The organism is Natrarchaeobaculum sulfurireducens, assembly GCF_003430825.1.
GTDB lineage: Archaea > Halobacteriota > Halobacteria > Halobacteriales > Natrialbaceae > Natrarchaeobaculum > Natrarchaeobaculum sulfurireducens.
In genome coordinates this window covers 674992-786844 of record NZ_CP024047.1, presented here as the reverse complement: position 1 = coordinate 786844, position 111853 = coordinate 674992, and the positions used below count along the sequence as shown (strand labels likewise).

Genomic DNA, 111853 nt, shown 5'->3' with positions numbered 1-111853 from the left:
AGACGCCGGGCAGGCCCGTCAGTGCGGTCGATCCATCGACGTTCGAACGACTACTCGAGTGTTACGACGACGACGTGGTGTTCGTCCACGCCGGCCTGAGCGACATCAACACGGCGTTCGAACGGGACCCGTACGACTACCTGTTCGAGGTGCTGACCGAGCGCTTCGAGTCGGTTCTGGTGCCGGGGTTTACGCCGTCGTTTCGGGAGACTGGCGAGTATCACAAAGCGTCCTCGACGCCGGAAGTCGGCGCGTTCTCGCGGTTGTTCCTCGACGACGCTCACTACCGGACCGACGACGCGATTCACTCGGTTCAGGTCCACGGCCCGTATCGGTTCGACGGCTGTGACCACCACGATACGTTCGGCCCGAACGGCTGTTATGCTCAGCTTGATTCGGACGACGTGCTCATCCTCAACGTCGGAACGCCCTGGTTCATCAGCACGCAGCTGCATTACATCGAGATGGCGTCGGACCCGCCGTACGCAGACCTCGACGAGAGCGAGGGCCGGATCTACTACGACGACGGCGAGAGCGAACCCATTAGACAAACGAGTTTCGACAAGAACGAGTACGTCTACTACTGGAACCGAGACCGCATCCGTGACGAGGCGATGGACGCTGGCGTACTCGACCACCACGAACTCAACGGCCTCTCGGTGACGGCGGTCCGAGCGAACGCCCTCGCAAGGTTCCTCGAGCCCAAACTCGAGGCCGATCCGTACTATCTGGTGAGTTGATCGATCCGGCGAGACGGACGGAGTTAAGGGAGCGTCCCGGGTTCGGTTGCCTCGTCGCCCTCGTTGGAGACCTCACGTTCGAAGCCATAGAGCACGATCCCGGTGTTTGCCGTGAGTAAGACGCCGGTGATCGGTGCGGTCGGCACGAACAGGTAGAGGTAGACGCCGACGGCGACCGCACCGCCTGCGAGTGTCGCCCACAACAGCGGCCGAGAGACGTCGACCCGAGTCGCATCCCAGTACGTCCCGCCGAAGACCGTACCCGTCGCCAGGAGTCCAAAGAGCGCGACGAGGGGCGATTCGACGACCATACCAGAGCGTCGGTCGGACGAGAGAAAAGCGTTCTGTCCCGGCGGGCTACGACGACCGAATCCGCTCGAGTACCGACAGCGTTCCATCGGCGTGGACTGCTTCGAGGACCTCGTCGGCGGCCGCCCTCGCAGCGTCGTCGGCGTTGGCGACGGCGAAGCTCCGGCCGACGACATCGAACGTCGAAACGTCGTTGATCGAGTCGCCGACGGCGACGGCATCGGCGGGGTCGAATCCGACGTGGTCGGCGATTCGCTCGACGCCATCGCCTTTGTTCTGGGCTGGATCCTTGACGTGATAGGCGTAGCCGGTGTCGATGACCTCGAGTCCGTAAGCGGCGGCGATCTCGCACAACGGATCGATCGGCTGCTCGAGGTTGATGGCGATCTCGGTCTCGCGCCAGCGGTTGACGGTATCGGCCTCGCCCCATCCTAGCGAGTGGCCGGCGGCACGGTACTCCTCGACGACGGCCTGGGCGGCCTCGCGGTCGGCGGTGTAGAAGACCTCGTCGCCGGTGTAGACGACGCCGCCGTTTTCTGCGACAACACGTTCGGGGATGCCGGCGAAGTGACAGAGAGCGACGGGGTATGGAAAGGCCTTCCCGGTCGCGAGCACGACGGGGCCGTTCCACTCGTGGAGCGGATCGAAAACGCGCGGATCGATGCCCCAGGTGTCGGGCCGGGTGAGCGTGCCGTCGATGTCGAGCACCAGCGGCGGATCGTCGGTCATACCGGAGTCTCCGCGTCGGGGACGAAAAGTCGTCTGATCCCGGCGACGGACGCCGGGGCTCGCCGGAGCCGAGCGACCGGCGATCACACTGGATCAGGAACTGCTCGGGTCGTCGATCGCCCAGCCGCGGGCACAGTCGACGGCGTCGATCCAGCGGTCGTAGCGGGCGTCGGCCGTCTCGAGGTCGAGTTGCGGAGCGAACTCGCGGTCGACCTGCCAGTTGGTTCGCAGCTGCTCGAGGTCGTCCCAGTAGCCGACGGCCAGCCCGGCGGCGTAGGCCGAGCCGAGCGCCGTCGTCTCGTCGACGACGGGGCGAACGATCGCCGAGCCGATGATGTCCGACTGGAGCTGACAGAGGAAGTTGTTCTTGACCGCGCCGCCATCGACCTTGAGCGAGGTCATCTCGATGCCCGAATCCGCCTCCATCGCTTCTTTGACGTCGCGGGTCTGGTAAGCGATCGACTCGAGCGTCGCACGGACGACGTGTTCTTTGCGGGTACCGCGGGTCATCCCGACGATGGTGCCGCGGGCGCGCTGGTCCCAGTGTGGGGCACCCAGGCCGGTAAACGCGGGGACGACGTAGACGCCGTCGGTGGTGTCGACGCTGCGAGCGAGTTCGGCGGTCTGGGCGGGGTCGTCGATCAGGCTCATGTCCTCGAGCCACTCGATCGCCGCGCCGGTGATGAAGATCGACCCCTCGAGGGCGTACTGGACGGGTTCGCCGGAGCGCTGGAAGCCGATCGTCGTCAGCAAGCCGTGGTCCGATTCGACGGCCTCGCCCCCGGTGTTCATCAGGAAGAACGACCCCGTGCCGTAGGTGTTCTTGGCGTCGCCAGCGTCGAAGCAGGTCTGGCCGAACAGCGCGGCCTGCTGGTCGCCGAGGGCTCCCGCGACGGGGACTTCGGCGCCGAGGAAGCCCTCGGGGTCGGTCGTCCCGTATGTCGCGTCGTCGCTCGAGGGGCGGACCTCCGGCAACATCTCACGGGGGATCGAAAACTCCTCGAGGAGGTCGTCGTCCCACTCGAGGTCGTGGATGTTGTACAGCATCGTTCGCGAGGCGTTCGTGACTTCGGTGACGTGTTCGCCCGTGAGGTTGTAGATGAGCCAGCTGTCGATCGTTCCGAACAGCACTTCGCCGGTTTCGGCCCGGTCGCGGACGTCCGCAGGGCGAGCGCGCTCCATCTTGATCGGATCACCTTCCTCGAGCAGCCACTCGGCTTTCGTCGCCGAGAAGTACGCGTCGGCCTCGAGACCGGTCTTCTCGCGAATGGTCTCGACCGCGCCGTTGGCCTCGAGTTGCTCGATGCGGTCGGTGGTGCGTCGGTCCTGCCAGACGATAGCGTTGTGGACCGGCCGACCGGAGTCGGCGTCCCACAGCACCGTCGTCTCGCGCTGATTGGTCACGCCGATAGCCTCGAGCTGGTCGGGGCTGACCTCGGCCTGGCCGAGCGCCCGCGTGATGACGCGTTTGGTGTTCTCCCAGATCTCGAGTGGGTCGTGTTCGACCCAGCCGGGTTCCGGGTAGATCTGTTCGTGTTTTTCGTAGGCGTTTGCGACGACCTGTCCGGCGTGGTCGAAAACGATAAAGCGCGTGCCGGTTGTTCCCTGATCGACTGCGCCGACGTACGTGTGCTCTGTCACTGGTGTCACCCCGTAGGCTCACGCGATATCTTTACCGGAGGTCACGTGATACTGATAAACAATCTCCAGGATTATCATAAGCGTTTCCCATCGATTCGGGTGGGCAGACGCCGGAAGCCGACTCGAACGAGCGTTCGACGATGATCCAATCGTCCGAAAGCTCGAGTAACAGACCGCATCGAACGGTTCGCTCCCACTCGAGCATCGCGTCGAGACGTTTCTTATGGCTGTTGGGCCTGCGGCGATAAAATAAAGGTCGAGCGCTCCCAGGTACCGATAACGGAATGGCAACGGACACCGACGTCCTCGTCCTCGGTGGGGGATCGACCGGCTGTGGTATCGCCCGAGATCTGGCGATGCGCGGCCTCGAGGTCACCCTCCTCGAGCGGGGAACGCTAACAGACGGGACGACCGGCCGGATGCACGGCCTGCTCCACAGCGGTGGCCGGTACGCCGTCTCAGATCAGGCGAGCGCGAGAGAGTGCATCGAAGAGAACCGTATCCTTCGGGAGATCGCGGGCCACTGCGTCGAGGAGACCGGCGGGCTGTTCGTCAAGCGCCCGGAAGATTCGGACGCATACTTCCAGGAAAAACTCGAGGGCTGTCGTGAGTGTGATATCCCGGCGACGGTCCTTTCGGGCCGTGAAGCCCGCGAGATCGAACCCTATCTCGCGACGGACGTCGAGCGAGCGATCGAGGTTCCCGACGCGGCGGTCGACCCGTTTCGCCTGTGCGTCGCGAACGCGATGGATGCGACAGCCCACGGCGCACGTATCGAGACTCACGCGGAGGTGATCGACCTCCTGAGGGACGGCGACGATGTCTTCGGCGTCACCGTCCGCCACGGCGCTGGCCCCGGCAAGCGAACCGACGTGCCGACCGGAACGGTCGAGGAGATCACCGCCGACTACGTCGTCAACGCGACGGGCGCGTGGGCCGGAGCGATCGCTGGGATGGCCGACCTCGAGGTCGAGGTCCGTCCCTCGAAGGGCGTGATGACGATCATGAACGTCCGGCAGGTCGACACCGTCATCAACCGCTGTCGCCCGAAAGGTGACGCAGACATCATCGTCCCCCACGAGACGACGGCGATCCTCGGCACGACCGACGAGGAGGTCGACGACCCCGACGACTACCCCGAAGAACGCTGGGAGGTCGACGCGATGATCGACACGCTCGCAGAACTCGTCCCCATCCTCCGGGAGGCCCGGACGATCCGGTCGTTCTGGGGGGTTCGACCGCTGTACGAGCCGCCGGAAACCGGCACCACGGACCCGACCGACATCACGCGCGAGTTCTTCTTGCTCGATCACGCCGACCGGGACGGCGTCTCGGGCATCACGAGCATCGTCGGCGGGAAGCTGACCACCTACCGCGCGATGGCCGAAGCGATTTCCGACCACGTCTGTGCCGAACTCGGCGTGAACGCCTCGTGTGAAACCGCGGACGAACCGCTGCCCGGCAGCGAGCGCCTCGAGACGCTCGAGGCGGCGATGGACGAGTTCGGGCTTCGGTCGCCGGTCGCCCGCCGGTCCAGCCAGCGACTTGGCAGTCGGACTCGGGAGGTACTCGAGCGCTACGACCCCAATCCGGTCATCTGCCAGTGTGAGGGTGTGACCCGCGCGGAAGTGCAGGACGCAATCGCCCAGTCGGGGTCGGACCTGAACGCGGTTCGAATTCGAACGCGGGCCTCGATGGGCAACTGCCAGGGTGGCTTTTGCTGTCAGGAACTGGCCTGTGAACTCCATCCCGCGTACGACGCCGAAACCGTCCGCGACGCGTTCGACGAACTGTTCGAAGAGCGCTGGAAGGGCCAGCGCCACGCCCTCTGGGGAGAACAGCTCTCGCAGGCCATGCTCACCTACGCGTTGCACACGACGACGATGAACCGCGACGGCGATCCCGCGGGCGACTCGCAGGCGATCGACTACGCGGCCTTCGACGGAGGGCGGTGAGATGGCGATCGAAGACGACGTGCTCGTGATCGGGGGCGGCCTCGCGGGTGCGACCGCCGCCCTGGCCGCAGCCGAGCGTGACGTCCGTGTGCGGCTGGTGACGTACAAACAGAGCACGCTGCGCCACGCCAGCGGCCTGATCGACGTTCTCGGGTACGCGCCGACCGACGACGGACCGCTCACCAATCCGTACGACGCACTCGAGAGCCTGCCCGACAGCCATCCCTATCGGCTCGTCGGAGAAGCGGCGATTCGTAAGGCACTGGCTTTCTTCGACGAGCTGGCGGGTGCGGCGTACGCCGGCTCTCACACCGACGCCAACGCGCTCGTGCCGACGGCAGCCGGGACGATCAAGCCGACAGCCCGCTACCCGACGGCGACGGCCCCCGGCCTCGCAAGCGACCGTCGAGATGTCTTGCTCGTCGGCTTCGAGACGCTGCCGGGGTTCGACGCCCCGCTGGCTGCGGCCCATCTCGAGGCTGCTGGCGTCCCGTTCGACGTTCGCGGCGCGACGTGTTCGTTCCCCGGCATTCGACGGGACGACGCGAAGGTGACGCGGTACGCCCACCTGCTCGACGTCGACGAAGCAATCGCGGTCGACGCCGGTGAAATCGGCGTGCGAGCGGCGCTGATCGAAGCCGTCGAGGGACACCTCGAGGGCGAAGCTCGCGTCGGCTTTCCCGCACTCCTTGGCGACGAACACGCCGACGAGGTCCGGACGGACCTCGCGGATGGACTCGGCGTCGACGTCTTCGAGGTCCCGATGGGGCCGCCGAGTCTGCCGGGGATCCGGCTCGAGGACCTGTTGTACGATGCGCTCGAGGACGCTGGCGTGCGGGTCACCTCGGGCGTTCCCGTGGTCGAGTACGAGACGGCAGGGGCCAGCGAAGATCGGATCGACCACGTCGTCGTCGACCGAAACGGTGCCCAGGTCCCCCACCGGGCCACCCAGTACGTCCTCGCGACGGGCGGGCTGGTCGGAAAAGGCGTCCAGTCCGAGCGCCAGCGAGTGTACGAACCGATCTTTGACTGTCACGTTTCCCACGCCGACGACCGGTACGAGTGGTTCGTCGACGGCGTCTTCGACGAGCAGCCCTACGCGCGGTTCGGCCTGTCCGCCGATGGCGAGTTGCGGCCGCTCGACGCCGACGGCAAGCCGGAGTTCCGGAACCTGCGAGCGGCCGGTTCGGTACTCGGCGGCTACGATTACGCGGCCGAGAAATCCGGCAGCGGCGTCTCGCTCGCGACGGGCTACGTCGCCGGAACCCATGCGGGCGAGGCGGTAGACGAGGTGATTCGATGAGCGACGCAGACAACCCCACCGACGACGCGAGCGACGAGTTCGAACCGATTCAGGTGTTCCCCGAGGCCGAGGAGATGGACCTCCGGCCGGGCGCGGACAACTGCTATAAATGTTCGACCTGCGACACCAACTGCCCCGTCGCCGAAGTCGACGACGAGTTCCCCGGACCGAAGTTCCAGGGTCCAGAACAGTGGCGGCTCAAGCGCCAGGACGACCACGACATCGACGAGTCGGTGATGAAGTGTTCGAACTGTATGCGCTGTGATAGCGCCTGTCCCTCGTCGGTGCCGCTATCGCAGATGCACAACACGGCTCGCGGCGAGTACGTCGAGAACCACATGAGCAAGTTCTCCCGCGAATACGTCCGCAACCGTATCCTCGCGAACTACCGACGGCTCGCGCCGCTTGCGGCGACGTTCCCGCGCACCGCGAACTTCGTGATGGGGCTGTCGATCACGCGGTGGCTCGGTGAGAAGACGCTCGGTATTACGAGCGAGCGTGAGTTTCCCGCGTTCGCGACGGAGACGTTTCGAGACTGGTGGAGAAAGCGAGGTGGGGCGAAGGTCCAAAACGAGGATCAGAAGATCGCGTACTTCCACGGCTGCTACTCGAACTACAATACGCCCGAGGTCGCAAAGGCGCTCGTCCGCGTCTACGAGCACTTCGGCTACGAGGTGCTGGTCCCCCCACAGTCGTGTTCGGGAACGCCGATGTTCGCCAACGGAATGCTCGAGGACGCCCGACGGGCCGCAGAGACGAACGTTCGCGAACTCGCGGCGGCACTCGAGGACGGGGCCGACGTCATCGCCTCCTGTAGTTCCTGTTCGATGTCGATTCGCCAGGAGTACCCCGAACTGTTCGACTTCGAGGACACCGAGGACGTGGCCGCGAACACCTGGGACGCCCTCGAGTACCTTCGGGTCCACGAGGACCTCGAGGGCGAACTCGAAGGGGCGTCGGTCGAGGGTTTCGACGACTTCGCCTACCACGCGCCGTGTCACGCCCGGAACCAGGGTCTCGATGGCCAGACGGTCGAGCTACTGGACGTGATCGACGGTGTCGACGCCCACGACGTCGGTGACTCCTGTTCGGGTATCTCCGGCACCTACGGCTGGAAAGCAGAAAACTACGAGACGTCGATGAAGATCGGCGAAGAGATGTTCGATCACATGGACACCGCCGACGCCGAAACGGGCCTCACCGAGTGTCCAACCTGTTCGATGCAGATGGAACACGGCACCGGCTACGAGATTCGCCACCCCCTCGAAGTGCTCGAGGCGGCACTCTTCTCAGACCGACCGGAGACGGCATGAACTTACAGGACCGCATCGACAGGCGACGCTCGGCTCACCAGGAGCAGTCGATCGTCGTCGACTGGACGCACCTGAGCCCAGTCGTCCACCGACCGGAGCCGATCGGGCGAGGGCCGGTCTTAGAGCAGTTGCTCGACGCGTTAGAGCCGGTGTTCGACGACGAGTTGCCCGATCCAGTTGCTATCGTTGGCCCGCCGGGATCCGGCACCTCCGCGATCGTGACTGCGCTGTTCGACGCGCTCGACGACCGGCTGGGCGACTCGAGCCGACCGATCGAGACGACGACTCGCGCAGGCGACGCCAGTCCTAGTACGTCGTTTGTCGCCATCGACGCCCGTCGCGTCGAGAGCGCCTTTGCGTTCTACCGCACCCTGCTGTCCGCCCTTTCATCGACTCCAGTCCCCGAAAGCGGCATCGGGACCGGCGAACTCCGCGATCGGCTCCGGGAACGGTTCGATCGTCCTGACCGTCGGGCGGTCGTCGCGATCGACCACCACGACGAACCCGAGACGCTCGCGTACGATCGGGCACGAACACTGCTCGAGCCGGTCGCTGAACACGTCTCGACGGTCGCGGTCGGCCAACGCGAGCCTGAAGGCTGGACCGGTGAGACGGTCCTGGTACCGGCCTACCGCCACCACGAACTGGTCGACGTCCTCACCGACCGGGCGTCGACGGGGCTCGCGGCGGGCGTCCTCGACCACGAGCTTGTCCGCGACCTCGCGGTATGGGCCGACGGGAACGCTCACGACGGGCTGGCAGCGTTGTTCACAGCAGGGTTCGTCGCGACCGAAGCTGAGGCTGACCGGATCGACACCGAGCACGTACAGAAAGCGATGGCTGCCGTCCCCAACGAAAGTGTCCACGTAGATCGCGCACTCGCCGTCTCCAAAACCCGACAACAGGTCCTCCTCGAACTCGTCTCGGTCGAAGCTCGAGACCGACCGATCCGCGAGGTCGCGGCGGCGATCTCGGATCGATCCGACTTGACGACTGGAACGGTCAAACGGTTCCTCTATGAGCTCGCCGATCGGGGTGTGATCGAACGCGTACAGCTTCCGGGGAGCGGTAGCGGCCGCCGCCCCAGTACGGTCGAACCACGGTTTCCGACGACCGTCTTCCAGTCGCTCAGTTCGCGTCCCGCCACCGACATAGCGGGTTACTGACGGCTGTCGATTCAACTGGTGAGCCGATACAACCCTTTTTGACGGTAGGGATGAAACAGATCAGTATCCACACACGGGCATGACGATCACGTTCGAGGAGACGACCGACGACCCCGGGCTCGAGATACACGACTCGATCGAGCAACGACGGCTCCACCTCGAGACGGCTCAAACGGTTCGTCCTGAGGTGATCGACCCCCACGGCTTTTGCTTCCCGGTCGACAGGGCGTGTCGATTCGTCACGGACGAGCTGGTGCTCGATCAGACCTGTTCGGTGACCGTCCACGACGGGACGGGCCGGACCGAGCGGAGCCTCAACGTCGGCGACCGAATTGAACTCGAGGATCAAGCCCAGTTCGTCGGCCTGAGCGGGCCGATCAAGCTCTACTGTCGGCTCGATTCGACGGGCGTCATCGACGTCGGCCAGACGTCGATCCGGATCGCGCTCGAGCGAGCGGTGCCGATCGAACTCGGGGCGCGATCACCCCACGATCGGCCAGCCGCGACGATCACGACCCCGCCCGACCTCGACTCGATAGTCGAAGCGGTTTCGGCGATGCCGTCGGCACTGAAGACGCCCTCGCCCGAGCGAACGTGGCCAACGCTGCGGGGCCATCCACCGTTGATCGAACTCGGCGACGACCTCGAGATCCCAGACCCGATCAATCCCCCGGACAGCGACGTCGAACTCGTCGTTCCACCGGCGTACGAGGCGGTATTCCAGGCCGCACCGCTCGCGTTCTTCCTCGGAGCGACGGTTCGGCTTGGAGAAACGCCCAGACTCGAGACGCCGCGTTTCGAACGGTCACTGGTGACACGTGGTACTATCGAGGACGACGTCGCCCACCTGTTGAAACGGTTTTTCTTCCTCGACTGTCTGATCCGCACCGAGGGAATCTTCCAGTACGACCTCCACGAGCGATCCGTCCTCGAGGACGACCTCCCGTTCGATCTGGCCGAAGCGTACGCGGCGTCGCTGCCCGAGCGACTGGAGCGCTTTCTTGAGGTGCCCTACGAGCGCCTCGAGCCCTACCTTCCCCGGTGGCCGTTGACTGCTCACGTTCCGTCCGAAGCGGAGACCGTCGAACTGCTCCCGTTCGTCGTCAACGAACTCGGCATCGTTCGGGGGGCTCGCGGACGGATGACGACCGTCTCAGAGATCGATACGGCAAGCGCGGGACTCGTTCGCTCGACCAGCGGTACCCGAGCGCCGTCGACGTTCGACGCCGACTCGTCGTTCGTCGTCCCCGATGTCGTCGACGAGTCGATCGAACACGCCTGGTTCGGCGATCGCATCCCAAGACGCGCCTCGAAGGCGACGATCGACGCGTATCGTAATCAGTTGAACCGAGACGAACGCAGCGAGTCGATCGATATCCTACTGGTCTGTAATGACGCGCGCATGCTCGACGAGCACGACCTCTTAGACGGCGCTTACGGGAATCGAAAGGCGCTCCCGTTCGAGGTCCACTCCGAGTTTGGCGTCAGTACCGACCGGCTAGCCGACCTCCTCGCAAGCGGTGACTACGACTTCTTACACTACATCGGACACGCGACCGAAGACGGCATCCGCTGTCCAGACGGCGACCTTGACGTCAGAACGCTCGAGTCAGTCGATCTCGGCGTCTTCTTCCTCAACGCCTGTCGCTCTTACGAGCAGGGACTGGCGCTGACTCGCCGCGGTGCCTTCGGCGGCGTGAGTACGTACACCGACGTCGACAACGAGGACGCCGTCGAAGCCGGGGAAACGATGGCCAGACTGCTCAATCGTGGCTTCCCGCTTCGCGGCGCACTCGAGATCGCCCGCCAAAACGGGAAACTGGGCGACCAGTACCTGATCGTCGGCGACGGCTCCGCTGACATCGCCCAGTCTGACGGCGGGGCGCCGTCGATCATCGAACTCGATCGATACGACGACGGCTCGCTCGGCTTTGCGTGTCGGTCGTACTCGACGAAAGAGTACAAACTCGGCTCGGCGACAGCGTCGAACCTCGCGTCCGTCTCGGACCGACACCTCACGCCGGGACATGCGCCCGTGGCGACGGTTTCAGAAGACGAGATTCAGGAGTACCTCACCTGGACGAAGCTGCCAGTACAAGTCGACGGGACCCTTCGCTGGAACGACGGAATCGGCTACTTATCGAGTGATTGAGTACAGCGAACCGGAGAACGAACTACGCGGTGAGACGAACGTCTATTACGGGCCGATCTGCGTGTTGGTGCCTGCAGCGACTGTTCCAGCCTGGCTCAACAGGAGCACGAGGGTGAACAGCGCGCCAATCATTCGTGGGTTCTGTGCGAGATATTCCGTCATGGTGTCTTTCGCGGACATCACATTCCATCAGTCATTGCCGATGGAAATAAATTTATCTTATGATTACATATGAATGTTTATAAAATTCCGCCAAAGAGAATAGTGATTCTTCTACGGAGACACACTCGAGGAGCGCTGTACGGTGATAGCGGCCCCTGGGCGAGGATCTCAGTGGAACGTTCGTCTCGGAAAGTCGCTTACGGTGGAGTTCGAGAGAAAAATTCGGCGGACGAACATCGTCCGTCCGTACCGACCGAACGCACCGATTGGCGGATCACTCGATGTGGCCTTCGCGTCGAAGCTGGTCCGCGTCCTGGCTGGTGTAGCGCCACTCGATGGTGGCCTTCTCGTCCTGCCAGTCCCACGGCTCGGCGACGACGACGTCGTCTTGTTCGATCCACGTTCGGTACTTCATCCGGCCCGGAATGCGTCCGAGACGTTCTTTGCCGTCCGCACAGCGAAGCTGAACGTGATTGCCACCGAGGTGTTCGGTTACGATGGCGAATACTTCGTCGTTGTTGGGCATCCGAAGGTTCCGACGCCCGGTGTTTTCTGTCACAATTTATCTACGTGGGGGAGACGTTTAAATGGTTGGAGAGGGGCGTTAACATGGACCGGACGAAGCGAGTGCCGACGGTGACCGTCCGGACATTACAGAGCACTCACAGTTCGCGGTCGGAATCCGGGTTCTCGAGGTCCCAGAGGATCGCTGGCAGGAACGCCTCGAGGTTGTCGATCACGCGCCGGTCGCTGACCCCGAGGCCATCGCAGTGGTCGTGAGCCGAGTCTCGAACGTCGACGTGGAGGTCGCCGCCCTCGAGTCGGACCCCGAGGGGAAACACCGAACACCGCGTCGGTTTCCAGTCTTCCTCGAGGTGCAACGTACAGAGTCCATCCTCGCGGAGGAACGCACATGCGTGGCCGTCCTCGGCAACGTGGTCCTCGCGAGCTTTCTCTTCGCGGGTAACGAACTTTTCGCCGCGGAAGTCGGTCGTCGTCTCCACGAGGTTCGCCCGCTGGGCTAACTCGAGTAAATCTCGGTCGTAGAGCAATACCCCGTGGTGACAACACCACGTACACTCCTCGACGCACTCGAACGTGAGGTTGGGATCGAAGTCGACGACGACCTCGCGGCCGGGATAGACTTCGACGCGGGGCGACTCCTCGCTGGACACGTCGACCAGAACGTGACGGTCGGGCAAGTGTGTTGTCTTCCCGGTTGGGAGAGGTGAACACCTACAGCCAGCTTCGATCACCCTGGAACGGTTCGCAGTGGTGGGGAACTCTCCACGGAGAGTGACGCTCAGGTCGTCGTCGGATGACCAGAACGTGTACGGGTGAGGGTCACACTCGGCTCGAGGCTACGGGTCGAGTTCTCTCAGTCGCGTTCGTCCACCACGGTGTTCCGGAGCGTTCCGATGCCCTCGTAAGTGATCTCGACGGTATCACCGGCCTCGAGCAGGCCTGGGTTCGCCGGGCTGCCGAAGGCGACGACGTCGCCCGGCTCGAACGTGAATCGTTTCGAGAGGTAAGAAACCACTTCGTAGGGGCCGAACAGCATTAGTTCGGTGTTCGCCTCCTGGCGGCGCTCTCCTGCGACGTCGGTGTACATGTCGACCGCCCGCGGGTCGAGGTCGGTCTCGAGCCAGGGGCCCAGCGGCCCCGAGCCGTCGAATGCTTTGCGCGCGGTCCGGCCCTGCTGGTCGAGCGCGTCGACGTCGTTCATGATCGTATAGCCCCGGACGATTTCGGAAACGTCCTCTGGCTCGACGTTTCGGCAGCGTTCGTCGATGACGGCCGCCAACTCGCCGGCGTACGTGAGTTCGTCGGTGAACTCGGGATAGGGGATCGGCTGTTCGTGGGCGAGCAGCGACGCCGGGGGCTTGATGAAGAAGTCCGGTTCCTCGGGGCGTTCGTACTCCATCTGTTCTACGGTCTCGGCGTAGTTGCGGCCGACACAGTACAGGGCCGTGGGCTCACACGGCGGTAGCAGTCGGCCGTCGACGCCGACCTCGTAGGAGCCGTCCTCGGCGTAGACGACGCCGTCGTCGTACCGGCCCGAAACGGGCCCGTCGGTCGTGAGGAGTCGTGCGAGTCGCATACGTCCGCTGTTCGCTCGAGGGTGTTAGCGGTGCCGATACCGGTGTCAGGTGAACGCACGCAAGAGAGTGACACGTGTTGCCGGCACCCCGAACGAAGCGTACACCGTCAGATAACAGCGTTGTCGCTCGAGGGCCGCGTTTCGCGGGTGACCCGCCTCGAGGCTCGCGGAGTAGATCGCACGTCGATCGCGTCACAGGTACCGTCGACACTCACCGCCGCTGTTAGCTATTTGTGGGCGCTCGTGGGAGCCGACACCGCATGACGCACCACGACACTGACGTACTCGTCTCGGCGGACTGGGTCGAAGACCACCTGGAGGAGTTCCAGTCGGACGATTCCGACTACCGCATCGTCGAGGTCAACAGTCCCGAGTCGTCCGACGAGGGCGACTTTCCCTCGCGCTACGACGAGGGCCACATCCCAGGCGCGATCGGCCTCCAGTGGGACGAAGACCTCTCGGACCCGGACCAGCGTGACATCCTGAAAAAAGACGACTTCGAGGACGTCGTCGGAAGCCACGGCATCAACGAGGACTCGACGGTCGTCTTCTACGGTAACGGCTGGATCCCCAATTGGTTCGCGCTCTTTGCCTACTGGGAGTTCAACTACTACGGCCACGACGACGCTCGCGTCCTCGACGGCGGGAAAGACTACTGGGTGAACGAGGACTACCCGCTGACCGACGAGGAACCCGACTTCTCGGCCCAGGAGTACAGCGCAAGAGGTCCCTTCGAGAGCATCCGTGCGTACAAAGACGACGTCGACAAGGCCCGCGAGGCCGGCATCCCGATGGTCGACGTCCGCTCGCCCGAGGAGTTCTCCGGCGAGATGATCGCCCCCGAGGGCCTCCAGGAGACCGCCCAGCGCGGCGGTCACATCCCCGGTGCGTCGAACGTCCCCGTGAAGACGAACCTGACCGACGACGGCCGGTTCAAGGGAGCGGACGAACTCGAGGAGGTGTACGCCGACGAGGGGATCGACGGCGACGAATCGGTGGTCACGTACTGCCGGGTCGGCGAACGCTCGGCCATCGCCTGGTTCGCGCTGCACGAACTGCTCGGCTACGAAGACGTCCACAACTACGATGGCTCCTGGACCGAGTGGGGGAATCTGGTTCGAGCGCCGATAGAGAAGGGCGAGGGTGGCGAGTGAACGAGCCACCCTCGAGAAATCGAACGGGGAGCGAAGCGACCCGTGAGAGAGGCGAGGACTGAGTAGCGCGAGACCGGTGGTCTCGCATACCGTTCGCGCGGTGAAACCGCGCGAAGACGAAGCGAAGTCCTCGAGGCGGAGCGGTGAACGGAGTGAACCGCGGAGCGGGCGAGGGTGGCGAGTGAACGAGCCACCCTCGAGAAATCGAACGGGGAGCGAAGCGACCCGTGAGAGAGGCGAGGACTGAGTAGTGCGAGACCAGTGGTCTCACATACCGTTCGCGCGGTGAAACTGCGCGAAAGGGTGGACCGGTCAGAGCTGCGGCCGTCCACGATCGGTGCTGTCGCGGTGGACGATGGACGCAAAGAGGAAACCGATGGTTACGAGGAGTGCAATGCCGCCGAGCGAGTAGAGAACGACGGTGGTGACGGCCGAACTGCCGAGGAAGAACGCCATCGGCGAAAGGATCTGGGAGACGACGACGAGCGGGAGCAAGGTGGCGAACAGGAGTGTAACGGCCCAGCGTTCGTCCCAGTGGTCGCTCGAGCCATCGGTCGAGTCGCGCTCGTCGACCGCGTCCTCGAGTGTGAGTCGCCACTGGCTCCCGTCGTGGACGGTCGTGACCGCGTCGCCGAGGATCTCTGTCAGCGTCGCGGGCGTCCGGCCAACGTGCTCGAGCAGTCGTACGAGGTCGTTGTCCGCGGGCCAGTTTTGCGGCGGAACGGTAAACGTCCGGGTGAACGAGTCGCCGCTGGGCAACAGAAACTCGATCTCGATCTCGTCACCGGCGTCCGGCTGTCCCGCCTCCGGGAGCCGAAGCGTGCGGACCCAGGCCTCCTCGTGCTCGGCGTTCTTCCGATACCCCTCGAGTTGCTCGGCGAAGCGCTCGAGCGCGTCGGCGGCTGGTGTCGTGTCGTCGACCTCCGTGGCGGTCCCGGCGAGGAGATCACGCTCACGGTCGGAGTCGAGTCTGATGACCGTCGCCGCCTCTCGGTCTCGTTGTACTTCCTGTTCGTCCATCGTTCACGTATGGTACGGACTCGAGGGTTTTTGCTGTTTCGTGGGTATCGGACGGAGCGACACCGGCCGGCAGCTGCAAGCTGGTTCGTTTCTCGGGAGGCCGTCGTTCGTTCGGCTATGGCAACAACAGGTGCCCGAGATCGAACGGAACTGCTGAAAAACGCCAGCGTCGTCACGACGGTCGTCGACGCCGCCATGGAGTTCGCGAAGGGACGAGGGAAAAGCGGTGCGCTGTTGCTCGGAGCGGCCGCAGTCTCCTCGCGAGTCCCGGGCTTCGGCACGGCTGCTTCGCTTGCGCTTCGGGCCTACCGACGGCTTCGCTGACTGACGAAACACAGGTGGCAGTCGGTCGCCCGATGGTGGCCTTCGAGACGGATCGGTAGCGACGACGCTTGCCAGCAAAAGACGTACTCAAAACGAGCGAACGACCGGGTACACGTTGCGTAGTGGCACCTTCCTGATCCGTGGGTAAGACGGCGTGGAGGCAGTCAGTATCGAATACGGGGAGGAGTCCCCGTTCCGTCCCTAGTTGGGGAGACCCATCGCGCTGATCTGTTCTTGATACCGGTTCCGAATCGTGACCTCGGTTACCTGGGCGACGTTGGCGACCTCGTTCTGTGTCTTCTTTTCGTTACAAAGGAGCGCACTCGCGTAGATCGCGGCAGCGGCGTAGCCAGTCGGCGACTTTCCGGAGAGCATCCCCTGTTCGGCCGTCGTATCGATGATCTCGTTGGCTTTCGACTGGACCTCCTCCGAGAGGTCGAGTTCAGAACAGAACCGCGGGACGTACTTCTTCGGATCGACGGGCTGCATCTCGAGGCCGAGTTCCTGGGAGATGTACCGATAGGTGCGACCGATCTCCATACGATCGACACGGGAGACCGCAGCGACCTCGTCCAGCGATCGCGGGATCCCTTCCATCCGACACGCCGCGTACAGCGTACTCGTGGCGACGCCCTCGATGGAACGGCCGCGGATGAGGTCTTCCTCGAGCGCTCGTCGGTAGAGGACGCTCGCGACTTCTCGAACGGATCGGGGGACGCCGAGCGACGAGGCCATCCGGTCGGTCTCGGAGAGGGCGAACTGCAGGTTTCGTTCGCCGGCGTCTTTCGTCCGAATGCGCTCTTGCCACTTGCGCAGTCGGCTCATCTGCGTCCGCTTCTCCGAGGAGAGCGAGCGTCCGTAGGCGTCTTTGTTTTTCCAGTCGATGGTGGTGGTCAGCCCCTTGTCGTGCATCGTCTGGGTCGTCGGTGCGCCGACACGGGATTTGCTGTCCCGTTCTGCCGCGTTGAACGCCCGCCACTCCGGTCCCCGGTCGATCGTCTCTTCCTCGAGAATCAGCCCACAATCCTCACAGCTCACTTCGCTCCCGTCTGCACTCCTCGTCAGTGACGTCGAGTCACACTCAGGACAGGCACGAACCCCCTCTTGGTCGGTCGTCTCGTGCGTTGACTGGTCCTCACGCTCTTTCTCGCGAGTCAGGCGTCTCATTAATCACTCGTATAGAATCGCTCAGGAGGGTTAAATACTGGGTGCGATTCCGATGTCCCGATCATCGAAGCGACAACGGTCTTTCGGGACTGATTCTGTCGTTTCTTCGCCGGCTGGCGGCGGATTGTCATCGAAGTATCGACTCGAAATTGCGATAGCGGATATCTGCCCAGGCCCCGAGGTCGAGATCGATCGTCTCGAACAGCTGGAACTGTCGGATCTCCTGGTCGGGAAAGAGGTAGTCGCTACCGAAGACGAGCTGTTCGTGGTGGGTCTCGAAAAACTCCTGGGTGAACTCCTCGTCGCGGCTCAGGGCCTCCCAGCCTGCGCCTGCCGAGATATCGGCGTAGACGTTGTCGTACGCCTCGAGTAGCTCGGGCACGCGACCCTCGGACTCGATCGGACCCTCGTGAGCCCGATCGCGATCCGTCGTCTCGACGTCGCCGTCGACGTGGACCCACCAGCCCCACGCGTGGGCGATAAAATGTACTTCCGGGAACGACTCGAAGACCGCTTCGTGTGCTGGGAGGCCGAGCTCGTCGGTCATCGCCTGTTCGTCGGTGTGATAGAGCACTGGCAGGTCACGCTCGGCACAGAGTTCGTAGAGGTCCAGTGCCCCCTCGTCGTCGATTTCGACGCCGGCTTTCAGTTCGCCGAAGCCGCGCGCGCCGCGGTCGAGGTGCTCGTCGAGGACAGCCGTCGCATCCTCACCGTAGTGGAGCGTGCGCGGATCGATCGTGACGAACGGCATCAGCCGGTCGTCGTACGCTTCGCACTCCTCGATAATCCACCAGCTGGGCGCCTGGACAGGGTAAGCCTCCGGCGAGTCGAGTGCCTGGACGGCAGCGTAGTCGACGCCGTTGTCGTCCATCCAGTCGACGAGTTGGCCGACGGACAGCGGATCGTTTCCACGTGCCGCCAGTGGCATAATGTGAGTGTGCGCATCGATCAGCGGGAGTTCGTCGACGTCGTCGACGTCGTCAGGACCGACGTCCAGCGAGATCGTCTCGTCCGCTGGCGCATCGGGATCGGCCTCATCAGAGTCGATTCCGGTACAGCCTGCGACAGCCCCGAGGACGCCGGCCCCAGCGGTTGCAGTGAGAAATCGTCTCCGGTTAGCGACCACGCCCGAGTCGTCGTTCGGCGAGGAGGCGTCGTCCGAGGGGGGTTGCGAACGTGCGGGTAGGGGGTCCGTCATGGCCGCGGATTCAACACGTCCATATAAAACGTCTGGTGCGTACATCGCGGGCTTACTCTCGAGTCAGATCGGAGCGTTGACTGGTTCGTCTCTCGAATTCCACGCCGTGTCAGGGAACGCACTCGTTACAGGCCCCCCACGGAGCGGCAAGACGACCACCCTCGAGCGAGCCGTCGATCGCCTTCGTGAAGACGACCTGACGGTCGGGGGAGTGGTCTGCCCCGAGATTCGCGTCGAAGGCGAACGCGTCGGGTTCGAGATCACCGACCTCGGCGGGCGACGGCGGGCGACGATGGCGCACGTCGACGTCGACGGCCCCAGGGTCGGCAAATACGGGGTCGACGTCCCGGTGATCGATCGGGTCGTCAGCGACGTTATACCGCCCGCGCTGACTCGAGCCGACTGCATCGTGATCGACGAGGTCGCCCCGATGCAACTCGAGAGCGAGCGGTTCGTCGAAGTAACCCTGCGTGCACTCGAGTCGGAGACGCCGGTGCTCGCGGCGATCGCGACCGGCTCTCGAGGTGAGTTCCTCTACGGCGTTCGAGAGCGAGAGGACGTCGAGATCGTTGCGGTCGAGCCCGAAACGCGAGACGAACTCCCTGACCGGCTCGCAACGTGGGTTCGGTCGACGGGCTAGTCGCGTCGTTGCACTTCGTGTCGGCCGAAGCCGTAGCGCAGTCGGTTGGCCAGCCGACGGGAAAAACGGCCGTCGTCGGCTCGGGAGCCGAACCGTTCGCCGAGGGCGGTGTAGATCAGCGGCAAAGGGACCTCTTGTTCGAGCCCTTCCTGGACGGTCCACGTCCCCGTCGAACCGCCCTCGATCCGGTCGGCGACGTCGCCGAGGTCGGACCCCTCCTCGCGGAACGCCTCCTCACAGAGTTCGAGCAGCCACGACCGGATGACGGCACCGTTGTTCCAGACCGAGGCGACGGCCTCTAGATCGAGATCGTACCGACCCTCGTGGAGCAACTCGAAGCCCTCGCCGTAGGTCTGCATCAGCGCGTACTCGACGCCGTTGTGGACCATCTTGACGTAGTGACCCGAGCCGGCGGCCCCCATCCGCTCGTGACCGTCGGGTCCCGTTGCGACGGCGTCGAACACCGGCTCGCACTCCTCGTAGGCCCACTCGGGACCGCCGATCATGAGCGAGAAGCCGAGTTCGGCACCCGCGGGCCCGCCCGAGGTTCCGCAGTCGAGGTAGGCCGCGGGACACGCCTCGGCGCGTCGCACGGAGTCTTCGAAGTAGGAGTTGCCGCCGTCGACGACGACGTCGTCCGAATCGAGGTGGGGCTCGAGTTCGTCTAGGGTGACGTCGACCGCCTCGCCTGCGGGGACCATCAGCCAGATGCGTTTCTCCTCACCGAGTCGGTCGAGGAGGTCGTCGAGCGAGTCTGCAGGTTCCGCACCGGCGTCGGCCGCCGTCGCGACCGCTTCCGCGTCGAGGTCGAACGCGACGACGTCGTGGCCCGCCTCGAGTACGCGGTCGACGACGATCTGTCCCATGCGTCCGAGTCCGATTACGCCCAGTTGCATGGCGGCCACTCCGCGGGCGTGGGTGGTAGTGGTTGTGATTTCGTGGCCGCCCGCGAGCGTGGTGTTCGCTCTCTACGGGCCATCGAATCAGCCTGAGCTGCGCTGTTGAACAGTGATCTAATCGGCAGATATCACGGGTTAGAAGGATGAAGTCGAGTAAATCGAGCTTAGTATGGACTAGATCACGAAATACTAGTTCTCCGAACTCGGTGTCGAACCACTCATCTTACAGCGTGGATCACGGTCACTCACGCAAGGACAGAACGTGCTCACCCGTACAAAAAGGGTATTCTGATCGCTGGATGACGGAAATTTCGAACTCAACAAAGAAGCGCTCGCTAGGCGATCCCGTGCGACCACTGGGCTGATATAGACAGTTCCGTGAGATTGTCCTCAGATTCAGAATCTCGAGCATAGAACCAGTCTATGAGCCTTTATAGCCGCAACTCAGAATCCGTTCAACGAGACAATTATTTATAGATTCTGATTAGAAGAATTCAGAGAATTATTTATGGATCTATTATATTGCGTATACTAATGTCCAAAGACCAGATTGGTGAGAAGAGAAAAATAGGCGATCGATGCTTCGACAAACCGGTGCCAGCGCTATTGGTGCCAGTGTTGGCCTAAACGTGCTACTCGGTACTGTGAGCGCGACCGACGCGACTCGTGACGATGTACAGCGTCTCGAGAGCGCCCCCGTAGTCGAAAAAATCCTCGACGAACTTGGAGTTGAGTCGCTTCCAGGACCAGATCGGATTGAAAAGCGTCATGTCGACGACGACGGAGAAGTCACGAACGGCGAACTCGTGGCGTGGAGAATACCGATCCGAAACTATGGGACACTTGTTGCCATGGGTCACGATGACGAGATTGGCGCGCTCTTTTTGTTTGATTCAGACACCTCCAAAGCGCCTTCTGGATACTCAAAAGCTGAAGCAGAGAACGCGGCTCTCGGCGTGAGCGGATCGGACGTTGTGTTCAGCCGGAACGCTACCCCAGATGAACGAGAACACGTTCTATCCGTTCTTGATCTTGACGGTGAGATCAGCGGCGCTAACGTCGAAGCGAAGACGCATCTCGACGGATTCCACGTGAGCGCGAGCGTAAGTGATTCGGACGGCAATGATCCGGAAATGCACGAGTTCGTCGTTGAAGTAGGCGAGTTCGATCCTCGCGAACAGGAATTGGCGGACGTGACTACTGACGTGAGTTCGTTGTCTGCGTCCGAGCTCGAAGTCTCAGAGGTTGGTACCCAAGTATTTGGTCCGATCAGAGATCCGAGAGACGTTCTTAGGGACGTCGTAGCGGATTGGATCGTTGGGACGTTCGCTAGTGAAACGCTCGACTACCTCGGTGTCGAGTGTAATACCACTTGCCCGGACTGCGTCTGGTACATCGTTAATGTGGTCGGTGCCTGTCGGAGTTGTGTTCCCCTCTGCTCGTCCGGTGCGTCAGGTGTCGGTGCGATCTTGTGTGTCGCTTGTTTCTTCCTCTTCTGTAACGACACTGAATCACAGGTCGATTGTCTCGCCTGCCTCGTTTGTCTGTACGAGGGTGAAGAGCCTGATACGATGGATACCAACGCGCTTCGATGGGTTCTGGACGAGATCAGGGACACCCCGTCGTTCCCCCTGTAGTGGAGCCACCCTCTTCCGATTTCTCGAAGATCCGTTCCCGGACGAACCGGACCGGAAGTCGTTCGGACGATCCCGGTGTTTGCTCCTCGACTGTTCGGAGGGGACTAATTCGTACAAGGGTACCAACGGAGGTCACCATTTTCAATCGAACGGAATTACGTCTCACTTTCGCGATGACGATTCAGCATGGCACGAACGATGTAAACCAGCGCGACGACGACACCTATTACGGCGAGCAGACCAAAACCGGTGACGAATTCCCGATCAACCGGCCAAGTGGCGTATACGACTGCCCCAACGACGATACCGAGGATGAGAAGAAGACTCACTCCGAGCCACAGGTCGGGTGCCGTCAACGGGTTTATACGGAGGGCATACATCCCCCACACGAACAAGAGGAACACGCCGAACGTCCCGACTATCAACGCGATCCCCTGTCTGCTGACCGGGTCGTCGAGGCTCTGGAATGCAGTGAGGAAAAGTAAAACCGCACCGATGAGTACGAAGAGGGTCTCAATTTTGTCGGGTTTGAATCTGCCTGGTTTCTCTCCCATCGAGCCGGATATTATGTGGACTGCGATAAAAAATATCCCTATGCGTGTATCCTCTCGACGTCGAACTGGTATCCGGATGTAGTCTAACCACGGCTAATTTCACCAGCCGACGGCGTAATCGATGGTCCGAATGCGGTCTTTTCGACCCCCAGTCGGATCGATATCCGCTGACATTCAGCACCCTGGGGTGGGAAACAGGGTCGCGCGGACGCTGATCGCGGCGGTCGCTGGTCGCGCGGCGGCCGCGAGCGCAGATCAGTACAGCGGCTCCTCGAGTCGCGCCCAGCCGATGGCGTCGAGGACGACGATCCGGTCGCCGTAGCGGACGTAGACCCCGTTGTACTCGCCGTCGTCACCGTCGTAGTACGGCAGGGAGTCACGGACGGCGTCGACGATCGACCAGGCACCGTCGCGCTCAAGGGTGACGTGTTCCCACTCCTCGCGGGCGTCGTTGCGAACGGCGCGCTGGATCGCGCGTCGGGCACCGGGGATCTCCGAGAGGCGACGAGAGGTCGCATCGACGACCGGTGCACTGCTGGGGACCTCGTCCCAGCGGACGAGTCGCGCACCGACGTCGGCTTTCGACCGCGCGCTTCCCCCGGTTTGCCGGCGCGACTGGAGGACGTAGCCAGCGGCTGCAGCAGCCCCCACCGCGAGCAGCGACAGCGCCAGGTCATTGCGCCTGAACATCGTGGTGTACGTTACAGTAACTGACTAAGTATCTTTCGCAAGAACGTCCGAATCCGGGCCGTTGACCGCAGAAAACCGCCGGATTTGTGGATTCAGTGACGAGATCGCCGGTCGATCACAGCCCCGCGGCGAACCCCGAGGTGATCGCTCCCGAGACGACGAGCAACGCGACTGCGACGACGGCAGCGAGACGATACAGCCCGAGCGCGTTGCTCGCGGGCTCGCGGAGTTTCTTCCCGTTCAACCCAGTCTCGAGTCGCTTGCCGCCGATCTCGACGAGCGCAGCCAGGGCGAGCCAGAGCGCGACCATGACGAGGACGAGCTGGCCGTTGATCGTCCCGAACAGCCCCTCGGCCGTATACCTCGTTCCGGCGAGGTGGCCGCCGCTCAGGAGCAACACGACCGAGCTCACCCGCGAAATCGTCGTGAGTTTGCCGACGATGCCCTCGAGCGGTTTCGTCGAGTTGAACGCGCCGTCACGGGCCAGCGGCAACACGACGAACGCCACGTAGAAGACGCTACCCGCCCAGATGGCGGCGAAGATCAGGTGAGTCGTCTGCGCGACGAAGCTATCGACCATATCGGTGGCTTGGACGGCGATGCCATCAGCGTTGCGACTCCGAGCCGGCAGGTGCAAGGTCAAGAGGGGGTCGGTCACTCGAGCCAGTCGGGAAGCCAGGCCACCAGCCGCCGTCGAACGATTGCGTAGCCGATCGAGATCACGAGCCCGACGACGACGACGCCGGTAATCCAGCCGTCGAACGCGAGCAGTGCGGGAATCGCAAGCGAGACGGCGAGCGTGGCGTCCTCGGGCGAGCCATCGTACCGAACGAGTCGCCGGGGACGAATCCAGCGGCCACGAACGTGATCGTAGACCGCACGCTCGCTGCGATCGGTCCAGGGGTCCATCTCGGGCCCACCGCCGAGGGCGTCAGTCACGGCGTGTAACCAGGCTGCAACGGCGAACGCGGCGGCCGCGACGGCGAGACTCGAGGGGACGAGGACCGCGAGGACAACAGCCGGGACGGCCACGACGAATCCGAGCACCGGGAAGTGGAGGGTGCGCCGATGCTCGAAGACGAGGTCGACGTCAGGTGCGAGTCCACCGAGAACGGCGCCGACGGCCAGCGGCCCTGCGAGGTCTGGGGCGGCGTACGCAGCGGGGGCGACCGCGGCGAGACCGACGAACACGTGGGTGGTGGCCATCATGGCGGTTCGTCTTCCACTAACCGACCGGAGTGTGATAACAATGTGTGAGGCGGCCAGCCGCGCCCGTCGTCGGAGCCATCGACGTCGGCTTCGGCGTCCAGATCAGGCGTCGACGTCCATCTCAGACCACATCGTTCGTGGGCGTTCGGGTTCGACCCCTGAAGATCGCCACCAGCGCGACTGCCGCACCGATCCAGAGTCCCAGTAGCGCTGCGACGAGCGGCCCCGCCTGGCCGACGGTCCCCTGTTGCAGGGACAACAGCGACAGATACCCGAGCACCCCCGTCGTCACACACAGCGTGAAGACGGCGAGCAGGCCGACGATCCGGCCAATGATCCGACCCTGCGAAGCGGGCTCGTACCCACAGTCAGGACACCGATCTACGCCCTGTGAAATCAGCGATCGACACTGACCGCAGCGTCCCTGCTCGTCCATAGACGGAATTGTCTTCCATACAACAAGTATCTTCGTCCGCAGTTCGACACCGCCACTCGAGGCCCTCAAGGCATCAATCACTCGAGACGCAATGACGGATATCCGAGATGCAATGACGATTACTCGAGGTTCTCGCCCTGGTAGCTTCCATCGTAGACGTCCTCGTGGTTCGCTTTCGCGAAGACGAGTTGTGCGATTCGAGCGCCGCGTTCGATCTCGACGTCGTGGTGGACCTGAAGCAGTCCCTCACCGCGGCCTTCGTAGCCAGCGTCCCAGACGGCCGTGTTGAGCATACAGGAGTTTCGCATCAGCGACGAACGCGGGTAGACGAAGCCGACGTGGCCCTCGGGAATGCGAATGCGTTCGCCGTAACGGGCGACGTAGGCCCCTTTCGGCAGATAGTACGTGTCGGGGTGTTTCTGCTCGAGTTCCTCGAGCGGCCGGGCGATCCGTTCGCCGATCTCTTTTCCGTCGCGAGTGATCCGGCCGGGTTCCAGTTGCTCGAAGACGATGTCGAGGGTGAGGTCGACCCCGTTGGGCTGGATCTGGTCGTCGGTCGTCGGCGAGACACACTCGGCGACGAACGCGCCGGAACGGTACATACCTCGTCTCGATAGGCAGCAAAAAAAAGCGTATCGTTTAGCCCAGCCGAGAAATGCTTCCGGGGCGTTGGACTGTCGGCCAGAACGAGTGTGGGGGACACCCTCGCGGAATTTCAGGGTCACAGGCCTCTGAGGAAAACATCGTGTATGTCCGCAAGCGGCCCGTGAACCCCGATCCATTCGTGGTGCTGGAAGTGACACTCCATTGAAACCGACGCTGGTTTTATCAGTCCAGAAAGCCCACTTCTGTGTGCTATGGGAGACACGCTCACCGAAAAAATCCTCGACGACCATCTCGTCGAAGGCGACCTCGAGACCGGCGAGGAAATCGGGATCGAGATCGACCAGGTACTCACTCAGGACACGACTGGGACGATGGTCTGGCTCCAGTTCGAGGCGATGGGACTGGACGAGGTCCAGACTGAGATCGCCGCACAGTACTGTGACCACCAGACGTACCAGTTCGACTTCAAAAACACCGACGACCACCGGTTCCTTCGTTCTGCCGCCGGTACGTATGGCGCGCACTTCTCTCGACCTGGCAACGGGATCTGTCATAACGTCCACCGTGAGAACTTCGCCGCTCCCGGCAAGACACTGCTTGGCTCCGACAGCCACACGCCGACCCCGGGCGGACTCGGCCAGCTCGCCATCGGCGCCGGCGGCATCGACGTCACCGTCGCCATGGGCGGTGCCCCCTACTATATCGAGATGCCCGAGGTCGTCAACGTCCGCCTCGAGGGCGAACTCCCCGAGTGGGCCACCGCTAAAGACGTCATCCTCGAGATGCTCCGGCGCCTTTCGGTCAAAGGTGGCGTCGGCAAAATCTTGGAGTACACCGGTCCCGGCGTCGAGAGCCTCACTGCGCCCGAGCGGATGACGATCACCAACATGGGCACCGAACTCGGCGCGACCTCGTCGCTGTTCCCCACCGACGACCAGACGAAAGACTACCTAGAGCGCGTCGGTCGCGCCGAGGAGTACGTCGAACTCCAGCCCGACGACGACGCCGAGTACGACGACGAGATCGTCGTCGATCTCTCCGACCTCGAGCCGCTGATCGCCCAGCCCTCGATGCCCGACAACGTGGTGCCGGTCCACGAGGTCGCCGGCGAGTCGGTCGAGCAGGTCATCGTCGGCTCCTGTACCAACGGCGCCTACGAGGACATCCTGCCGGCCGCGAAGATGCTCGAGGGTCGCGAAGTCGACAAGAAGACCGAGATGATCGTCGCCCCCGGCTCGAAACAAGCGAGCGAAATTCTCGCCCGCGAGGGCTGGGTCGCCGAGATGATGGCCGCCGGCGTCAACTTCTCCGAGGCGACCTGTGGGGCCTGTATCGGTATCGGCCACGTCCCCGCAAGCGACTCCGTCTCGCTTCGGACGTTCAACCGTAACTTCGAGGGGCGGTCGGGAATCGAAGACGACAACGTCTACCTCTGTTCGCCCGAGGTCGCTGCCGCAGCCGCGATCAAAGGCGAGATCGTCGACCCACGCGACCTTGCAGATGAACTCGAGGAGTTAGAAGATCCCGGCATCGAACTCCCAGACGAGTACGACGCCTCGAAGGTCGACCTGATCACGCCCGAGGAAGCCGTCGACGACGAGCTCGTCAAAGGGCCGAACATCGGCGACGTGCCGCTGCGTGAGGGACTCGGCTCGGACGTCGCGGGTGACGCCCTCCTGAAGATGGAGGACAACATCACGACCGACCACATCATCCCCGCGACCCAGGACATCCTGATGTACCGGTCGAACATCGAGAAGCTCTCGCAGTTTACCCTCTCTCGGGTCGACGACACGTTCGCCGAGCGCGCCCAGGAGGCCGACGGCGGCGTCCTCGTCGCCGGCGAGAACTACGGCCAGGGCTCCTCGCGCGAACACGCCGCGATGTGTCCGATGTATCTGGGAATCGAGGCCGTGCTCGCCCAGAGCTTCGCCCGGATCCACCGTGCAAACCTCTTCAATTTCGGCATCGTCCCGCTGACGATCGACGAAGACACCTACGACGCCATCGATCAGGGTGACGAGATCGAGATCGTCGACGACGTCGACGAGGCAGTCACGAGCGGTCAGGAAGCGTTTACGGTCCGCGTCAACGGCGACGAGGAGTTCACCGCCACGCTCGACGCCTCCGAGCGCGAGCGCGACATCCTCGCCGCCGGCGGCAAACTCGCCTGGACGAAGGCCCAGGCCGAAGAGGGTGGCGCGGGCGCGACGCCCGCCGACGACTGAGCGGACGACTGTGACGACTCGGTAGCCACTCGCTGTTTTTTCCTCAGATCCGAGACGAGCCGACCGAGACTGACGAGTTCGACGCCCGGACCGTCACCGTCATCCGGCCACGGCCGATAACTCGAGTGAATGTCCACCGGACACGAAAACGCAGGCTACCGCCGACTGTTCGACGACGACGGCCTGACGTTCGGCGCCGGCTTTCCGCTGACCGGGTCGAATCGCTCGACCCCCGACGTCGAACGAGAACTCGAGCTAGCGACACACGCCGAGGCCGTCGGCTTCGACGCCCTCTGGGCGCGTGACGTCCCGACGTACTGGCCGAAGTTCGGCGATGCAGGCCAGACGTTCGACACCTGGCCGTGGCTTTCCCACGTCGCTGCCCACACCGACGACGTTGCACTCGGCACCTCGAGTGTCGTCCTCACGCTCCGTCATCCCTTGCACGTCGCGAAGTCGGCGGCCACCGTCGACCGGCTCTCTGACGGCCGACTCGTGATGGGCGTCGCCTCGGGCGACCGCGACCCGGAGTATCCCGCCTTCGGTGTCGACCGTGAAGACCGCGATCGGACGTTCCGTGAGGCCGTCACGACCCTTCGAACCGTCTGGCGTGAGAACTACCCCGAACTCGAGGGCGAGTGGGGCGCACTCGAGGGCAACCTCGACGTGGTCCCGAGTCCGACCGAAGAGACGATTCCGCTGTTGCCCACCGGTCACGCCCGACAGTCCCGCGAGTGGATCGCCGACCACGGCGACGGCTGGCTCTTCTACCACCTCCCCGACCGGACCCTCGAGACCTATCTCTCGGGCTGGCGAGCTACGGCGGGCGAAAAGCCGTTCGTCATCGCGGTCCGGGTCGAGTTCGCCGACGACCGCGAGGCCGGTCCCGAGCCGCTGCATCTCGGCTTCCGCGCCGGCGTCGAGTGGTTCCGCGAGTACTTCCGCCGACTGGAGGACTATGGGCTCGATCACGTCATCGTCGGCCTGCAAAACGAAGATCGGGAGGGGGCGCTCGAGACGTTCGCCGACGAAATTATCGATCAGCAGCCGTAGTGGGACGGAGCGAGACTCGAGACTCGAACCTGACAGTTCACCGATTACTCGTCGGAGTCGGATGTGTCCTCGTCGGAGTCGGATGCGTCCTCGTCGGAGTCGGATGCGTCCTCGTCGGAGTCGTACGTGCCCTCCTTGGACTTGAGGGTGAGGGTCCGTTTGGCTTCGATGAGAATCGCGTCGCCTTCGGCCGTGATCTCGATCGTACCATTGGTGGGGCCCGAACTGTCTACTGCCGGCCGTACCTCGACGTCGACGCTGGTTCCGGGTTTCAGTTTCGCCTCTCCGTCGCCGCTTTGACCGTCGCCGACCAGATCGAACTCGAACTCGTTCGACTCGAGGACGACCGTTACGGATTCCGTGAGCTGGTTTTTGACGGAGAATGATTCCGGAGCGATTCGTGGCTCGGCGTCCTCGAACAGGAGGCCGCCCGTCTCGACATCGCCTTCGCCGTCGTACGGCGCTAACCTGAGGTAGGCGTCAGGATCGTCGGCTACCTGGACCGTAACTTCTCGCTCGGATTCACCGCTCGAAAACCCGGCCGTATCAACGGCGAGGAGGCTACTCGAGCCGGCGAACATCACCAGGGCGGCGCGTCTCGTCCGTTTCATCAGATTGGAATTTCGGTCGACGATCTCGAGCGGGTGTCGTTACTCGGCATACGAGTACTCGACTTCCGGTGGATCGCGATCGATTCCGAGACGATTTCGTCGGGCGTAATACCGGTGGGCGAACGCGAAGACGCCGAACGAGACGACCACGAACGCACCCCAGGCAGACAGCGGAAGCGCCGCAAACGGCCCGACCGCCAGCGTCGAGGCGGCAAGAAAGACCGCCGAGAGTGCCGTCAACCCGAGGTAGTAGTCGCTCCAGGGGAGTTCACGTCCGCGAACGACGTCCATGTAGATCTCGACGTCCTCGAGCGCCTGCGTCGGTTCGACCGTCCCCCGATCGCGATCGAAGGAGACGACGCCGGTCTTGTCCATCTTCGGCAGGTGCGACTGGTGTAACGCCGTGTAGACGCGCTTTCGATCCTTGCTCGAGACTTCGTGTACCTCGAGGCCGTCCTCGTTGGCGGCGATCTCCTGGGAGAGCGACCCGATGTCGACGGCCTCGCCCTTCCGCATGAGCTCGTGGAGAATGTAGCGCCGGCGTCGATTGGCGAGCAGTTCGAAGAGGTCGTCTTCACTCAGCGTCGGCTTCGTGACGTCCGCCGATTCTTCGGCGACGACGCCGTCCGCCTCGCTCGACGAAGATCCATCCCCGGGCTTGTCAATCTGTGTAGCCCCCATACGGCTTCCGGTTACCACAACCCCCGGTAAAAAGGTTAGTATTGAAGTAAGTCCCTACTATTGATAACTGTGGAGATAGCCGGATTCGATGCGTCTACTGCCGGTTTCAACGCGTGCGCCTCTTTCCGAGCAGTCACCGTCAATCCATCATATCCATCTGCTCGAGCGGACTCAACGTCTGATTTGTCATCGGTCAAGCGATTCGATACGGCAGTGCGGGGCAGTCTCGAGAGGGTTGACCCGGCTGTAACCTCGGGTGGAACGATAGTCGCTGGTCGCTACGGCACTTACAGAGTCGGTCAATGCGCTCCAGACTCCACTCCGTGTTGGTCGGCGGACAGTTGACTGAGAGTCACTGCGTGTTGAAATGTACGCTACGACTGTATTACAATATCCCGTGCCAGCCACGGATGATCTGTGATCCCCGCGACGGGGATTCGGGTGCGACGACGTGTCGCCGTACGTGTGGACGTGTGGTCGCTCGCGATAGAACCAAAACGGAGAATCCAACCATGCAACGACGCAAATTCGTCATTGGAGTAGGAGCACTGGCATCAGGAGCAGCTGCGGCAGTCGGTACGGGCGCGTTCACGAGTGTCGAGGCGAGCCGTGACGTGGGTGTTGAACTTGCGGAAGACGCAAACGCCTATCTTGCCCTAACTGCCGAACGCGACGACATTATTAGCGATGATGGAAGCGATGGAACCTTGAGTATCGACCTCGGCTCTGAAGAGACTGACGAAGGCGGAGCCGGATTTAACGACGACGCAGTGACCGAAATCGATGGTGTGTTCAGGATCGAAAATCAGGGGACACAGGACAGTGTTTCCCTTGATCTCGATGAAAGTGACGTCCAAGACGGAGTCACATTCAAGCTTCAGGAAGATACGATCGACGCGGGCGAAGGGACGCTGGTCGATGTGACAGTCGATACGCTGAACGAAGACCCCGAAAAAGAAGATGGAACCCTCGTCGTCGGTGCGGAGGCCTGACTGATGAACCGACGGACCTTCGTTCTTGGACTCGGTGCAGCGTCCGCTAGCACAGTGGCACTGGGCACGGGTGCGTTTACGAGTGTCGAGGCAGAGCGTGATGTGAGCGTCGAACTCGCGGAGGACGCGAACGCGTATCTCGGTCTCGAGTCGCAAAGCGAGTACGCCATCGGGGATACCGACGGCACGATCGAGATCGACTTCACGAGCGATAACCCGACGGACGCCGGCGGTGAACACTTCAATTTGGACGCGGTCACGATCGTCGAAGACGTGTTTGCTGTACAGAATCTCGGCACACAGGACGATGTGCAAATCGAGTTCGACCCGGACGGCGTAGCGGAGGCACAAACCGATGTCGAGGTCGATTTCGCTAGCGGGTCGATCATCGTCGTCTTGAACACCTGGGCGTTCGTCTTCTTCCCACAAGACCCGGAAATTATCTCCGAAGGGGAAGAGGTCGTCTACGGTGCACTCGCGTTCCACTCGAGTGAACCGCTTCTAGGCGGTCCCGAAGATCCAGAAGAGCCCAACGAGTTCGAGTTCACGCTTGAGATCACCGCCGAGACCACGAACCCCGGAAGTCCAGCCGAGAATCCCCCTTCTTTTGACCTCGATGAAGTCAGCGACGAAACAAAGTCCGAACTCGAGGGAACAGTCGCCAACCACCACTACGCCAACTGACAGCCGAACCAGCGATTTTCGTTGGTCGACGGGAGATTCTCGGTCCACCGACCAGATCCGCATGTAGTGACCGTTCAACGGCATTCAAAATGAAACGACTTGCACTCGGACTTCTCGCGGCCGCTGTAGTCTGTCTGCTCGTCGCCACCGCTGGGGGGCAGGTCTTTTCGAACAATGTGGACCACGTCCACGCAAACATCACCGCCGAACCCCATCCTGGTCCGAACGGGGCCTATGCGTTCGTCGACAACGAGACCGGCGAACTCGTGATCGACCTCACCGCGGACAACGACGCGGGTGACGGTGACGGCATCAACTACGAGGCACTGACCGGAGTCACCGACGTCTTCACGCTCACCTATACCGGCGACGAGTTCACGTACGTCTGGCTCGAGCACGACTCCGACTACGTCACCGTCTACGCGGACGGAAACGCGTCAAACGCTATCGAGGGGGAAGACAACAAGACGCTCCTCACGCCGGACTACGACACGGTTGCGGTCGGTTTCACGACCGATACCCGGGATCTCGAGACGATCGAGCCGATCATCGATTCGGTGACGATCAACACGAAAGTCCCGGACGAAGACGAGCCCCCGTCCGACCCTGGGGCCTCACCATCGCCACCAGCCGATCCCTGTCCCGCCGGGCCGAGCGTCGACGTCGAGATACCCAAGAAGACGACTCGAGCGGTTTCCGTAACCGACGTCGACCCCTGCCAAACCGCCACGATCGAACTTCTCGAGTACGACGTCGGAGCCGGCGTGACCCTCGAGGAACTGGACGCCTCGTTCGTGACCGACGAAGACGTGGAAATCGAGGTCGACCCCGACGGGGAGCGAAAGACGACGCCGTTCGACGAACCCGGAATGGCCTCGATCGGCGACGTCGCCGTCGACGGCCCCGACGAGTCCATCGAGGACGTGGAGTACCGATACGCCCTCGAGGAGGACTGGCTCGAGCGGAAGGCGGTCGACCCCGATTCTGTGGCTATCTACGGAGACGACGGCGACGACTGGATCGAACTCGAGACGGAACGGCTCGAGGCGACGAACGGAACGGTCGCGTCGGTCGCGACCGACGATGGCTTCTCGCGATACGTCGTGGCGGCCGACGCGCCGACACTCGAGGGCGAGCGAACTGACGACGCTGGCGACCCGATCCAACCGAGTTCCGACGGTGGGACAGCTATCACCGAGACGGACGAGCCAGTGACGCCCGAGCCTGAAGACGAGGATGCCGACCGAAGCGATGCCGCCGGCTCGGCGGCGGTCGTCGGTCTCGTCGCCGGGGCGCTGGTCGTCATTGCTCTCGGTGTACTGGCCCACCGCCGGTCGACAGCATGAATCGTTCGCACACGGCCCGACTGTTCAACCACCCTAACTTTCAAATATACCAACGTGATTGGGGCGACCTGGGATGATTCGATGGGTGATGAGCCGCGGGCTACAACTACTCGTCCTTACAGCGGTCGTGGCCCTGCTGGCCGGGCAGCTACTGGGACAGCCAGTGCTGCTTGGGTTCGTCGAGACGGGGAGCATGGAACCGACGATCGAAACCGGCGACGGGTTCGTCGCGGTTCCGAGCCAGCTCGTCGGCGAGCCCGAACCGGGCGACGTTGTCGTCTTCGACGCCCAGGAGATCGAAGGCGGCGGGCTGACGACCCATCGCGTCGTCGACGAAACCGACACCGGCTACGTCACGCAAGGGGACGCCAACCCGTTCACCGACCAGGACAGCGCTGAGCCGCCCGTCCAGGACGCCCAGGTCGTCGCGACCGCGTTGCAGGTCGACGGGAGCGTGGTCACGATCAACTCCCTCGGAACCGCCGTCATGACGATCGGCGAGACGCTCGAGCGGGGCCAGACCTGGCTGGCGGCGACGTTCGGGGTGCGGTCGTTCCTCGGGACAACAGGGCTCGCATACCTGCTGCTCGGACTCTCGGTCGTCCTCTATGCGCTCGAGACGATCCGCGAGCGCCGCGACCGATCCCCTCGAGATGGAGGGAGCGACAGCGGCGAGCGGGCACTCGAGGAACTCGACCCCCGACTGCTCGCGGCCGGGTTCGCGCTCGTCGTCGTCGTGGCCGCGTCGGCGGCGATGCTCGTTCCCGCCGGGACCCACTCGTATGACGTCGTCAGCGCGGAGTTCGAGTCCGATCGCCCGCTGGTGATCGAACAGGGGACGACCGAAGAGATTCCGCACGAGATTCCGAACGGCGGCTTCGTCCCGATCGTTTCGTACGTCGAACCCGGCAGTGGGTCCGTGGGCGTCGACCTCGAGTCGACGACCGTCGGCCCGCGCTCGGAGGGCGAAACCACCGTCGCCATCGAAGCGCCCGAGGAGACCGGTTACTACCCGACGTACGTCACGGAGCACCGATACCTGTACGTCCTCCCGGCACCCGTCCTCGACGTCCTCTACGACGTCCACCCCTGGGTGCCGTTCGTCGCGATCAACGCGATACTCGGCGGTGGGCTCTACCTCCTCGGGCGATACCTGCTCGGCCCCGCCGATCCACGCGCGAGACGGGCAACGATTCGCGAGCGTGGTCCCCGCCGATCGATCCTCCGGCGACTCTACTGACATGCGTTCGACACCGACCGACACCGACGACGTGAACGGGGACCGGGAGCGACGACTCCGGCTCCGAACCCTGTTCTGGAAGCACCGAACAACGATCGCGGTCGCCCTCGTGCTCGTCCTCACACTCGGCGCGTGGGTGAGCTACGGCGTCTACGCCGATCCGGGAGAGACCACGGAAGAGCGACTCGAGTACAGCTGGACCGCGACGGGCGAGGTCGACCACGCGGCCCCGGTGGTCGACTCGACGGCGGCCTATCCCGAGAAGGACGTCCTCGAGAACGAGCCGCTGTACTACACGGCAATCTCGCCGACTGCCGAGGGGGCGTTCGTCGGCGGCTACGATGCTGCCAGTGGTGAAGACGTCGCCGTGTCGCTCGTCGTCGACCTCCACTACCGTGCGGTCGAACCCGACGAGGGCACGGTCTACTGGAACGAGCGAGAGCGACTGACGAACGTCAACGAAACCGACGTCGACCCCGGCGAGCCAGTCACCGCGACGTTCGAGATGAACGTCTCCGCCGTCAGCGACCGGATCGACGAGATCGAGACGGACCTCGAGGCGAGCCCAGGTCAAACCGAGATCCGCCTCGAGGTCGACCGCGAGATCGGGGGGACGATCGACGGGACCGAGCAGCTCGCGGCCGACAGCGTGACGGTCCCGATCGAGTACGACGGCTCGACGTACGCGTTCGACACCGAGGGTGACCTCGACGAATCCCACGAATCGTTCCGAACCGAAACCGTCGCTGCCTCCTACGGCCCCGCTCGAAGCGTTGGCGGCCCACTGCTCGCCCTGCTCGGTGCTGGGGGGCTTTCGGGCGTCGCCCTGGCTTCACGTCGGGTTCCCGAACCGACGACCGCTGAACGTGAGTGGCTCGCCTACCGCAACGACGTGGCCGAGTTCGACGAGGTGATCGTCCCCGCAACGCTCCCGGAATCGGTGCTCGAGAAGCCACATGCGGCCGTCCCGTCGCTGGCCGCACTCGCCGAGTTGGGGATCGATACCGGCGAAGCGATCGTCCACGATCGGGAGACGGGACGGTATCTGGTAGCCGTCGACGACGTAGCCTACGTCTACGATCCCCCGTCGGTGCCGTCGAGCCGCCCCCGTCGTACGGACGACGTGACGGCCGCCGTCCCACTCGAGTTCCCGCGAGCCGCCCCATCCGGTGAGCGTACGTCGACCGATGGTCACGACGTCGAGGAGCGACCCCACGACGACTCCGATATGGCCGGGACGGTGGCCCATGATGACGAGTCAGCGTCGGTCACGGCGGGCCAGGACGTCGGTTCGAGCGGCCGTCCAGCCACAAAGACTCGTTCGACGTCCGCGAGAAGACGGACTGAGGACGCCGAGGAGAGTACAGGGTCGAACTCGAGCGATGGAGCGACAGATCGGGTCGACGACCGCTGATCGTCGATCGGGTCGTTGGGCAGATTGTCGGTCGAGTCGCTGGGTTCGTTGGGCAGATTGTCGGTCGAGTCGGTGGGTTCGTCGGGCCGTCGGTCGGTTAGAACCGATCCAGCGAGAACGTCCCGATCTCGTGATCGGTCTCGCCCTCGAGTGCGAGGTCGGCGAGGATCTCACCGACGACGCTGGCGAACTTGAAGCCGTGACCGGAGAAACCGGCACCGACGACGACCTGCGGGTGGTCGGGGAGTCGGTCGAGAACGAAATGTTCGTCGGGCGTGTTGGTGAACAGGCACGTCGAGAGTCGCAGCGTCGGCCCGGCGGCATCGGGGAAATGCTCCTCGGCGAATCCTCTGAGGAGCCGTTCGTCGGCCTGGGTGGGCTCGCGTTCGAACGCGTCGGGGTCGACGACTTCTTGTCGGTGATGATAGCGGCCGAATTTGAAGCCCGGAACGTGGTGGACGGGAAACCCGTAGTACAGACCGTCGGGATTCTCGAGAACCCAGACGGGGAACCGGTCGGGCGCGAACTGGTCTGGGTCGTCGGGCTGGAGCCAGGCGAGGACCTGCCGTTCCGGCTCGAGGACGCCCTCGAGAGCGTCGATGAATCGGGCGGCCCACGCGCCGGCTGTCACGACGAGTCGGTCTGCCTCGTATGGCCCGTAGTCGGTTTCGACCCGGACGCCGTCGTCCGTAGGCCGCCAGTCGACGACGCGTTCGCGGGCACGGATGGTCGCTCCGGCTCGCTGGGCCCGGTTCACGTGGGCGACCGTACACTGCTCGGGGACCAGAAAGCCGCCGTCGGGCTGATAGATCGCTTCGTACGACGCGGGAAGCTGGTAACCCGGATACCTGTCGGCAAGTGCTGCACTCGAGAGGTGGTCGTACTCGAGATCGTGGGTCTCACACGACCGTCGAGCGCCGCCGACGAGGTCGCCGTCGGCAGGCCCGGCGGTGATCGAGCCGGTTCGATACAGTAGCTGTCGGTCGTGCTCGGCGTCTAACTCGTCCCAGAGTTCGGCGGCTCGCTCGAGCAGCGGTACGTATCCCGGGTGCTCGTGGTAGGCGAGTCGAAAGATCCGGGAGTGGCCGTGCGAGGAGCCGTAGCTGTGAGGAATATCGTAGCGCTCGAGGCCGAGCACGTCGGCACCGCGGTCGGCCAGGTGGGCGGCCGCCGCACTCCCCATGCCGCCGACGCCGAGGACGATCACGTCGTAGCGGTCGCTCATGGCCCACCGTACGACCGGGCCTGCGAAAACGCTTGCCTCCGCGGTCAGTCGTCGTGCTGGGCGCGCTCACGCAGCCGTCGTTTCTGACGGCGCTCGGTCACGTGATCGATTCCATCTGCTAACTCGTCGCGGACCCCCTCCTCGAAGGAGGCAACTTCCTCTAAGAACTCCGCTGAGAACTCCTCGACGAGTTCGAAGGTCCACTGGTCGCTGATCGCTCCCGCCGGAAGATGCTCGTCTCGCAGCTCGTCCGCCCAGGCCTCGTGGCCGGCGTCACGGAGTTCGTCTTCGGCGTCAGCCATCCGGTCCATCGCGTGGCCGAGGTCGTGGTGAAACTCGAGGAGGGTTCCGTAGGCCCGGTAGACGTGTTCGATACCGAGTTGCAGGTCGTGCAACGCGGCCAGTTCGGCGTCGCTCAGATCGAGGTCGTCGGGATCAGTCGTCACGGGCGTCGGACCACGACGGAGTACAAAGACGTGACACGCTCGGCAATGCGTTCCGCTTTCACCCCATCGCGGCCATGTGCGAGTCAGTGCTCACGCCGAGTCGAGAACAGTCCAGCGATCCGAATAGGAGGTGCCACAGCGACAGCGGGCGTACGCGTGGACGACGTCGCCCTCGGCGTAGATGCCACCCGCGTCCTCGTTTCGTTCCTCGGCGAACGCGAAGACGAACTGCACCGCGTGTTCGTCCTCGTCGGTCGGCGCCTCTGGACACTGCCCGCCCGCGAGGTCGCTATCGACGAGCCCCTCGAGCGCCATCGCGGACTGGGCAAACGCCATCGCATCGGTCCCTGTCGCCGCCCGAAACGCGTTCCGGCCGCGCTCGCCGTCGACCACGATCACGACACCGCCGTCGACGCGCTCGCCGAATTCCTCGAGTCGATCGTCGGAAACGTACGACTCTGCGAGAAACAGTGCGACGTCGTCCAACCGCTCGCCCGCCAAAAACTCTGCGCGTGGATCGGTCATACCTCGGCTAGTCCCGCGGAGTGGAAAAAGACCGTCGGTCGCCTCGAGCCCGCTCGGCCGCCAGCGAAAGTGCCTGTGACCGGCCCCATCTCCACCGGCCACGAGCGTCCGCTGACCGACCGTTCCCCAGTATTGTGGGTGGCCGACTGGAACTGCACTCAGAACGCCACAATTCCTCTCAATTCGAACCGTCGGCGTGCCTGTCACTATCGAATTCCAGCGAGAAGTGCCGAGACAGGCACACAGTGTCCGCTCTCGCGTTATTATGTACGTTCACAGCTATTGATTTATTTGTGCTGTGTTCGGTAGGTTCCCTGTCGTTTATTATGGGGTAGTTCCACGATTAGATTAGTCGTGGTTGGGGCCAGAGATCACGATTCTGTGGCCGATGGGCAGTCGGCGGCGGGACGAGACCCCACTCACGGAACCCCCTACAGTGATCGGCTATGCGTGACAACACGTTCAACACCGAGTCCGCACTCGAGGAACTCTCGAGGGCGGCACCCCCAGACCAGTCGTCGGAATCGTACGATCGGTCTCCTGATCGGACCACCAAATCGGCCGAAGACGTCGAACGGGAACTCGAGGAGTTACTTGATTCCGTCATCGACGCGCTTCCGGTCGGCGAAGTCGCGTTCGACGACGCTCTCGTCAAGGAGAACCTGGACGAACTGCTCTTGATGCTCATCGCACTCCACGAGGAAACCCACGGAGACGAACTGCTGACTGACCTCGAGTGCGTCTTCGACGCCCATTTGAGCCCTGGAACCGTCTATCCCCGCCTCCACGAGTTAGAAGACCGTGACGTCCTCTCGATGCACGCGAAAGTCCGGACGAAAGAGTACTCGATCGTCGATCCTGACTACGTCCGTGATACCGTTGAAGGGACGATGATGCAACACCTCGCGTTCGGGATGTTGCTCTACGCCTTCCTCAATCGGTACTGACGTTCACGAGCCGTCGACCGCACAGGTAACCAGCGATCGATCGAGTCGCAAGCGACGGCGAAGATCAAGAGCCCGTGTGCCGTCCCGCGAGTTTCGACGGACTTACCGCAACCTTCCACTGGTTGATCGTCTCTTCGAGTAGCTCCTGCTGTTTGTCGGTGAGTACGAGCCGAATGGCCGCGGTTCTCCGCAAGTATTCGTCGGGCACCACCTGTTCCTGGTCCCGTTTTCCTACGTAAACAACACCCCAAGCGACTACCACAGGTACCGCTACTCAGTCTGGACCGAATCGAAAACCGCCAGGACTGGGATTTGAACAGGTTCGAGACGTTCCGGGCATGCGGCCTCACTTCGTTCGGCCGTTCCGGGGCTGCGACTCGCGTGTTCAAATACAGCCAGTAGGTTTCTGCTGCTCGCGGATTACTCACAGTAGAAACGCCAGGACTGGGATTTGAACCCAGAATCCCGAAAGGGAACACGCTTTCCAGGCGTGCGCCTTACCGTTCGGCCATCCTGGCTCGAGTGGACTTAGCCGCGTGCGTCGTTTAACTCTTACTTTTACCGTCGCCGTCGTGTGACCTGGGTTCATCCATCGCACGGCGGGCCGACCACGCGGCGACCCGGTGTTCGACCGCATAGGCGCTCGTTGCAGTCGCGACACCGACGAGGAGGGCGACGGCCCCGCCCTGCGTGATCGACACCAGCGGCTCGACGAACAGGGCATAGCCCTGAACGAGCACCAGAAACGCCATGAAGCCAACGGCACCCCACAGCAGCGCGGACTTGGTGCGTGGGTTCATCAGTGAGCCCGGAGAGACACGTTACTCGAGGCTGGCGACAGCTTCGATTTCGACGCCGACGCCTTTGGGGAGCGCGCCGACTTCGATGGCGCTTCGAGCTGGCGGTTCGTCGTCGAAGTAGCCGGCGTAGGTCTCGTTCATCGCCTCGAAGTCGTCGATATCGTCGAGGAAGACGGTTACCTTGAGCACGTCCACGGGGTCGACTCCCTCCGCTTCGAGGATGGCGACGAGGTTGTCGAGCGCCTGTTCGGTCTGGGCTTCGATCGGCTCGTCGTCCAGCAGGTCCCCGTCGGGGGTGAGCGGGATCTGTCCGGCGGTGAATAGCAGCGAGCCATCGGTCGCAGCCTGGCTGTACGCGCCGACGGCGGCGGGTGCGTCGTCGGTTTCAGTTACGCGTTTCATATCAGAGGACACCGCGTGAAGTGGCTTATAACCGGGCGAAACGAATCGCCCGCATTACACCAAGACGTCGACTTCGTAGCCCGCTTCGCGCAGATCGGCGAGGAACGCCTCGACGTGGTCGGGCCCGCGCATCTCGAGTTCGATCTCGACTTCAGTGTCGCTCATGTTGACGTCCCGGGAGGTCCGGTCGTGGTGGATCGCGTAGATGTTCGCCCGGTGAGCGGTGAAGATATCGAGAAGGTCCTCGAGCGCGCCGGGGCGATCTTTGAGGACGGTGCGGATCTTCAGATAGCGCCCGGTTTCGACCAGCCCGCGGACGACGACGTTCGTGAGCGTGTTGAGGTCGATGTTCCCCCCACAGAGTGCAGCGACGATCGTCTCGTCTGGCTCGTAGTCGAACGCCTCGAAGAGGACGGCTGCAAGCGGGACCGCACCCGCACCCTCGACCATCGTCTTCGATCGCTCGAGGAGGTAGACGATGGTGACGGCGATCTCGGGGTCGGAGACGGTGACGATCTCGTCGACGTACTCCTGGATATGTGCGAAGGTCTCCTCGCCGACGCTCCGGGTGGCGATCCCGTCGGCGATCGTATCGACACCATCGAGCGAGATTCGCTCGCCCTTCTCGAGCGATCGGGCGGCACTCGAGGCACCGTCGGCCTGGACGCCGATCACGCGTGTGTCGGGTTTCTGTTCTTTGATCGCCGTCGCGATGCCACTGATCAGCCCGCCGCCGCCGATGGGGACGACGACGGTGTCGAGGTCGGGACAGTCCTCGAGGATCTCGAGCCCGATGGTGCCCTGGCCGGCCATCACCATCTCGTCGTCGAAGGCGTGGACGTAGGTTCGGTTCTCTTCGCGTTCGATCTCGTGGGCGCGTTCGGCAGCCTCGGCGTAGTCGCTTCCCGAGAGGACGACCTCGGCGCCGTAGTTTCGCGTCGCTTTCACCTTCGCGATGGGGGCGTACTCGGGCATCACGATCTTCGCGTCGACACCCGCGCGGGTGGCCGCGAGCGCGACTCCCTGGGCGTGGTTGCCCGCGCTCGCGGTCACGACGCCTGCGTCTTTCTGGTCGGCCGACAGCGTCGCGATCCGGTTCGTCGCCCCGCGGATCTTGAACGCCCCCGTCCGCTGGAAGTTCTCGAGTTTCAGGTGGACGTCGGCGCCAGTCATCGCCGAGTAGGTGTGCGAACGCTCGAGCGGTGTATGCCTCGATGTCTCGCGAACCCGTTCGTGAGCCTCGAGGAGGTCTGAGAGTTCGAGCATACCTGTTATAGGAAGTCATCCAGTATATACTGTCGGACTGATCTGTCGGCTGGTCAGTCACTCGCGACGGGGAACGCGCCGCTCGACGGCGTTGACAGGGACGTGCTGTCGCGGTGGATGACCTGACAGCACGAAAGGGAATACAGGATGCACGGCGTGTGACGTGCATTTGGAGAGGGGGCCGCCGACATTATAAATCCCATCCCTCCGGAGTGGAAGTGAAATCGCCAGACAGAGGCCGCCTATCAACTGCGTCAGACGGTTGGCGGACGATCGTCATGCGCCCCGTACGAGCGTGGGTTCGGCTTCGGCGACGTACCGTCGTACCTGGCTCTCGAGCGTCGGCCCCGCTGGCCAGTCGACGGCTTCGAGGCCGAGTCGGCTTGGATCTCCGACGTACACTGCCGCCTCGCCACGTTCGGCGTCGAACGGTACCGTCACGCGGACGTAGAGGCCGCTGTCGACGCTCTCGTACCGATCGAGTCGCCGCAAGGCGTAGTCGTCGACCTCGAGCAGTCGTCCCACGACGTGCCCACCCGGAGCGAGCGTCGGGTAGCGGCCATCGACCCGGTGAAACCCCTCGAGCGTTGCTTCGCCGGCGAACGCGTCCGTATCGGGCTCGAGTACCTCGTCGACTCGCTCGCGATCGGTCAACGTTCCGTAGACGAAGACGTACACGCGAGGTCTTCTACCGCCCCGATACTTCGGTCTTGTGCACCGACTCAATCGAAAACATTCGTCGACGACGCAAATTGTGTTGTTCGATTGACTACACAAAACACTTATACTATCTCTCGAGATGGCAGTTATGAACCGCGAGTCCCTCCTCGCGATCGTCGCCCTCGTGGTCGTGGTCGCTGCGCTTTCGACGCTCGGCCTTTCGGGTGCGATCGCAGCTCCTGAAGAATCCGAGACTGACGCCGCTCTCGATGCCCCACCGGCGCTGCTCGAAGTGACGATCGCCGCCGACGACGTCGCTAGCGAGACGGCAACGCTCGAGGTCGACACCTACCTCGAAGACCGCGGCGTGGCGGCCGAAAACGTAACCATCGTGCACCGAACGACGAACACGGACACGAGTCTGATCGAAGATACAACCGCGCTCGAGGTCGGCATCGTCGAGCCCGACACCGAGGACGTCGTTACCGGGACGATCGACGTTCCACGGGAGGGCTCTCACGAGATCGAAACGTTCGTCTACGTCGACGGGATGCGCGTCGAATCGACGACCCACCGGATTTCGGGACTCGACTCGTTGACACCCGCATACGCCGAGACGGGCCTCGACTTCCATCGCTTCGGCGAGGACGGCGCCAGTCCGCTCGCGGACGTGCCGGCGATCGAGTACTCGATCGAGTCGGCCGACGGCGAGACGGCCACACTCGACGTTTCGAGCTATCTCACCAACGGCGGCGACGAGACTGCCGACGAACTCGAGGTCGAACTGAAAGCTCGCCAGGCGGACTCGAACATCGTCGCCGACCGGAAGACGGTCGACGTCGGTGCCGTCGATTCGGGGAACACCGCCACCCCGTCGGCGACGCTCGAGGTCCCCGACGAGTACCGATATCAGCTCGACGCGATCCTCTGGCTCGACGGCACGATCGTTGCAACTGATCGAGCAGGTGCGGATCTGCGCCCCGAGTCAGTCGTCGAGAACGCGAGCGACGCCGACGAACGCGGCCTCGACGCTGGCGACTTCGAAGAGGACGACGAGGCGCTCGAGGCCGTCGAGGAAGATGCGGCTGACGACTCCGCTCGTGACGTCCCCGACGAGGAAGCCGAAGACGCTGGCGACGCCACGCCCGGGTTCGGACCCATCGTGGTCGCGGCTGCACTACTCGGCGTACTTGCGCTCACCCGGAGGAAAAATCAATGACTGACACCACGACACCTGAGACGCCGATGGAATCGACCGATGAGTCCTCCGGTCCTGACGCCGGCCAACCCACTCGCACGGGTAACCGACCGCGACGGGAGGTCGACGTCTGGCGACTGCTCGCCTGGGGTGCCCTCGCGATCTGCTCGCTGCTCGCGGCTTTCGCCCTCGTTCAGCTGTACGGCAGCGTCACCGAGGCGATCGATCTCTGGGTCGAACCCCGCCACCAGCCGCTGATGCACGCCGCGTTCAACCTGGTCGTGTTGCTCGGCTCGCTCATCGGTATCTCGCTGCTAGTCAGGGAGCTGAACTGACGCTACGGGGGACTGGGGGACTTCCCACCGACGGCGCTTCGTTGCTGTCGCTTCTTCCAGTAGCCTGATGAAAACCGAATCGATCGACCGCGCTATCGCTCGTCGACGGGGACGAACTCCTCGTCTTCTGCGCCCGTATAGCGGGCGCGGGGGCGGATGAGGCGGTTGTCCTCCTGGTACTCGAGGACGTGACCGACCCAGCCGCCGACGCGGCTCATCGCGAAGATGGGCGTGTACATGTCGATCGGGATGCCGAGCTGGTAGTACACCGAGCCGGAGTAGAAGTCGACGTTGGGAGCGATCCCCTTCTCGACGAGCCCCTTCTCGTCGGTGAGGTACTCTTCGATCGTCGTTGTGATGTCGTACCACTTCGACTCGCCGGTCTCGGCGAGTTCCTCGCTCCGGCGCTGGAGGATCTTCGCGCGCGGGTCCTTGACGTTGTAGACGCGATGGCCGAAGCCGGGGATGCGACGGCCCTCCTCGGTCGCCTGTTCGACCCACTCGAGGGGATCGAGTCCGCTCTCGTCGATCTCGAATAGGACTTCCATGACGTCCTGATTCGCGCCGCCGTGGAGTGGCCCGGAGAGGGCGGCCACGCCGCCGGTGACGGCGCTGTAGATGTCCGCCTTCGTCGATCCGATTACCATGGACGTGAACGTCGAGGCGTTCAGCCCGTGATCGGCGTGGAGGATGAGCGCCTGGTCGAACGTCTCGGCGGCGACCTCGTCGGGTGCTTCGCCCGAGAGCATGTACAGGAAGTTCGCCGCAAGTCCCAGGTCAGGATGGGGGTCGACAGGCTCCTCACCGAGGCGGTAGCGCTCGAACGCCGCGAGCGCGGTCGGGACTTTCGCCGTAATTCGTCGGCCCTTGCGAAGCGCTGCTTCGAGGTCGTCGGGGTCGGCGTCGCCTTCGGGCTCGCTCGCGGAGAACATCGACACTGCAGTACGGAGTGCGGCCATCGGCTCTTCATCGGCAGCCGCGAGTCGCTCCATCGTCGCGAGTACGTCCTCGCTGACCTCCCGCTCTTCGTTGATCGACTCGACGAACGACTCGAGTTCGTCTTCAGTCGGGAGGCGACCGTGCCAGAGGAGATACACGACTTCCTCGTAGCTCGCGCCTTCTGCGAGCTCCTCGATCGAGTAGCCGCGGTAGATCAGCCGGCCGGCATCACCGTCGATCGAGCTGAGTTCGGACTCTGCAACTAAGACACCCTCCAGCCCTTTCCTGAGGTCGTCTGCCATGCTCTTCAGTTTCAGTCGCCCATGGAAAAGCATTATCGTTTGGCCGCTGGTCGCGACCCACACACGAAAACGTCAGTTAATATACACTTTTCGCCCGCTAGCATAGCTCGCTTTCACGGGGCGTCACATCTGTCAGTTGAAACGGTAATCGACGGTCAGTTAGCGACGTCGATTGTGTGTCGACCGAGCAGTTCCCAAAACATAGCAGACATCGCGTGTACGTGAGCGGGGCCGGCGTCGGCCGTGACTTACTCTCGTCGGCCGTTGATGCCGGTCGTGACGCTTCGGAGTTTCTCGAGCGGTGTCGCTTCACCGACGGCTGCCTGGGTGAGATAGAGGAACGTCGCGACGCCGAGGGCACCAAGCTGAACCATCAGCTCCGGGTGGACCATAACGACGAGACCGAGCGCGAAGAAGACCGCACGAAGCCCGTACGCCGGCGTTCTGTTGAGATCGAACCGGTAGTTCAGCCCGTGGATGATCACCAGTCCCCCCGCGAGGACGATGGCGCTGACTAACAGCACGCTGGTGCCGACCTCGCCGCCGTGGTCGACGATCTCGGGGTGGTAGATGAACGAAAACGGCAGGACGAACAACGGTGCGGAGATCTTGATCGCCTCGATACAGGTCCGCCAGAAGTTCGAGCCGGCGATCCCGGTGGTCACCGCCACACAGGTGGCGATCGGCGGCGTGAGACCGGCCAGAATCGCCGCGTAGAAGACGAAGAAGTGACTCGCGAACTCGGGCAGGAAGAACTGCTCGATCAGGGTGGGTGCGACCAGCATCGCGACGATGGTGTACGCTGCTGTGGTGGGCATCCCCAGTCCGAGCAGGATGCAGATGATCATCGCCATGATCGCAGCGAAGATCAGAACACCGCCGGAGAGGTCCATTAGCGCAAGCGAAATCGCCGTCGGCACGCCGGTTGCCTGCAGGATGTCGACGACGCCGTTGATCGCGGCCAGGATGATGGCCACGGGAGCGAGCACGATGGCACCCTCGCGGAAGCCGTTGAGCGTCTGTTTGAGCCCGCCGACGAACGTCCAGAACGTCAGTCGGACGCTCGAGGTGTCGAAGGCCTCTTTTGCGGTCGGAACGGTCACGCCGAGGACGGCCATGGCGACGACCGTCCAGAACGCTGAGGTCCCGATCGTGAACTGGAGGACGCCAAGCAGGTAGACGAGGAGGATCAGCGGAATACCGAACTTGATCCCCTCGAGGGCGAGTTCGAACTGCGACAGTTGCTGGTCGAACAGCTCGTCCATGTCGGGCTCTTCGATCTGCGGGGCGGCCGCGTAGTGGACCCCGACGAAGATGACGATCATCAGGATGGCCGCCGGGATCAATCCGGCGACGAGGACGTCGAGGTAGGAGACGCCCGGGATGAGTGTCGCCATGACGAACGCACCGGCGCCCATCACTGGCGGCAGCACCTGGCCGGAGGTCGACGCGACGCCTTCGATCCCGCCGGCGGTCGACGGCTTGACGCCGCTTCGTTTCATCATCGGAATGGTGAACGAGCCGGTCATGCCGGCGTTCGCCGTCTGGCTCCCGTTGACCGAGCCGATGACCGCACTTGCGATCACGGCCGTCTGTGCGACGCCCGAATCGAGATACTTCCCGGTGCGAACTGCCGCACGCAGGATCAGGTCGAACGCGCCGTACGCCTTCAACATCCCGGCGTACAGCAAGAACAGCGCAATCCACGCGGCAGTGAGCTGGGTCAGGAAGCCGTAGAAACCGTCAGTCGTCATCACGAGGATGCGGAGCAGCCGCTCGTGACCGATGCCGGTATGGCCGAGCGTGCCGGGCACGAGGTAGCCGAAGTAGCCGTAGGCGATCCCCACCAGCAAGACGGCCAGGAACGTGATCCCGAATGCGCGCCAGGTCGTGTAGATGATCGCGATCGTGAAGAAGACGGCGACGACGAGTTCCGGTTGCGTGACGTACCCCCGCTGGGCGAGTGCGATCGCGTTGATGTAGACGTAGATGCTCGTCGGTAACGTGATGAGAACGACGCCGAGTAACAGACTCGTGTCTAACAGGTTCTCCCTGGCGAAGAGGGCCTTCACGTCGGTTGTGATGAACCGATCGCCACCGACACGGTTGATCATCTCGTGGAGCGCGTACAACGTGATGATGCCGCCGAGAAATCCAGCCCCGAACTGTGCTCGAGAGGGCGAGGAGCCGGTGATCGCCCCCTGGAGGTACGCCATCCACATGACATAGAACCAGAAGGGGATCGAGAGGGCTGCAAACAGTCCCCACAGCGTTGTCTTCTCGCGGAGACTCTCCTTCGAGAGCCGCTCCTTGAGGACGGCTCCGATCGGTCGATCTGCCAGTTCTTCGTTGACGTCAACGACGTCAGCCTCGTCGTCAGAGATTTCGATAGGCTCGTCGGCGTCGTTGTCTGAATTGTCTATATTTGCGTCGTCTGTCGGTGGTTCGTCTTCCATTGTTACTAATGCCCGTTATTCACGCGGGTGGCTACCATATCACTCAGTGTCGAAATACAAGAACGTATTCGTTAGGCGTTACTCAGCGTCAGCTTCGCCCTCGGTCCAGTCGTCGTCCCAGGCGTCGTGTTCTCGGAGGAACTCGGCCATTCCGGGGTGAACTTCGACGTCCGGCATGATCGACTCGGTCATGACCTCTGGCGTGTATTCGAGCGTCGTCGGGTCGGACTCTCGAAGCGTATCGTGGTGGTCGTAGGCAACCCGAGCCGCCTCGTAGACGGCATCGGGGTGGACGTCCGGGCCGAAAGCCCACTGGCCCTGCAGCGCCCAGAAGTCGATCTCGTCGAGACCGAGTTCGTCCTGAACGTCCTGCTCGTAGCCGTAGGGCTCTTGCTGGACGTGAGCGGCACCATCCATCGACTCGATCGACTCGACGAACTGGTCGTCGCTTTCGATCGCGTACAGCTGTCCGTCACTCCTGACGTCGACCTCCTGACACCAGCCAGCAAGCTCGATCCCGTTCGAGCCGTAGAGGGCGAGCGCGTCGACGCGCCCTTCCTCCACTGCGCCCGGAATGTCGTCGGTGTCCTCGTTGTTGATGTCGTTTTCGTCCCAGATGCCGTCTTCTCTGAGCAACTGCTCGGTGAGCAGTCGCGTCCCGAAGCCGGGCTCGATCGGGTAGATCGTGTATCCACCGTCGCGGAGATCAGCCGTCGACTCGATCCCGGAGCCGTCCATCGCGACCCAGTGCATCTCGAGGCTCGTGAACATGAACCCCTGCATCGGCAGATCGTCGACGGGTTCGTCGGCGAAGTCCTCTTCCTCGTTGAGCGCGGCCGCCCACGAGTTGTTGTCGACGCTGATCGTACTGAACTCACCTTCGTCGAACTCGTAGAGGTTCGCCGTCCACCCCTCCGTCTCCTGAACGTCGACTGTGAGTTCGTCGCTGTGTTCGTTCGCACCACGAGCGAGTGCCTGACCCGCTGCCTGGGAGGCGCTGCCACTCGAGGTGCCGGCGATCGTGATCGTGTGGCCGTTGTCGTCACCGAGACACCCTGCGAGGCCCACAACCCCCGCTGCTGTTGCACCTTTTAAAAACGTCCGTCTGGACTGTCTGCCATTACCAGCCATATTGGGAACGATTTAAATTCGGCGTATAAATATCTGTTGGTCAAACACCGGTATCGTTCATTAAGATTTTTTATTGCCTCCGTTACTATCGGAATATTGTATCCACATTGTCGGTTAGGTTAGAACTGATATCGTCGATGGCCAGGGCTTACTGCTTATGGTGATAAATCTCAGTAAATAATATATCCATAATTGACAAGTTTACCGGGTCGCGTCGAACGTTCCGGTATCCGTACACTTTTTAACTGCCGTTCAATCGGTACGGGTCGATGGCCCAGTCGTACTGGCGAACGGTGTCGCTCGTGACGATGTGGCAGATTTCGGCGAGCATTTGCTACTATTCAGTGTTCGCTGCGACGCCGTTCTTTCGCGATGCGTTTGGCCTTTCCCGGTTTTCGGTCGGCGTGGTTGTGACGATGGTTACGCTCGGATACGCCGTTTTCCTCCTGCCACTCGGCGCGCTCGTCGATCGGTTCGGTGAACGACTCACCCTCTCGCTCAGCCTCGTGGGCCTCGCGACCGGGGCCGCTCTCGTAGCCGGGTCTCCCACCTACGCGATGTTGCTCGCCGCGGTTTTCGTTCTCGGGTCGCTGTACGGGACGGCGATGCCGGGGACGAACAAGGCCGTCTTCGACAACATCGAACCGGGCAAGCAGAACCTGGCAATGGGGATCAAGCAAGTCGGTGTCACGGGCGGTAGCGGGATCAGTGCGCTGCTCGTGACGGGGCTCGCCGGCGTACTCTTCTGGCAGGCTGGATTTCTCATCGCGACGGCGCTCGGACTGGTCGTCGCCGTCGTCTTCTACCGGCTCTATTCGAGCTCGAGCGCCGGTGGAACTGCCGAGTATCCGGACTTTCGGGTGCTGCTCTCGAATCAACCGTACGTGCTGTTGACGGTTGCGGGACTCTTCCTCGGTGCTGCGCTGTTCACCACGACTGGCTATACCGTGTTGTACGTCGAGGAGTCGATCGGCGCATCGGTCGCGTTCAGCGGTGTCGTCCTCGCACTCGTCCAGCTGTTCGGAAGCGTCGGTCGCGTCCTCACGGGTTGGCTAGCCGACGTCTTGCCCGGAGATCCGCAGGTTCGCATCGGGTCGATCCTCATCGTCCAGTCGCTCGCCGGGGCCGTACTGTTCGTCGTCGTTGCGTCGACGACGACGGTTCTCGGTGCGACGCTCGCGTTCTCGGCGCTCGGCTTTTTCGTTCTGGGCTACACTGGCGTCTACTACTCCGTCATGGCGACGCTCGTCCGCGCCGAGGAGATGGGCGGTGCCACCGCGGGCGGTCAGCTCGCACTGACCAGCGGCGCGCTCTTTGCCCCACCCGCGTTTGGCTACCTCGCCGATACGATCGGCTATCGCGCCTCCTGGCTCCTGCTTGCGGGGCTCGTACTGGTCGCCTCAGGCCTGCTCGTCCTCGTCACCCGGACGACGACGCCCGTCTCGAGACCGGCCGCGACCGACGCCTAATTCGGGCCGCCGTCCGTCGGTACCGCCACGAGCGCACCGCGATTGCGGTTGCACCAGCACCACGTCCTAACAACTGTCTAACACGATCGGCTGCGACTACTCGAGTCGCTCGACCAGTTCGACGACGTAGCCGTCCGGATCCTCGACGAACGCGACGCGACGATCGATCGCATCCATCGTCGTTGGCTCCTCGTGAACCGGCGGGTCGGCCTGCTCGAGGAGTCGCTCGAACGTCTCGTCGGTGCTCTCGACGCCGACGGCGATGTGGTCGACGGTTCCCGAATCGATCGTCGGTCCGCCGTCGGGATCGTATTTGAACTGTAACTCACCGCATGGGCCGCCGATGTAGACGTTTTCGACGCCGTCGTCGGCCGTAAACGACCAGTTCTCCTCGAGCCCGAGCGCGTCGACGTAGAACGCCCGCGTCTGCTCGATGTCCGAGACCCAGAGTGCAGTGTGGATAACGTCCATGCCATCGACGATGGGACGCCGTTGCAAAGGGTTATCGACAGCCGATACGTCCGACTGTGCCACTCCACTGACGGCCTACTGCGATCGCGTGGGTCACTATCATACCGGCAACGATCGTGATATACCGGACTATTTAACGCACCTGGCGCGAGTAACCTCGAGCCGATGGACCACACGGACCGTCGCATCGTCCTCTTTACGTCTGCAGCCCACGGGCTCGTCCACACGTACGAGCTCTCGATTCCGATCCTGATGACCGTTTGGCTCGCAGAGTTCTCGATGACGGCAGCGACGCTCGGTCTGATCGTGACGATCGGCTACGGCCTGTTCGGCGTGGGTGCGCTCCCGGGGGGCGTCCTCGTCGATCGGTACGGTTCGAAGCCGCTCATCCTCGCCTGTCTCGGCGGCATGGCGGCTTCGTTCGTCCTCGTCGGCCTCTCGGGATCGATCCTCTCGCTGGCGCTTGCGATCGGTATCTGGGGTGTTACTGCGAGCGTCTATCACCCTGCTGGACTCGCGTTGCTCTCGACGCGCGTCGAGCGAACGGGGATGGCACTCGGCTACCACGGAATCGGTGGCAATATCGGCATCGCGCTCGGGCCGCTCGCGACTGCCGTCCTGTTGCTCTGGTTCGACTGGCGAGTTGTCTCGATGCTCCTCGCGATCCCCGCGGTCGTCGTCCTCGTCCTCGGGTTCTTCGTCGATACGAGACCGACGGCCGCCCAGTCGACGGCCGCGGCCGACGGCGGTGATCCAGCGGGTGGCAACGACACCAAAGGGAAAGTGACGCTCTCGACGGTTCTCGAGGACTCACGGGCGCTCGCGACGGTCGCGTTTGGACTCGTCATCGTCGTCGTGATGATGAACGGGCTGTACTACCGGGCATTTCTCACCTTTCTCCCGGACTTGCTCGGTGATCTGATCGATGGCCTGGTCACCATCGAACTCGTCGATCCGGAGAGTCCGTACGCCGAGGAGTTCGACCTCGCGCGATATTTCTACGTCGCAATCTTGATCGCCGGCGTCTTCGGCCAGTACCTCGGTGGGTACCTCGCCGAGCGGATGGCCGTCGAACGTGCGCTCGTCTACGTTTTCGGCTCGCTCGTCCTGCTAGCCTTGCTGTTCGTTCCCGCCAGCGCGACGCCGGCGACGTTCGTCGCCATCTCGTTATTGCTGGGCGTGACCGTCTTTACGATCCAGCCGCTCGAGCAGGCCGCGGTCGCGAAACACTCCCCACCCGGAACACGCGGGCTCTCGTTCGGCTACACCTTCCTCGCGATCTTCGGAATCGGCGCACTCGGGGCTGGCCTCGCCGGGCTCGTCCTCACCGTTGCCTCCGTCCGCGAACTGTTCGTCGTCCTCGCGGGAATCGCCGCGGTCGCTGCGGCGACGGCGTTCGTCCTTCGACGCCGCGGTGAGTGACGAATCGACCCGACTTCGACTTTGTCGACGACTCGAGCACTCACACCAGCGCTGGTCACCATCGGTACGTATTTCCAACCACGCATCACAGTATGGCCCATGTTCCACGCTCTCATCCCGGTCGACGACGACGAACGTCGGGCGATCGAGCAGGTCGAGACCGTCCGTTCGTTACCTGGCGGACCGGACGAGAAGTCCGCGACGATACTCCACGTCATCGAAGAGATCGAGACACCACCGGACGAAGCCGGTCCAACACTCATCGAGGACCTGAACGAATCGCTCCCCGAACTCCAGGGGCTTCCCGACTCCGTTATCACCGCCGAGCGCCGACTCGAGGACGCCGGGATCGAGACCGACCGCCAGCAGATGGTCGGCGATACGGCGAGGAGCATCCTCCAGACGGCGGCGGAAACGGACGCCGACGCGATCGTGCTGGGTGCTCGCAAGCGTACGCCGGTCGGGAAGGCGCTCTTCGGAAGCGTCAGTCAGAAGGTGATCCGCGAGACCGACCGCACAGTAATTGTTGGACGCTGACACGAACGGGACAGCCCGCACGCTGCACGGAACAAACTGCACGCTCGGGGCTCGTTCCGTGGTGGTTCGCTCGAGGCACGTCGGTTCTGCCGTCGATGCAAAGCCGATCCGTAGTGTCTGTCCACTGGTTCTCCCTTGCTTTCGCCGACGACCCGCCGGTCTTACCGACTCCCTGTCGTCTTCACTGACCACTCAGCGGTGACGGCCTCACTGGCCGTCGTCCGTGGTGAGTCCGTCGTCACCCAGTCCGGCAGTCTCGTCGGTCCCAGCCGCTTCGTCGATCGTCTCCCACTGTGGGGGCTCGCTGGCCCCGTCTGCCGGTTCGTCGCCAGCGTCTTCGATCCACTCGAGTTCCGTCCCGTCGTCCGTGCGCTCGCCATCGGTCGAACCGGCCTCGCGTCCGTCCTCGAGGTCGGCGGTGATCGCGTGCCCGTCGACGTCGACCTCCGTGTCGAACCGGTCGAGCGCTTCGGAGAGCTGATTGGCCTGACTCGAGAGGTCGTTGACGCTCTGGGTGACCTCGACGAGCGAGGCAGTCTGCTCTTCCGCGGCTGCGGCGACGTTCTGGGCTTCGGCCGTTGCCTGTTCGGCGATCGTCGCCGCGTCGTCGACCATGGCGACGACCTCCTGGGTCGAGGCAGCCTGTTGCTGGCTGGCCGCCGAAATCTCCTGGACCCCGTCGTTGGTCTCCTGGGCGTAGCCGGCGATCTCGTCGAGTGCAGCGATCGCGCCTTCGACCGAGGACGCGTGTTCGGCGACGCGCTCGCTGGTCTGGCGAACTTCGTCGGCGGTTCGCTCGGTCTCGGCGTCGATCTGTGAAAGCCGCCGTTCGATGTCGTCGGCGGCCTCTTTGGTGTCTGCAGCGAGCTCTTTGACCTCGGCGGCGACCGCCGCAAAGCCCTCGTTCGAGTCCGCAGATCGTGACGCCTCGATGTTCGCGTTCAGCGCCAGCATGTTCGTCTGCTCGGCGACCTCACTGATGAACTCGAGGAGGTCGTCGATCTGTGCGACCTCCGACTGGAGATCCTCGATCGCCTCGACGGCGGATTCGGACTCGGCCTCGATCTCGCTGATGCCGTCGATCGCCTCCTGGGCGGCTTCGCGGCCACGCTCGCCCGCTCGAGCCGTTCGTTCGGCAACGTCGGCGACCTGATTGGATGCGGAGGCGATCTGTTCGGTCGTCGTCGAGAGGCCGTTCATCTCCCGGTTGACGGACTGGAGACTGTCGTTCTGTCGCTCGGCGCCGGTCGAGATTTCCTGGACGGACTCGGTGACCTGCTCGGAGGCGGCCCGGACGCTCTCGGAACTGGCGGTCACCTGTTCGGAGGCGACGGCGACGTCGTTTGCGAACGCCGTTAGCTGCGCCGTCGTTCGTTCGATGTCCCCGATCATCTCGTTGAACTCCGTCGCGATCTCGCGCATCGACTCGTTGTCGGTTTCGGGGTCCATCCGCATCGTAAAGTCGCCGTCGGCACACGCCCGCATCACGTCGCGATACTCGTCGGCTTTCCGCTCGAGTTCGTCGTTCACCCGTTCGGTCTCCTGGCGGGCCTGTTCGGCATCCTGGCGGGCTGACTCGGCCGCGTGGATCTGTGTTCGGAGCGACTCTTGCATCGTATCGAACTCGTCGTACAGCTGGCCGATACTGTCGATGCGGTTGGATTCGAACTCGACGTCGAGGTCGCCTTCCCCCATCCGCTCGGCTTTCGAACTGAGGCGGTTGATCGCTGCGGAGGTGTTGCGCCCGACGATCCCCCCGAGGAGGACCACGCCGAGGATTCCGGCGATGGAGGCGTAGGTGCCGTACTCCTGGACGGTGGCGACGAAGCCGAGTGCCTCCGCTTCGGGGGTGTGGGTGACGATATACCAGTTCGTCTCGCCGGGTAAGGTCGCATACGAGGCGAGGTACGGCTCGGTCTCGTACCCCTCGCCCGCGTTCGCCGCTTCGATCGAGGCCGCCGTCGAGTCGCCGGGCACTCCGATCGAGTGTGATCCTTGCTGGGCGGTGAGTGCGCTCCCATCACGGTAGGTGTGCCAGATCGACTCGCCCGTCGGATCCATCAGGATGCGGTTGTTGGCCGGATTGACCAGATACGAGATCTGGCCGTCGGCTTCGATCAGCTCCTCGCCGAACGGCTCGAGGCCGACGTCGTAGACGGCGACGCGACTGGACGCTCCCTCGTCCATCTCGCCGTCCGGGATGGGGGCGGCGTAGCCGACGACGTACTCGCCGTCGTGGTCCGTATACTCACCGAGGAACTGGGCCTCGACGCCGAACGTCTCGTCGTCGGTCTCGAACGATCCGGCGTCCAGGTTCGCCCACCCCGTCTGGACGTCGTCGAAGTCAGAGCCGACGAGGTCGTCGTCCGAACTCGAGAGTACGTCGCGCTCGTCGACGTCGACGAGGTGGACGTTCTCGGCACCGTCGTGTCTGGCCTGTTCGGTAGCGAGGTACTCGGCCACCTGATCGGACGAGGCGGTCTCGTCGGAGACGACGACGTCAGAGACGGCGATCGATTCGGTCACTAACCGGTTCCGCTCGTGGAGGTTCTGGATGTTTTTGGCCTCCTGGGCGGCGAACTCCGCCTGCTGTTCGTAGGTCTGTTCTTCGGTTTCAGCCGCGATTAGCTCGGTTCCTGCGTACCCTGCTGCGCCGACGGTCAACCCGAGGACGAGCAGGGCGATCATGAACTTCAGTGCATAACTGCGACGGATAACGTTCGGGACGACTTTCCGGAACATCCTCGTTACTTCTCGCCCACAGTGAACCCTCTTAAATTCTGACCTGAAGCTATCACTCCCGAGAACACCGTCGGCTGCGACGTTCCAGTCGACGGCCGATCAACTACGCCGAATAATCGTTTGGTCCAGCTGACCCGATATCGATTCGTGATCCGGTATAGCGGCCGTTTCAGGCCTCGAGAATCGAATCCATTAGCTTCGTCTGGGCGGCCGCGAGGTGTTCGGTGAACGTCGATCGGGCGACACCGAGTTCTGCAGCGACGTCGGTCGCGTTCGCACCTTTGGGGTACTCGAAGTAGCCCATCTCGTGAGCAGTGTCGAGAATCTCACGTTGGCGGTCGGTCAACACGTCGCGGTCGACGATGACGGCGTCACCAGCGTCTTTTCCCTGTCCTTGTGTGAGGTCCTCGACGAGAACGCCGTCGAACCGGTCTCGAAGCGAGCCGACGATCTCGGAGATCTCCTCGAGGTCGAACGTCCGGAACGACAGCAACAGGGCACCGTCCTGGGCACGGACCGTGGTGATCGGTGTCCCCGTCTTCTCGACGATAGTGCACGCACAGTCCGGCTTTTCGTTCCGCTCGAACCGGTACACGGCTTCCTGCTCGTTCGCCTGGACCGGCGTTAGCTCGACGTCAGCCGACAGGTCTACCTCGTCGATGTCCGCGTCGGCTTCGACGCCGAACTCCTCGACGACTGGCTTTCCGCTGGCGCTCGAGTGTGTCCGGGTAACGGAGTCGATCGGGTCGTCGACGTTCGCCGAGACCTCGGCGACCGGGCAGTCCGCAGGATCGTCAACGACGACGGTTGCGCGAAATCCTGACATACGCAACTCTACGGCCTAGTGTCTCATAACCCGGCGTTGCAATTCCCGTTCGGTGAAAATACGGCTCTGTTTAATCGCTAGACTGCGTCAAGTTGAGTCGTTAGAATCACGGTGTTGAAGCGGAAGACGGGAAGTTGTGCCAACCCAAATCTTCCGCTTCACCGAACGCTGTGTCTGGACTGCTAAAAGAGTTGCTGACGACACGGACGAACCCGCCGCCCCGGAAGGCGGCGGCGGGTTCGCCGATTATGCGATGATTCCGCTTCACTGCTTGCGAATTTACCTCGGGACGTCCTATCGGATGACCATCGACATCCTCACGGAGATGCCACGAATAATCCGGAAGATCGGCCTTGAACCGGCCGATCTCCCTCATCCATCCACACTATGTCTAGCGTTCGATAGACTTGAGATGAGTGTGTGCCGAGTGCTGCTGCGCTATTCAGCGCAGCTGCACGAGACTGGTGAGATCGGCACGATCGACGCGACGTACTTCGACCGCTCTCGTGCAAGTCGCCACTACTGCCGACGAACAAACTACCACGTTCAGACGATGAAAGTGACGAAACTCGTCGATACAGAGACGCAAGCGATTCTCGATCTTCACTGTACTACGACGTGGGAAGGAAGTGATGCAGAAATCTGTGAGCAACTCGCCCGCAAGCACGCGGGCGAGTTGCGCGTCCTCACAGCGGACAAGGGCTACGACTGTAACTGGCTTCGAGAAGACCTCCGAGAACTCGACATTCGGCCGTTGATCAAGCACTGCGTCCATGCACCGTACGATCACGCGCATAACGCGCGGATTGATGACGAACTCTACGGTCAACGAGCCATGTCGGAAACCGTCTTCTCGTCTGTCAAGCGCTCGCTGGGCGTCGCCCTGCGAGCGCGGACATGGTACCGAGAATTTCGTGAGATTGCGCTGATGTGTGCGGTTTACAACATCAAGAAGGCCGCAAAACAGGAAATTCCGCTCCCGTCATGCGATTAAACACGGCCGAAAATACCCCTCAAGCGCGGGTACCGATTACCCCTTTCACGTCAGTGTCGGTCTGTGATACACCCTGGACAAACCGATCCGAATAGTCGGTGCAGTCGTCAACTCGGTATGGCCGTACAGCAAAGCGATGTCGGCGTTCGGCCGATCAGTATCGGAACGTTTAACAAATCTACTTTATCTAATGAAAATTAGATTGATGAAGGCCACCGAAGACGAGCGTCCGATAGATCAACGGCTCCGGAGGCGGCGATTCCTCGGTGCGATTGCTGCCGGTTGTACGGCCGGGGTCGCTGGGTGTGCCGAAGGCGCATCCGACGACATCGACGGAGAAACTGTTACGATCGTGCCGCCGAGCAACCCGGCCGACAGCGACGACCAGTGGGAACGGTGGAGCGGAATGACTCCCTACTGGACTCGGGTCGTCGAACCGCTGGTCTGGGGAACAAAAGAGATGCACGCGAAACCCTGGCTGGCCACCGACTGGGAGCTAACCGACGATACAACGTGGGTATTCGAACTCCGGGAGGGTGTCACCTTCCACAACGGAGCGGAGATGACCGCCGACGACGTCGTCCACTCTTACGAAAACGACATTCTCGAGCGCTACGGTGACTTCGTCTACGGCTGGCTCCACCTCGAGCCGGGAAGCGTCGAGAAGATAGACGACTACACTGTCGAGTTCACCAACACCGAGCCGTTTCCGGACTTTCCAGGAACGATCGGCCACAACATGCTCGACGTTCACCCGCCGTCGGCCGATCCGTGGAACGGTGACGTCATCGGCACCGGCCCATTCACACTCGAGGACGTCGAGGACGGCCAGTACGTCGAACTCGGGACCCACGACGACTACTGGGGTGGCGACGTCGCTCCTGACGGCCTCACCGTTCGTGCGGCCGAAGACGAAACGACGCGGACGAACCTGCTCGAGTCGGGCGACGCCGATGTCGTCCTCGAACCGTCGAAACCGCGTCTCACCTCGTTGCGTCGGAGCGACGAGTTCGTCGTTGAAACCCAGCAGTCGTCCGGATCGACGTTCGTTTCGTTCAACCTCTACGAGGAGCCAACGGACGACGCGGACCTGCGTCGGGCGCTTAACTACGCGGTTTCCCAGTCCGAGATCGTCGAGGAGGCCCTGGGTGGCCTCGGTCGCCCTGCAAGCGGCCCCATCTCGACGGTCATCGACTGGGCGGCGGACGACGAATTGCCGGACTACGAGCGCGACCACGAGACGGCGCGTGAACTCGTCGCCGACTCGTCGTACGACGGCGAAGAACTGACCTGCCTCGTACGGGGCGACCAGGACGACGACGATCTGATCGCACAGATTCTCCAGTCCGAGTTCGACGCGGTCGGCGTCGACCTCGACATCGAACTGCTCGAGCGCGCCGCGTACCAGGACCGGACCGGCCGCGGCGAGTTCCACCTGGCGATCGACGGCACCCAGTCGAACAGCCCCGGTGCCGATTACATCATGTGGGAGAACTTCCACTCTCGAGGCGTCGACAACATCGATCTCTACGAGGCCGATGGAACGGGCCTACACAATCTCGGTGGGGAGGTCGACGACCTCATCGAGACCGGGTTCCAGTCGAACGACCCCGAGCAGCGACACGAGGCGTACGTCGAGGCCCAGCGACGCATCGTGGAGGAGGCCGTGGTGATCCCGATTACCTATCGGGAGTACGCCGTCGCCATGGACGCTACCATCGAGGGCGTCGAGCTTCATCCGATCGATCGGCTGCTCGAGTGGCGTTCCCTCCGGCGATCCCAGTAGCGATGCGCACGTACCTCGCGTACCGGCTTGGCACGTCAGCGATCGTCATGATCGGCGTCTCGCTCGTGACCTACGGGATGATCTTTTTAACGCCGGGAAACCCGGCCGAGGTGATCCTTTCCGAGCGGCTGGATCGGCCGCCGTCACAGGCCGAGATCGAGGCCTTCGAGGCCGAGCACGGACTCACCGATCCCGTCCCCGTCCAGTACGGCCGCTGGCTTACCGACGTACTCCGCGGCGATCTCGGAACGTCTTACTACGCCGAGACGCAGGTGACGTCGATGATCGGGACCGCCCTGCCGGTGACGGTGGAACTCGCCGTCGCCTCCATGCTGATCGCGTTAGCGATTGCCGTCCCGACGGGTGTGCTCAGCGCTGTCTACCAGGGGACCAGCGTCGACGTCGTCTGCCAGTTGGGATCGTTGGTCGGCGTCTCGATGCCGAACTTCTGGCTCGCATATCTGCTCATCCTCGCGTTCCCGCTGACACTCGGCGTTCTCCCCGTCGCGGGTGCTGGCAGCCCCGGCCAACTCGTGTTACCCGCGGTGACGCTCGGGACCGGCATGGCGGCGGTACTGACCCGGTTGATCCGCGCCTCGATGCTCGAGGTGCTCGCCGAGGCGTACGTCGACACTGCCCGCTCGAAGGGGCTTCGCGGCCGGATCGTCCGATACAAGCACGCGCTACGAAACGCACTGATTCCCGTGGTGACGATCATCGGACTCCAGTTCGGCTCGTTGCTCAACGGCGCAGTGGTCATCGAGGTCGTCTTTCAGCGTCCCGGACTGGGTCTGCTGCTCGTCGATGCCGTTTTCGATCGGGACTATCCCGTTATCCAGGGGATCACGCTGATCGCGGCGGGGATTTTCGTCGTGACGAACCTGTTCGTCGATCTGGCCTACCGCTCTCTCGACCCGCGGGTCTCGATGGGGGGCGAAGCGTCATGAACGGACCACCTGACGGCTCAGTCGTCCGGCGACTGGGGGTTGGCCTGTACGACCGGTGCCGGGCACTCAACACCTCAAGGGGTGTCCGGACGATCCGCTCGAGTCCGCTTGCCCTCCTCGGGACGGCGATCGTGGCTGGTATCACGGCCGTCGCGGTGTTTGGCCCGGTTATCGTCCCACACGACCCGACGGCGCAGGATCTGACGAACAGTCTTCAAGCGCCGTCGGCCGCCCACCCACTTGGGACCGACGAACTGGGCCGTGACGTTCTCGCGCGTCTCGTCTACGGTACACGGATCTCGCTCGGAATCGCCGTCGCGGTGACCGCGATCCGGCTGGTACTCGGTACGACGATCGGCCTCGTCGCTGGTTACGTCGGCGGCTGGGTCGACGAGGCGTTGATGCGACTGGTCGACGTTCAACTCGCCTTTCCGGGGCTGGTTCTCGCACTCGTGATCGCAGGCATCCTCGGGCCGAGCCTGCGAAACGTCCTGATCGCACTCGCGGTCGTCGGCTGGGCCTCATACGCTCGAATCGTTCGCGGGAGCGTCCTCTCAACGAAAGAACGGGAGTTCGTCGGCGCGGCACGCTTGATGGGTGCCTCGCGGGTGCAAGTTACGATCAGGCACCTGCTGCCGAACGTCATCAGTCCCGTCGTCGTGCTGGCGACGCTGAATCTGGGGACCGTCGTGCTGGCGACGGCCGGACTCTCCTTTATCGGCCTGGGCGCACAGCCGCCGACACCCGAGTGGGGGACGATGCTCTCCGACGGCCGACACTACCTCAGAGACGCCTGGTGGCTTGCCAACGCACCCGGCGTCGCGATCATGCTGACCGTCCTCGGGTTCACCCTACTAGGTGACGCCCTCCGAGACCTGCTCGATCCGAAACACGAGGCGACTCTCGAGAAACCGACCTAACCATGTCCACCGTACTCACCGTCGAGAACCTTCACACACAGTTCGAAACGAGCGACGGGACCGTTCGTGCGGTCGACGGCGTCTCGTTCGCTGTCGACGCGGGCGAAGTCGTCGGTATCGTTGGCGAAAGCGGCAGCGGTAAGTCCGTCACCGCTAGATCGATCCTCGGCCTCCACGAGCCCGCAGAAATCGTCCGGGGATCGATCGTCGTCGACGGGGTCGACATCACCAAAGCGAGCGACCGAACGCTTCGCAGACTCCGTGGGGAAACGGTTTCGATGGCGTTTCAGGATCCGACCGAAACGCTGAATCCCGTCTTCGACGTCGGCGAACAGATCGCAGAGTCGGTCAGAGTTCACCGCAGCCCCGACTCTCAGACGCTGCTCGACTACCTCCACGTGCCACCGTTCAGCCGCCGCGAGAAGTGGTGCAACGCTCGAGTCCAGGCCATCGACCTCATGGAACAGGTCGGCATCGCCTCGCCGGGCGACCGCGCCGACGCCTACCCCCACGAACTCTCCGGGGGCATGCGCCAGCGGGCGATGCTCGCCATCGCGCTCGCTTCGAGCCCTGACCTGTTGATCGCCGACGAACCGACGACCGCGCTCGATACGACGACCCAGGCGCAACTGCTTGAGATGCTCCGAACGCTCACCGACGAGCGCGACCTCGCGACGGTCCTCATCACCCACGATCTTGGCGTCGTCGCCGACGTCTGTGATCGTGTCGCCGTGATGTACGCCGGAGAAGTAATGGAAACCGGGCCAACCGAACGCATCCTCGAGGAGCCCCGCCACCCGTACACGCGGGCGTTACTCGCGTGTCTGACCCAGCGTGTGGCCCCGAAAAGCCGGCTGCCAGCGATCGACGGTCGGCCGCCTGACCTCTCGGCGAAACCACCCGGCTGTCCGTTCGCCCCACGTTGTGTCCACGCGACCGACGGCTGTCGAGCCGGCGGGATTCCCGTCCTCGACCTCGAGGACCGCGAAGGGACTGTCGCCTGCGGCGAACCGATCGCGCTCGAGGGTACCCACTGTAGCGGCCCGAGTCACTCCAGTCCAGCCGGGGTCGACGGCCCGGACCAACCGCCATCGTCGCCGGACCCGTCCGCAGGCACCGCCAACAGCCACTCGAAGGAACCGGTCGTCCGACTCGAGGGCGTCTCGAAACGCTACTCGCTCGATGACGGGCTTCTCGATCGGCTGCTCGGCGAACCCGCCACGCTCGAGGCGGTCGGCGACGTCGACCTCGAGATTCGATCAGGCGAGACGCTGGGGCTCGTCGGCGAGAGCGGATGCGGGAAATCCACGCTTGCGAGCCTCGTGACCGGCCTCGAGACATCGTCTGCCGGAACGATCCGATTCGACGGCCAGCCGGTCGGCTCCCTCGAGGACCGGGCGACGGAGTTGCTCGCAGACGTCGGCGTCGTCTTCCAGAACCCACGCTCGAGTTTTAACCCGCGCCGGACGATCGAGCGGTCGATCGCCGAACCGCTTCGCCAGCAGGGATGGGGCCGCGACCGGTGTGCCGACCGCATCGCCGAACTGCTCGACCGGGTGGGTCTCTCGGAGCGCCATGCGACGAACTACCCGCATGAACTCTCCGGCGGGCAGATCCAACGGGCGGCGATCGCCCGCGCGATCGTGCTGGAGCCGCGCCTGGTAGTGCTCGACGAACCCGTGTCGGCGCTCGACGCCTCGGTGAAAGCCCGCATCCTCAACCTTCTGCTCGATCTGCAAGCCGACCTCGAGTTGACGTACCTGCTCATCTCCCACGATCTCGACGTGGTCGCCCACGTCGCAGACCGCGTCGCGGTGTTGTATCTCGGTACGCTACTGGAGGTCGGTCCCGCAGCCCGGGTGTTCACCGAGCCGACGCACCCGTACACGAAGGCGCTGCTCGAGGCCATCCCATCGATCGACCCGGCCCGCGACGGCGGCGTCCCGCTCGAAGGTGACGTGGCGAGTTCGGTCGATCCGCCCGCGGGCTGTGTCTTTCACACCCGCTGTCCGCTAGCTGAAGCCGACTGTCGAACCGAGGAACCGCCGCTCGAGGCGGTTGGGCCGGTGCGGTCGAAGTGTCACTTCGCCGGCGACGTCGCCAACCGACTCGGGGGCGGAGACGTCGCCGACGCGGAGTCAAAGCGGGCGAAACCCGACGGCGGCCGCCGATAGATGACTCGGTCCCAGACCAGCAATTCCTGTACGCACCATCTCATGACGAGCGCAAACACCACCACGAAATCGGAATCGATGCGAACTGAATTGACACAAACTGAACCGACACAAACTGAACCGACGCGACTCGACTCCTACGACGTCGCCGTCGTTGGCGCGGGTCCCGCTGGCTGTGCGGCTGGCGTCTTCTGTGCTCGAGCGGACCTCGAGACGGTCGTCCTCTCGAACGGTCGCTCGACGCTCACCAAGTGCGCCTACGTCGAGAACTACCTCGGCTTCCCGGCGGGCATCGAGCCACGAACGCTGCTTGCTTTCATACGGGACCATGCCCGCGAGGCGGGCTGTACGCTCAGGGAGGGAACCGTCGAAACTGCGCGCCAAAGCGATGACACGTTCGAACTCGTCGTCGACGGTACGTCGGTAGTCGCTGACGCCGTGATCGCCACCTCGTGGGCAGACAGCGACTACCTACAGGACCTAGACGTCTCGACGGAACCGGAGGAGCCGGGGCCCGTCGACATCGTTCTCGCTGATGCGGACGGTCGAACCGACGTCGACGGCGTCTACGCCGCGGGCCGCGTGCGCAGCACCCACCATCAGGCCCTGGTCGCCGCGGGCGACGGCGCGCGCGTCGCGCTAACCATGATCGGTGAGACCGTCCCGGAGTTCTACAACGACTGGGTCGCACCCGAGGGCTATTACGCGAGCCACGATCGAGAGATACCGGTCGGAGTAGAAGAAATCTCCCACGAAGAACGCCGAAACCGGGCGGTCCGCGGACGCGAGCGGCTCCTCGAGCACCTCGAGTCCGGCGGCTGACGTCGAACCGACTTCGATCGGATTCGACGCCGACCGGGCGTTCAGAACGACTGGCCGAGCTTTTCGCGGCTGATGCGGACGCCAGTCGGTGTGATGATCATCTGGTCGTCGCCTTTCCGGACGATGTCGCCGTCGACCTCCTGGGCGACCTGGCGGAGTTCGTCGACGATGTGTTCGACAGTCTTGTCTTCGGTTCGCAGGCGTGTGATGTCAGCGATGACGATGTCACCGTCGTAGACGGCTTCCTTGATGTCGATCGCATCTGCCTGCCCGTTGACTTCGGCGATGTGTACCTGCATCGCCGCCTGGGCCGTCCCGGTCGAGACGTCGTTGATATCCAGTTCGACGTAATCCTCGGCGGACCGGGACTGGGTCCCGCCGATAATTCTGCTCATGAGTCCCATCGGGCGTACCGACTGTCGCGGCCAGTATAGTTCTTACGTCAGACACAAATCCAGTTCTCCGTACAGCTAGCGGCCTGGGTCCGTTCGAGACCCCCTCTGTCCGCTCGAGGACAGTCGAACGCTCCGCTCGAGGACGGTCGCCGATCGAGTCAGCTCCGGGACACGACGCGCTCGCGTCTCGCTCGGGCGTCGACGCACCGCCACGGTTCGATGCCGCCCTGACGTTTTTCGTTTCGGTGTTCGTACCCTCGAGTGATGACGTTCAGCATCTGCGTTCGTGAGCACTACGAGAACGACGACGGGGAGAGCCACCGGCGCTTCGGCGTCGCGGTGACGACCCGAATTCCCGGTGTCGGGACGCTCTGTCCGTTCGTCAGCGAGAACGGGGCGGTCGCGACCCAGAGTCTCGTCAACGTCGATCTCGGACGGGACGGCATTCGCTACGTCGACGACGGACTCGGCGTCGAAGACGCCCTCGAGGCGTTGCTCAACGCCGACGATGGTGCATCACAGCGCCAACTCCACGGCGTCGACGCCGACGGTGCGTTCGTGTTCTCCGGGGAGGACTGTGGCGACTGGTTCGGCCACCACGAGCACGATCACTTCACCGTTGCCGGGAACCTACTGGTTAGTGAATCGGTACTCGAGGCGACTGCCGACACGTACGCCGAGTGTGCAGTCCACGAGACGGGCGACCCGTGGACGGGACCCCGAAGCGTCTCCGAGGCAGCCGAGACCGAGCCGCTGGCCAAACGGCTGATCGACGCACTCGCGGCGGGCCACCTCGAGGGTGGGGACAAACGCGAGCATCTGCCGGTCCAGAGTGCGGCGCTCGTCGTCACAACCACCGAGGAGTTCGCCGTCGACCCGCCGTACAACGACCTGCGAATCGATGCTACCGAGACGCCGATCGCCGACCTCCGACGGACGTACGATCTCGCGCTCGAGGGGTATGCGGATACGCTGGCGCTGTACGAGGAGGCGTACGAGGAAGACTCGCTGGAAGACGCCGACGAGCCCGAGTAACCTGAATTATCGGCCTCGGTAGTAGTTCTACCAGTCTGTTACGAAGCTGGTGTGGCGCGCCGGACGATCGTCTCTCGGTGTGTAAGACCCCGTCCATCGCCGCAACGTGTCCTTCGTCCAGAACTGTCCCTTTTGGCACCCGTTCAACACGGTGGCGCTTACCTCGTGATGAGGTGCTGGAACACTCGAGTCCCGAAGCCCCTCGAGTCGGCTGGCGAACTCGGTCTACCCGGCGAACTCGTAGAGGTCGTCGCCGACGTGGTGTAGCGAGTCGACGACCTTGCCCTCGTCGCCGACCATCTCTTCGCCGTTGACTCGAGCGCGACCGATCGCAAGCATCTTGCCGTGGGTTTCCTCAGCGATGACGACCAGATCGTCCGGTTCGATGTCCTCGGTTGCCTCGGTGATCCCTGGCCGCATCACGTCGGCACCGTCGCTGACGAACGAGATCGCTCCGGTGTCGACCGTGACTACGCGCCTATCCGGCTCGTAGGCGTTTGCGCCGCGAACCGTCAGGAACGGCTCGTCGTCAAAGTACGCGACCTGGGGCTCGCCGTCGATGAGGACGACCTCCCAGTCGGTTTCCTCGAACTCGACGCGCTCGTAGGCGTCGCCGTCGGGCACAACACCCAGTCCGTCGGTGAGTGCGTCCTCGAGTTCGGAGACGGCATCGCTTCGCAGATGGTGGCGAGATTTGACCTGCATAGCGGGGGAAACGACCGGTCCAGAAATAAAAGGCCCGTTCCGTCGACCGATCGACCCCACTGATAGTTGTGGCTGCCGATACGTGTGTTAATCGCTAAATAGTATCATAGCCTCTGGAAGCGTATGTGGCCCTCCCGGCGTCGGAGTGAGAGGGTGACGTGTCTCGCCTGTGGCGAGCAGGTCACTCGGTCTGCAGCCCGTGAATACGACAAGCACGGCGACCGATGGGACCGCGAGGACAAGACGTTCGAACACTGTTGTAAGGCCTGTCATCGCGAACTCTGTCACCTCCCGCGGAACGAACTCGAGGAACTCCTCGTCGATCTCGAGGCAGAGACCGCCAACAGGGAGGCGTTTCTGGCGGCGTATCTCACCGAGGTCGAACGTCGCTACGGGACGCTCGAAGAGGAGTCCTGACCTATTGGAGGCTGGTCGTCACTCGAGTGCACCCGCCCGTCGTCCCGACACGACTTTCACTCGGTCGTTCGTAGGCGGTGGTATGAGCGACGACGCACAGGCCGAAGCCGGCACGGCCGAAGGGCAGGGCCCCGTCGAGATTAGTGAGGAGGTCGCACGCCACCTCGAGAACAAACGCGAGGAACTCTTCGAGAAGTTCGAGATCCGCGATGCGTTCCCCGAGGCGGTCCTCGAGGAGGCCCGAGAACTCACGGACGACGTCCAGGGAGATATCGATGCCGAGATCGACGACCGCGAGGATCTCCGAGAGCTGACGACCTGGACGACCGACCCGATCGACGCCCAGGACTTCGATGACGCCATCTCGATCGAAGAGCGTGACGACGAGTACGTCCTCTGGGTGCACATCGCCGACGTGACCCACTACGTCCACCCCGACTCAGCGATGTGGGACGAGGCCGTCGAGCGCGGTAACACGGTGTACCTGCCGGGCTATACGATCCACATGCTGCCGCCGGTGCTCGCGGAGTCGGTCTGCTCGCTCGTCCCGAACGAAGAGCGCTTCGCCCACACCGTCGAGATGCATCTCGATAAGGAGACGCTTTCGTACGACGAGATCGACATCTACAAGTCCGTCATCGAGTCCGACGAGCGGCTGACCTACGCCCAAGCCGAGAAACGAATCGAAGATCCCGACGCCCCGCTACACGAGGAGAACAAACTCGTCCACGAGGTCGCCGACCGGATGCACGAGATCCGCAAGGAAGACGGATCGCTCGTGCTCAACCCGGCCCGTGACCGTGCCCACACGATCATCGAAGAGTGCATGCTGAAAGCGAACAAGGCTGTCACGCACGAACTCATGTGGAATCGCGGCGTCGAGGCGATGTACCGCGTTCACCCACAGCCAAGCCCCGACGAGTGGTCGAACGCCCTCCAGGAGATTCAAGAACTCGACGGCGTTTCGATCCCCGGCGACACCTGGGACGACCCCCGCAAAGCCGTCAACGCGACGCTCGAGTCCGCACCCGGTCGCCAGCTCGATAAGATCCAGTGGGCCGTGATGAAGGTGATGCCACGGGCGACGTACATGAACGACCCGTTTGGCGGCCACCACGCGTTGAACTTCGAGATCTACGGCCACTTCACGAGCCCCATTCGCCGTCTCTCGGATCTGATCAACCACTGGATCGTCTACCAGAACGACGTCCCAGAGACCCTCCTTCAGCTCTGTGACCGTGCGAGCGACAAGCAAAAAGACGCCGAACAGTGCGAGCGCGAGTACAAGCAGTTCCTCCAGGAGGTCGGGCTCGACCCCATGGCGGTCAACAACCGTGGGCTCGAGATCGTGGAGGAGAGCGAGGCCGAGTGAGGAACGAACGAGGCCTCGAGATAGCGAACGGGGAGGTACGACCCGTGAGCAACGCGATTTCGACCGTCTCAACGTGAGACGTCGTCGGCAGCCGATTCGACGATTCGGTCGACTTCGGACTTCGTGACGAGCGCGATATCGCCGGGGATCGTCCGTTTCAGGGCTGCGGTCGCCGCGCCGTACTCGAGCGCCGTCGGGACGTCTGCACCGGCGAGTCGGCGAGAGAGGAACGCGCCGGTGAAGGCGTCGCCGGTTCCGATTTCGGAGACCGTGTCGGTCTCGAAGGCAGGTTGTTCGTGGACGACGGTGTCGTGCCAGCCGACGGCGCCCTCTGAACCGCGTGTGACGACGACGGTCTCGAAATTGTACTGGCTACCGAGTTTGTGTGCGAGCTGTCGGGGATCGCCCTCGAGTTCGAGGACGTTTCGGGCGTCCCGGGCGGCGATTACGAGGATATCGATTCCCGGGAACAGAGACGAAAGCGTCTCTTTCGCCGCCGTCGGCGGCCACAGTTTGGACCGGTAGTTGAAGTCGAATGCGGTGGTCGTCCCCGCTTGTTTGGCGGCTTTGAGCAGCTTTGTCGTCGTCTCACGAAGCGTCGACGAGAGCGCGGGCGTGATCCCCGTCGTGAAAAAGAGCCCCGCATCGCGGATCGAAGCGAACTCGAGTTCCTGGGCAGTCGTCGTCGTAAACGCCGAGTTGCTCCGGTCGTAGATGACGGTCGCTCCGCGGGGCGTTCCGGCTCGCTCGAGATAGTACGTCGCCTGTCTGCCCTCCTGAGTCCAGACGACGTTCGTCTCGAGGCCGTAACCCCGGAGTTCCTCGACGACGCGTCGTCCGAGGGGCGTTCGGGGAACCTTCGAGAGCCACGTCACGTCTGAACCAAGTCGGTGGGCTGCGACCGCGACGTTGCTCTCTGCACCGCCGACGTGGACCTCGAACTCCGTTGCTCGCTCGAGGCGGTTGCCGTCGGGTGGGGACAGTCGAAGCATCGTTTCTCCGAACGTGACGATATCGCTCACAGCTCGCCCTCCGCGCTCCCAGAGATCGGCTTGCACATGTTCATTGGTGTATCAACACAGCCGTTTCCTCAAAGTTGTATCGCCGGTTTCACGTCTTCACCGCTAGGGTGGGCTCGAAGTCCTGCAGTGTTCGTCCGTCCCTCTCACGATCCACCGGCAAGCGCGTCCCTCGGGTCGACCGCGAGAAGCGCACTGTCGCCGTCGGAAACGCGGTCGACCGGGACGTCGAACGACTCGAGTAAGTCGCAACTGGCCGCGACGTGGTCGGTCACGCTGGGCACTCGAAGCCGTCCACCCGCGAGCGCGAGAACGACGAGCAACTGATCACCCAGGTGTCGATCGACGGGGGCGTCGCCCTCGAAAAAGCGGTTTGCGGCGTTCGCGGCGGCTTCGCCGACGCGTTCGGCCGGCGTTCCACGTTCGCCGAGCGCGGTAAATCCGGCGACGCCGGTTCCATGCTCGAGTCGGAGGACAACCGCCGAGCCGGGGCAGGCACTCGTTGCGGTCGTCTCCCGGCGTTCGCAGGTGGTCGACTCGAGTGTCTCGTCGAGTCGCTCGAGTGCACCTTCGGCCTGGCGATGGGCGACGTCTCGATCTGCGAGGTCGGTTGCTTCCGTCGAGTAACAGCGGACGCCCTCGAGTGAGCCGCGTTCGGTGAGGTCGATCGCGTCGATCTTGGAGGGGGCCAGGTGGAGCGTCGCCCGTCCGCCGCCGTCGGGGTAGAACCCTCGCTGGTGGACCTCACAGGCCACAGTGAACCCGAGTCGACGGAGCAGCGGGAGCTTCACCGCGGTAACGTAGTCGATCGGTGGGGACCACTTCACATCGGTCCCGCCGGAGGCCGTAATCGACAGCGGCGACTCGAGGACGGTCGCGAGCGCCAAGATGGCGTCGAACAGCAGCGTGATGCTCCCTGCGGTGCCAATCGACACCTCGTACGTCCCGCCGGCGACGATCGGTCGGTCAGCCGCTCCGTCGGCCGCCCGGCCGGGTGCGAACTCGACCGTCTCGGCACCGACCTCGGCCCCCGACACTTCGGCATCGGTCAGCTCGGCCATCGTCTCGAGTACCGCCAGGTGCTGGTGACGGAGGCCGGGCGTCGGCCGGTCGCCGCGGACGTGCTCGATCCGGATCGAGTCGCCCTCGAGCACCGACAGAGCGAGTGCCGTTCGGAGGAACTGCCCGCCCGCGCTCGAGCCGTCGAGTTCGCGCGTGTTCGTCATCCTGGGGAGGTACGGGCTCGGATCCCTCAAATCTGTCTGCTGCGATCCTTTCGAGCCAGCCGGTCGCGGTAGCGTCGGTGACGGCCCCTCGACCGTTTCCAGCCGAATTTCGTCGAAACGATCCGTCACTCCGAAGCGAGCTATCAATCTTTTTCTCCGACCGGTCACGAGAGGTGGTATGAGTACGACGGAGCAGTCAACTGACGCCGCGGCGACGACCGACCACTGGGACGTCGTCGTCGTCGGTGCGGGGACTGGCGGGTGTTACGCTTCCGCCACGATCGCGAACGCGGGGTACGACGTCGTCATCCTCGAGCGAAAGCCCGCATCGGAAGCCGGGCACATCGCCTGTGGCGACGCGTTGAAGGGGGCCGCGGACTTCCCCGACGTGATCCCGAAATCCGAACTCGAGCCGGCCTTTACGAATACCGACGTCGATCACGGTCGGTTCGAGATCCCCCAGGAAGACGCCGTTCTCGAGATTCCCATCCCTGGCGAGTTGGCCGTTATCGACCGCAGGGAGTACGGCCGACGGATCATCGAGGCGACCACCGAGGCGGGCACCGATATCCACTACGACACCGTCGTCACGGATGTCGTACAGGACGACGACGGGCGCGTGACGGGCGTGGAAGCGATCCGCGATGGCGACGCACGGACCTACGAGGCGACGGTCGTCGTCGACGGCGCGGGATCGCTATCGCTTCTTCAGGACCGCGTCGACTTCTCGACGTCGACGTTCGACACCAACGTCGATTACACGCATTTTTCGTCGGCCTACCGCGAGATCGTCCACGTCGACGAACCGGTCGAGTGGTCGGACGCGCTCGTAATCAAGCCAACCGAGCGGTCTGCGGGCTATCTCTGGTACTTCCCACGGACCGAGACGGAGATCAACGTTGGACTCGGCTTCCAGATGTCCGAAGAACCGATGAAACTCGTCGAGGACCTCAAACGAGACCTCGAGAACCGCGACGAGTTCCAGGGGGCGACGGTCAAGGACAAACTCGGGGCCGCGCTCCCGACCAAGCGGCCACACGACTCGGCGGTCCATCCCGGCTACGTTGCCGTCGGTGATGCCGCTGGCCACGTCAACCCCACGACTGGCGGCGGCATCGCGGGTGCGGCCTACGCCGGTGCATACGCCGGCGAACAGATCGTCGAGGCAATCGACCGCGACGACGTCAGCGAGGACGTCCTCTGGCGGTACAACGAGCGCGTTATGGATCACTTCGGCGCTCGGTTCGCCGCACTGGACGTATACAACATCCTCGTGATGGCCGCCGACCTCGACGACCTCACCGGACTGATCGCCGCGATGCCCGGCGATAAGCTCTCGGAGGCGCTGTACTCAGGGAGCGCCAACGTCGGCTGGAAACTCAAACTCGAGACCCTGTATAAAAGCCGCGGCCACTGGGACACCCTCCGGACGCTCTACCGGACGAAAGGGCGTGCCGACGACCTCCTCGCTCACTACGAGACGTATCCCTCGAGTCCAGACGGACTCGCAGCCTGGCAGCGCGAGCGTGATGAGTTACTGGACGCCGTCTACGAGACGACCGGCGCGGACCCCAAGTACTGATCGCGCAGCGACTCAGTAGCCAATCGGGGTAGTGACACCGATCGAGAGGGGCTAGCTGTGTCCCGGATAGTCCCGCTCGAAACGCGCCTCGATCTCGTCGTCGTCGAACTGGACGACCACGGGCCGACCGTGCGGGCAGGCGTATGGGTTCTCACAGTCATCGAGCGCCTCGAGCAGGTCGACGACCGATCCTTCCGTCAGCGAGGTGTTGCCGGTGATAGAGGGGTAACACGCGAGATCGCCGAGGAACTCATCGGCGATGGCGTCGACGGTCTCGGCTCCGGCCTCACGGTCGCCCTCGAGGATCGACGTGAGCACGTCGCGGAGGCGTTCGGGCGCGAGCGTCTCCTCGAGTACCGCGGGGACGGTCGTCACGGCGACCGTCCGCTCGTCGACCCGGTCGGCGTAAAAGCCCAGCCGGGCGAGGGCGTCGCGATAGCCCGAAAACGCTTCGGCCTCGGCCGCGGTCAACTCGAGTTTGACCGGCGACGCCAGCGCCTGGGCTGGGGGGTCGTCGGCGAAGGCGGCCTGCAGGCGCTCGTAGTTGACCCGCTCGTCGGCGGCGTGCTGGTCGACCAGCGCGAGTCCGTCGGGCGTCTCACAGACGACGTAGGTGTCAGAAAGCTGGCCGAGCACCCGCAACGGCGGCAACGAGTCGTATGTGGTCGCTTCGCCCGTCGCAGCCTCGCCCCCGAGGGTTCGCTGTTCGGTCGCGGCGGCGAACTTTCGGTCGGCCTCGGCTCGTCCGTCAGCCTGCGTTTGCTCGCTCGCGTCCGATTCAGGGGTCGCCGACGAGACCGATGCCGTCGAGTCGTCCCGGTCGGCTCCCCCGTCACTCGAGCCCGTCGATGCTTGTGTGGGCGCTGGTTCGGACGCTCCCGTCGACGGGCCAGCGGACCGGTCTGCCGTCGGGTCCCCCGATTCTCCGAGACCGGTGGCGGCCGTGGACGACGTCGATTGGCTCCGACCTGATTCGGCGACGTGGTCTCGCGTTCGGTCGGCGGTTTCCGTCCGAGTCGGCTCTGTGACTTCCGCTTGCGTCCCGTCTTCGGGTATATCATCGCTCTTTTCGCCGACTTTACCTGAGGCGTCCGGGCCTGTGTCTCGAGTGTGGTCGGCCACCGTCGATCGCTCCGTCGCGACTTCGGTCTCCGCTGGCGCGGATCGTCCTCTGGGGGCGCGCGAGCGAAGGAGGCCGTGCTCGAGGAGTGCCGACTCGACGGCGGCGGCGACCTGCCGGCGGACGGCGTCGTCGTCGTCGAAACGAACCTCTCGCTTTCGGGGGTGGACGTTCACGTCGACGACGTCGCCGGGGACCTCGAGAAAGAGCGCGACGAACGGGTAGCGGTCGCCGCCCAGCTGGGTGTCGTAGGCGCTCATGATTCCTTCACGAATCGCGTCGGCGGTGACCGCTCGCCCGTTGACGTACGTCGCGACGTATTCACGGCTCGAGCGGTTCGTTTCGGGATGAGAGACGAGTCCGGTGACGGACTCGAGAGGTCCCGGCGGCAGGTCGTCGGTCTCGGCGTCGGCCTCGACGGCGATCATCGACGAGGCGACCTCGCGACCGTAGACGGCGAGGATGGAAGCCTGGAGGTCTCCCTGGCCCGTCGTGGCGAACACCTCCCGGCCGTCGTGGGTCAGCGAGACGGCCACGTCCGGGTTGGCGAGTGCGTACCGCGTGACGATCCGGTTGACGTGGGCGAATTCCGTCGCCGTCGTTTTGAGGAACTTCCGGCGTGCGGGGGTGTTGTAGAACAGGTCTTCGACCTCGACGACGGTCCCCTCGGGACAGCCCGCGGGCTCGACCGAGACGACGTCGCCGCCATCGTAGACGAGTTCCGTCCCTGCACTGTCGGCGTCTCGCGGGCGCGAACGAATCGTCATTCGGGAGACCGACCCGATCGTGTGTAAGGCTTCACCGCGGAATCCGAGTGTCCTGACTCCTGCCTCGAGGTCCTCGAGGCCTGCGATCTTGCTCGTCGTGTGCTGTCGAACGGCCGCCCGGAGGTCGGCGTCGTTCATCCCGTCGCCGTCGTCGGCGACGCGAATCAGTTCGGTGCCGCCCTCCTCGACGTCGACTTCGACGCGCGAGGCGTCGGCGTCGAGGCTGTTCTCTACGAGTTCCTTTACCGCGCTCGCGGGCCGTTCGACGACCTCACCCGCGGCGATTCGGGCGACGGTGTCGTCGTCTAACTGCTGAATATCGGTGTCGTCTGTCATCGTTGGCTGGATTTTGTCCGCCGGTGCGCGTCGGCTCCCCCGCTTCCGGTCGACGCGCCTCGAGTCGCGTTCACTATTCGCCTAGGACGGGCGGATCGGCAAAATCCTTGCGTGTCCTCGTCTCGTGTGGAGTGAACTCACGACTCTGGTGGTCCAGCGAGCTTTCGATAGGCGTTGATTCTGCTCGAAACCCTCGCTTGTATCCTGCTATCGTGGCAACGATGAGTCGCCACGCCCTTCCCAGCCGACTCGAGGTACTGGACAGGGAGACGTTCGAGATAGACCTCCTGAACTCGAGTTCCGGAGTTAAACCCGAGAGCCGACGGTTTACCCCTCGAGCAAGGCGTCGACGCCCGCTTCCACACCGTTCTGTCCGTCCTCCGACACCGGGACGAGCGGCGGGCGAACAGCATCGCTCGCAATCACGCCACGATACTCGAGGGCGGCCTTCGTCGCTGGCGCGAACCCGTACTCGGCACAGGCGTCAAACAGCGGCTCGATGGCGTCCTGCAGTTCGATCCCGCGCTCGCCGTCGAACGAGTCGTACAGTTCGCCGTAGGCTGCGGGCGCGACGTTCGACCCCGCGTTCAGCCCACCGTCGGCACCCATCCTGAGCGCGGCGACGAGCAGGGTGTCGTAGCCCTGGAGGACGACGAACTCTTCGGGCGTCCGGCGCATCACCGACAGCAGGTACTCGAGGTCACCGCTCGAGTCTTTCGTTCCGATCACGTTCTCGTGTGTGGCGACGGCCTCGAAGGTCTCGAGGGCGATCGAACCGCCAGTACACGGCGGAATGTTGTACAGCAGAACGGGCAGGGGCGATCGGTCGGCTACCTGCTCGAAGAACTGGCGATTGCCGTCGGGATCGTTTGGGCCGTGATAGTACGGCTCGGTGACGACGACGGCGTCGGCACCGATCTCGGCAGCGTGCTCGGCGTAGTCGACCGCTTCCTCGACGGACGTCGCGGCCGTGCCCGCAAGCACTGGCACCTCGCCGTCGGCGCGGTCGACGACGACCTCGTGGACCCGCCGCCGTTCTCCGGGCGTCAGGCTGGTGAACTCGCCCGTCGTTCCGCAGGGAAAGAGGCCGTCGATACCGTTCTCGAGGAGGTGATCGACCAGCCCCTCGAGCGCCTGTTCGTCGACGTCGCCCGTCTCCGGATCGAACGGCGTGACGAGCGGGGTGGTGATCCCCCGGAGTGCGTTTCGAAGTGTCATGGGTAATGATCACGCTGATTCGAGTAAACCCCTTCGCTCGCGACTCTCGAGTGTGCCGTTACCGCTCGAGTTCGATCACCGACGAACGCGTGACCTCGAGGTCATTGACCCCCGGAATCGACTCGCGGGGGTCCGGCAGCGTACACTCGGCGACCGCGAACGTCACCTGCTCGCCTCCGTCACGACAGCGGAGGTAGACCGGGACGATGGAGACTGCAGGCGGGACGCGCTCAGCGAGGGCCAATACGGGATAGACGAGTTTGTGCTTCGCGAGTGAAGCCCGTGGACCGGTCTTGGCCTCGAGGACGAACAGCGTTCGTTCGCCGCCGCGTCGTTCGACGAACAGCGTGTCGATCTCGACCTGGCCGTTTCGGTGGGTGACCGTCTCCGAGAGCTGTCCGTGGGGGCGCATCTCGAAGGTGAACGTCGAACGCCCCGTCGCAGGCGGCGAAAGCGCACCTGGCCGGTCGAGCGAGAGCGCCTCCGCGAGCGCACCCGAGGCCAGCCCGAGGTTCACCAGCGACGTTTCAGAGCGCGACGGCAACAGCTCGAACGACTCGAGTCGCTCGTCGTCCGCCATCGACAGCCGCTCGGACGAAGAACCGTCAAACGCCGACTCGTCGCACAGGAAGAACTCCTCGATGCCGTCGTGGCTCTCGACGAGCAGAAAGCCCGTCCCCCGACCGTCGGGGGCCGACCCCGTCCGGAGCACCATGACGTCTGCTTCCCGGAGTTCGGGTGCGAGGTCAGAGAGCGCGTCGACCGAGATGTATCGGGGTGTCCGCGGCCCTGCCTCGAGGTCGTGGCGAGTGACGTAGGACCGAAAAGACGTCGGCCCGAACACCGACCCGTCCGACGCTGCCAGCTTCTCGAGGGCGGGGCCGAACACCATCTCTGACGAGAGATTCGCCGCGCGGTACTTGTCGGTTGGCTTCGAACGCGACGAGTCAAAAGAGATCGCTACTCGAGGCCGAGTCCCTGTGACATCGAGTTGCCAGCCCGTGGGACGCCTTTGGCGGTGAGCGTCTCGCCGTTCATGAACGAAGCGGCGGGGCTGGCGAGAAACTGGACGATATCGGCGATCTCTTCGGCGTGGCCGATACGGCGGTCGGCCTTTTCTCGAGGTGGCATGTCGTCGCTCTCGATGCCGAGGGTCTCGGCGACGCCGGGGGTTTGAATCAGTCCCGGTGCAACACAGTTGACGCGGATGCCGTCACCGGCCCACTCGGTTGCTAACGTCTCGGTCAGTCGGATGATCGCCGCTTTCGCCGCGCTGTAGTGACTCTCGCCGGGTGCGGCGTGTTGGCCGTTGACCGACGAGAGGTTGATGATCGAGCCACCGTCACCCTCGCGCATCACTTCACCGGCGAGTTGGGCACAGTGGACGGTGCTGTTGAGGTTGAGGTCGATAATGGTCTTCCAGCCGTTCTCGGAGATGTCCTCGAAGGGGGCGACGAACTCGCCGCCAGCGTTGTTTACGAGCACGTCGATGTCGCCGAACTCCTCGACCGTTCGGTCGACGAACGACTGCACCTGATCGCGCTCGCGGACGTTACACTCGACCGCTATCGCCTCGCCAGCGACGTCGGCATCGGTGATCGCGTCGGCGACCGGTCCCACACGGTCGATCGATCGAGAGCAGACCGCGACGTTCGCCCCGCTCGCAGCGAGCGTCTCTGCGATTGCCTTGCCGATACCCTGGCTTGCGCCCGTGACGATTGCGGTGTCGCCCGCGACGCTGTAGTCGGGTTCGTGCATCGTGTTTCTTGTTGATCGATCGCCGTATAGTGTTACCGATGTAACTAACCACGCCACTTTCAGTTACAGCTGTTGTCCCTAAATTGGCGTTCGCCGGCTCCTGACGAAGAATTGCCGGTACCTGTGAACTCGAGTTCTGGCGTCGACACCCCACAGAGTCGTCCTCGAGTCCCGTGTGGTCGATTCGTGAGTCAACAGTGCGTCAGCGATCGAGTCGGAGCGTTCCCCGACCGAGCGTTTGACGTACCACTGGCCGAAACGGCGAGTGATGAGCGACTCGACACAGTCACAGACGCAGCGGTTTTCGGTCTCGGCGGAAGCCGACAGCGAGACGAAGACGACGGTCTCGACCCGCGGCTTCGAGTTCGTCGTCGACGAACCCCCTGCCCTCGGCGGGACCGACGACGGCCCGAACCCCGTCGAGTACCTCCTCGGCGCGTGGGCGGGCTGTCTCACCGTCGTCGCCCACACCGTCGCAGACGAGCGCGGCATCGACCTCGGTGACGTCAGTATCGACCTCGAGGGCGACCTCGACCCCGCCAGGTTCCTCGGCCAGAGCGACGACGTCCGCGCTGGCTACCAGTCGATCGACGTCACGATCTCTGCCGACACCGACGCCGACGAAGAAACGCTCGAGGCGTGGCTTACCGAGGTCGAACGTCGCTGTCCCGTCGGTGACAATATCCTCCACGAAACGCCAGCGACGGTCTCGCTCGAGCACTGACCGCTGGTTTGCTCGACGCATAGCCCCACCCCGGTTGGGTACCGAGCCACCTGTGCTTTTATCCGCGCAGTCAGTATCTCAGACCGATGACCGCGAGCTGGGCCGACCTCTTCGAGCGGGCCGAAGCCTTCGACGTCGACTACGAAACGCTCCGATCGACCGCTGAGGAGGGACGGACGGAGGAATCGAATGGCTAACCGACCGAATCCTGCGCGCGTCGTCGCCGACGTGGACGTACTGGCGGCCGACCTCCTCGTCGGCGGCGACGCCCGCGAGGCGCTCGATCACGTCCGGAGTCACTCGTGGATCGACCTCGTCGCGAGCGACCGCCTGCTCGAGGAGACAGAGCGAGTCGTCGCGACCCTCGCCGACGCGGACCTCGCAGCCGTCCACCGCGAGCGACTCGAGGCAGAACGCGTGTCGGTCGATCACCCCGAAGAAGATCATCCGGCGCTCGCATCGGCCTATCGCGGCGGGGCGGCGCACCTGCTGTCGTACGACGATGCCCTCGGCTCGGCACGAGCCGGCCTTTCCTTACAGCCACGTGTCTCCGTTAGCATCAGATCGCCGGACGCCTTCGCGACGTTGTTCGATCCCGAGAGCCTCTATGAGGCCGTCGAAGGCGGTGCGTATCCCGGTCCGGATCGCGACCCGCGCGAGTAGGGACGCTCGTAGGCCTGTGCTCGCGGATTAGTGTTGGTCTGCGTACCACTCGGCGAACGTCGCCAGGGCGCGGCCGCGGTGAGAGATGGCGTTTTTCTCCTCGGTACTCATCTCGGCCATCGTCTGGCCGTTGTACTCGAAGATGGGGTCGTAGCCGAACCCGCCCTCGCCGCGTGGGGCGACGAGCGTCCCCGCAACCGCCCCCTCGAACGTCTCGGTGCGTTCGGCGTCGGCGTAGGCGAGCACCGTCCGGAAGTGTGCGCGTTTGTTCTCCTCGTCTTCGACCAGCTTCCAGAGGCGTTCGACGCCGACCGTGTCCTCGACGTACGCCGAGTACGGCCCCGGAAAGCCCTCGAGCGCGTCGACGAACAGCCCCGCGTCGTCGACCAGCACCGGTTCGGTGTCACCCAGCGCCTCGTAGGCCTCGCGTGCGCCGTGGGTGGCGATCTCTTCGAGCGAATCGCTCTGGATCTCGGTGTAGTCGTACTCGACCTGATTAACGGCCGTGATTCCCTCGAGGTACGATCGAGCTTCGCGGGCTTTCCCCTCGTTGCCGGTGACGAACCGAATGAGCATGTGCGAGCCGGCGCACTCCGCGCGAATATAGCCGTCGGTTGGTCGCTGAGGCGGTCGGTTACCCGAACTGTCGTTCCCGCTCGAGCCGCTGGCAGCCAAGCACCAGCTGGTCAGGAACGTCGGCCGCGAAGCTGTGGAGCGTCTCGAAGACCACGGCTACCTCCTCGAAGCGCGAACCGCGCGAGGCGACGAACGGGTCTGACTCCCACTCGATGTATCCGCCGTCGGCCAACAACGGTAGATGACAGTGTTTGAGTTCCCGCTCGAGGCGCTCTGGAGCGATAGGAACGTTCGGGTTTACTGCGCTCTCGGGGAGCCGAACGGACTGATCCGGTTCCCGATCGAGAAGCGACACGATGAGCTGTCGACGCGGTTCGGCGGCGACGGCCTCGAACACGCGATCCCATCGCTCGATAACGTCTGTTCCGTTTTCGTATCTCGAAAACACCATCGAATTTTCAACCCTTGTACACTTCTCGTCACGCAGGCGTATTCAGCCACCGTACTGCGGCAGATTTCACGGCCAGAAATCAATAATTCACAAAGCCAAAATTCAATTCAGAAGACAGTCTAGGTTTATCTCACGGATGATGCGTGCGACTGCATCCGCACCTGCAGTGATCGAGTCTCTGTTCCCGTTCGTCGAGTCGACACAGCAAGCGGTCGACGAGTCTATCGAACGACTGGATCGGTCGTCGGCTCGACGACGCGTCTCGTCTGGACGGGTCGCCGGAGCAGTGCACACCTCGACTGATTGCCCAGAGCAGGGCACACCTCGATCGTTCGGGGAGGGTCACACCAGTCGCTCCGAGTGCGGCCACTACTGAGAAACGATTCTGCAAACGGCGTCTACTCGTCGTCGACGATCACTTCGACGGGTTCGTCTTCGCGGTCCTCGTCGGCGGCGGACTTGCTCTGTTCTTGCTGCCAGAGCAACGCCCCGGCGACGAGGACGACGACCCACGACCGCCAGTTTGCGAGATTCAGGCTGTACCCGACGCCGAACGGTTTCTCGACGAGCATCCCTTCGCCGGGTTGCCAGTACGACGAAAGCATTCGGCTCAGGCTCGGTCGCTCGAAGTTGTACGGTACGCCGAGAATCTCACCAGAGGTCGGCTTATCTGCCATGATCGGTGATACGTCCTCCCCTGATAAGAGTATTGTGTGCTCCTCTCGTCCACCGAGAGTTGCGACCTCGCTCGTCGGCTCGTTCGGTCGTCGTGAGGCGGCGACAGGACTACTTCATCGCGTGCCGAATGCTCATGCATGGAGCGGAACGTTGGCGGACTCGATCGCATCGTTCGCGGCGTCCTCGGGATCTGGCTGGTCGTCGTTGCGGCCGCGGCCTACCGAGACGACAACCCTGGACGCGCCGCAATCGCAGCCGTCGCCGGAGTAGGGCTCCTCCAGAACGCCACGACGTGCTTTTGTGGCGGGAACTACCTGCTCGGAATCGATACGACGACTGACGACGACTGATCAGCCGTCGCCGAGATAGCGGCCTCGACGTTCGATCTCACGGAGGCGCTCGAGCACCCGCTCTTCGCCTACCTCGCGGTACCCCTCGCGGACCGCTCCACGAAGGGGTTCGGGGTCGTCGGCCGTCCCGACGAGACTCTGATCGAAGACGTGCAGGTCCATCGCGTAGTCTTCGACGTGGTCAGTGTGGTAGCCGAGCCCAAAGTCGATGAGGTAAGTTCGGCCGTTATCTCGCCCCCGCGTGACCCGCACGTTTCGCGTCGTCGGATCGCCGTGGACGAAGCCGGCACGGTGTACTCGTGCGAGGTGGCGGCCGACGTCCCCCACGGCAGCCGGGGTGAGTCCGTCCCGAAGGTCGGAGTCGCCGACGTACTCGAACTCGAGTCGAGCTTCCAGGAGATCGACGTCCGACAGGACGGGCGTCGGAACGCCTTCGCGTCGGGCCAGGCTCGTCAGTCGGGCCTCGAGTGTCGTCCGCTCGCGCCGGAGGCGGGCGTCGAGTTCGGGGTGGCGATAGCTCTTCTCGCGGCGGCGTTTCCGCACGCGATTGGCTTCGGTCGCCAAGTCGACGATAGCTTCGGCCCCCTGGACCGGCCCGTCGTCTTCGCTTCCGCCCGCCGGTTCAAACGCCTCTTCGCTCGCAGGTCGCTTCGCTCCCCGCTCGCCGTCTCGAGACGCCTCGCGTCTCGTGCGCCAGGTCACCGGCACCTGGTCGGGCCGGAAGTTGGGGTCGACGTGGGACTCCTCGAGGGCGAGCGTCTCGCCTGCGTCGTACATCTTCGCGCCGAGGACGGCGATCATCCCGGCGTTATCGCGCAGAAAGCGGGGTTCGGGGGCGCAGAAGGCTGCCCCACGCTGGTCGCACATCTCCTCGAGCATCTCCCGAAGGCGTGCGTTCTGGCCGACGCCACCGCCGAGGACGAGTTCGTCGCTGCCGGTCAGCGACAGCGCCCGTTCGGAGACCTCGGTCAGCATTCCGAAGACGTTCTCCTGGAGGGAGTAACAAACGTCCTCGACTGGCGTCCCGTCGTCGTAGGCCTGTTTGGCGGCGCTCATGATCCCCGAAAACGAGAAGTCCATCCCTTTGACGACGTAGGGTAGGTCGACGTACTCGCCCTCGGTCGCCGCCTGTTCGACCTTCGGCCCGCCGGGGTGGGTCCAGCCGACGTAGCGGGTGAACTTGTCGATGGCGTTGCCGACCCCGGTGTCCATCGTCTCGCCTAGCACGCGATAGCGGCCGTTGCGGTAGGCCAGCAGGTGGGCGTTCGCGCCACTGGCGTTCAGACAGACAGGATCGGTAAAGTCGGCGCTGTGCCGGCCGATCTCGAGGTGGGCGACCATGTGATTGACGCCGACGAGCGCCACCGAGAGCGACTGACTCAACGCACGGGCGGCGGTCCCGACGATCCGCAGACAGGGGCCGAGTCCCGGCCCTCGAGAGAAGGCGACCGCGTCCACCGGCGGTTCGTCGGCTGGCCCGTCGTGGGTCGCTCGAGCGTGCTCGAGGGCCGTCTCGACCACCTGCGGGATCGCGTCGTGCATGTGTTCGGCGGCCTCGCGCGGATGAATGCCACCGCTGTCGGGCTGGTAGGCGTCGCTCTCGATGAAGACGTCGTCCGTTTCGGCGTCGTACACCGCGGCGCTGGCCGCCCAGGCGGTGCCTTCGATGCCGAGTATTCGGGTGGTAGAACTCACGTGTGATGGTCACCGGTAGAAACTCGATGCGCAACTGGAGAGGGACGTCAGCCGATCACGGACACGACGTGCCCGTCCGTGACGTTATTCCCCGCTCCGCTCGGCGTCTCGCTATTCCCACTCGGTGTAGCCGCACTTGCCACAGTGGGTGCGGTCGCCGTGGTCGGCGAGGAAGGTGTCGCCACAGCGGGGACACTGTTCGCGGTCCGTGCTGCCGTCTTCGTCGTAGAGTTCGTAGCGCGCCATCTAGGCCTCCTCCGCTTCGGCTTCGGCCTCGCCGTCTTCGGCGGCACCGATCTTGTTTCGCTCGAGCATGTGGTCCTGCTCGACGTCGCGAGCGTGGTCGGCGGTTTCGTAGACTTTCGCCTGACCGACGGTCTTTCGCATCCCGAACTTGGTGTCGAGTTTGCGGACGACGACCTCGTCTGCGTCCTTGTTCAGTTTCGCGGCGAGACTGTCTCGAACCTGGAGCCGTTCGGGCGTCGCGTCCTCGTGAGTGAGCTCGAAGGTCACGTCGGTCCGATGCAACATGGGGTTCTCCGCTTCGGAGATGATGTCGATTTCCATGATCAGTTACCCTACTATCCCCCTGTCGCGACTAAAAGGATTTCGAAGCACCCACCCGGGTCAATGGGGTATCGACGCCGAGTCAACACGCCCAACACTCGTCTCGCTCGATTGCCGTTCGACGAGACACGTTTATTCGGACGACCATCTTACGGTCTCGTGAATGGCTACTGAAGGCGACCAGGACGCAGACCGAGACGGGTGCGAACTCGTCCTCGACGAGGCGACGGCGGAGACGCTATCGGCGCGCTTCGAGGACGAGTCAGTCGACGACGCAGTCGCCCGCTTTGCTGCGCTCGGAAGCGAAACACGGTATCGAGTCCTCGTTCTTCTCGGAACTGTCGACGAGGAGATTTGCGTCTGTGAGATAGAAGACGCACTCGACGTCGGACAGAGTGCAATCAGCCAGGCGCTGTCCACGCTTCACGGTGTGGACCTGGTTACACGACGGAAAGACGGCCGCTGGCGATACTACACGACGACGTCACTCGCAGACGCAATTCTCGAGGCCACGACGTTCGACGGCGACTGTGAGTAGTCACTGGTTCCGATCCACCCGCCCGGAACCGTCGTCGGGTTCACTCGACAGAGCATTCTCTTCCGACTCGGTTTTCCTCGCCGGTTTCCGACTATGTGTCGACGACCGCTAGCCCGCGCGGCGTCTGCTCCTCGTATTCTTCGGACCACTCGAGTCCCAGCGACTCCCAGCGGCCGCCGAAGTCCTCGCTCACGAACAGGCCCTGGTTGTTCACCGCGTAGACGACGCCCGGCTCGTCGGTCGTATCGAACAGCGCACGGACGACGCCGTCACCCGTCGGGAGGCCGGTGTCTGCGAGTCGCTCCCAGCTCGCCTCGGCAGCGTCCTCGCTCCCGGCGGTAGATCGCCGGTAGACGTACGACGACGCAGTGTCGGCGCTGTGCGCCGAGCGCGCGCCGCTCGCACTCGAGACGATGACTGAATCGGGGTCGCCAGGATCGACGGCCAACCCCCAGCAGTAGGTGTGCTCGAGCCCCTCCTGGGGATGGTGCCATGACTCGCCGCCGTCGTCGCTCTCGGCGTAGCCGTCGCCCGCGGCGGTGTAGACCCGTCCTCTGCGGTCGGGGTGGACGGCGAGGGTGTGGTTGTCCCGTCGCGAACCTGTCGGCCGTTCTTGCCAGGTCTCCCCGCCATCGTCGCTGTAGACGAACGCGCCCGCTTCGATCCCCACGTAGAGGCGGTCGGGATCGAACGGATCGACCTCGAGCCAGCGGACGTGATGAGTGTGTGGCCGCGGCGGGAAGAACCACTCCTCCGCCGAGGGCAGGTCGACGATGCCCTCGAGAGGTTCCCAGGAATCCCCTGCGTCCTCGCTGCGGTAGACGCGACTCGGCTCCGTTCCTGCATACAGGACGTCGGGGTCGTGCGGACTGATCGCGAGCGAGGTGACGGCCTCGCTCACGAACGGCGTCTCGAGCGGTTCGAACGAGTCGCCCGCGTCTGAAGAGCGAAAGAGCCCGTCTTCGAACGTCCCGACGAACGCCCGCTCAGGCGCGTCGGGTGAGACGGCGACGCACTCGAGGCGGTAGCCCTCGAGGCGGACGCTCGTCTCCCAGCCTGATCCCGTTGTGTCGACACAGACCAGCAGTCGATCCTCGAGAGCCGCGTACGCGGTCGGCATGAGACGGCGTACGTCGCCTGGATGTAAGAGTCGTTTCCCACTCAGGGACCTGAGCCCTGTCGTCGGGTTCCGGTGTCGCCGTCGGCTCGATGGACGACCACCGACATCGTCGACTCGCGGCGTCTCGACCGCCGATAAAACAGCCCGTTTGTGACCGATCAGTTTCGTTCGTCTCAGTCTGCGCCGAAGCAGACGCCCCAGCCACAGGACGGGCAGCTGAGACGGCCGCCAGCGTCAGACATTTCGGTACCACACTTCAGACAGCCGGTCGCGGTTGCGGGTGTGTCGTGTTTGGCCATTGTGTCGTCCGTCGGTCCGCGGCTGTGCGGACGGCGGTATCGGTCCTAGCGGCCGGGTCGGCATAGCCTGCCTCCCCTCCATGGGCGGGTGTCGCTCATACTGTCGGACAGAAGTCACTGAAGCGCGTTCGCCGGACGGGCGTGAAAATTCTCACGATGGCTTTGCCCGACCGTATCAGTCGTCGTCCATCGACGCCGTCACGGGCTCGACACGCTCGCCGCGTGGCCCCTCGAGGTCGACGTCGGGCAACAGGTCCCGCAGGTACTGACCGGTATGGGAGTCCTCGAGACGGGCCACCTCCTCGGGGGTGCCGGTGGCGACGATCTGTCCGCCGTGTTCGCCGCCTTCGGGGCCGAGGTCGATGACGTGGTCGGCGTTTTTCACGAGGTCGAGTTCGTGTTCGATGACGACGACCGTGTTGCCGTCGTCGGTCAGCCGGTGGAGGACGTCGATGAGTTTGCGCTCGTCTTCGTGGTGCAGCCCGGTCGTCGGCTCGTCGAGCAGGTAAAGCGTCTCGCCGGAGTCTTTCTTCCCGAGTTCTTCGGCGAGTTTGATTCGCTGAGCCTCGCCACCGGACAGCGTCGTCGAGGGCTGGCCGAGAGTCATGTAGTCGAGGCCGACGTCTTTCAGCAGTTTGAGTCGGCGGCGGATCTGGGAGTTCGACTCGAAGAAGTCGTAGGCTTCGTCGACCTCCATCTCGAGGACATCGGCGATCGTCTTGCCCTTGTAGGTGACGTCGAGCGTGGCGTCGTTGTAGCGAGCGCCGTTACACTCCTCACAGGGGACGTAGACGTCCGAAAGGAAGTTCATCTCGATCTTGACGGTACCCTGGCCGCCACACTCCTCACAGCGGCCGCCCTTGACGTTGAACGAGAACCGTCCCTTCTCGTAGCCGCGCTGTTTCGCGAGTTTGGTCTGGGCGAACAGCTCCCGGATGTAGTCGAAGACGTTGGTGTACGTGGCCGGATTCGACCGCGGTGTGCGACCGATCGGCGACTGATCGATCAACCGGACAGTCTCGATCGCATCGAGGCCCTCGAGACTGTCGTGGTCGCCCGGAATGACGCTCGTGTTGTCGTTCATCTCGCGGGCCAGTCCCTTGTAGAGAACCTCGTGCATGAGCGTCGACTTTCCGGAGCCCGAGACGCCCGTGATGGCCGTGAAACAGCCCAGTGGGATGTCGACGTCGACGTCCTCGAGGTTGTGCTGGCGGGCGCCGAGGATCGTCAGTGCGCCGTCGGGATCACGTCGCTCCTCGGGGACGGGAATCTGGCGTCGACCGGAGAGGTAGTCGCCGGTAATCGACTCTTCGCAGGCTTTGACCTCCTCGACGGGGCCGTTGACGACGACCTCGCCCCCGCGCTTGCCGGGACCGGGACCCATGTCGATGACGTTGTCAGCCCGGCGCATCGTCTCCTCGTCGTGTTCGACGACGAGCAAGGTGTTGCCCAGATCCCTGAGTTCACAGAGCGTATCGAGCAGGCGGTCGTTGTCCCGCTGGTGGAGCCCGATCGAGGGCTCGTCTAAGACGTACAGCACGCCCACGAGCCCGGAGCCGATCTGGGTTGCCAGCCGAATCCGCTGGCTCTCACCGCCCGACAGCGTCGACGCCTCGCGGTCGAGGGTGAGGTACTCGAGGCCGACCTCGCACATGAATCCGAGGCGAGCACGGATCTCCTTTAAAATCTCCTCGGCGATCACCCGCTCGCGTTCGGTGAAGTTCGCCTCGAGCGACTCGAAGTGTGCTAAGGCGTCACCGATGCTCATCGCGTTGATCTCGGTGATCGAGGTGCCGTCGACGAGCACCGCACGGCTGGCGGGTTTGAGCCGGGTCCCGTCACAGGCCGGACACTCGGTGACAGACATGTAGTCCTCGATGTGTTCGCGCGTCGACTCCGAGTCGGTCTCGAGGTACCGCCGATCGAGGTTGGGGATGACTCCCTCGAAGCGTTTGCGCTTGCGTCGCGTGCCGTTGCGGGTGCTGCGCTCGAAGGTCACCTGCTCGTTCGTCCCGTAGAGAAACGCCTGTTGAATCCGTTCGTCGAGGTCCTCGTAGGGCGTCGACAGCGAGACGTCGAAATGCGCCGCGACGGCGTCGAGGCGCGTCTGGTAGTACGAGCGGTTGTAGCTCCAGGGCTCGAAGACGTGTTTCAGTGGCTTCGAGGGGTCCTGAATCACGAGGTCCTCGTCGACCTCTTTGGTCTCGCCGAGTCCTTCACACTCCGGGCAGGCGCCATGGGGCGAGTTGAACGAAAAACTCCGGGTTTCGATCTCGGGGACGTCGATCCCACAGTGGGTACACGCGAGGTCCTTCGAGAACTCGACGACGAACCGGCCGTCGTCTTCGCGCTCGTCACCGAGGGCACCGGTTCGTCGGGCTTCCTCGCCGAGTTCTTCGGCAACCCCTTCGGGCGGGTCCGGAAGGATGAGTTTTAAGACGCCCTCCGCCTCTTCGAGTGCGGTCTCGACGCTGTCGATGATCCGCGGGCGCGATTCGGTCGAGACCTTCACGCGGTCGACGATCACGTCGATCGTGTGATCGAAGTTCTCGTCTAAGTCGGGTTTCTCGAGGGTGAGGTCGTGTTCCTCGCCGTCGACCTCGGCGCGGGAGTATCCTGCCGAGACGAGTTCGTCGAAGAGATCCTCGAAGGCACCCTTCTGGTCGCGGACGACCGGCGCAGCGAGTTTGGCTTTCGTCCCCTCGGGTAACTCGAGGATGCGCTCGACCATGTTCTGGGCGGACTGCTCGCCGACTTCACGGCCACAGTCGGGACAGTGTGGGGTTCCGACGCGGGCATAGAGGAGTCGAAGATAATCGTGGAGTTCGGTGACAGTCCCCACTGTCGAGCGGGGGTTGTTCGCGGCGTTTTTCTGGTCGATCGAGATTGCCGGTGAGAGCCCTTCGACGGTCTCGACCTGCGGTTTGTCCATCTGGCCGAGAAAGTTCCGGGCGTACGCCGAGAGGCTCTCGATGTACCGTCGTTGGCCCTCGGCATAGACGGTCTCGAACGCCAGTGAGGACTTGCCCGACCCCGAGAGGCCGGTGACGACGGTGAACGACTCACGGGGAATCGTCACGTCGAGGTCTTTGAGGTTGTGCTCTTCTGCGCCCCGTACCTCGATGGTCTCCTTGCTCATAATCTCGTGGTGGGTAGTGACGGGTTCGTCGCGCGACTCGGTGCCCGGTTCATCGTGATAGCGTCAGTGGCCCGAGCGACTTAACGGGTCTGAAAGCAGCATGACGTGGTCAGTGCTAGCACCCCATCTGGGGCGGCGTTTCTCAGGCGATCCTTCGCCGGTCGACGCCGAAACGGTCCAAAGTGACTTCGCGGGGGAGTGCGAACGTGGTCGCATGGACGAGGACACCGAGCCGACGTTGTCGGTCGACGAGTTCGTCGAGTACTGTCGGATCCAGGCCGGCCTCCTCTCCGGCCAGGTCGAACGGATGGGCGAGGAAGCCGACGAACTACTCGCCGAGGTCGACGAACGCGTCGGCGAGATCCGCAAGCGACTCGAGGAGGGCCGGACCGCCGCGACCGAGGGGCCGCCGACGGCCGAGCAACCGCCCGGTGTCGACGCCGGGAACGACGCCGATGTCGACGTGGCGGAACTCGAGGAGTTACAGTCCGACCTCGAGGAGAAACAGCTGCTCGTCGAGGCGAAGCAGGCCCGAATGGAGGCGTTCCAGAAACTGGCGGCCGGCTACGCCGACCTCGCGACGGATCTCTCCGAGGACGTCGACGATGGAACGACAGCGCTCGAGCGGATCGTCGACTTCGAGATCGACCACGACGCGCCGGCGTACTTTCCTGATCGACAGACGCTCGTCGAGGCGCTCGCAGAAGCCGACGACGAAGACGACTGACACCGGTTCGATGCTTCCGGGGATGAGCCTCCCGTAGACAGTACCGCAACCGGCGGGGTGACACACTGTTACTGGTCGGTCTCTGGAGCCCGGATCGTCAGGACCGGTGCCGGGGCCGTCCGAAGCACACGCTCGGTGGCGCTGCCCAGGAGCAGTCGATCGATCCCGCTTCGACCGTGAGTTCCCATGATGAGCAGGTCTACGTCGTGTTCGTCGGCGTACGCCCCGATCGTACGCGCGATCGAGCCGTGACGGACTGCCGTCGTGACCTCGAGGCCGACACTGGCGGCGCGGTCGGTGGCGTCGTCGACGACCGACTGGGCGTGTGTCTCGAGTCGGTCGAGTCGGAGGTCGGTTCCCTCACCGAGTTCGGCGGGCGAGACGTCGACCGACGTCACCACGTGGACGTCAGCCTCGAGGTGGTCGCCGATCGCGAGCGCGTGCTCGAGGGCGGCGTCTGCATGGACGCTTCCGTCGGTCGGCACGAGCACGGTCTCGACGGGGTAGCGTCGCCTGACGTCGGCGCTGCCCCGGACGACGAGCACCGGAACGTCGGCCTCGCGGACGACGCCCTCCGTGACGCTTCCGAGGACGAGTCGACCGATCCCGCGTCGTCCACGAGAGCCCATGACGATCGCATCGACGTCACGATCGGCTGCAAACTCGAGGATAGCCTCCCGCGGCGTCCCGGTCCGAACCGCGTCGATGATCGGTGCGTCCGCCTCGGCAGCCCACGTGCGGCCCTCCTCGAGGAGGTCCTCGACGCTGGCTTCGGGTGGGTCGTCGTCGGGATCGACGACGTGCAACACGGTGACGGTGAGGTCCTCGCGGGCCGCGATCTCGCCGGCGTACTCGAGCGCCGCGTTGGCCGGCCCGCTCCCGTCGGTCGGCACGAGGATCCGGTCGAACATGGTCGGTCTTCGCCGGCGGGACACTTAAGCGCGGTTTCCCGACGACGGCTCGTCTTCGAGCGCCTCGAGCACTGCATCGACGTCATCTTCGGTGTTGAACGCGTGTAGCGAGACGCGGACCGCCTCGGGGTAGGGCAGCGATCGGACGACGATTTCGTCCTCGGCGAGTCGCTCGACGGTCGCCTCGGGATCGTCGGCAGTGACGGTGACGAGGCCCGACTCGAACTCGCGGGGACTGAGCAGCCGCTCGTCCGTCACTCCGGCCTTGAACCGGTTCGTCAGCGACTCGATCCGACGCTCGATCCGTTCGACTCCGATGGCCTCGATCAGCTCGATCGCTTCCCGGAGGCCCGCGTAGGGCGTCGGGCTCGAGGTGCCGACTTCGAACCGTGCGGCACCGGGTGCGTAGACGTACTCGGCTGCAGTCGCGTCCTGGACGCTGCGATAGCCGATCGACGCGGGGGCGAGGCCCGACTCGACGCCCTCTCTGACGTACAGAAAGCCCGAGCCGAAGGGGCCACAGAGCCACTTGTGACCGGCACCGACGACGAAATCAGCGCCCCACTCCTCGACGTCGACGGGTACCTGTCCCGGCTCCTGGACGGCGTCGACCAACACGAGCGCGTCCTCGTCGTGGGCGACGTCGACGAGGTCCGCGATGGGGAGTCGGGTCCCGTGGCTCCAGGTGAGCGAACTCACACAGAACAGCGTGGCCTCCGATGCGACCGCTTTCACGTCCTCGAGATCCAGTCGACCCGCGGTCGTCTCGAGAACCCGGACGTCGATTCCACGCTCGCGCTCGAGACGCTGCCAGGGCAGGATGCCAGCGGCGTGCTCGAGGTCGGTGCGGACGACGACGTCCGTCTCGTCCCACGATAGCGCGCTCGCCACGCGATTGATCCCGTCGGTCGTGCTCTCCGTCAGGGCGATCTCGGTCGGTGCGGCTCCCAGAAGGTCGGCGACGGCCGTCCGGGCCTCCTCGAAGCCCTCGAGCGCTGCCGCGTACATCCCGTCGCCTCTCGGGGCATCGTACTCGTGGTGCTCGAGGGCCGCCTCACCTGCCTCGACGACGCGACGCGGGCTCGGGCCGCCCGCACCCCAGTTGCAGTAGACGCCGTTTTCGAGCGCTGGCATCTCGTCTCGTATCGCTATCGGATCCATCGATCCATTCCACGGGCTGTTAGCTGTTCGTTCTGACGGTTCGGCCGTCGAGACCGTCTTTCCGGCAACAACACTCATGACTGCAGCGTCGAAACCGGTTGACGACGACCGGGCGCGACCGGGTATCTCCGGTGAGTTCGGATCGGTCGCGCTCGAGGTGATCAGGTGGAGGGAAACGACTTCGAGGTAATACCCGTCGGCGTCGCAGAGTACGCCCTGACGACCGACGAGCGCCCGCTCCGGACCAGCGGTGTCGGCTCCTGTGTCGTCGTTGCTCTCCACGACGAGCGTGCGGGTGTCAGCGGTCTCTTACACTTCATGCTCCCGCGGGCGGAGTCGCGGTCGGCCCGCGATCCGCCAGCGAAGTACGCCGATACGGGCCTCGAGGCGATGCTCACGGAGTTCGAAGCCGCCGGCGGCAAACCCAGACGTGCGTGGGCAAAACTCGCAGGTGGCGCGAAGATGCTCGACTTCGACGCCTTCGACCGGCCGATCGGCGACCGCAACGCCGAAGCCGCACAGGAAATCCTCGAGGATCACCACATTCCTCTCAGAGGGACGGACATCGGCGGCGACGTCGGTCGCATGGTGACGTTCGATCCGGCCACTGGTGAACTGGTAGTCAAGACCGCTGGCGGAGAACGCAGACGCTATTAGAAGACGTCGCGAGGGTCTGCTCTGGTCTGTTCAGCGCGTTCGATGAGCAGTTCGTCGAGTGCCCGCTCGAGTTCGGCCGGGCGCGGAAGGGCGAATAGCTGACAGCCGACGGAGTCTATGTCGCCTGTCTCGATCGTCGAATCGAGCAAGAACGCGTAGTTCTCCTCGCGCCCGACGTCGGCGATGATCGGGCTCACGATCGAAGAGCCCATGTCGGTGACGAACGACGGCGGGGAGTGTTTGATCGACGTCTGCAAGACGTTCGCCCAGCCGTCGACGAAGCCGCTGACGACGACGTTACAGAGTTCTTCGAGTGCACCGCGTTCGATTTCGTCCCACTCCCAGTCGCGCTCGCTCGAGCCGGAGAACAGGGGGGCAACGCTCGCTCTGGCGGAGTCGGGATCAAAGAGGACGGCGAGATACCCACTCGGCGTTCCGGAGTACTGGACGACGGTGCCGACCCGCTGGTCGTCACCGACGTGGACGGGGATGTCCGTAATGGAGGTAAACGTTACCCGGTTCACCTCGACGGCCGCCTCGAGGCCGGTCATCGTGGTGATGTTCTCGGCTGCCCGCGTGGCTCCGCGTTCGGTCATCTCGCTGAACACCGCGAGTTTCTCGAGGGAGATGCCGCTATCGGCGCGACGCTCGACCAGCCGCTCGAGGGACTCGAGTTCCGGCACCAGGAGGAGCCGAAAGTCGACGTCGTCGCCGACGGTCTGGACACGACTTCGGAAGACGAGGACGTAGCCGTCGCCGTCGGTCGCCGTCTCCGGTAAGGCGTCGACGCCTGTCCCCTCGACGTACGTCGGCGGCGTGAGTTCGACTTTCGTGTCCAGGTGGTCGGCCCAGCCGCCGACGAAGCCGTTCACCATGATGTTCCCGACTTCGACGATGGCGCTTCGAGCCCGTTCGGGATCGTCCGTCGGAACGAGGCTGTTCGTGATGGCCTCGCGTCCGCTGTCGTCGAACGACAGAACCGTCTCGCCCGAGAGTGGCTCGCCAAGCGAGACGCTAACGCCAGCGAACCCGCGGTCGCCGAACGCAGCGCGCAGGTCCGATTGGGACCGCAACGAGACGTCGGTCACTTCGACGCGCGCCTCGATGCCCGTCAGCTCCGAGAGCGCCGCGGCTGCGGACTCGGCACCGTCTCTGGCGAGTTCGTTGTAGGTCTCGAGCGAGCGGATGTCGATTTCCATCGGGCTAGCCTCCAGTCACGGGGTGGACAGCTCGTGTCATGGCTCTTGCAACGGACGGTCACGTAATCTATCTTTTGGGGTCGTAAGGTGGCTGCGTGCTCGACCGAGCGCTTCGAGCAGCCGTGTGTCGACCGCCGTACGCCCTGAAAAGCACCCGGTGGGCTGCCAGCTGGTGGGTCAGCGACGACGAGTGCCCCCAGACTATTTGAGCGGCGACGACGAGAGCTTCACCGACGGATCTCCGTCAGAGTCATCCATGTCACAGACACTCGAGATCAGCGACGAACTCGCGGAGCGAATCGACAGCCACCGGGAGGACGGCGAGACACGCGAGGAGTTCGTCGAAGAACTGGTGTGCATCTTCGAGACAGAAGGCACATTCCTCCAGGAAGGCTACTCGGAGTAGCCAACGGATGAGACGTCTCTCCCCATACTTTCTGGTTAACTTCAAGAGCTACGAGGAAACGGCCGGTGATGACGGCCTGGCCTTCATCGAGACCATCGAGCGCGTGAGCGAGGCGACCGACACTCGATTCGCCGTCGCCCCACAGCTTCCCGACCTCCGGTGGATCGCCGAGCGGACTTCGCTCCCAGTGGTCGCTCAGGCTGCCATCCCGCGGAGCGATGCCGGGATGGGGGACGCGACGATCGAGGCCGTCGCCGACGCCGGCGCGGCCGCCGTCTTCGTCACGCACCCCGGCCTCGAGGTCGGCTTCGAGTCCGTCGGCCCCCGGATCGCTCGTTGTCGGGACCTCGGCCTCGAGTCGATCGTCTGGGTTTCTGACCGCGAGACGGCGCGGGCGGCGCTTTCGTTCGATCCCGACTGTCTGTTGTACGAGCGACCGTCGGACATCGCCTCGGACGATGGGATGGTTCGGACCGACCCCGAGCGGATCGAGCGGTTCGTCGAGTTCGTCTCCGACGAGAGTCCCCGGACGTCGGTGTTCGTCGGCGGCGGCGTTCGGACCGCCGAAGACGTCGAACGCGCGTTCGCCTGCGGCGTCGACGCGACGGGTGCCGCCTCCGCGGCAGTCGAGGCCACCGACAGAGAGGGCTGGCTCCGCTCGATCGCGGCGGCAGTTCCGGACTGATCGGTCACGCTCGAGCGGTCCCCATCTGATACGGAACAGAGAGCGAACGAGACCTGCACCCCTAGTCGTGCGTTTCCGGCTCCTCGTAGTCGTCGCCGTGTCCACGGAGGTGCTCGATCGCGTGCAGTTCAACCACGGGGAACACCTTGGCCACGCCGAGGAAAAACAGCGTCACCATGCCGATCGTCCCGAGAATCGAAGAGAGTTCGATCAGACTCGGCACGTATATCCCCGGCGTCGAGTAGTAGATCTCGAAGGACGGGTGCAGAAAGCCCTCGATGACGAACAGCACTTTCTCCAGCAGCGTCGCGGTGAGGACCGCCAGGCCGCTGAGGACGGCGCGTTTTTTCGTGAACAGCGCGGGTCGGATCGTCTGGGCGAAGATGTACGCCAACACGAGCGCGACCAGAGTCATCGAGACGATGTAGATTGGATGTTCGATGGTCGCGAGCCAGGCGATTTCCAGTTCGACGGGCGGGAAGAACGTCCCCGTCGTGATCTGCTGGAGCTGGAGCCAGAGAAACAACAGCGCGAAAAAGCCGAGCCACAGCGTTAGCCCGCGGAAGACGTCGTCAGTGATGATGTGTGCCCAGTTGTACGCTCGCCGGAAGGCATACGAGAGGACGATGACGCCACTGATCGCCGACGTGAGCGCGATCGTGAGAAACTGTGGCCCCTGCACCGAGCCGAACCACCGTGGATACGTCGGCAGGACGGCGAACAGCCACGGGATCACGCCGCCGTGGAGCAACAGCGGTGCCATAATGATGATCGCGAGCGCGAGCCACCAGACCATCCGCTGGACGACCTCGTCCTCGCGCTCGGTGTAGCCGATGGTCACCATCGTGTAGATCGGACCGAAGTGATCGGGCAGCTGGTCGCGCAGCCGTGAAACGTCGTATCGAAGTGTGAGTCCGAGGTAGGTCGCCGTCAGGACGAAGTACGCCGTGATGACGGTTACGTCCCACACCAGCGGTGAGTTGTGAACCGTGATGTTGTAGTGGCCGATGACGCTCGTGACCATCCGGTCCGGCCGGCCCATATGGACGATGATGAAAAAGCCAGCCGCGGAGAGTCCGGCGATCGTCAACAGCTCTGCGAGCCGGGCGACCGGCATATATCGGTCCATCCCGAGCAGGCGAACCGCCGCCGAAAGGATGATTCCGCCGTGAGCGATGCCGACCCACCAGATGAACGCCCCGATGTACATCCCCCAGGTGACACCGCCACCGGTACCCCAGTCGGAGAGTCCAGTCACGACGAGTCCCTCGTGGAGTTGGTACAGCCAGCCAACCAGGAAGATGGCAAAGGCCAGGCCAGCAACGGCGACCAGCGCGTAATACTTCGACGTCGTCTGCAGTATCGGCCGCAGGATATCGGCCTCGTTTGGCGTTTTCGTACTCATTCCAAAGCTCCCCCAACCTACCGTCGCCAATTATGTCGTATGGTAGCATGACGCTGCAAGGCGGCGTCGGTCGGGACCGACGGATGCGGCGAGCTGGCTCGAGGCGGGAGTTGACTCACAATCGTCGATAAAAGCGGCGGCCGGACGGTGACGACCGATTCGACTGAACTCGAGGGAAGGCTACTGCTCCTGTGCGGGCGCGAGGTCGTCCAGGTCGACGGACTGCTCTAGGAGGACCTCTGTCTGGTCGGCGACGACGCGCTGTTCGCGCATGAGCTGTTTGAACTTGCTCTGTGGGGAGAGATCGCCGATCAGGACACCGCCGACGATCTTGCCGTCTTTGAAGGCGATGCGACGCCACTCGGTGTCCGAATACTTGCGCTCGGCGTGTTCGTCGCCGATCGTCGGGTGGCCAAACGAGAGGAAGGGGAAGTCGAAGTGCGTGATCGAGTACGAAGAGACCCACTTGAACTCCTCCGTCTCGTCGTCGGCGGCCATGTTGACGGCAGCGACCCGGCCCTGCTCTTTTGCCGAGCCCCAGGAGCCGTTCTGGGCCTGCTCACCGAGCAGTACGTCGTAGAAGCGGGTGATGTCGCCGGCCGCGTAGACGTCCTCGACGTTCGTCTGCATGAACTCGTCGACGACGACGCCGTTGTTCTGTTCGACGTCGGTGTCCTGGAGGAATTCGGTGTTGAACGTCAGGCCGATGGCGACGCCGGCCCAGTCACATGCATAGTGATCGCCGTTCGGATCGACGGCGCCCGTCACGTAGCCATCGTCGTCGACCTCGAACCGATCGACACCGCTGTCGAAGACTGGCTCGACGCCGACGTCGCGCATCGCCTGGTGCATAATCTCCGCACCTTCGCTCGTCAGCGCGTAGCGCCACCAGCGGTCGCCGCGCATCAGGTACGTGCCCTCGACGTCCTGAGCGCCACAGATGGCGGCGAAGTCGATTCCGAGCAAGCCGGCTCCAACGATGACTGCCTGCTCGGAGTTCTCGGCGCTCTCGCGGATCCGGCGGGCGTCCTGGAACGTCCAGAAGTGGTGGATACCGTCGGCGTCGCTGTTCTCGACCGGCAGCTGGGTCGGGGTTCCGCCCGTCGCGACGAGGAGCTTGTCGTACGCGATGTCCTCGCCGTCGTAAATCCGGACGACCTTCTCGTCGGTGTCGACCGTCGTGACGTGGGTGTTGAGCGAGAGGTCGATGTCGCGATCGTCGTACCACTCCTCGTCGTGGATCGAGATCGGCGCTTCGGGAAGCTTGCCTTTCGCGTGTTCTTTGATCAGAATGCGGTTGTACAAAGGCTCCCCCTCATCGGTGATGACGGTGATGTCGGCGTCCGGGTCCTCTTCCCGGAGTGTCTCAGCAGCTGAACTGCCCGAGATCCCGTCCCCGATGATAACGTACTGAGTCATATCCGGATGGTTCGTAATCCGGGTTAAAGTCGGTTGCTATCTCGTCTATCCGCTCCCTCGAGCTGAAACGTCGAAACGTACGTCGTTCGATACCGAGGAAAGTCGACCAACGTTTCACGGCGTTACCTCCTTGCACGTCAGTTCTGTAGATTTCAAGGTTCGGCAATGGGTTTCATTAACGTGGTTGATGCTATCGTCCCTCAACCATCTGGTTCTTCCGAGTTCCCGTCCCCACTCACAGGGCTTCGGACGGCCCCTAGTAACAACTGCACCGAGTTGCACACTGATCGCCAATCCGACTGGCGAGCAGGTGCGCACTGACGTGCAGTGGCTACTATAGTCCTCGGGTGATCGACTCGTCGTGTGTGGTCGCGCTCGTTGTACCAGTGGGGCTAAGTATACGCGCCGTCGCCGTTCCAACGAGAAGACCGACATGGATTCGAACGATCGATCGATCGCTGGCTTCACGATGGCGGGCCACGGCCTCGTCCACTGGTTCGAGACCTCGATCCCGATCTTTCTGGTCGTCTGGCTCGCCGAGTTCGACGTCGGCGTCGCGTTGCTCGGCCTCGTCGTCGCACTCGGCTACGCTCCCTTCGGCCTCGGTGCGCTCCCTGCCGGCATCCTCGCGGACCGCTACGGACCGAAACGGCTCGTTTTGGCCTGTCTTGCCGGAATGAGCGGTGCCTTCCTCGTCCTCGCGGTCAGCGACTCGATCGTCACGCTCGCGTTTGCCCTCGTCCTCTGGGGTGTCGCCGCGAGCATCTACCACCCCGCCGGACTCGCACTGATCAGCACCGGTGTCGAGGACCGCGGCACCGTCTTCGCCTGGCACGGCATCGCCGGCAACGTCGGTATCGCGCTCGGCCCGTTCGTCGCCGCGACGCTGTTGATCTTCCTCGAGTGGCAGCTCGTCGCCGCGATCCTCGCCGTTCCTGGGCTTTTCGCGTTCGCGTACGGTATCACCGCCGAGTTCGATCCCACGGCGGCGGTCGAAGACGACGTCGACGCCGGCCCGTCCGAGGCGCTCTCGCTCTCCGAACTGGTCACGAACTCCCGTGCACTGTTCGCGGGCGCGTTCGGCCTCATCTTCGTCATCGTCACTTTCGAGGGACTGTACTACCGCGGGATGCTCACCTATCTCCCCGAGATCCTTCACGGGCTACCCGCAATGGACGCACTCGTCCTCCCCGACGGCCTCGAGGGGATCGAGCCGGCCGACTACATCTACGTCGGGCTGCTCGTCGTCGGAATGGCTGGCCAGTACGTCGGCGGAAAGCTGACCAACCGTCTCGAGCCCGCCCACGGCCTTGCGGGGCTGTTCGTCGTCCTTGCGGCCCTTGCCGTCGCGTTCGTCCCTGTCACGGAAATGGGACTGGGTGCGATCGTCGTCCTCTGTGGTGTCTTCGGCTTTTTCCTCTTTGCCATCCAGCCGTTCTACCAGGACGCCGTCGCCGTTTACACGCCCGCGGACACGCGCGGACTTTCCTACGGCTACACCTACCTCGGCGAGTTCGGCCTCGGGGCGGCGAGCATTGCCATTGGGGGCTACGTTCTCGGGGGATTCTCGACGGCGACGTTCTTCCTCGTGATCGCGAGCTTCGCGGTCGTCGGCACAGTTCTTTCGGCGGTGCTGGCCGTCGGTCTCGATCGGTTCGTCGGTGCGGGAAAACGCGTCGAGACGGGCACAGACGACTAACGAGTCTGGCAAGGATGCGGCGGTCGTGCGGATAGCGGGCTGTCTCAGCCGTCCGCCGGCATCGAACCTGGTTCAGATCCACTCCGGAGAGACGAACTCAGCTGTCGCGTGTTCGTCCGGCCAGACGATCTCTTGGACGCCCTCACCGTCGCGTTCTTGCCACTGGAAGTACAGCATCTCGTTCTCGTGATAGACGAAGTCGTGAGCGAACTCGTGATCCCGATCGTAGAACTCGACCGTGCCAACCGTACCGTCGAGCGACGCTTCCTCGAGCGTCTCGACCAGCGTATCCGACTCGAGGGTTCCTGCCTGCTCGACCGCCTGGGCGAACAGCCTGATTCCGTCGTAGGTGTGATAGCCGTTGTAAACCGGCGTGTCGCCGTGGGCACTCTCGTAGGCGGTGACGAACTCGTCGGTGAGTGCGCCGATCTCGCTTTCGGCCGTCGCGCTGATCTGGCCAAAGCCGTAGCGACAGGCGCCGTCGGTCTGGTCGTAGTAGGTCGGTAGCTGCATTGGGACGTGGATCCCGCCGAACGCGAACGGGTACGGCTCTGGGGTGTCGGCCGGCCGGTTGGGATGGGCCCAGTCGAGTACCGCGTCGGTTCCCGTGTGTGCCATCGTCGCGAGGACGACGTCGGCATCTGCCTCGACGACCTCGTCGTACAGTGACGAGAAGTCGTCAACCGCCGGGGGATACTGCTCCTCGAGGACGACGTCGACACCGGTATCGCCCAGCTGTTCCTGATAGACCGACCACGGGCCAGCCGTCCAGTCGTAGTCTTCGGCCAACAACGCGATCGAGTCCCAGCCGACCTCGGGGGCGATGTCCTCGAGAAAGTCCATCTGGACCTGGCCCAGGTCGTAGTCGTTTGGCGGACCAACGCGGAAGTGGTACTTGTACCGGTCGTAGTCATCGACGACGAGTCGACTGGCGTCAGCAGTCGCCGCCCCCGCCGTCAGGTGGATCGTTTCCTGTTCGGCGATGTCGTCCATAACGTTGACGAGCGAGGGGCTGTCGAAGATTCCGACCGTCACGTCAGCCCCCTCCTCGAGAACGAGTCGCTGGTACTCACGACGAGCCTCGAGTGGGTTGGCGGCGGTGTTGCCGACGACCAACTCGACGGCTTTGCCGTCGATCCCACCGTCGTCTTCGAGGTCGGCGACGGCGATCTCCGCCGACCGAACCATAGACTGGCCGACGAAGTCGCTCTCCGGGTCCGGTGCGAGCAGCCCGATGGTCACGACGTCCTCGTCCGGTTCGTCGGTCGAGCCAACGACGTCGTCGCGGACCGTGTTGTACGTGTCGACACAGCCAGCGAGCGAGAGGCCCCCGGTAACCGCTGTCGCCTGCAAGAACCGTCGACGGCCTCGAGCGCACCCCCGGCTCGAGCCGGACGAACTCGAAGCATCCGAGCCGTTCGTTCCCCGCGTAGCTTTAGTCATGGTTGTATCTCTCGGTATTTGATCTGCTTAATAATTGTGGAAAGCTAACACGACCGCTGTCGATCGACGTCCCGGTCCTGATTTCGGTTGCAGCCGTTTCCTGCCGCGCCGTGGACGTTCACCTGCATCCGACAGGTTGTTCGCTGTAATTATCGGCATTGATAATCGCGGATTACAATTTATGTGTTGACACCATTACCGTTCGGTATCCATGGACATCGCCCGACGACTGGTACCGGCAGCGATCAGACGCAGGTACGCGGTCAAGTTCGGAATCGCGCTCTTGATACTCGGTCTGTCGGTCGGTTTGATCGGCTTCGTCGCGACGGCCGAACTCACGAGTGGGGTCGAAGATCGTGTCGAGAACGACCAGACGGCGTTCGCCAGCCAGGAAGCACAGGGACTGCAGATGTGGACCGAACAGAACGAACGGACCATCAGCGTCATGGCCCACTCTGATGCCGTCGCGAGCGACGACCCAGCGGTCGTTGAGGATCGACTGCTCGAGTGGGAAGAGCACCTTGCCGACGATACGTTCACGATCAGTTACGTCGATCTCGAGGGCGAAACGGTGCTCTCGAGTACCGACGCCGCCCTCCGCGACGGAACGCTCGGCGATCTCGACGGTGTCGACGAAGCGGCGTACGACGAGGCGACAGCGGACGTTCCCTGGACATCGTCTCCGTACGTCACAGAGGGTGAACTCGGCGAAGAGGCCGCCGTGATCACTTACGTCCAGACCGTTCCCGACGCCGAAGACCGAGCGATCGTTTACACGGCCGAACTCGAGGCACACGACCTCGAGGCGGCCGGGGACGTGACGACGGTCGTCGTCGACGGCGACGACGAGATCGTCCTCGACAACGCCGGCTACCTCGACGAGTACGAGACGCTCGGCCTCGAGTACGACGACACGCCGATCGTCGCTGCCGCCCGAACCGAGGGAGCAACGACCCAACAACTGTCGGCCGGAACCGCGAGCGTCCTCGATACCTACGAGTTCCCCTCGGAGGAGTACGTCGTGAGCGCTGCGCGCGTCTACGGCACCGACTGGGTCGTGCTGACACACGAACCCGAGAGCCAGGCGTTCGGGTTCGTCCACACCGTCAACGAGTGGGGGCACTACGCCACGGCCGCCGGGGTCGTCCTGATCGGCCTCATCGGGGCCGTCCTCGGGCGCAACACGGCAGTCTCGATCGACCGACTCACCCACAAAGCCGGCGAAATGGAGGAGGGGAATCTCGAGGTCGACCTCGAGACCAACCGGATCGACAACATCGGGCGACTGTACGACGGCTTCGACTCGATGCGCGTTGCCCTCCGCCAACAGATCGAAGAAGCAGAAGCCGCCCGTGAGGAGGCCGAACGCGAACGCGAGCGTATCGCGGAGATCAACGACCAGCTCGAACGGACGGCCGACGAGTACAGCGACGTGATGGAGGCCGCTGCCGACGGTGACCTGACCGCCCGGATGGACGCCGACGGCGAGAACGAGGCGATGGACGCGATCGCCGCCGAGTTCAACGCCATGCTCGAGGAGATCGAACGGACGGTCGCGGAGCTGAACTCGTTCGCGACCGACGTCGCGACCGCCTCGGAGCAGGTGACCGCCTCGAGCGAGGAGGTCCAGTCGGCCTCCGAACAGGTGACCGAGTCGATTCAGGAGATTTCCGACGGCGCGGAACATCAGAACCAGTCGCTGCAGTCGGTCAACCAGGAGATGAGCGGCCTCTCGACGACCACCGAAGAGATCGCGGCCTCCTCGAACGAGGTCGCAGATATCGCTTCACGGACGGTCGACACCGGAAAGGAAGGCCAGGAGGCCGCCCAGGAGGCGATTAAAGCGATGGAGCGGGTCGGGAGCGAAGCCGAAGACGCGGTCGCCGAGATGCGCCGTCTCGAATCGGAAGTCCAGCAGATCGACGAACTGATCGCGACGATCTCCGAGATCGCCCGCCAGACGAATATGCTCGCACTGAACGCCAACATCGAGGCCTCCCGATCGGCCAGCGGTGACGACGAGGAAGGGTTTGCGGTCGTCGCCCAGGAGGTCAAAGCGCTCTCCGAGGACGTCGCGAACGCGGCCGACGAGGCCGAACACCGTCTCGAGGCGATCCGTGAACGGACCGAACAGTCGACCGGCGAGGTCGAGGGTACGAGCGCGGACATCGACGACGCGGGCGATCGAGTCCAGGAGGCCGTCGAGGCGCTCGAGGAGATCACCGACCTCGCACACAAGACGAACGTCGGCGTCCAGGAGATCTCGGCTGCGACGGAAGAACAGGCGGCCTCAACCCAGGAGGTCGTCGCGATGGTCGACGATGCGTCGACGGTCTCCGAAGAGACCACTTCGGAAGCCGAGAACGTCGCCGCAGCAGCCGAAGAACAGACGAGCGCGCTGACGCAAGTCACCAAGGCGGCGTCGGATCTCTCGTCGCAATCGACCCAGCTTTCCGACGGCCTCGATCGGTTCGAGACTGACGTGGATGGAACATCGGTGCGGGAGTCGGTCGAAGTCTCGACCGACCTCGAGTCCGTGTCGACCGACCTCGAGGCAGACGAGCCCGCCGATCCAACCGACCCGCTCGAGATGGGCGAGCCCGCCGACCCAGCCGAGTCGCCGTCCGAAGGCGGAATCACGTTCGAGTCCGGCGACTCCGGGTCGGAAGACGGGCCGAGTGACTCACTCGGGACGGACCCACTCGCGACCGAGCCGTCCGCGGCCGATTATGACGCAGCCGAATCGACGTGGGCAGCGGAGGTGGCCAATGAGGGGTCGGCGGCCGAAACCGACGAGTCAGTCGATCCGCTGGCGCCCGATCCCGTCGACCCGCTCGTAGAGGAGGCGGCTGATTCGGACGACGCTGGGGCCGCCGCGGACCCGCTCGCCGAGCCGACAGCCGTCGACGACGGGACCGACGAGTTTGTCGATCCGCTCGAGGGAGCCGACGACCTCGAAGGCGACGAGAGTGCGCCTGCCGACGACGAACAGGTCAAAGACAACGAACAGGTCAAAGACAACGAACAGGTCGAGGACGACGAGACCGCTGGGACCAGCTTTACGTTCGGCGAGGACTCGGTCGACGAGTAACGCCGGAGACCAGCCGGTGGTCATCCGCTGTCACGTCAGAAGTGGTGTCGAGTGTGGGCGGATCCGGTTCGCTGTCGCGCCGTCGTCGTTCGCTACCTTTTTGGCTGCACTGTAGCAAGCAATCTTCATGCTTACCGTTCGGGCCCCGGCGACGAGCGCGAACCTCGGGAGCGGCTTCGACGTCTTCGGTGTCGCTCTCGGGACGCCGGCCGACGTCGTCCGGGTCGAACGCGCCCCGGAGACGGAAATTTCGGTCACGGGGGTCGGCAGCCAGTACATCCCCGAAGACCCAGCCAAGAACACCGTCGGTGCGGTCGCGGAGGCGTTAGACGCCCCCGCCCGAATCTGCATCGACAAGGGTGTCCGGCCTTCCTCGGGACTTGGCTCGTCGGCCGCCAGCGCAGCCGGGGCTGCTGTTGCGCTCAACGAACTGTACGACCGCGGACTCTCCCGCGAAGAACTCGTGCCGATCGCCGCCGAAGGCGAGGCGCTCGTCTCTGGCGAAGCCCACGCTGACAACGTCGCCCCGTCACTTCTGGGTGGGTTCACGATCGTCGCCGACGGCGTCGTTACCCAGGTCGACGCCTCGATCCCCGTCGTGGCCTGTCTCCCCGAGACGACCGTCTCGACGCGAGACGCACGCCAGGTCGTCCCCGACCGCGCCTCACTCTCGGACGTCGTCGACACCGTCGGCAACGCCGCGACGCTCGCCGTCGGGATGACCCGTAACGATCCGGAACTCGTCGGCCGCGGGATGGAAGACGCCATCGTCACGCCCGAGCGAACCGCCCTCATCGACGGCTACGACCGCGTCCGCGAGGCCGCCCTCGAGGCCGGTGCCACCGGCGTCACCGTCAGCGGTGCCGGTCCGGGCATCCTCGCGGTCTGTTATCCCTCGAGCCAGCGCGCCGTCGCCGGCGCGATGATCGACGCCTTCGACGCCGTCGGTATCGAGAGTCGGGCCTACCAGACGACCGTCGGGGAGGGAGCGACGTGTTATCACTCCCAGCCGTAGCGGCCAGATACCGATGGGATCCCGTCGCGACGCGGCACTCGCCGTAATCGTCCTGGCTGTCGCCGTCGTCGCCGTCGTGTTCGTCGAGGCGTCGCTCTCGATAGCCGCTGGCGTCGCGGGCGGCGTCGGCACCCTGGTGTTCGAGGCCGTCGCGACTCGAGAGCGTGCCCTCGTCCGACGCTACTGGGACCGGTCGCTCGTCCAGGCCGCCGCCATCGCCTTTTCACTGGTGGGTATCGCCGTCGGGGCGCTCGTCGCTCCATCGATCGTTCTCTCGTTCGTGATTGGCGCGCTGGTGGCGTATCTCGGCTTTCTGTTCGTCGTCACTTTCGTCGGGTGAACACCGTGGCCGAGACTCGAGTGCGTCCCTCGTTTCAGCGCTCGAGTCACGTCATCCTCCAGAAAACACTTGTGTTCGACGGAACGATCGACCGTATGAATCGTCGTGCCGTCCTGTCGACGCTCGTGGCGTCGGCCAGCGTGAGCGTTGCCGGCTGTGCCGTGCCGTCTCAGTCGACGGACGACCCGGCCGATCTGGAGCCGGCGGGCGAACGGGGCGTCTCCGTCACGGAGTACGATCCCGACGACGGCGACGTCTCGGTTCACCTGTACGAGACGACGTGGGATCTCGAGGTCGCAGACGACGTGACTGCGGCCGACGCGGTTCGAATCGGGTCCTCGGACGACAGTCACGAGGTCGTCATTCTGGCAGCCTCACCGATCGACGTGACGCTCACCGTCCTCGATTCCGCTGGCGAGGGGCTCTACGAAATGACCGCCGAGCTGTCGCCCGCGGCGTACGCACTGTTTCGACTCGAGGCGCCGGACGCCTACACGGTCGAGGTCGTGGCCGACTCGAGCGACGGAGCCGTCGCGGTCGACCCCGAGTGGATCGACTGCAATCGGTCGACCCAGGCCGTGTTGGTCACGGACGACACCGTCGACGAGACGATGGAATCCGAACTCGTCGACTGCTAACCGTTTCTCCGCCTCGAGTCACGCCAGCCGGCCCACCCAGTCCGGATCGATCTCGTCGGCGTCGAACCCGTGGTCGGTCGCCACCCACGGACAGAGCGGATCGCTCCCCGTCGGCTCGCCGGTCGCCGCGAACGCCCTCGAGCGTGACCCGCCGCAGGTTTCTGCGGCTGGACAGGCCCCACACGGGCCGTCGAACGCCGTCCGGTCGCGCAGTCGTTGTATGAGCGGCGAGTCGCGGTAGATCGAGACGAGCGACTCCTCGCGGACGTTGCCGGCGCTCGTCGGCATGAACCCCGAGGGGTAGACCTCGCCGGTGGCACTGACGAAGACGAAGCCGTTGCCCGCGCCGGTCGTCCCGACGGTCGCGGGCTCCTCACCGCGCGCCCGGCGGCGTTCGTTCGAGACGCGCCGGAAAAACGGCGCCTCGACGGTGATGATCCGGTACGGCGCCTCTCGCGAGCGCTCGGCCAGCCACGCCGCGACGTTCGCGGCCTCCGGTGGCGAGAGCTGCTCGAGTTCGGCCCCGCGGCCAACCGGGATCAGAAAGAACACCTCCCACATGACCGCGCCGAGTTCCTCGACCAGGTCGGCGATTTCGGGGAGATCGGCGGCCGTTCGCGCGGTCACGGTCGTGTTGACCTGGATCGACAGCCCCAGCTCGCTGGCCGCGCTGGCGGCCTCGAGTGCGGTGTCGAACGTACCTGTTTCGCCGCGGAAGGCGTCGTGGCGCTCTGCGGTCGCTCCGTCGAGACTCACTGCCACGCGGCCGACGCCGGCGTCAGCGAGGGCTGCGAGCGTTTCCCGGTCGAGCGACGGCGTCGTCGCTGGCGTCACCGAGGGGACGAGCCCGGTGTCTCTCGCTCCTTCGAGCAACTCGAACAGGTCGGGACGCTCGAGGGGATCGCCTCCGGAGAGGACGAGCATCGGTGGCCGATCGCCGAAGTCGGCGACCTGCTCGAAGAGGTCGATGCCTTCCCCGGTCGTGAGTTCGTTCGGGTCCCGATCCGGCGTCGCGTCGGCGCGACAGTGGTCACACGCCAGAGCACAGGCCTGGGTTACCTCCCAGGTGATCACGAGCGGCGTCCGGTCGTACCGGCGCCCTCGAGGTGGCCCCGGGTGACCGTCGCTCGTCGAATGGCTAGACATACTAGCTACTTCGAGTGAGGGGGGAGAAAGAGGGTTGCTGTAATATCCTCTCTTTTATGTCGGGGCGGATGGCCCTACTCGACCTCGTCTGGGCCCCTATAGAAACCGCTGTACGTCAGTGCACACCTGCTCGCCAGACTGATCGGCGATCAGTGTGCAACTCGGTGCAGTTGATACTATAGAGCGATGCAGTGGCCAGTCTCAGACGCCGCGTCCCTGGAGTTTTTCCTCTTCAGGCAAGTCGACGTTCGCGTCGCCTTTCATGCCTTTGCCCAGGTTCTTCGAGATCTCGGCGAGTCGTTCGGGATCGTCCCAGTTGTTCGTCGCCTCGACGATCGCCTCGCCCATCTCGACGGGGTTTTCCGCGCCGAAGATGCCGCTGCCGACGAAGATCCCGTCACACTCGTGGTGCATCATGAGCGCGGCGTCGGCGGGCGTCGCGATGCCACCGGCGGCGAAGTTGACGACGGGAAGTCGGCCCATCTCGGCGGTCTCGTGGACCAGTTCGGCCGGTGCTTCGATCTCCCGTGCGTACGCCTCGCGCTCTTCGTGTTTCATTCCCTCGAGGCGGCGGATCTCGCCTTTGATCGTTCGCTGGTGGTGGACGGCCTGGTTGACGTCACCCGTTCCCGCTTCACCTTTGGTGCGGATCATGGCCGCACCTTCTTCGATCCGTCGCAGGGCCTCGCCGAGGTTGCGCGCGCCGCAGACGAACGGCGCCGTAAAGTCGCGCTTGTCGATGTGGTAGGCGTCGTCGGCGGGCGTCAGGACCTCGCTCTCGTCGATCATGTCGACGCCGATCGCCTCGAGGATCTGGGCCTCTTTCGTGTGGCCGATGCGGGACTTACCCATCACCGGGATCGAGACCTCGTTGACGATCTCTTCGACGTCGGCCGGGTCGGCCATCCGGGCGACGCCGCCGCGTTTGCGGATGTCCGCTGGCACGGCCTCGAGCGCCATGACGGCGACTGCACCGGCGTCCTCGGCGATGCGGGCTTGCTCCTTGTCGACGACGTCCATGATGACGCCGCCTTTCTGCATCCGGGCGAACCCTCGCTTGACGAGATCGGTTCCGCGTCGTAGCTCCTCGAGATCCGTGTCTTCAGGCATGTGACGGGCGTTAGGACGGGGCGTACTTACGCGTGTCTGTTGAGGAAGATGACGAGACGTAGCCGGGGTTCGATACCGCCTCTAGTAGTCGTTGAACCGATTTGCTCATCGTTCGCACTCGAGCGGCCAGCATCCGCCGTACTGGCCGCTGAATCGCGAGCGAGAGTGCAATGACTTTCAACGCCGACTGTAGAGACTGCGTAGCGACTCCATTCGTACTTCTCGGGTAGCATCGGCGGTGCCTGTCACGTGTTTTCCCGCTCACAGGTACTGGACATCCGTCCGGCGATAAACTTGAAACTAGTTCATATATCTCGAGCAGATGTTGAAATGCATACAAGGCCACAACAATAAATAGTGAAGTCAAGCAACTAGTTGCCGGTACGGATGTTCAACCTATCCCGAACGGGTGGCGACGGGACGAAGACCGACTCCGATTCGAAAGCCGGGTCGGCCGCTGGTGAATCCACGGGGGGTCACGGCGACGAGTCGATCGATGCGCTCGAGATGATCGACGGCGTAGGGACAGAACGACTGATTGAATACGTCATCGACGCGATGGACGTGCCGGTCGCGCTGCTCGACGACGACGGGTCGATATCAGCGCACAACGACCGGCTCGAGGTGTTTTTCGAGTGTGACGGAGACGCGGTCGACGGGAACCAGCTCACGTCGCTGTTCGATGGCGACGCCGACGAGCTAACCGCCGAGGCTCGTCGGACGGGCGAGGCGATCAGGGACACGGAAGAACAGGTCGTCGTTGACGGGCAAAAACGGGTCGTCCGCCGAAGCGCCGTCCCCTTTCATACCGAGGACGGCTCGTACGTCGGCGGCCTCGAACTCGTCCGCGACGTCACCGACGAGGTCCGTGAACGCGAGCAGGTCGACGCACTCGAGGCGTATCAACGCGAGGTCGCCGACGACTTCCGGGCGTCACTGACTGCCCTCGCGGCCGGAGACCTCACCGTCGATCCGACGATTCCCGAACCCGACGCCGAGTTCGACGAACTCGAGGCCGTGTACGAGGAGTACGGGGCAATGGCCGCCGATCTGGAGACGGCGTTCGAGAACCTTCAGGAAGTGATTGCCGCCGTTCGAACCCTCACAGATCAGTTAGTCGAAACCAGTGACGACCTCCACGCTACCAGCGAGGAAGTCGCCGCGTCGATCCAGCAGATCGGCACCTCGAGCGAACGATTGGCCCAGGGGACCGACGAGCTGACGGTGAAGGCGACCGACGCAACCGAGAGCGTCTCTGACCTGTCGGCGTCGATCGAAGAGGTCACGGCGACGATGGACGGGATCGACACGATCGCCGACGAGGCGGCATCGCTCGCCCGCGACGGCCGCGACGAGGGGCGGGCTGCCGTCGGTGAGATCCGAACCGCCGTCGAATCGACCGATCGTATCACCGACGACGTCGAAGCCCTCGAGTCCAAAGTGGGTCGGGTAAACGAGATCGTCGACGTCATCGCGGATATCGCAAACCAGACGAACTTGCTGGCGCTCAACGCCTCGATCGAGGCGGCAAATGCGGGCGCGACGGGCAACGGCTTTGCGGTCGTCGCAGACGAGGTCAAGAGCCTGGCCGAGGAGTCCCAGGAGTCCGCCGACGAGATCGAGCGGATCATCGAGGACGTTCAAAACCGAACCACTGCCGTCGTCGACGGCATCGGCGAAATGAGCGAGGACGTCATCGAGGGTGCCGATGCGGCCGAGTCGGTCGTCGAGCGACTCGAGGAAATCGACCGGGCGATCGAAGACACCAGCACGAGTACAGCAGAGGTGAGCCACACCGTCGAATCTCAAGCCAAGAACGTTCAGGCGGTGTCCGTCATCGCCGACGAAACCTCCTCGCTCAGCGAGGAGTTCCACGCCTCCGTCCAGCAGATCGCTGCAGGCGTCGAAGAGCAGTCCGCGGCGATGGACGGCATCGCCGACTCGGTCGAAGGGCTCACCCTGACCGTCGAGGATACCCACGACGTGCTCGATCGATTCAAACTCGAGCGCGACGAGTCCGCCGAGTTGGCCGCTACTGACGTCCAGATCGACGACGTCGCCGTCGAAACGGCAGCCGTCGACACCCAGAGATCGACGACGAACTCGGATGGGATCGGCGGCGACTGATACCTTACTACTCCGTTTTCGAGCGTCTTTTTTCCTGTCAACGCCTGTCAGCGTCGTCGTTCGAGGGCATGACCTCCTCGAGCAAACGCACATCGACACTCGGATCCCGGCGTCGCCAGTCCGAAACGGTCAGCATCGCTATCGTTTTGATGCCAGCGTTCGTTTCGTGGCGTAATGGCATCCTCGAGCGGACTTCCCGCCCGTGATCCGCTCCCGCGGTATCTCGCCCCGCTGCCGAAGACGCTCGAGGCGTTCGGCCTTCGGTTCGCCTGGCTGATCGTCGCGATCAACCTCGTCGGGACCGCGTTTGGCTTCTGGTACTACTCGGCACAGTTCGCGCGGACGCCCGTAGTGATGTGGCCGTGGGTCCCCGACAGTCCGATGGCGACGCTGTTTATCGCGCTCGCGATCGCCGCCTGGAAACTCGGCTACGAACTCCCGTGGCTGACCGCACTCGCGTTCTTCGGAAACGTCATCCTTGGCCTGTGGACGCCCTACACCTTGCTCGTCTTCTCCGAACAGTACAGCTACCTGCATCCGCTGATGTACCAGTTCCTCTTCTGGAGCCACCTCGCGATGGTCGTCCAGGCGTACGTCCTCCACCGAATCACCGACTTTCCCGTCTGGGGGGTTGCCGTCGCGGTCGTCTGGTACACCAGCAACCTGATCGTCGACTACTTCATCCCCATCGTCGGCGAGCCTCACCACACGGCCATCCCAGTCTCACGTGACGAACCGATGTTCCTCGGTGCGGACGCACTCGGCGTCATCGCTGCCGGCGAAGTGACGTTCACGCTCCTCGCGTGCTTTCTGGCACTCGCCACACGGGTCAAAAAGATCGAAGCCCACGCACGAACACCCTCGAGTGGGAGGTAGTCGTCGACCGAATCACGGGCCGCGCGCTCCAGATAGGGCTCGAGTGTACGAGCCGCGCGTCGGCGGTCGATCGTGTCCGTCTCCGAATCGTAGCTGACGACGCCAGCGTCGACGAGCTTTCTGAAGTGGGTGTGACGGAACGAGCGTTCGATCTCCTCGCGTTGGCCATCGGTTCGCTCCCGTTCCCGCTCGAGCGACGAGCAGGTCGATGAGGTGGTCGAGTGACAGCCCTCGTGACCGATGAGAGAGGACGGCCATCGCGTCTCGACGCCGCTCATCGAGTAACAGCTCGAAGACGGTGTCAGTGGGGAGACAGGCGGCGGTACCAGCAGAATCTACGTTCGTGCTTGTGATCGTCATGGTGCTCTGTACTCGGCTTACACGGCGACTGGCGACGGAATCGGCAACACACGACTTCAGCAGAGCACGCACGGAACTCGTCGCATCGAATTATAACTTTTCTTTCACGAGATGTGGTTCGTGACTGTCGCCTCGTTCGTGGCGTCTCGTCCGCCTGACTGTCGGGTGAAGAATAATCAATCGACCGACCTGTCACGGTCGAACGATTGTCAGTCGTCTTTGAGGATGACGACCGCCGACTCGGTTTCGATCATCTCGCCGTCACCCGAGTAGGTTCGCTCGAGTTCGACGTCGAACAGCTCGTCCTCGAGTTCCTCGCCGGCGACCCTGAGCACGCTGGCTTCGTCGTCGATTTCGTACTCACCGCTGTCGATTCCGGCGTCGATTTCGCCGACTTTCGCGCCGAATTTCGGCCCGAGCGTCGCGTACTCGAGGTCGATCGAGGCGACTGCCGTCTCGATTTCGGGTTCGTCCTCGAGCACCGTTAGCTCCTGGACGTGCATCACGTTCTGAATGGCGTCCTCGAAGCCGTCGACGGGGCCGAACACCGAGACGGCCTCGAGGTCGGCGTTCAGCGGCAACTGTTGTTCGCTCTTGTAGCGACGGAGCGCGGAGATGACCTCTATCGCCGTCTCGCCAGCCTCGAGGTCGGCCTCGTAGCCCTGCGGCGTGGGCCACTCGCGGGTGTGGATGCTCGAGTGGTCCAGCGCACCGTCGGTCGCATAGACGGCCTGCCAGATTTCCTCCGTGATGTGTGGTAAAAACGGTGCCCACAGCTCGAGGAACGTCCGGTGGGCCGTCCGCAGTGTGTACTGCGTCGACGGACTGTCCTCGCGGGTCTTTGCGATCTCTAAGTAGTCATCACAGAACGTGTTCCAGAAGAACGTTCGCAGGCGGTCGCGGGCCTTTGCGAACTCGTAGTCTTCGAGTTGGTCGGTAAGTTCCGCGACAGTGGCGTCGAGTTCGGCGAGCAGCCAGCGGTCGATCGGCTCGAGGTCGTCCGGCTCCTCGGGCACAGCGGGCGCGAGCGTGTCGACGAGCTTCGAGGCGTTCCAGAGCTTGCGAAGCAGCTTTTCGCCCGCCCGGAGGTCCTTTTCCTGGTACGGGAAGTCGTCGCCGACGGCCGCACTGGCGGCCCAGAAACGGACGGCATCGACGGGGTAGTCGGCAAGCACTTGATCGGGGGCGACGACGTTGCCACGCGATTTGGACATCTTCTCTCTGTTCTCGTCTAAGACGTGGCCGTTGATCATCGTCGCATCGAACGGCACCTCGCCGGTGTGCTCGTAACACTTGATGACGGTGTGGAACAGCCAGAACGAGATGATGTCGTGGCCCTGCGGCCGGAGATCGAAGGGGTAGAGTTCCGGCTTGTCCATCGTGAACCCATCGTCTTCGTCCCAGTCCCAGCCGGCGTTGATCAGCGGGGTGAGCGAGGAGGTCGCCCAGGTGTCGAAGACGTCCTCTTCGGGGACGAACTCGTCGCTGCCACACTCGGGGCAGGTGTCCACGGGTGGGTCGTCGCTCAGGGGGTCGACCGGCAGATCCGCCTTTCGGGCGAGAACCTCGTGATCACAGTCGCGACAGTACCACACCGGGAACGGAATGCCCGAGTCGCGCTGACGCGAGATCAGCCAGTCCCACTCGAGGCCTTCGATCCAGTGTCTGTAGCGCGTAAACATCTTCTCGGGGTACCACTCCATCTCGCGGCCGGCCTCGAGATACTCCTCCTTGTGGTCTAAGACCTCGACGTACCACTGTTTGGAGACGCGGTACTCGACGGGGGTGTCACAGCGTTCGTGGACGCCGACGGCGTGGGTGATTTCCCAGCGATCTCGAAGGTATCCTTCGTCGTCTAGGTCTTCGACGATCGCTTCGCGGGCCTCTTCGGTAGACTGCCCCTCGTACGGGCCAGCGAGGTCGGTCATCGTCGCGGACTCGTCGATGGCGACGCGCAGCGGCAGGTCGTGGGCCTGGTACCACTCGATGTCGTTCTGGTCGCCGAAGGTACAGCACATGACGACCCCGGTCCCTTTCTCCATGTCGACGCGCTCGTCTTCGATGATCGGCACCTCGTGTTCGAAGATCGGGATGCGGGCGGTCTCGCCGACGAGGTCCTGATTGTCCTCGTCGTCGGGGTGGACGAAGACGGAGACACAGGCCGGGATGAGTTCGGGACGGGTCGTCGAGATGACGAACTCCTCGCGTGGGGCGTCGTCTCCGACGAGTTCGAACGCGATGTCGTTGAAGTGCGATCCGCGCTCGTCGTCTTCCATCTCGACCTGTGAGATGGCGGTTTCACATTCCGGACACCAGATCGCCGGTGCCTTCTTGCGGTACTCGCGGCCGTTCTCGTAGAGATCGATAAAGGAGAGCTGTGAGATGCGTTGAACGCGTGGTTCGATCGTCTTGTACGTCGAGTTCCAGTCGATCGAGGTGCCGAGATCCTGCATCTTCTCGGTGAACTCGGCTTCGTACTCCGAACAGACCTCCCGGCACAGTTCCTGGAACTCCCGGCGTTCGTACTCTTGATGGCGGATGTCCAGTTCTTTCTCGGTCAGTCGCTCGGAGGCGATTCCGTTGTCGTCGTAG

The 111853-nt window shown here is 63.8% G+C and carries 105 protein-coding genes, 1 tRNA gene and 2 pseudogenes (2 of these 108 running past the window's edge); 49 read left to right on the top strand and 59 right to left on the bottom strand.

The annotated features are described in order from the left end of the window. A protein-coding gene (locus AArc1_RS05060) for an AAC(3) family N-acetyltransferase (protein ID WP_117363347.1) crosses the window boundary here: on the top strand, positions 1–740 show its 3' portion. It extends 64 nt beyond the left edge of the window; the window shows 740 of its 804 coding nt (coding positions 65–804); its start codon lies beyond the left edge, outside the window; it ends in the stop codon at positions 738–740. Between the two features lie 23 nt (positions 741–763). On the opposite strand, the gene AArc1_RS05055 is transcribed toward AArc1_RS05060, so the two are convergent. The 3 genes from AArc1_RS05055 to glpK all read right to left on the bottom strand — a co-directional run bounded on the left by AArc1_RS05055 (position 764) and on the right by glpK (position 3419). Then, the gene (locus AArc1_RS05055; RefSeq protein ID WP_117363346.1) at positions 764–1051 is read right to left on the bottom strand and encodes a hypothetical protein; all 288 of its coding nucleotides are present in this window, start codon (positions 1049–1051) and stop codon (positions 764–766) included. Positions 1052–1097: 46 nt separating this feature from the next. Continuing rightward, positions 1098–1778, bottom strand: a complete 681-nt coding sequence (locus tag AArc1_RS05050) for an HAD-IIB family hydrolase (protein WP_117363345.1) — start codon at positions 1776–1778, stop codon at positions 1098–1100. 93 nt (positions 1779–1871) lie between these two features. Then, positions 1872–3419: a glycerol kinase GlpK gene (glpK, locus tag AArc1_RS05045; RefSeq protein WP_117363344.1), complete on the bottom strand. Its 1548-nt coding sequence runs from the start codon at positions 3417–3419 to the stop codon at positions 1872–1874. A 284-nt stretch (positions 3420–3703) separates the two neighbouring features. Here glpK and glpA point away from each other — a divergent pair, with 284 nt between their 5' ends. The 5 genes from glpA to AArc1_RS05020 all read left to right on the top strand — a co-directional run bounded on the left by glpA (position 3704) and on the right by AArc1_RS05020 (position 11308). Further along, positions 3704–5374: an anaerobic glycerol-3-phosphate dehydrogenase subunit GlpA gene (gene glpA / locus AArc1_RS05040; RefSeq protein ID WP_117363343.1), complete on the top strand. Its 1671-nt coding sequence runs from the start codon at positions 3704–3706 to the stop codon at positions 5372–5374. 1 nt (position 5375) lies between these two features. Continuing rightward, on the top strand, positions 5376–6677 hold the full coding sequence (glpB, locus tag AArc1_RS05035) for a glycerol-3-phosphate dehydrogenase subunit GlpB (RefSeq protein ID WP_117363342.1): 1302 nt from the start codon (positions 5376–5378) through the stop codon (positions 6675–6677). Continuing rightward, on the top strand, positions 6674–7990 hold the full coding sequence (locus AArc1_RS05030; protein ID WP_117363341.1) for an anaerobic glycerol-3-phosphate dehydrogenase subunit C: 1317 nt from the start codon (positions 6674–6676) through the stop codon (positions 7988–7990). The genes glpB and AArc1_RS05030 overlap by 4 nt, the downstream gene beginning before the upstream one ends. Further along, the gene (locus AArc1_RS05025) at positions 7987–9156 is read left to right on the top strand and encodes a Cdc6/Cdc18 family protein (protein ID WP_117363340.1); all 1170 of its coding nucleotides are present in this window, start codon (positions 7987–7989) and stop codon (positions 9154–9156) included. Before AArc1_RS05030 ends, AArc1_RS05025 begins: the two co-directional genes overlap by 4 nt. A 79-nt stretch (positions 9157–9235) precedes the next feature. After that, complete coding sequence (locus tag AArc1_RS05020; protein ID WP_117363339.1) at positions 9236–11308, top strand: hypothetical protein; 2073 nt, start codon at positions 9236–9238, stop codon at positions 11306–11308. A gap of 45 nt (positions 11309–11353) precedes the next feature. Here AArc1_RS05020 and AArc1_RS19470 read toward each other — a convergent pair whose 3' ends face one another. The 4 genes from AArc1_RS19470 to AArc1_RS05005 form a co-directional block, all read right to left on the bottom strand. Then, entirely contained in the window at positions 11354–11488 is a 135-nt protein-coding gene (locus AArc1_RS19470) for a DUF7503 family protein (protein ID WP_267130090.1), read from the bottom strand. Between the two features lie 256 nt (positions 11489–11744). Further along, entirely contained in the window at positions 11745–12029 is a 285-nt protein-coding gene (locus tag AArc1_RS05015) for a translation initiation factor eIF-1A (protein ID WP_117363338.1), read from the bottom strand. Between the two features lie 103 nt (positions 12030–12132). Continuing rightward, positions 12133–12645, bottom strand: coding sequence for a YkgJ family cysteine cluster protein (locus AArc1_RS05010; protein WP_117363337.1), 513 nt, complete (start codon positions 12643–12645; stop codon positions 12133–12135). Positions 12646–12848: 203 nt separating this feature from the next. Next, on the bottom strand, positions 12849–13571 hold the full coding sequence (locus AArc1_RS05005; protein ID WP_117363336.1) for a fumarylacetoacetate hydrolase family protein: 723 nt from the start codon (positions 13569–13571) through the stop codon (positions 12849–12851). A 260-nt stretch (positions 13572–13831) separates the two neighbouring features. Here AArc1_RS05005 and AArc1_RS05000 point away from each other — a divergent pair, with 260 nt between their 5' ends. Further along, on the top strand, positions 13832–14725 hold the full coding sequence (locus AArc1_RS05000; protein WP_117363335.1) for a sulfurtransferase: 894 nt from the start codon (positions 13832–13834) through the stop codon (positions 14723–14725). 312 nt (positions 14726–15037) lie between these two features. Here the strand turns inward: AArc1_RS05000 and AArc1_RS04995 are convergent, their stop codons facing one another. After that, positions 15038–15745, bottom strand: coding sequence for a hypothetical protein (locus AArc1_RS04995; protein WP_117363334.1), 708 nt, complete (start codon positions 15743–15745; stop codon positions 15038–15040). Between the two features lie 117 nt (positions 15746–15862). Between AArc1_RS04995 and AArc1_RS04990 the strand changes: the two genes are divergently transcribed. Beyond that, positions 15863–16069 (top strand): hypothetical protein, encoded by a 207-nt coding sequence (locus tag AArc1_RS04990; protein ID WP_117363333.1) that lies wholly within the window; start codon positions 15863–15865, stop codon positions 16067–16069. A gap of 201 nt (positions 16070–16270) precedes the next feature. Here AArc1_RS04990 and AArc1_RS04985 read toward each other — a convergent pair whose 3' ends face one another. After that, positions 16271–17236, bottom strand: coding sequence for a transcription initiation factor IIB (locus AArc1_RS04985; protein WP_117363332.1), 966 nt, complete (start codon positions 17234–17236; stop codon positions 16271–16273). Positions 17237–17363: 127 nt separating this feature from the next. Next, complete coding sequence (locus AArc1_RS04980) at positions 17364–18434, bottom strand: amidohydrolase family protein (protein WP_117363331.1); 1071 nt, start codon at positions 18432–18434, stop codon at positions 17364–17366. A gap of 106 nt (positions 18435–18540) precedes the next feature. On the opposite strand from AArc1_RS04980, the gene AArc1_RS04975 reads away from it, so the two are divergent. Next, positions 18541–19074: a nucleoside-triphosphatase gene (locus AArc1_RS04975; RefSeq protein WP_117365782.1), complete on the top strand. Its 534-nt coding sequence runs from the start codon at positions 18541–18543 to the stop codon at positions 19072–19074. On the opposite strand, the gene gnd is transcribed toward AArc1_RS04975, so the two are convergent. Then, complete coding sequence (gene gnd / locus AArc1_RS04970) at positions 19071–20009, bottom strand: phosphogluconate dehydrogenase (NAD(+)-dependent, decarboxylating) (protein ID WP_321169162.1); 939 nt, start codon at positions 20007–20009, stop codon at positions 19071–19073. The genes AArc1_RS04975 and gnd overlap by 4 nt on opposite strands. Positions 20010–20166: 157 nt before the next feature. Between gnd and AArc1_RS04965 the strand changes: the two are divergent. Together AArc1_RS04965 and AArc1_RS04960 are read left to right on the top strand one after the other, a co-directional pair. Continuing rightward, positions 20167–20410 (top strand): annotated as a pseudogene (locus tag AArc1_RS04965) (IS5/IS1182 family transposase); the annotation flags it as partial. Positions 20411–20617: 207 nt separating this feature from the next. Beyond that, positions 20618–21610, top strand: a complete 993-nt coding sequence (locus AArc1_RS04960) for a hypothetical protein (RefSeq protein ID WP_133412321.1) — start codon at positions 20618–20620, stop codon at positions 21608–21610. A 155-nt stretch (positions 21611–21765) separates the two neighbouring features. Here AArc1_RS04960 and AArc1_RS04955 read toward each other — a convergent pair whose 3' ends face one another. The 6 genes from AArc1_RS04955 to AArc1_RS04930 all read right to left on the bottom strand — a co-directional run bounded on the left by AArc1_RS04955 (position 21766) and on the right by AArc1_RS04930 (position 25101). Continuing rightward, entirely contained in the window at positions 21766–22164 is a 399-nt protein-coding gene (locus AArc1_RS04955; RefSeq protein ID WP_117363329.1) for a cation diffusion facilitator family transporter, read from the bottom strand. A 255-nt stretch (positions 22165–22419) separates the two neighbouring features. Next, entirely contained in the window at positions 22420–22854 is a 435-nt protein-coding gene (locus AArc1_RS04950) for a hypothetical protein (RefSeq protein WP_117363328.1), read from the bottom strand. Between the two features lie 115 nt (positions 22855–22969). Continuing rightward, on the bottom strand, positions 22970–23434 hold the full coding sequence (locus tag AArc1_RS04945) for a copper resistance protein CopD (protein ID WP_117365780.1): 465 nt from the start codon (positions 23432–23434) through the stop codon (positions 22970–22972). Positions 23435–23508: 74 nt separating this feature from the next. Then, the gene (locus AArc1_RS04940) at positions 23509–24063 is read right to left on the bottom strand and encodes a metal-dependent hydrolase (RefSeq protein ID WP_117363327.1); all 555 of its coding nucleotides are present in this window, start codon (positions 24061–24063) and stop codon (positions 23509–23511) included. Between the two features lie 121 nt (positions 24064–24184). Then, positions 24185–24499: a hypothetical protein gene (locus AArc1_RS04935; protein WP_117363326.1), complete on the bottom strand. Its 315-nt coding sequence runs from the start codon at positions 24497–24499 to the stop codon at positions 24185–24187. 119 nt (positions 24500–24618) lie between these two features. Then, positions 24619–25101, bottom strand: a complete 483-nt coding sequence (locus AArc1_RS04930) for a deoxyuridine 5'-triphosphate nucleotidohydrolase (protein WP_117363325.1) — start codon at positions 25099–25101, stop codon at positions 24619–24621. A gap of 255 nt (positions 25102–25356) precedes the next feature. Between AArc1_RS04930 and AArc1_RS04925 the strand changes: the two genes are divergently transcribed. Together AArc1_RS04925 and AArc1_RS04920 are read left to right on the top strand one after the other, a co-directional pair. Beyond that, the gene (locus AArc1_RS04925) at positions 25357–27333 is read left to right on the top strand and encodes an aconitate hydratase (RefSeq protein WP_117363324.1); all 1977 of its coding nucleotides are present in this window, start codon (positions 25357–25359) and stop codon (positions 27331–27333) included. Positions 27334–27462: 129 nt separating this feature from the next. Beyond that, complete coding sequence (locus AArc1_RS04920) at positions 27463–28386, top strand: TIGR03571 family LLM class oxidoreductase (protein ID WP_117363323.1); 924 nt, start codon at positions 27463–27465, stop codon at positions 28384–28386. Between the two features lie 44 nt (positions 28387–28430). On the opposite strand, the gene AArc1_RS18815 is transcribed toward AArc1_RS04920, so the two are convergent. Together AArc1_RS18815 and AArc1_RS04910 are read right to left on the bottom strand one after the other, a co-directional pair. Continuing rightward, positions 28431–28997, bottom strand: a complete 567-nt coding sequence (locus AArc1_RS18815; protein WP_117363322.1) for a hypothetical protein — start codon at positions 28995–28997, stop codon at positions 28431–28433. Between the two features lie 39 nt (positions 28998–29036). Further along, the gene (locus AArc1_RS04910) at positions 29037–29678 is read right to left on the bottom strand and encodes a DUF7344 domain-containing protein (protein WP_117363321.1); all 642 of its coding nucleotides are present in this window, start codon (positions 29676–29678) and stop codon (positions 29037–29039) included. Between the two features lie 512 nt (positions 29679–30190). Between AArc1_RS04910 and AArc1_RS04905 the strand changes: the two genes are divergently transcribed. The 5 genes from AArc1_RS04905 to AArc1_RS18640 all read left to right on the top strand — a co-directional run bounded on the left by AArc1_RS04905 (position 30191) and on the right by AArc1_RS18640 (position 35354). Further along, positions 30191–30670 (top strand): DUF1102 domain-containing protein, encoded by a 480-nt coding sequence (locus AArc1_RS04905; RefSeq protein WP_133412320.1) that lies wholly within the window; start codon positions 30191–30193, stop codon positions 30668–30670. Between the two features lie 3 nt (positions 30671–30673). Continuing rightward, the gene (locus AArc1_RS04900) at positions 30674–31354 is read left to right on the top strand and encodes a hypothetical protein (RefSeq protein ID WP_133412319.1); all 681 of its coding nucleotides are present in this window, start codon (positions 30674–30676) and stop codon (positions 31352–31354) included. A gap of 89 nt (positions 31355–31443) precedes the next feature. Further along, positions 31444–32700 carry a PGF-pre-PGF domain-containing protein gene (locus tag AArc1_RS04895; protein WP_117363318.1) on the top strand — a complete coding sequence of 419 codons (1257 nt, stop codon included), beginning with the start codon at positions 31444–31446 and terminating at the stop codon, positions 32698–32700. A gap of 73 nt (positions 32701–32773) precedes the next feature. Next, a complete protein-coding gene (locus tag AArc1_RS04890) occupies positions 32774–33940 on the top strand; it encodes a signal peptidase I (RefSeq protein WP_117363317.1) in 1167 nt (388 codons plus the stop codon). 1 nt (position 33941) lies between these two features. Further along, positions 33942–35354: a DUF5305 domain-containing protein gene (locus AArc1_RS18640; protein WP_154670620.1), complete on the top strand. Its 1413-nt coding sequence runs from the start codon at positions 33942–33944 to the stop codon at positions 35352–35354. A gap of 97 nt (positions 35355–35451) precedes the next feature. Here AArc1_RS18640 and solA read toward each other — a convergent pair whose 3' ends face one another. The 3 genes from solA to AArc1_RS04870 all read right to left on the bottom strand — a co-directional run bounded on the left by solA (position 35452) and on the right by AArc1_RS04870 (position 37550). After that, a complete protein-coding gene (solA, locus tag AArc1_RS04880) occupies positions 35452–36579 on the bottom strand; it encodes an N-methyl-L-tryptophan oxidase (protein ID WP_117363316.1) in 1128 nt (375 codons plus the stop codon). A gap of 44 nt (positions 36580–36623) precedes the next feature. Next, complete coding sequence (locus AArc1_RS04875; RefSeq protein WP_117363315.1) at positions 36624–37025, bottom strand: hypothetical protein; 402 nt, start codon at positions 37023–37025, stop codon at positions 36624–36626. Positions 37026–37115: 90 nt separating this feature from the next. Further along, on the bottom strand, positions 37116–37550 hold the full coding sequence (locus AArc1_RS04870; protein WP_117363314.1) for a DUF5807 family protein: 435 nt from the start codon (positions 37548–37550) through the stop codon (positions 37116–37118). 446 nt (positions 37551–37996) lie between these two features. On the opposite strand from AArc1_RS04870, the gene AArc1_RS04865 reads away from it, so the two are divergent. After that, positions 37997–38497, top strand: coding sequence for a helix-turn-helix transcriptional regulator (locus AArc1_RS04865; protein WP_117363313.1), 501 nt, complete (start codon positions 37997–37999; stop codon positions 38495–38497). Positions 38498–38933: 436 nt separating this feature from the next. On the opposite strand, the gene AArc1_RS04855 is transcribed toward AArc1_RS04865, so the two are convergent. The 5 genes from AArc1_RS04855 to AArc1_RS04835 all read right to left on the bottom strand — a co-directional run bounded on the left by AArc1_RS04855 (position 38934) and on the right by AArc1_RS04835 (position 41643). Next, a tRNA-Ser gene (locus tag AArc1_RS04855) sits at positions 38934–39015 on the bottom strand. Positions 39016–39042: 27 nt separating this feature from the next. Continuing rightward, positions 39043–39297, bottom strand: coding sequence for a hypothetical protein (locus AArc1_RS04850; protein WP_117363311.1), 255 nt, complete (start codon positions 39295–39297; stop codon positions 39043–39045). Positions 39298–39318: 21 nt separating this feature from the next. Continuing rightward, positions 39319–39699: a Rid family detoxifying hydrolase gene (locus tag AArc1_RS04845; RefSeq protein WP_117363310.1), complete on the bottom strand. Its 381-nt coding sequence runs from the start codon at positions 39697–39699 to the stop codon at positions 39319–39321. 54 nt (positions 39700–39753) lie between these two features. Continuing rightward, positions 39754–40965, bottom strand: coding sequence for a threonine ammonia-lyase (ilvA, locus tag AArc1_RS04840; RefSeq protein ID WP_117363309.1), 1212 nt, complete (start codon positions 40963–40965; stop codon positions 39754–39756). A 276-nt stretch (positions 40966–41241) separates the two neighbouring features. Further along, entirely contained in the window at positions 41242–41643 is a 402-nt protein-coding gene (locus tag AArc1_RS04835) for a gamma-glutamylcyclotransferase family protein (protein WP_117363308.1), read from the bottom strand. 130 nt (positions 41644–41773) lie between these two features. Here AArc1_RS04835 and AArc1_RS04830 point away from each other — a divergent pair, with 130 nt between their 5' ends. Then, positions 41774–42844, top strand: a complete 1071-nt coding sequence (locus AArc1_RS04830; RefSeq protein WP_117365779.1) for a DUF7490 domain-containing protein — start codon at positions 41774–41776, stop codon at positions 42842–42844. Further along, positions 42841–43158, top strand: a complete 318-nt coding sequence (locus AArc1_RS04825) for a hypothetical protein (RefSeq protein WP_117363307.1) — start codon at positions 42841–42843, stop codon at positions 43156–43158. The genes AArc1_RS04830 and AArc1_RS04825 overlap by 4 nt, the downstream gene beginning before the upstream one ends. Before the next feature lie 92 nt (positions 43159–43250). On the opposite strand, the gene citZ is transcribed toward AArc1_RS04825, so the two are convergent. The 3 genes from citZ to AArc1_RS04810 form a co-directional block, all read right to left on the bottom strand. After that, the gene (citZ, locus tag AArc1_RS04820; RefSeq protein WP_117363306.1) at positions 43251–44399 is read right to left on the bottom strand and encodes a citrate synthase; all 1149 of its coding nucleotides are present in this window, start codon (positions 44397–44399) and stop codon (positions 43251–43253) included. Positions 44400–44647: 248 nt separating this feature from the next. Further along, a complete protein-coding gene (locus AArc1_RS04815; protein WP_117363305.1) occupies positions 44648–46855 on the bottom strand; it encodes a TRAP transporter permease in 2208 nt (735 codons plus the stop codon). Between the two features lie 78 nt (positions 46856–46933). Continuing rightward, positions 46934–47986, bottom strand: coding sequence for a substrate-binding domain-containing protein (locus tag AArc1_RS04810; RefSeq protein WP_117363304.1), 1053 nt, complete (start codon positions 47984–47986; stop codon positions 46934–46936). Between the two features lie 269 nt (positions 47987–48255). Here AArc1_RS04810 and AArc1_RS04805 point away from each other — a divergent pair, with 269 nt between their 5' ends. Continuing rightward, on the top strand, positions 48256–49455 hold the full coding sequence (locus AArc1_RS04805) for an MFS transporter (RefSeq protein WP_117363303.1): 1200 nt from the start codon (positions 48256–48258) through the stop codon (positions 49453–49455). Positions 49456–49551: 96 nt separating this feature from the next. Here AArc1_RS04805 and AArc1_RS04800 read toward each other — a convergent pair whose 3' ends face one another. Then, positions 49552–49926: a VOC family protein gene (locus tag AArc1_RS04800; protein WP_117363302.1), complete on the bottom strand. Its 375-nt coding sequence runs from the start codon at positions 49924–49926 to the stop codon at positions 49552–49554. 165 nt (positions 49927–50091) lie between these two features. Here AArc1_RS04800 and AArc1_RS04795 point away from each other — a divergent pair, with 165 nt between their 5' ends. Both AArc1_RS04795 and AArc1_RS04790 read left to right on the top strand, forming a co-directional pair. Beyond that, the gene (locus AArc1_RS04795) at positions 50092–51348 is read left to right on the top strand and encodes an MFS transporter (RefSeq protein WP_117363301.1); all 1257 of its coding nucleotides are present in this window, start codon (positions 50092–50094) and stop codon (positions 51346–51348) included. 99 nt (positions 51349–51447) lie between these two features. Continuing rightward, positions 51448–51885 carry a universal stress protein gene (locus AArc1_RS04790; protein ID WP_117363300.1) on the top strand — a complete coding sequence of 146 codons (438 nt, stop codon included), beginning with the start codon at positions 51448–51450 and terminating at the stop codon, positions 51883–51885. Positions 51886–52092: 207 nt separating this feature from the next. Here AArc1_RS04790 and AArc1_RS04785 read toward each other — a convergent pair whose 3' ends face one another. Both AArc1_RS04785 and AArc1_RS04780 read right to left on the bottom strand, forming a co-directional pair. Then, complete coding sequence (locus tag AArc1_RS04785) at positions 52093–54627, bottom strand: methyl-accepting chemotaxis protein (protein WP_117363299.1); 2535 nt, start codon at positions 54625–54627, stop codon at positions 52093–52095. A gap of 169 nt (positions 54628–54796) precedes the next feature. Next, positions 54797–55453: a helix-turn-helix domain-containing protein gene (locus tag AArc1_RS04780; protein ID WP_117363298.1), complete on the bottom strand. Its 657-nt coding sequence runs from the start codon at positions 55451–55453 to the stop codon at positions 54797–54799. 136 nt (positions 55454–55589) lie between these two features. On the opposite strand from AArc1_RS04780, the gene AArc1_RS04775 reads away from it, so the two are divergent. The 6 genes from AArc1_RS04775 (at position 55590) to AArc1_RS04750 (ending at position 63096) form a co-directional block, all read left to right on the top strand. After that, positions 55590–56447, top strand: a complete 858-nt coding sequence (locus AArc1_RS04775) for an IS5 family transposase (protein ID WP_117362423.1) — start codon at positions 55590–55592, stop codon at positions 56445–56447. 205 nt (positions 56448–56652) lie between these two features. Next, positions 56653–58233, top strand: a complete 1581-nt coding sequence (locus AArc1_RS04770; protein WP_117363297.1) for an ABC transporter substrate-binding protein — start codon at positions 56653–56655, stop codon at positions 58231–58233. A 2-nt stretch (positions 58234–58235) separates the two neighbouring features. Further along, on the top strand, positions 58236–59180 hold the full coding sequence (nikB, locus tag AArc1_RS04765) for a nickel ABC transporter permease (RefSeq protein WP_117363296.1): 945 nt from the start codon (positions 58236–58238) through the stop codon (positions 59178–59180). Next, the gene (gene nikC, locus AArc1_RS04760; protein WP_117363295.1) at positions 59177–60100 is read left to right on the top strand and encodes a nickel transporter permease; all 924 of its coding nucleotides are present in this window, start codon (positions 59177–59179) and stop codon (positions 60098–60100) included. The genes nikB and nikC overlap by 4 nt, the downstream gene beginning before the upstream one ends. Before the next feature lie 2 nt (positions 60101–60102). Then, positions 60103–62274 carry a dipeptide ABC transporter ATP-binding protein gene (locus AArc1_RS04755; protein ID WP_117363294.1) on the top strand — a complete coding sequence of 724 codons (2172 nt, stop codon included), beginning with the start codon at positions 60103–60105 and terminating at the stop codon, positions 62272–62274. Between the two features lie 78 nt (positions 62275–62352). Continuing rightward, a complete protein-coding gene (locus AArc1_RS04750; protein ID WP_117365778.1) occupies positions 62353–63096 on the top strand; it encodes an FAD-binding protein in 744 nt (247 codons plus the stop codon). A 41-nt stretch (positions 63097–63137) separates the two neighbouring features. Here AArc1_RS04750 and AArc1_RS04745 read toward each other — a convergent pair whose 3' ends face one another. Next, positions 63138–63500 (bottom strand): cell division protein SepF, encoded by a 363-nt coding sequence (locus tag AArc1_RS04745; protein ID WP_117363293.1) that lies wholly within the window; start codon positions 63498–63500, stop codon positions 63138–63140. A 255-nt stretch (positions 63501–63755) separates the two neighbouring features. On the opposite strand from AArc1_RS04745, the gene AArc1_RS04740 reads away from it, so the two are divergent. Next, positions 63756–64526 (top strand): DUF1028 domain-containing protein, encoded by a 771-nt coding sequence (locus tag AArc1_RS04740; RefSeq protein ID WP_117363292.1) that lies wholly within the window; start codon positions 63756–63758, stop codon positions 64524–64526. A 225-nt stretch (positions 64527–64751) separates the two neighbouring features. Here AArc1_RS04740 and AArc1_RS04735 read toward each other — a convergent pair whose 3' ends face one another. After that, positions 64752–65231, bottom strand: a complete 480-nt coding sequence (locus tag AArc1_RS04735) for an RNA-binding protein (protein WP_117363291.1) — start codon at positions 65229–65231, stop codon at positions 64752–64754. Between the two features lie 123 nt (positions 65232–65354). Between AArc1_RS04735 and AArc1_RS04730 the strand changes: the two genes are divergently transcribed. Then, on the top strand, positions 65355–65648 hold the full coding sequence (locus tag AArc1_RS04730; protein WP_117363290.1) for a DUF7562 family protein: 294 nt from the start codon (positions 65355–65357) through the stop codon (positions 65646–65648). An 82-nt stretch (positions 65649–65730) separates the two neighbouring features. After that, positions 65731–67020, top strand: coding sequence for an RNB domain-containing ribonuclease (locus AArc1_RS04725; protein ID WP_117363289.1), 1290 nt, complete (start codon positions 65731–65733; stop codon positions 67018–67020). 68 nt (positions 67021–67088) lie between these two features. On the opposite strand, the gene kdgK1 is transcribed toward AArc1_RS04725, so the two are convergent. Then, positions 67089–68042, bottom strand: coding sequence for a bifunctional 2-dehydro-3-deoxygluconokinase/2-dehydro-3-deoxygalactonokinase (gene kdgK1 / locus AArc1_RS04720; protein ID WP_117363288.1), 954 nt, complete (start codon positions 68040–68042; stop codon positions 67089–67091). A gap of 143 nt (positions 68043–68185) precedes the next feature. Continuing rightward, positions 68186–69265: an RNA 3'-terminal phosphate cyclase gene (gene rtcA / locus AArc1_RS04715; protein ID WP_117363287.1), complete on the bottom strand. Its 1080-nt coding sequence runs from the start codon at positions 69263–69265 to the stop codon at positions 68186–68188. A gap of 178 nt (positions 69266–69443) precedes the next feature. Here rtcA and AArc1_RS04710 point away from each other — a divergent pair, with 178 nt between their 5' ends. Next, positions 69444–70847, top strand: a complete 1404-nt coding sequence (locus AArc1_RS04710; RefSeq protein WP_117363286.1) for a geranylgeranyl reductase family protein — start codon at positions 69444–69446, stop codon at positions 70845–70847. A gap of 51 nt (positions 70848–70898) precedes the next feature. Here AArc1_RS04710 and mutL read toward each other — a convergent pair whose 3' ends face one another. The 4 genes from mutL to AArc1_RS04690 form a co-directional block, all read right to left on the bottom strand. Then, positions 70899–73070 (bottom strand): DNA mismatch repair endonuclease MutL, encoded by a 2172-nt coding sequence (gene mutL, locus AArc1_RS04705; protein ID WP_117363285.1) that lies wholly within the window; start codon positions 73068–73070, stop codon positions 70899–70901. A 327-nt stretch (positions 73071–73397) separates the two neighbouring features. Continuing rightward, the gene (locus AArc1_RS04700) at positions 73398–74288 is read right to left on the bottom strand and encodes a dihydrodipicolinate synthase family protein (RefSeq protein WP_117363284.1); all 891 of its coding nucleotides are present in this window, start codon (positions 74286–74288) and stop codon (positions 73398–73400) included. Between the two features lie 58 nt (positions 74289–74346). Next, entirely contained in the window at positions 74347–75180 is an 834-nt protein-coding gene (locus tag AArc1_RS04695; protein ID WP_117363283.1) for a DUF6997 domain-containing protein, read from the bottom strand. Positions 75181–75248: 68 nt separating this feature from the next. Then, positions 75249–76046 carry an SDR family NAD(P)-dependent oxidoreductase gene (locus tag AArc1_RS04690; RefSeq protein WP_117363282.1) on the bottom strand — a complete coding sequence of 266 codons (798 nt, stop codon included), beginning with the start codon at positions 76044–76046 and terminating at the stop codon, positions 75249–75251. A 268-nt stretch (positions 76047–76314) separates the two neighbouring features. Here AArc1_RS04690 and AArc1_RS04685 point away from each other — a divergent pair, with 268 nt between their 5' ends. Together AArc1_RS04685 and AArc1_RS04680 are read left to right on the top strand one after the other, a co-directional pair. After that, positions 76315–76770: an OsmC family protein gene (locus AArc1_RS04685; protein ID WP_117363281.1), complete on the top strand. Its 456-nt coding sequence runs from the start codon at positions 76315–76317 to the stop codon at positions 76768–76770. 189 nt (positions 76771–76959) lie between these two features. After that, positions 76960–77433 (top strand): DUF7384 family protein, encoded by a 474-nt coding sequence (locus AArc1_RS04680; RefSeq protein ID WP_117363280.1) that lies wholly within the window; start codon positions 76960–76962, stop codon positions 77431–77433. A gap of 27 nt (positions 77434–77460) precedes the next feature. Here AArc1_RS04680 and AArc1_RS04675 read toward each other — a convergent pair whose 3' ends face one another. The 3 genes from AArc1_RS04675 to AArc1_RS04665 form a co-directional block, all read right to left on the bottom strand. Further along, a complete protein-coding gene (locus AArc1_RS04675; RefSeq protein ID WP_117363279.1) occupies positions 77461–78009 on the bottom strand; it encodes an XTP/dITP diphosphatase in 549 nt (182 codons plus the stop codon). A gap of 58 nt (positions 78010–78067) precedes the next feature. Further along, the gene (locus AArc1_RS04670; protein WP_117363278.1) at positions 78068–78460 is read right to left on the bottom strand and encodes a hypothetical protein; all 393 of its coding nucleotides are present in this window, start codon (positions 78458–78460) and stop codon (positions 78068–78070) included. 398 nt (positions 78461–78858) lie between these two features. Next, entirely contained in the window at positions 78859–79137 is a 279-nt protein-coding gene (locus AArc1_RS04665; RefSeq protein ID WP_117363277.1) for a DUF5808 domain-containing protein, read from the bottom strand. 138 nt (positions 79138–79275) lie between these two features. Between AArc1_RS04665 and AArc1_RS04660 the strand changes: the two genes are divergently transcribed. Next, entirely contained in the window at positions 79276–79488 is a 213-nt protein-coding gene (locus AArc1_RS04660) for a YgaP family membrane protein (protein ID WP_117363276.1), read from the top strand. Here AArc1_RS04660 and AArc1_RS04655 read toward each other — a convergent pair whose 3' ends face one another. The 3 genes from AArc1_RS04655 to AArc1_RS04645 form a co-directional block, all read right to left on the bottom strand. Next, on the bottom strand, positions 79489–81183 hold the full coding sequence (locus AArc1_RS04655) for a bifunctional N(6)-L-threonylcarbamoyladenine synthase/serine/threonine protein kinase (RefSeq protein ID WP_117363275.1): 1695 nt from the start codon (positions 81181–81183) through the stop codon (positions 79489–79491). It lies immediately after the preceding gene. Positions 81184–81294: 111 nt separating this feature from the next. After that, the gene (locus tag AArc1_RS04650) at positions 81295–81429 is read right to left on the bottom strand and encodes a 30S ribosomal protein S27ae (protein WP_117363274.1); all 135 of its coding nucleotides are present in this window, start codon (positions 81427–81429) and stop codon (positions 81295–81297) included. Further along, positions 81430–81750, bottom strand: coding sequence for a 30S ribosomal protein S24e (locus tag AArc1_RS04645; RefSeq protein ID WP_117363273.1), 321 nt, complete (start codon positions 81748–81750; stop codon positions 81430–81432). A gap of 163 nt (positions 81751–81913) precedes the next feature. On the opposite strand from AArc1_RS04645, the gene AArc1_RS04640 reads away from it, so the two are divergent. After that, positions 81914–82288 (top strand): ArsR/SmtB family transcription factor, encoded by a 375-nt coding sequence (locus AArc1_RS04640; protein WP_117363272.1) that lies wholly within the window; start codon positions 81914–81916, stop codon positions 82286–82288. 91 nt (positions 82289–82379) lie between these two features. Here the strand turns inward: AArc1_RS04640 and AArc1_RS04635 are convergent, their stop codons facing one another. After that, complete coding sequence (locus AArc1_RS04635) at positions 82380–83408, bottom strand: WD40/YVTN/BNR-like repeat-containing protein (RefSeq protein WP_117363271.1); 1029 nt, start codon at positions 83406–83408, stop codon at positions 82380–82382. A gap of 474 nt (positions 83409–83882) precedes the next feature. Next, entirely contained in the window at positions 83883–86846 is a 2964-nt protein-coding gene (uvrA, locus tag AArc1_RS04630; RefSeq protein ID WP_117363270.1) for an excinuclease ABC subunit UvrA, read from the bottom strand. Positions 86847–87060: 214 nt separating this feature from the next. Between uvrA and AArc1_RS04625 the strand changes: the two genes are divergently transcribed. Then, positions 87061–87573, top strand: a complete 513-nt coding sequence (locus AArc1_RS04625) for a hypothetical protein (protein ID WP_117363269.1) — start codon at positions 87061–87063, stop codon at positions 87571–87573. 68 nt (positions 87574–87641) lie between these two features. On the opposite strand, the gene AArc1_RS04620 is transcribed toward AArc1_RS04625, so the two are convergent. After that, positions 87642–88484, bottom strand: a complete 843-nt coding sequence (locus tag AArc1_RS04620; protein ID WP_117363268.1) for a universal stress protein — start codon at positions 88482–88484, stop codon at positions 87642–87644. A gap of 24 nt (positions 88485–88508) precedes the next feature. Further along, positions 88509–89645, bottom strand: a complete 1137-nt coding sequence (locus AArc1_RS04615) for an aminotransferase class V-fold PLP-dependent enzyme (RefSeq protein ID WP_117363267.1) — start codon at positions 89643–89645, stop codon at positions 88509–88511. Between the two features lie 165 nt (positions 89646–89810). On the opposite strand from AArc1_RS04615, the gene AArc1_RS04610 reads away from it, so the two are divergent. After that, positions 89811–90302, top strand: coding sequence for a chemotaxis protein CheD (locus AArc1_RS04610; protein WP_117363266.1), 492 nt, complete (start codon positions 89811–89813; stop codon positions 90300–90302). Here AArc1_RS04610 and AArc1_RS04605 read toward each other — a convergent pair. Beyond that, complete coding sequence (locus tag AArc1_RS04605) at positions 90299–91501, bottom strand: chemotaxis protein CheC (RefSeq protein WP_117363265.1); 1203 nt, start codon at positions 91499–91501, stop codon at positions 90299–90301. The two genes, AArc1_RS04610 and AArc1_RS04605, sit on opposite strands and share 4 nt — an antisense overlap. Before the next feature lie 256 nt (positions 91502–91757). Here AArc1_RS04605 and AArc1_RS18925 point away from each other — a divergent pair, with 256 nt between their 5' ends. Next, the gene (locus AArc1_RS18925) at positions 91758–91907 is read left to right on the top strand and encodes a DUF7557 family protein (protein ID WP_186336648.1); all 150 of its coding nucleotides are present in this window, start codon (positions 91758–91760) and stop codon (positions 91905–91907) included. 7 nt (positions 91908–91914) lie between these two features. After that, entirely contained in the window at positions 91915–92592 is a 678-nt protein-coding gene (locus tag AArc1_RS04600) for a triose-phosphate isomerase (RefSeq protein WP_117363264.1), read from the top strand. A 61-nt stretch (positions 92593–92653) separates the two neighbouring features. Here AArc1_RS04600 and nrfD read toward each other — a convergent pair whose 3' ends face one another. Both nrfD and AArc1_RS04590 read right to left on the bottom strand, forming a co-directional pair. Continuing rightward, positions 92654–93997, bottom strand: a complete 1344-nt coding sequence (gene nrfD, locus AArc1_RS04595) for an NrfD/PsrC family molybdoenzyme membrane anchor subunit (protein ID WP_117363263.1) — start codon at positions 93995–93997, stop codon at positions 92654–92656. A 180-nt stretch (positions 93998–94177) separates the two neighbouring features. Further along, a complete protein-coding gene (locus tag AArc1_RS04590; RefSeq protein ID WP_117363262.1) occupies positions 94178–95416 on the bottom strand; it encodes an NAD(P)/FAD-dependent oxidoreductase in 1239 nt (412 codons plus the stop codon). 433 nt (positions 95417–95849) lie between these two features. On the opposite strand from AArc1_RS04590, the gene AArc1_RS04585 reads away from it, so the two are divergent. Beyond that, positions 95850–97115 carry an MFS transporter gene (locus AArc1_RS04585; RefSeq protein WP_117363261.1) on the top strand — a complete coding sequence of 422 codons (1266 nt, stop codon included), beginning with the start codon at positions 95850–95852 and terminating at the stop codon, positions 97113–97115. A gap of 72 nt (positions 97116–97187) precedes the next feature. On the opposite strand, the gene AArc1_RS04580 is transcribed toward AArc1_RS04585, so the two are convergent. Beyond that, a complete protein-coding gene (locus AArc1_RS04580; protein ID WP_117363260.1) occupies positions 97188–98558 on the bottom strand; it encodes an ABC transporter substrate-binding protein in 1371 nt (456 codons plus the stop codon). A gap of 211 nt (positions 98559–98769) precedes the next feature. On the opposite strand from AArc1_RS04580, the gene AArc1_RS04575 reads away from it, so the two are divergent. The 4 genes from AArc1_RS04575 to AArc1_RS04560 all read left to right on the top strand — a co-directional run bounded on the left by AArc1_RS04575 (position 98770) and on the right by AArc1_RS04560 (position 103642). Next, positions 98770–101649, top strand: coding sequence for a methyl-accepting chemotaxis protein (locus AArc1_RS04575; RefSeq protein WP_117363259.1), 2880 nt, complete (start codon positions 98770–98772; stop codon positions 101647–101649). A gap of 127 nt (positions 101650–101776) precedes the next feature. After that, the gene (locus AArc1_RS04570; protein WP_117363258.1) at positions 101777–102664 is read left to right on the top strand and encodes a homoserine kinase; all 888 of its coding nucleotides are present in this window, start codon (positions 101777–101779) and stop codon (positions 102662–102664) included. A 13-nt stretch (positions 102665–102677) separates the two neighbouring features. Beyond that, positions 102678–103004, top strand: coding sequence for a hypothetical protein (locus AArc1_RS04565; protein ID WP_117363257.1), 327 nt, complete (start codon positions 102678–102680; stop codon positions 103002–103004). 95 nt (positions 103005–103099) lie between these two features. Further along, the gene (locus tag AArc1_RS04560; protein ID WP_133412290.1) at positions 103100–103642 is read left to right on the top strand and encodes a hypothetical protein; all 543 of its coding nucleotides are present in this window, start codon (positions 103100–103102) and stop codon (positions 103640–103642) included. A gap of 18 nt (positions 103643–103660) precedes the next feature. On the opposite strand, the gene AArc1_RS04555 is transcribed toward AArc1_RS04560, so the two are convergent. Further along, the gene (locus tag AArc1_RS04555; protein WP_186336647.1) at positions 103661–104788 is read right to left on the bottom strand and encodes a radical SAM protein; all 1128 of its coding nucleotides are present in this window, start codon (positions 104786–104788) and stop codon (positions 103661–103663) included. Between the two features lie 201 nt (positions 104789–104989). Next, on the bottom strand, positions 104990–105898 hold the full coding sequence (pdxS, locus tag AArc1_RS04550; protein WP_117363254.1) for a pyridoxal 5'-phosphate synthase lyase subunit PdxS: 909 nt from the start codon (positions 105896–105898) through the stop codon (positions 104990–104992). Positions 105899–106285: 387 nt separating this feature from the next. Between pdxS and AArc1_RS04545 the strand changes: the two genes are divergently transcribed. After that, entirely contained in the window at positions 106286–108025 is a 1740-nt protein-coding gene (locus tag AArc1_RS04545) for a methyl-accepting chemotaxis protein (protein ID WP_117363253.1), read from the top strand. A gap of 174 nt (positions 108026–108199) precedes the next feature. Further along, complete coding sequence (locus AArc1_RS04540) at positions 108200–108901, top strand: DUF1405 domain-containing protein (protein ID WP_117363252.1); 702 nt, start codon at positions 108200–108202, stop codon at positions 108899–108901. A gap of 122 nt (positions 108902–109023) precedes the next feature. Here the strand turns inward: AArc1_RS04540 and AArc1_RS19755 are convergent. Both AArc1_RS19755 and AArc1_RS04530 read right to left on the bottom strand, forming a co-directional pair. Continuing rightward, positions 109024–109179, bottom strand: a pseudogene (locus AArc1_RS19755) (hypothetical protein); the annotation flags it as partial. Positions 109180–109470: 291 nt separating this feature from the next. Then, positions 109471–111853: the 3' portion of a valine--tRNA ligase gene (locus AArc1_RS04530; protein WP_117363250.1), read on the bottom strand. The gene runs 392 nt beyond the window's last position; only the last 2383 of its 2775 coding nucleotides appear in the window; its start codon lies off the right edge, out of view; it ends in the stop codon at positions 109471–109473.

What these genes read in the sequence shown, in the direction of transcription:
- AArc1_RS04620 (WP_117363268.1), bottom strand. Translation starts at nt 88,484, where the DNA reads ATGTTCGACCGGATCCTCGTGCCGACCGACGGGAGCGGGCCGGCCAAC.
- AArc1_RS04790 (WP_117363300.1), top strand. Translation starts at nt 51,448, where the DNA reads ATGTTCCACGCTCTCATCCCGGTCGACGACGACGAACGTCGGGCGATC.
- AArc1_RS04750 (WP_117365778.1), top strand. Translation starts at nt 62,353, where the DNA reads ATGCGAACTGAATTGACACAAACTGAACCGACACAAACTGAACCGACG.
- AArc1_RS05050 (WP_117363345.1), bottom strand. Translation starts at nt 1,778, where the DNA reads ATGACCGACGATCCGCCGCTGGTGCTCGACATCGACGGCACGCTCACC.
- AArc1_RS19470 (WP_267130090.1), bottom strand. Translation starts at nt 11,488, where the DNA reads ATGTCCGCGAAAGACACCATGACGGAATATCTCGCACAGAACCCACGA.
- AArc1_RS04980 (WP_117363331.1), bottom strand. Translation starts at nt 18,434, where the DNA reads ATGACGGACCCCCTACCCGCACGTTCGCAACCCCCCTCGGACGACGCC.
- AArc1_RS04685 (WP_117363281.1), top strand. Translation starts at nt 76,315, where the DNA reads ATGAGCGACTCGACACAGTCACAGACGCAGCGGTTTTCGGTCTCGGCG.
- AArc1_RS04925 (WP_117363324.1), top strand. Translation starts at nt 25,357, where the DNA reads ATGGGAGACACGCTCACCGAAAAAATCCTCGACGACCATCTCGTCGAA.
- AArc1_RS04540 (WP_117363252.1), top strand. Translation starts at nt 108,200, where the DNA reads ATGGCATCCTCGAGCGGACTTCCCGCCCGTGATCCGCTCCCGCGGTAT.
- AArc1_RS04930 (WP_117363325.1), bottom strand. Translation starts at nt 25,101, where the DNA reads ATGTACCGTTCCGGCGCGTTCGTCGCCGAGTGTGTCTCGCCGACGACC.
- AArc1_RS04870 (WP_117363314.1), bottom strand. Translation starts at nt 37,550, where the DNA reads ATGACCGATCCACGCGCAGAGTTTTTGGCGGGCGAGCGGTTGGACGAC.
- AArc1_RS04570 (WP_117363258.1), top strand. Translation starts at nt 101,777, where the DNA reads ATGCTTACCGTTCGGGCCCCGGCGACGAGCGCGAACCTCGGGAGCGGC.
- AArc1_RS04665 (WP_117363277.1), bottom strand. Translation starts at nt 79,137, where the DNA reads ATGGCAGATAAGCCGACCTCTGGTGAGATTCTCGGCGTACCGTACAAC.
- AArc1_RS05055 (WP_117363346.1), bottom strand. Translation starts at nt 1,051, where the DNA reads ATGGTCGTCGAATCGCCCCTCGTCGCGCTCTTTGGACTCCTGGCGACG.
- solA (WP_117363316.1), bottom strand. Translation starts at nt 36,579, where the DNA reads ATGAGCGACCGCTACGACGTGATCGTCCTCGGCGTCGGCGGCATGGGG.
- AArc1_RS04710 (WP_117363286.1), top strand. Translation starts at nt 69,444, where the DNA reads ATGAGTACGACGGAGCAGTCAACTGACGCCGCGGCGACGACCGACCAC.
- AArc1_RS04895 (WP_117363318.1), top strand. Translation starts at nt 31,444, where the DNA reads ATGAAACGACTTGCACTCGGACTTCTCGCGGCCGCTGTAGTCTGTCTG.
- AArc1_RS04815 (WP_117363305.1), bottom strand. Translation starts at nt 46,855, where the DNA reads ATGGAAGACGAACCACCGACAGACGACGCAAATATAGACAATTCAGAC.
- AArc1_RS04990 (WP_117363333.1), top strand. Translation starts at nt 15,863, where the DNA reads ATGGCAACAACAGGTGCCCGAGATCGAACGGAACTGCTGAAAAACGCC.
- AArc1_RS04940 (WP_117363327.1), bottom strand. Translation starts at nt 24,063, where the DNA reads ATGATGGCCACCACCCACGTGTTCGTCGGTCTCGCCGCGGTCGCCCCC.
- AArc1_RS04935 (WP_117363326.1), bottom strand. Translation starts at nt 24,499, where the DNA reads ATGGACGAGCAGGGACGCTGCGGTCAGTGTCGATCGCTGATTTCACAG.
- AArc1_RS04575 (WP_117363259.1), top strand. Translation starts at nt 98,770, where the DNA reads ATGGACATCGCCCGACGACTGGTACCGGCAGCGATCAGACGCAGGTAC.
- AArc1_RS04690 (WP_117363282.1), bottom strand. Translation starts at nt 76,046, where the DNA reads ATGCACGAACCCGACTACAGCGTCGCGGGCGACACCGCAATCGTCACG.
- AArc1_RS04660 (WP_117363276.1), top strand. Translation starts at nt 79,276, where the DNA reads ATGGAGCGGAACGTTGGCGGACTCGATCGCATCGTTCGCGGCGTCCTC.
- AArc1_RS04905 (WP_133412320.1), top strand. Translation starts at nt 30,191, where the DNA reads ATGCAACGACGCAAATTCGTCATTGGAGTAGGAGCACTGGCATCAGGA.
- AArc1_RS18925 (WP_186336648.1), top strand. Translation starts at nt 91,758, where the DNA reads ATGTCACAGACACTCGAGATCAGCGACGAACTCGCGGAGCGAATCGAC.
- AArc1_RS04650 (WP_117363274.1), bottom strand. Translation starts at nt 81,429, where the DNA reads ATGGCGCGCTACGAACTCTACGACGAAGACGGCAGCACGGACCGCGAA.
- AArc1_RS18640 (WP_154670620.1), top strand. Translation starts at nt 33,942, where the DNA reads ATGCGTTCGACACCGACCGACACCGACGACGTGAACGGGGACCGGGAG.
- AArc1_RS04670 (WP_117363278.1), bottom strand. Translation starts at nt 78,460, where the DNA reads ATGGTGTTTTCGAGATACGAAAACGGAACAGACGTTATCGAGCGATGG.
- AArc1_RS04730 (WP_117363290.1), top strand. Translation starts at nt 65,355, where the DNA reads ATGTGGCCCTCCCGGCGTCGGAGTGAGAGGGTGACGTGTCTCGCCTGT.
- AArc1_RS04565 (WP_117363257.1), top strand. Translation starts at nt 102,678, where the DNA reads ATGGGATCCCGTCGCGACGCGGCACTCGCCGTAATCGTCCTGGCTGTC.
- AArc1_RS05030 (WP_117363341.1), top strand. Translation starts at nt 6,674, where the DNA reads ATGAGCGACGCAGACAACCCCACCGACGACGCGAGCGACGAGTTCGAA.
- AArc1_RS04955 (WP_117363329.1), bottom strand. Translation starts at nt 22,164, where the DNA reads ATGGGAGAGAAACCAGGCAGATTCAAACCCGACAAAATTGAGACCCTC.
- AArc1_RS04675 (WP_117363279.1), bottom strand. Translation starts at nt 78,009, where the DNA reads ATGCTCATTCGGTTCGTCACCGGCAACGAGGGGAAAGCCCGCGAAGCT.
- AArc1_RS04805 (WP_117363303.1), top strand. Translation starts at nt 48,256, where the DNA reads ATGGCCCAGTCGTACTGGCGAACGGTGTCGCTCGTGACGATGTGGCAG.
- mutL (WP_117363285.1), bottom strand. Translation starts at nt 73,070, where the DNA reads ATGACAGACGACACCGATATTCAGCAGTTAGACGACGACACCGTCGCC.
- AArc1_RS04800 (WP_117363302.1), bottom strand. Translation starts at nt 49,926, where the DNA reads ATGGACGTTATCCACACTGCACTCTGGGTCTCGGACATCGAGCAGACG.
- AArc1_RS04795 (WP_117363301.1), top strand. Translation starts at nt 50,092, where the DNA reads ATGGACCACACGGACCGTCGCATCGTCCTCTTTACGTCTGCAGCCCAC.
- AArc1_RS04560 (WP_133412290.1), top strand. Translation starts at nt 103,100, where the DNA reads ATGAATCGTCGTGCCGTCCTGTCGACGCTCGTGGCGTCGGCCAGCGTG.
- pdxS (WP_117363254.1), bottom strand. Translation starts at nt 105,898, where the DNA reads ATGCCTGAAGACACGGATCTCGAGGAGCTACGACGCGGAACCGATCTC.
- AArc1_RS04640 (WP_117363272.1), top strand. Translation starts at nt 81,914, where the DNA reads ATGGCTACTGAAGGCGACCAGGACGCAGACCGAGACGGGTGCGAACTC.
- ilvA (WP_117363309.1), bottom strand. Translation starts at nt 40,965, where the DNA reads ATGCTCGAACTCTCAGACCTCCTCGAGGCTCACGAACGGGTTCGCGAG.
- AArc1_RS05025 (WP_117363340.1), top strand. Translation starts at nt 7,987, where the DNA reads ATGAACTTACAGGACCGCATCGACAGGCGACGCTCGGCTCACCAGGAG.
- AArc1_RS05020 (WP_117363339.1), top strand. Translation starts at nt 9,236, where the DNA reads ATGACGATCACGTTCGAGGAGACGACCGACGACCCCGGGCTCGAGATA.
- AArc1_RS04545 (WP_117363253.1), top strand. Translation starts at nt 106,286, where the DNA reads ATGTTCAACCTATCCCGAACGGGTGGCGACGGGACGAAGACCGACTCC.
- AArc1_RS04850 (WP_117363311.1), bottom strand. Translation starts at nt 39,297, where the DNA reads ATGAACCCACGCACCAAGTCCGCGCTGCTGTGGGGTGCCGTTGGCTTC.
- AArc1_RS04740 (WP_117363292.1), top strand. Translation starts at nt 63,756, where the DNA reads ATGACGTTCAGCATCTGCGTTCGTGAGCACTACGAGAACGACGACGGG.
- AArc1_RS04585 (WP_117363261.1), top strand. Translation starts at nt 95,850, where the DNA reads ATGGATTCGAACGATCGATCGATCGCTGGCTTCACGATGGCGGGCCAC.
- AArc1_RS04945 (WP_117365780.1), bottom strand. Translation starts at nt 23,434, where the DNA reads ATGGTCGATAGCTTCGTCGCGCAGACGACTCACCTGATCTTCGCCGCC.
- AArc1_RS04680 (WP_117363280.1), top strand. Translation starts at nt 76,960, where the DNA reads ATGGCTAACCGACCGAATCCTGCGCGCGTCGTCGCCGACGTGGACGTA.
- AArc1_RS04695 (WP_117363283.1), bottom strand. Translation starts at nt 75,180, where the DNA reads ATGGTGTTCGGCCCCGCCCTCGAGAAGCTGGCAGCGTCGGACGGGTCG.
- AArc1_RS04910 (WP_117363321.1), bottom strand. Translation starts at nt 29,678, where the DNA reads ATGGGGGCTACACAGATTGACAAGCCCGGGGATGGATCTTCGTCGAGC.
- AArc1_RS04785 (WP_117363299.1), bottom strand. Translation starts at nt 54,627, where the DNA reads ATGTTCCGGAAAGTCGTCCCGAACGTTATCCGTCGCAGTTATGCACTG.
- AArc1_RS04555 (WP_186336647.1), bottom strand. Translation starts at nt 104,788, where the DNA reads ATGTCTAGCCATTCGACGAGCGACGGTCACCCGGGGCCACCTCGAGGG.
- uvrA (WP_117363270.1), bottom strand. Translation starts at nt 86,846, where the DNA reads ATGAGCAAGGAGACCATCGAGGTACGGGGCGCAGAAGAGCACAACCTC.
- AArc1_RS04780 (WP_117363298.1), bottom strand. Translation starts at nt 55,453, where the DNA reads ATGTCAGGATTTCGCGCAACCGTCGTCGTTGACGATCCTGCGGACTGC.
- AArc1_RS04995 (WP_117363334.1), bottom strand. Translation starts at nt 15,745, where the DNA reads ATGGACGAACAGGAAGTACAACGAGACCGAGAGGCGGCGACGGTCATC.
- AArc1_RS04625 (WP_117363269.1), top strand. Translation starts at nt 87,061, where the DNA reads ATGGACGAGGACACCGAGCCGACGTTGTCGGTCGACGAGTTCGTCGAG.
- AArc1_RS04635 (WP_117363271.1), bottom strand. Translation starts at nt 83,408, where the DNA reads ATGCCGACCGCGTACGCGGCTCTCGAGGATCGACTGCTGGTCTGTGTC.
- AArc1_RS04865 (WP_117363313.1), top strand. Translation starts at nt 37,997, where the DNA reads ATGCGTGACAACACGTTCAACACCGAGTCCGCACTCGAGGAACTCTCG.
- AArc1_RS04770 (WP_117363297.1), top strand. Translation starts at nt 56,653, where the DNA reads ATGAAGGCCACCGAAGACGAGCGTCCGATAGATCAACGGCTCCGGAGG.
- AArc1_RS04725 (WP_117363289.1), top strand. Translation starts at nt 65,731, where the DNA reads ATGAGCGACGACGCACAGGCCGAAGCCGGCACGGCCGAAGGGCAGGGC.
- AArc1_RS04735 (WP_117363291.1), bottom strand. Translation starts at nt 65,231, where the DNA reads ATGCAGGTCAAATCTCGCCACCATCTGCGAAGCGATGCCGTCTCCGAA.
- AArc1_RS05000 (WP_117363335.1), top strand. Translation starts at nt 13,832, where the DNA reads ATGACGCACCACGACACTGACGTACTCGTCTCGGCGGACTGGGTCGAA.
- AArc1_RS04890 (WP_117363317.1), top strand. Translation starts at nt 32,774, where the DNA reads ATGATTCGATGGGTGATGAGCCGCGGGCTACAACTACTCGTCCTTACA.
- AArc1_RS04700 (WP_117363284.1), bottom strand. Translation starts at nt 74,288, where the DNA reads ATGACACTTCGAAACGCACTCCGGGGGATCACCACCCCGCTCGTCACG.
- rtcA (WP_117363287.1), bottom strand. Translation starts at nt 69,265, where the DNA reads ATGACGAACACGCGCGAACTCGACGGCTCGAGCGCGGGCGGGCAGTTC.
- nrfD (WP_117363263.1), bottom strand. Translation starts at nt 93,997, where the DNA reads ATGAGTACGAAAACGCCAAACGAGGCCGATATCCTGCGGCCGATACTG.
- nikB (WP_117363296.1), top strand. Translation starts at nt 58,236, where the DNA reads ATGCGCACGTACCTCGCGTACCGGCTTGGCACGTCAGCGATCGTCATG.
- AArc1_RS04645 (WP_117363273.1), bottom strand. Translation starts at nt 81,750, where the DNA reads ATGGAAATCGACATCATCTCCGAAGCGGAGAACCCCATGTTGCATCGG.
- AArc1_RS04900 (WP_133412319.1), top strand. Translation starts at nt 30,674, where the DNA reads ATGAACCGACGGACCTTCGTTCTTGGACTCGGTGCAGCGTCCGCTAGC.
- AArc1_RS04825 (WP_117363307.1), top strand. Translation starts at nt 42,841, where the DNA reads ATGACTGACACCACGACACCTGAGACGCCGATGGAATCGACCGATGAG.
- AArc1_RS04615 (WP_117363267.1), bottom strand. Translation starts at nt 89,645, where the DNA reads ATGGATCCGATAGCGATACGAGACGAGATGCCAGCGCTCGAAAACGGC.
- AArc1_RS04745 (WP_117363293.1), bottom strand. Translation starts at nt 63,500, where the DNA reads ATGGGACTCATGAGCAGAATTATCGGCGGGACCCAGTCCCGGTCCGCC.
- nikC (WP_117363295.1), top strand. Translation starts at nt 59,177, where the DNA reads ATGAACGGACCACCTGACGGCTCAGTCGTCCGGCGACTGGGGGTTGGC.
- AArc1_RS18815 (WP_117363322.1), bottom strand. Translation starts at nt 28,997, where the DNA reads ATGAAACGGACGAGACGCGCCGCCCTGGTGATGTTCGCCGGCTCGAGT.
- AArc1_RS05005 (WP_117363336.1), bottom strand. Translation starts at nt 13,571, where the DNA reads ATGCGACTCGCACGACTCCTCACGACCGACGGGCCCGTTTCGGGCCGG.
- AArc1_RS04755 (WP_117363294.1), top strand. Translation starts at nt 60,103, where the DNA reads ATGTCCACCGTACTCACCGTCGAGAACCTTCACACACAGTTCGAAACG.
- AArc1_RS04810 (WP_117363304.1), bottom strand. Translation starts at nt 47,986, where the DNA reads ATGGCTGGTAATGGCAGACAGTCCAGACGGACGTTTTTAAAAGGTGCA.
- AArc1_RS04600 (WP_117363264.1), top strand. Translation starts at nt 91,915, where the DNA reads ATGAGACGTCTCTCCCCATACTTTCTGGTTAACTTCAAGAGCTACGAG.
- AArc1_RS04845 (WP_117363310.1), bottom strand. Translation starts at nt 39,699, where the DNA reads ATGAAACGCGTAACTGAAACCGACGACGCACCCGCCGCCGTCGGCGCG.
- AArc1_RS04950 (WP_117363328.1), bottom strand. Translation starts at nt 22,854, where the DNA reads ATGTTCAGGCGCAATGACCTGGCGCTGTCGCTGCTCGCGGTGGGGGCT.
- AArc1_RS04580 (WP_117363260.1), bottom strand. Translation starts at nt 98,558, where the DNA reads ATGACTAAAGCTACGCGGGGAACGAACGGCTCGGATGCTTCGAGTTCG.
- AArc1_RS04985 (WP_117363332.1), bottom strand. Translation starts at nt 17,236, where the DNA reads ATGAGACGCCTGACTCGCGAGAAAGAGCGTGAGGACCAGTCAACGCAC.
- glpA (WP_117363343.1), top strand. Translation starts at nt 3,704, where the DNA reads ATGGCAACGGACACCGACGTCCTCGTCCTCGGTGGGGGATCGACCGGC.
- glpB (WP_117363342.1), top strand. Translation starts at nt 5,376, where the DNA reads ATGGCGATCGAAGACGACGTGCTCGTGATCGGGGGCGGCCTCGCGGGT.
- AArc1_RS04830 (WP_117365779.1), top strand. Translation starts at nt 41,774, where the DNA reads ATGAACCGCGAGTCCCTCCTCGCGATCGTCGCCCTCGTGGTCGTGGTC.
- AArc1_RS04605 (WP_117363265.1), bottom strand. Translation starts at nt 91,501, where the DNA reads ATGGAAATCGACATCCGCTCGCTCGAGACCTACAACGAACTCGCCAGA.
- AArc1_RS04590 (WP_117363262.1), bottom strand. Translation starts at nt 95,416, where the DNA reads ATGACTCAGTACGTTATCATCGGGGACGGGATCTCGGGCAGTTCAGCT.
- AArc1_RS04920 (WP_117363323.1), top strand. Translation starts at nt 27,463, where the DNA reads ATGTCCACCGGACACGAAAACGCAGGCTACCGCCGACTGTTCGACGAC.
- citZ (WP_117363306.1), bottom strand. Translation starts at nt 44,399, where the DNA reads ATGGCAGACGACCTCAGGAAAGGGCTGGAGGGTGTCTTAGTTGCAGAG.